86 protein-coding genes, 2 tRNA genes and 8 pseudogenes (1 of these 96 only partly in view) are annotated in these 96265 nt (G+C 40.5%); 61 read left to right on the plus strand and 35 right to left on the minus strand.

Annotation, left to right across the window (positions count from 1 at the left end; all coding sequences use genetic code 11):
* Both purL and ACG9ZB_RS05465 read left to right on the plus strand, forming a co-directional pair.
* Positions 1-2452, plus strand: partial view of a phosphoribosylformylglycinamidine synthase gene (gene purL, locus ACG9ZB_RS05460; protein WP_419324662.1) — the 3' portion only. The gene continues 1385 nt to the left of window position 1, outside the view; 2452 of the gene's 3837 nt are visible here — the last part of the coding sequence; its start codon lies beyond the left edge, outside the window; it ends in the stop codon at positions 2450-2452.
* 218 nt (positions 2453-2670) lie between these two features.
* Positions 2671-2799: a KGW motif small protein gene (locus ACG9ZB_RS05465; protein ID WP_279677974.1), complete on the plus strand. Its 129-nt coding sequence runs from the start codon at positions 2671-2673 to the stop codon at positions 2797-2799.
* Between the two features lie 164 nt (positions 2800-2963).
* On the opposite strand, the gene ACG9ZB_RS05470 is transcribed toward ACG9ZB_RS05465, so the two are convergent.
* Complete coding sequence (locus ACG9ZB_RS05470) at positions 2964-3602, minus strand: hypothetical protein (RefSeq protein ID WP_419324664.1); 639 nt, start codon at positions 3600-3602, stop codon at positions 2964-2966.
* 57 nt (positions 3603-3659) lie between these two features.
* Between ACG9ZB_RS05470 and ACG9ZB_RS05475 the strand changes: the two genes are divergently transcribed.
* Entirely contained in the window at positions 3660-3974 is a 315-nt protein-coding gene (locus ACG9ZB_RS05475) for an NGG1p interacting factor NIF3 (RefSeq protein ID WP_419324666.1), read from the plus strand.
* A 232-nt stretch (positions 3975-4206) separates the two neighbouring features.
* Here ACG9ZB_RS05475 and ACG9ZB_RS05480 read toward each other — a convergent pair whose 3' ends face one another.
* Together ACG9ZB_RS05480 and ACG9ZB_RS05485 are read right to left on the minus strand one after the other, a co-directional pair.
* A complete protein-coding gene (locus tag ACG9ZB_RS05480) occupies positions 4207-4962 on the minus strand; it encodes a nitroreductase family protein (protein ID WP_419324668.1) in 756 nt (251 codons plus the stop codon).
* Positions 4963-5065: 103 nt separating this feature from the next.
* A complete protein-coding gene (locus ACG9ZB_RS05485; RefSeq protein ID WP_419324670.1) occupies positions 5066-5866 on the minus strand; it encodes an enoyl-CoA hydratase-related protein in 801 nt (266 codons plus the stop codon).
* Between the two features lie 104 nt (positions 5867-5970).
* Between ACG9ZB_RS05485 and ACG9ZB_RS05490 the strand changes: the two genes are divergently transcribed.
* Both ACG9ZB_RS05490 and ACG9ZB_RS05495 read left to right on the plus strand, forming a co-directional pair.
* On the plus strand, positions 5971-6540 hold the full coding sequence (locus ACG9ZB_RS05490; RefSeq protein ID WP_419324672.1) for a nicotinate-nicotinamide nucleotide adenylyltransferase: 570 nt from the start codon (positions 5971-5973) through the stop codon (positions 6538-6540).
* 43 nt (positions 6541-6583) lie between these two features.
* Entirely contained in the window at positions 6584-7180 is a 597-nt protein-coding gene (locus ACG9ZB_RS05495; RefSeq protein WP_419324674.1) for a YceI family protein, read from the plus strand.
* A 37-nt stretch (positions 7181-7217) separates the two neighbouring features.
* Here ACG9ZB_RS05495 and ACG9ZB_RS05500 read toward each other — a convergent pair whose 3' ends face one another.
* A complete protein-coding gene (locus tag ACG9ZB_RS05500; protein ID WP_419324675.1) occupies positions 7218-8108 on the minus strand; it encodes a LysR family transcriptional regulator ArgP in 891 nt (296 codons plus the stop codon).
* Positions 8109-8226: 118 nt separating this feature from the next.
* Here ACG9ZB_RS05500 and ACG9ZB_RS05505 point away from each other — a divergent pair, with 118 nt between their 5' ends.
* Positions 8227-8826: a LysE/ArgO family amino acid transporter gene (locus tag ACG9ZB_RS05505; protein WP_419324677.1), complete on the plus strand. Its 600-nt coding sequence runs from the start codon at positions 8227-8229 to the stop codon at positions 8824-8826.
* Between the two features lie 73 nt (positions 8827-8899).
* On the opposite strand, the gene ACG9ZB_RS05510 is transcribed toward ACG9ZB_RS05505, so the two are convergent.
* The 6 genes from ACG9ZB_RS05510 to dapD all read right to left on the minus strand — a co-directional run bounded on the left by ACG9ZB_RS05510 (position 8900) and on the right by dapD (position 12896).
* Positions 8900-9358: a peroxiredoxin gene (locus ACG9ZB_RS05510; RefSeq protein ID WP_419324679.1), complete on the minus strand. Its 459-nt coding sequence runs from the start codon at positions 9356-9358 to the stop codon at positions 8900-8902.
* Between the two features lie 9 nt (positions 9359-9367).
* Complete coding sequence (locus ACG9ZB_RS05515) at positions 9368-10060, minus strand: diphthine--ammonia ligase (protein WP_419324681.1); 693 nt, start codon at positions 10058-10060, stop codon at positions 9368-9370.
* A gap of 72 nt (positions 10061-10132) precedes the next feature.
* A complete protein-coding gene (locus tag ACG9ZB_RS05520; RefSeq protein WP_004980581.1) occupies positions 10133-10540 on the minus strand; it encodes a hypothetical protein in 408 nt (135 codons plus the stop codon).
* A gap of 16 nt (positions 10541-10556) precedes the next feature.
* Positions 10557-11225: a 7-cyano-7-deazaguanine synthase QueC gene (gene queC / locus ACG9ZB_RS05525; RefSeq protein ID WP_419324683.1), complete on the minus strand. Its 669-nt coding sequence runs from the start codon at positions 11223-11225 to the stop codon at positions 10557-10559.
* Between the two features lie 43 nt (positions 11226-11268).
* Positions 11269-11979: a 7-carboxy-7-deazaguanine synthase QueE gene (gene queE, locus ACG9ZB_RS05530; protein WP_419324685.1), complete on the minus strand. Its 711-nt coding sequence runs from the start codon at positions 11977-11979 to the stop codon at positions 11269-11271.
* A 95-nt stretch (positions 11980-12074) separates the two neighbouring features.
* Positions 12075-12896, minus strand: a complete 822-nt coding sequence (gene dapD, locus ACG9ZB_RS05535) for a 2,3,4,5-tetrahydropyridine-2,6-dicarboxylate N-succinyltransferase (protein WP_419324687.1) — start codon at positions 12894-12896, stop codon at positions 12075-12077.
* 305 nt (positions 12897-13201) lie between these two features.
* On the opposite strand from dapD, the gene carO reads away from it, so the two are divergent.
* Positions 13202-13948 (plus strand): ornithine uptake porin CarO, encoded by a 747-nt coding sequence (gene carO, locus ACG9ZB_RS05540; RefSeq protein WP_419324688.1) that lies wholly within the window; start codon positions 13202-13204, stop codon positions 13946-13948.
* A gap of 56 nt (positions 13949-14004) precedes the next feature.
* Here carO and ACG9ZB_RS05545 read toward each other — a convergent pair whose 3' ends face one another.
* From ACG9ZB_RS05545 to ACG9ZB_RS05575, 7 genes are all read right to left on the minus strand, one after another.
* Entirely contained in the window at positions 14005-15201 is a 1197-nt protein-coding gene (locus ACG9ZB_RS05545; protein ID WP_419324690.1) for an outer membrane protein transport protein, read from the minus strand.
* A 190-nt stretch (positions 15202-15391) separates the two neighbouring features.
* Positions 15392-16315, minus strand: coding sequence for a CysB family HTH-type transcriptional regulator (locus ACG9ZB_RS05550; RefSeq protein ID WP_419324695.1), 924 nt, complete (start codon positions 16313-16315; stop codon positions 15392-15394).
* A gap of 57 nt (positions 16316-16372) precedes the next feature.
* A complete protein-coding gene (locus ACG9ZB_RS05555; protein ID WP_419324697.1) occupies positions 16373-17434 on the minus strand; it encodes a sulfate/molybdate ABC transporter ATP-binding protein in 1062 nt (353 codons plus the stop codon).
* Between the two features lie 12 nt (positions 17435-17446).
* A complete protein-coding gene (gene cysW, locus ACG9ZB_RS05560; protein WP_419324699.1) occupies positions 17447-18328 on the minus strand; it encodes a sulfate ABC transporter permease subunit CysW in 882 nt (293 codons plus the stop codon).
* Positions 18325-19158 (minus strand): sulfate ABC transporter permease subunit CysT, encoded by an 834-nt coding sequence (gene cysT, locus ACG9ZB_RS05565; protein ID WP_411370269.1) that lies wholly within the window; start codon positions 19156-19158, stop codon positions 18325-18327. The genes cysW and cysT overlap by 4 nt, the downstream gene beginning before the upstream one ends.
* A gap of 85 nt (positions 19159-19243) precedes the next feature.
* Positions 19244-19849 carry an RBBP9/YdeN family alpha/beta hydrolase gene (locus ACG9ZB_RS05570; protein ID WP_419324701.1) on the minus strand — a complete coding sequence of 202 codons (606 nt, stop codon included), beginning with the start codon at positions 19847-19849 and terminating at the stop codon, positions 19244-19246.
* A gap of 37 nt (positions 19850-19886) precedes the next feature.
* Positions 19887-20897, minus strand: coding sequence for a sulfate ABC transporter substrate-binding protein (locus tag ACG9ZB_RS05575; protein ID WP_419324703.1), 1011 nt, complete (start codon positions 20895-20897; stop codon positions 19887-19889).
* Between the two features lie 164 nt (positions 20898-21061).
* Here ACG9ZB_RS05575 and pabC point away from each other — a divergent pair, with 164 nt between their 5' ends.
* From pabC to ACG9ZB_RS05600, 5 genes and pseudogenes are all read left to right on the plus strand, one after another.
* A complete protein-coding gene (pabC, locus tag ACG9ZB_RS05580; RefSeq protein ID WP_419324705.1) occupies positions 21062-21871 on the plus strand; it encodes an aminodeoxychorismate lyase in 810 nt (269 codons plus the stop codon).
* Positions 21872-21929: 58 nt separating this feature from the next.
* A complete protein-coding gene (mltG, locus tag ACG9ZB_RS05585) occupies positions 21930-22931 on the plus strand; it encodes an endolytic transglycosylase MltG (protein WP_419324800.1) in 1002 nt (333 codons plus the stop codon).
* Complete coding sequence (tmk, locus tag ACG9ZB_RS05590; protein WP_419324707.1) at positions 22932-23531, plus strand: dTMP kinase; 600 nt, start codon at positions 22932-22934, stop codon at positions 23529-23531.
* Positions 23532-23618: 87 nt separating this feature from the next.
* The gene (locus ACG9ZB_RS05595; RefSeq protein ID WP_419324709.1) at positions 23619-24035 is read left to right on the plus strand and encodes a PaaI family thioesterase; all 417 of its coding nucleotides are present in this window, start codon (positions 23619-23621) and stop codon (positions 24033-24035) included.
* Between the two features lie 95 nt (positions 24036-24130).
* Positions 24131-25185, plus strand: a pseudogene (locus tag ACG9ZB_RS05600) (integrase core domain-containing protein).
* Positions 25186-25217: 32 nt separating this feature from the next.
* Here the strand turns inward: ACG9ZB_RS05600 and nadB are convergent.
* Positions 25218-26855: an L-aspartate oxidase gene (gene nadB / locus ACG9ZB_RS05605; RefSeq protein ID WP_419324711.1), complete on the minus strand. Its 1638-nt coding sequence runs from the start codon at positions 26853-26855 to the stop codon at positions 25218-25220.
* 235 nt (positions 26856-27090) lie between these two features.
* Between nadB and ACG9ZB_RS05610 the strand changes: the two genes are divergently transcribed.
* The 11 genes from ACG9ZB_RS05610 (at position 27091) to ACG9ZB_RS05660 (ending at position 36334) form a co-directional block, all read left to right on the plus strand.
* Positions 27091-28470, plus strand: coding sequence for a Do family serine endopeptidase (locus ACG9ZB_RS05610; RefSeq protein ID WP_419324712.1), 1380 nt, complete (start codon positions 27091-27093; stop codon positions 28468-28470).
* A 110-nt stretch (positions 28471-28580) separates the two neighbouring features.
* Positions 28581-29057, plus strand: coding sequence for an acyl-CoA thioesterase (locus tag ACG9ZB_RS05615; protein ID WP_419324714.1), 477 nt, complete (start codon positions 28581-28583; stop codon positions 29055-29057).
* Between the two features lie 145 nt (positions 29058-29202).
* Positions 29203-31020 carry a translation elongation factor 4 gene (gene lepA / locus ACG9ZB_RS05620; RefSeq protein WP_419324716.1) on the plus strand — a complete coding sequence of 606 codons (1818 nt, stop codon included), beginning with the start codon at positions 29203-29205 and terminating at the stop codon, positions 31018-31020.
* Between the two features lie 20 nt (positions 31021-31040).
* The gene (lepB, locus tag ACG9ZB_RS05625) at positions 31041-31868 is read left to right on the plus strand and encodes a signal peptidase I (protein WP_419324718.1); all 828 of its coding nucleotides are present in this window, start codon (positions 31041-31043) and stop codon (positions 31866-31868) included.
* A 21-nt stretch (positions 31869-31889) separates the two neighbouring features.
* A complete protein-coding gene (locus ACG9ZB_RS05630) occupies positions 31890-32264 on the plus strand; it encodes a DUF4845 domain-containing protein (RefSeq protein WP_004693667.1) in 375 nt (124 codons plus the stop codon).
* Positions 32236-32928 (plus strand): ribonuclease III, encoded by a 693-nt coding sequence (rnc, locus tag ACG9ZB_RS05635; protein WP_058869418.1) that lies wholly within the window; start codon positions 32236-32238, stop codon positions 32926-32928. Before ACG9ZB_RS05630 ends, rnc begins: the two co-directional genes overlap by 29 nt.
* A gap of 6 nt (positions 32929-32934) precedes the next feature.
* Complete coding sequence (era, locus tag ACG9ZB_RS05640) at positions 32935-33963, plus strand: GTPase Era (RefSeq protein ID WP_062032393.1); 1029 nt, start codon at positions 32935-32937, stop codon at positions 33961-33963.
* Positions 33964-33998: 35 nt separating this feature from the next.
* Positions 33999-34196 carry an NF038104 family lipoprotein gene (locus ACG9ZB_RS05645; protein ID WP_005399691.1) on the plus strand — a complete coding sequence of 66 codons (198 nt, stop codon included), beginning with the start codon at positions 33999-34001 and terminating at the stop codon, positions 34194-34196.
* Positions 34197-34206: 10 nt separating this feature from the next.
* On the plus strand, positions 34207-34917 hold the full coding sequence (gene recO, locus ACG9ZB_RS05650) for a DNA repair protein RecO (protein WP_419324720.1): 711 nt from the start codon (positions 34207-34209) through the stop codon (positions 34915-34917).
* A gap of 13 nt (positions 34918-34930) precedes the next feature.
* Positions 34931-35656 (plus strand): pyridoxine 5'-phosphate synthase, encoded by a 726-nt coding sequence (pdxJ, locus tag ACG9ZB_RS05655; protein ID WP_419324722.1) that lies wholly within the window; start codon positions 34931-34933, stop codon positions 35654-35656.
* Positions 35657-35680: 24 nt separating this feature from the next.
* Positions 35681-36334, plus strand: a complete 654-nt coding sequence (locus ACG9ZB_RS05660; RefSeq protein ID WP_419324723.1) for a tRNA-(ms[2]io[6]A)-hydroxylase — start codon at positions 35681-35683, stop codon at positions 36332-36334.
* A gap of 406 nt (positions 36335-36740) precedes the next feature.
* Here ACG9ZB_RS05660 and ACG9ZB_RS05665 read toward each other — a convergent pair whose 3' ends face one another.
* Together ACG9ZB_RS05665 and ACG9ZB_RS05670 are read right to left on the minus strand one after the other, a co-directional pair.
* On the minus strand, positions 36741-36914 hold the full coding sequence (locus ACG9ZB_RS05665; protein ID WP_419324725.1) for a hypothetical protein: 174 nt from the start codon (positions 36912-36914) through the stop codon (positions 36741-36743).
* Between the two features lie 173 nt (positions 36915-37087).
* A tRNA-Asn gene (locus tag ACG9ZB_RS05670) sits at positions 37088-37163 on the minus strand.
* A 251-nt stretch (positions 37164-37414) separates the two neighbouring features.
* On the opposite strand from ACG9ZB_RS05670, the gene ACG9ZB_RS05675 reads away from it, so the two are divergent.
* Positions 37415-37873, plus strand: a complete 459-nt coding sequence (locus ACG9ZB_RS05675; RefSeq protein ID WP_419324727.1) for a hypothetical protein — start codon at positions 37415-37417, stop codon at positions 37871-37873.
* 69 nt (positions 37874-37942) lie between these two features.
* Here the strand turns inward: ACG9ZB_RS05675 and ACG9ZB_RS05680 are convergent.
* A pseudogene (locus ACG9ZB_RS05680) lies at positions 37943-38377 on the minus strand (PaaI family thioesterase).
* Between the two features lie 341 nt (positions 38378-38718).
* Between ACG9ZB_RS05680 and ACG9ZB_RS05685 the strand changes: the two are divergent.
* Positions 38719-39141, plus strand: a complete 423-nt coding sequence (locus ACG9ZB_RS05685) for a GFA family protein (RefSeq protein WP_419324729.1) — start codon at positions 38719-38721, stop codon at positions 39139-39141.
* A 127-nt stretch (positions 39142-39268) separates the two neighbouring features.
* A complete protein-coding gene (locus ACG9ZB_RS05690; protein ID WP_419324731.1) occupies positions 39269-40138 on the plus strand; it encodes a DMT family transporter in 870 nt (289 codons plus the stop codon).
* A gap of 100 nt (positions 40139-40238) precedes the next feature.
* On the opposite strand, the gene ACG9ZB_RS05695 is transcribed toward ACG9ZB_RS05690, so the two are convergent.
* The gene (locus ACG9ZB_RS05695; protein WP_419324732.1) at positions 40239-41465 is read right to left on the minus strand and encodes a pyridoxal phosphate-dependent aminotransferase; all 1227 of its coding nucleotides are present in this window, start codon (positions 41463-41465) and stop codon (positions 40239-40241) included.
* Positions 41466-41682: 217 nt separating this feature from the next.
* Between ACG9ZB_RS05695 and ACG9ZB_RS05700 the strand changes: the two genes are divergently transcribed.
* Positions 41683-41862, plus strand: coding sequence for a hypothetical protein (locus ACG9ZB_RS05700; protein ID WP_004693646.1), 180 nt, complete (start codon positions 41683-41685; stop codon positions 41860-41862).
* 63 nt (positions 41863-41925) lie between these two features.
* On the opposite strand, the gene ACG9ZB_RS05705 is transcribed toward ACG9ZB_RS05700, so the two are convergent.
* Both ACG9ZB_RS05705 and ACG9ZB_RS05710 read right to left on the minus strand, forming a co-directional pair.
* Positions 41926-43371: a diguanylate cyclase domain-containing protein gene (locus ACG9ZB_RS05705; RefSeq protein WP_419324734.1), complete on the minus strand. Its 1446-nt coding sequence runs from the start codon at positions 43369-43371 to the stop codon at positions 41926-41928.
* Positions 43372-43673: 302 nt separating this feature from the next.
* A complete protein-coding gene (locus ACG9ZB_RS05710; protein WP_058869426.1) occupies positions 43674-44465 on the minus strand; it encodes a hypothetical protein in 792 nt (263 codons plus the stop codon).
* A 175-nt stretch (positions 44466-44640) separates the two neighbouring features.
* Here ACG9ZB_RS05710 and uvrB point away from each other — a divergent pair, with 175 nt between their 5' ends.
* The 6 genes and pseudogenes from uvrB to ACG9ZB_RS05740 all read left to right on the plus strand — a co-directional run bounded on the left by uvrB (position 44641) and on the right by ACG9ZB_RS05740 (position 51909).
* Positions 44641-46662 (plus strand): excinuclease ABC subunit UvrB, encoded by a 2022-nt coding sequence (uvrB, locus tag ACG9ZB_RS05715; protein WP_419324736.1) that lies wholly within the window; start codon positions 44641-44643, stop codon positions 46660-46662.
* Between the two features lie 103 nt (positions 46663-46765).
* Positions 46766-47350, plus strand: coding sequence for a lipocalin family protein (locus tag ACG9ZB_RS05720; RefSeq protein WP_419324738.1), 585 nt, complete (start codon positions 46766-46768; stop codon positions 47348-47350).
* 147 nt (positions 47351-47497) lie between these two features.
* Positions 47498-48433, plus strand: a complete 936-nt coding sequence (rarD, locus tag ACG9ZB_RS05725; RefSeq protein ID WP_419324740.1) for an EamA family transporter RarD — start codon at positions 47498-47500, stop codon at positions 48431-48433.
* A 324-nt stretch (positions 48434-48757) separates the two neighbouring features.
* Positions 48758-50215: a glyceraldehyde-3-phosphate dehydrogenase gene (locus ACG9ZB_RS05730; RefSeq protein WP_419324742.1), complete on the plus strand. Its 1458-nt coding sequence runs from the start codon at positions 48758-48760 to the stop codon at positions 50213-50215.
* 338 nt (positions 50216-50553) lie between these two features.
* A pseudogene (locus ACG9ZB_RS05735) lies at positions 50554-51218 on the plus strand (MFS transporter).
* Between the two features lie 10 nt (positions 51219-51228).
* The gene (locus ACG9ZB_RS05740) at positions 51229-51909 is read left to right on the plus strand and encodes a hypothetical protein (protein WP_419324744.1); all 681 of its coding nucleotides are present in this window, start codon (positions 51229-51231) and stop codon (positions 51907-51909) included.
* Positions 51910-51957: 48 nt separating this feature from the next.
* On the opposite strand, the gene ACG9ZB_RS05745 is transcribed toward ACG9ZB_RS05740, so the two are convergent.
* On the minus strand, positions 51958-52809 hold the full coding sequence (locus ACG9ZB_RS05745) for an SDR family oxidoreductase (RefSeq protein ID WP_419324746.1): 852 nt from the start codon (positions 52807-52809) through the stop codon (positions 51958-51960).
* A gap of 112 nt (positions 52810-52921) precedes the next feature.
* On the opposite strand from ACG9ZB_RS05745, the gene ACG9ZB_RS05750 reads away from it, so the two are divergent.
* The 3 genes from ACG9ZB_RS05750 (at position 52922) to proB (ending at position 56076) form a co-directional block, all read left to right on the plus strand.
* Positions 52922-53302 (plus strand): winged helix-turn-helix transcriptional regulator, encoded by a 381-nt coding sequence (locus tag ACG9ZB_RS05750; RefSeq protein WP_004980366.1) that lies wholly within the window; start codon positions 52922-52924, stop codon positions 53300-53302.
* 402 nt (positions 53303-53704) lie between these two features.
* Entirely contained in the window at positions 53705-54916 is a 1212-nt protein-coding gene (gene cgtA / locus ACG9ZB_RS05755) for an Obg family GTPase CgtA (RefSeq protein ID WP_419324748.1), read from the plus strand.
* 26 nt (positions 54917-54942) lie between these two features.
* Positions 54943-56076 carry a glutamate 5-kinase gene (proB, locus tag ACG9ZB_RS05760; RefSeq protein WP_348923797.1) on the plus strand — a complete coding sequence of 378 codons (1134 nt, stop codon included), beginning with the start codon at positions 54943-54945 and terminating at the stop codon, positions 56074-56076.
* Positions 56077-56134: 58 nt separating this feature from the next.
* On the opposite strand, the gene ACG9ZB_RS05765 is transcribed toward proB, so the two are convergent.
* The 3 genes and pseudogenes from ACG9ZB_RS05765 to ACG9ZB_RS05775 all read right to left on the minus strand — a co-directional run bounded on the left by ACG9ZB_RS05765 (position 56135) and on the right by ACG9ZB_RS05775 (position 58617).
* A complete protein-coding gene (locus tag ACG9ZB_RS05765) occupies positions 56135-56731 on the minus strand; it encodes a phosphatase PAP2 family protein (protein WP_419324750.1) in 597 nt (198 codons plus the stop codon).
* A gap of 124 nt (positions 56732-56855) precedes the next feature.
* Positions 56856-57673 (minus strand): annotated as a pseudogene (locus tag ACG9ZB_RS05770) (transposase); the annotation flags it as partial.
* A 242-nt stretch (positions 57674-57915) separates the two neighbouring features.
* Positions 57916-58617, minus strand: coding sequence for an SIMPL domain-containing protein (locus ACG9ZB_RS05775; protein WP_419324752.1), 702 nt, complete (start codon positions 58615-58617; stop codon positions 57916-57918).
* A 472-nt stretch (positions 58618-59089) separates the two neighbouring features.
* On the opposite strand from ACG9ZB_RS05775, the gene ACG9ZB_RS05780 reads away from it, so the two are divergent.
* Together ACG9ZB_RS05780 and ACG9ZB_RS05785 are read left to right on the plus strand one after the other, a co-directional pair.
* Positions 59090-60463, plus strand: a complete 1374-nt coding sequence (locus ACG9ZB_RS05780) for a diaminobutyrate--2-oxoglutarate transaminase (protein WP_078426577.1) — start codon at positions 59090-59092, stop codon at positions 60461-60463.
* Between the two features lie 2 nt (positions 60464-60465).
* A complete protein-coding gene (locus tag ACG9ZB_RS05785; RefSeq protein ID WP_411370289.1) occupies positions 60466-61998 on the plus strand; it encodes a pyridoxal phosphate-dependent decarboxylase family protein in 1533 nt (510 codons plus the stop codon).
* A 97-nt stretch (positions 61999-62095) separates the two neighbouring features.
* Here ACG9ZB_RS05785 and ACG9ZB_RS05790 read toward each other — a convergent pair.
* Positions 62096-62367, minus strand: a pseudogene (locus ACG9ZB_RS05790) (aromatic ring-hydroxylating dioxygenase subunit alpha); the annotation flags it as partial.
* 719 nt (positions 62368-63086) lie between these two features.
* On the opposite strand from ACG9ZB_RS05790, the gene ACG9ZB_RS05795 reads away from it, so the two are divergent.
* The 5 genes from ACG9ZB_RS05795 to sohB all read left to right on the plus strand — a co-directional run bounded on the left by ACG9ZB_RS05795 (position 63087) and on the right by sohB (position 69165).
* A complete protein-coding gene (locus ACG9ZB_RS05795) occupies positions 63087-64112 on the plus strand; it encodes a substrate-binding domain-containing protein (protein WP_419324754.1) in 1026 nt (341 codons plus the stop codon).
* A gap of 104 nt (positions 64113-64216) precedes the next feature.
* Positions 64217-65596: a phosphate ABC transporter permease subunit PstC gene (pstC, locus tag ACG9ZB_RS05800; RefSeq protein ID WP_419324756.1), complete on the plus strand. Its 1380-nt coding sequence runs from the start codon at positions 64217-64219 to the stop codon at positions 65594-65596.
* Entirely contained in the window at positions 65596-66984 is a 1389-nt protein-coding gene (pstA, locus tag ACG9ZB_RS05805; protein ID WP_419324758.1) for a phosphate ABC transporter permease PstA, read from the plus strand. Before pstC ends, pstA begins: the two co-directional genes overlap by 1 nt.
* Before the next feature lie 13 nt (positions 66985-66997).
* Positions 66998-67912, plus strand: a complete 915-nt coding sequence (gene pstB / locus ACG9ZB_RS05810) for a phosphate ABC transporter ATP-binding protein PstB (protein WP_419324760.1) — start codon at positions 66998-67000, stop codon at positions 67910-67912.
* A 281-nt stretch (positions 67913-68193) separates the two neighbouring features.
* On the plus strand, positions 68194-69165 hold the full coding sequence (sohB, locus tag ACG9ZB_RS05815) for a protease SohB (RefSeq protein WP_419324802.1): 972 nt from the start codon (positions 68194-68196) through the stop codon (positions 69163-69165).
* A gap of 77 nt (positions 69166-69242) precedes the next feature.
* On the opposite strand, the gene ACG9ZB_RS05820 is transcribed toward sohB, so the two are convergent.
* Positions 69243-70454 (minus strand): aspartate aminotransferase family protein, encoded by a 1212-nt coding sequence (locus ACG9ZB_RS05820; RefSeq protein WP_419324762.1) that lies wholly within the window; start codon positions 70452-70454, stop codon positions 69243-69245.
* Positions 70455-70616: 162 nt separating this feature from the next.
* On the opposite strand from ACG9ZB_RS05820, the gene grxD reads away from it, so the two are divergent.
* Positions 70617-70958: a Grx4 family monothiol glutaredoxin gene (gene grxD / locus ACG9ZB_RS05825; protein WP_279679165.1), complete on the plus strand. Its 342-nt coding sequence runs from the start codon at positions 70617-70619 to the stop codon at positions 70956-70958.
* A gap of 55 nt (positions 70959-71013) precedes the next feature.
* On the opposite strand, the gene ACG9ZB_RS05830 is transcribed toward grxD, so the two are convergent.
* Positions 71014-73647, minus strand: a complete 2634-nt coding sequence (locus ACG9ZB_RS05830) for a Lon protease family protein (RefSeq protein ID WP_419324764.1) — start codon at positions 73645-73647, stop codon at positions 71014-71016.
* Positions 73648-73828: 181 nt separating this feature from the next.
* On the opposite strand from ACG9ZB_RS05830, the gene ACG9ZB_RS05835 reads away from it, so the two are divergent.
* The 4 genes from ACG9ZB_RS05835 (at position 73829) to rpmE (ending at position 78075) form a co-directional block, all read left to right on the plus strand.
* Complete coding sequence (locus ACG9ZB_RS05835; RefSeq protein WP_419324766.1) at positions 73829-75970, plus strand: AmpG family muropeptide MFS transporter; 2142 nt, start codon at positions 73829-73831, stop codon at positions 75968-75970.
* A 122-nt stretch (positions 75971-76092) separates the two neighbouring features.
* On the plus strand, positions 76093-76494 hold the full coding sequence (gene gloA / locus ACG9ZB_RS05840) for a lactoylglutathione lyase (RefSeq protein ID WP_010326466.1): 402 nt from the start codon (positions 76093-76095) through the stop codon (positions 76492-76494).
* Positions 76495-76661: 167 nt separating this feature from the next.
* Positions 76662-77642, plus strand: coding sequence for a bile acid:sodium symporter family protein (locus ACG9ZB_RS05845; RefSeq protein WP_419324768.1), 981 nt, complete (start codon positions 76662-76664; stop codon positions 77640-77642).
* A 205-nt stretch (positions 77643-77847) separates the two neighbouring features.
* A complete protein-coding gene (gene rpmE / locus ACG9ZB_RS05850; protein ID WP_419324769.1) occupies positions 77848-78075 on the plus strand; it encodes a 50S ribosomal protein L31 in 228 nt (75 codons plus the stop codon).
* A 146-nt stretch (positions 78076-78221) separates the two neighbouring features.
* Here rpmE and ACG9ZB_RS05855 read toward each other — a convergent pair whose 3' ends face one another.
* Genes ACG9ZB_RS05855 through epmB form a run of 3 tightly spaced genes read right to left on the minus strand, consistent with a single transcriptional unit; the run spans position 78222 to position 83109 of the window.
* The gene (locus ACG9ZB_RS05855; RefSeq protein ID WP_419324771.1) at positions 78222-80348 is read right to left on the minus strand and encodes an EAL domain-containing protein; all 2127 of its coding nucleotides are present in this window, start codon (positions 80346-80348) and stop codon (positions 78222-78224) included.
* Positions 80330-82075, minus strand: a complete 1746-nt coding sequence (locus tag ACG9ZB_RS05860) for a GTPase (RefSeq protein ID WP_419324804.1) — start codon at positions 82073-82075, stop codon at positions 80330-80332. The genes ACG9ZB_RS05855 and ACG9ZB_RS05860 overlap by 19 nt, the downstream gene beginning before the upstream one ends.
* A gap of 17 nt (positions 82076-82092) precedes the next feature.
* A complete protein-coding gene (gene epmB / locus ACG9ZB_RS05865) occupies positions 82093-83109 on the minus strand; it encodes an EF-P beta-lysylation protein EpmB (RefSeq protein ID WP_348930029.1) in 1017 nt (338 codons plus the stop codon).
* Positions 83110-83418: 309 nt separating this feature from the next.
* Here epmB and efp point away from each other — a divergent pair, with 309 nt between their 5' ends.
* From efp to ACG9ZB_RS05915, 10 genes and pseudogenes are all read left to right on the plus strand, one after another.
* On the plus strand, positions 83419-83988 hold the full coding sequence (gene efp, locus ACG9ZB_RS05870) for an elongation factor P (RefSeq protein ID WP_004693574.1): 570 nt from the start codon (positions 83419-83421) through the stop codon (positions 83986-83988).
* Positions 83989-84156: 168 nt separating this feature from the next.
* Positions 84157-86259 (plus strand): carbon starvation CstA family protein, encoded by a 2103-nt coding sequence (locus tag ACG9ZB_RS05875; protein WP_195728899.1) that lies wholly within the window; start codon positions 84157-84159, stop codon positions 86257-86259.
* Positions 86260-86269: 10 nt separating this feature from the next.
* The gene (locus ACG9ZB_RS05880; protein WP_419324774.1) at positions 86270-86572 is read left to right on the plus strand and encodes a YbdD/YjiX family protein; all 303 of its coding nucleotides are present in this window, start codon (positions 86270-86272) and stop codon (positions 86570-86572) included.
* Positions 86573-87105: 533 nt separating this feature from the next.
* On the plus strand, positions 87106-88062 hold the full coding sequence (locus tag ACG9ZB_RS05885; protein ID WP_419324776.1) for an AAA family ATPase: 957 nt from the start codon (positions 87106-87108) through the stop codon (positions 88060-88062).
* A gap of 16 nt (positions 88063-88078) precedes the next feature.
* Positions 88079-88978: pseudogene (locus ACG9ZB_RS05890) on the plus strand (DUF58 domain-containing protein).
* Between the two features lie 9 nt (positions 88979-88987).
* On the plus strand, positions 88988-90979 hold the full coding sequence (locus ACG9ZB_RS05895) for a transglutaminaseTgpA domain-containing protein (RefSeq protein ID WP_419324778.1): 1992 nt from the start codon (positions 88988-88990) through the stop codon (positions 90977-90979).
* A gap of 43 nt (positions 90980-91022) precedes the next feature.
* Positions 91023-91099 (plus strand) — tRNA-Val (locus ACG9ZB_RS05900).
* Positions 91100-91303: 204 nt separating this feature from the next.
* Positions 91304-91537, plus strand: coding sequence for a hypothetical protein (locus ACG9ZB_RS05905; protein ID WP_419324780.1), 234 nt, complete (start codon positions 91304-91306; stop codon positions 91535-91537).
* A 63-nt stretch (positions 91538-91600) separates the two neighbouring features.
* A pseudogene (locus tag ACG9ZB_RS05910) lies at positions 91601-91711 on the plus strand (transposase); the annotation flags it as partial.
* A 98-nt stretch (positions 91712-91809) separates the two neighbouring features.
* A pseudogene (locus ACG9ZB_RS05915) lies at positions 91810-92842 on the plus strand (IS3 family transposase); the annotation flags it as partial.
* A gap of 179 nt (positions 92843-93021) precedes the next feature.
* On the opposite strand, the gene ACG9ZB_RS05920 reads toward ACG9ZB_RS05915, so the two are convergent.
* Positions 93022-93720 carry a hypothetical protein gene (locus ACG9ZB_RS05920; RefSeq protein WP_419324782.1) on the minus strand — a complete coding sequence of 233 codons (699 nt, stop codon included), beginning with the start codon at positions 93718-93720 and terminating at the stop codon, positions 93022-93024.
* A gap of 88 nt (positions 93721-93808) precedes the next feature.
* On the opposite strand from ACG9ZB_RS05920, the gene ACG9ZB_RS05925 reads away from it, so the two are divergent.
* From ACG9ZB_RS05925 to ACG9ZB_RS05935, 3 genes are read left to right on the plus strand one after another with little or no spacing between them, the layout of a single operon-like run.
* The gene (locus tag ACG9ZB_RS05925) at positions 93809-94174 is read left to right on the plus strand and encodes a hypothetical protein (protein ID WP_419324784.1); all 366 of its coding nucleotides are present in this window, start codon (positions 93809-93811) and stop codon (positions 94172-94174) included.
* Between the two features lie 9 nt (positions 94175-94183).
* Positions 94184-95602, plus strand: a complete 1419-nt coding sequence (locus tag ACG9ZB_RS05930) for a hypothetical protein (RefSeq protein ID WP_419324786.1) — start codon at positions 94184-94186, stop codon at positions 95600-95602.
* Complete coding sequence (locus ACG9ZB_RS05935; RefSeq protein WP_419324788.1) at positions 95595-96008, plus strand: hypothetical protein; 414 nt, start codon at positions 95595-95597, stop codon at positions 96006-96008. The genes ACG9ZB_RS05930 and ACG9ZB_RS05935 overlap by 8 nt, the downstream gene beginning before the upstream one ends.
* The last annotated feature ends 257 nt before the right edge of the window (positions 96009-96265 follow it).

Below are 96265 nucleotides of genomic sequence, written 5' to 3' on the forward strand. Positions count from 1 at the left end.
TTCTGTACAGCGTGAAAACCCTGAAATGGAACGCCGCTGCCAAGAAGTGATTGATGCATGCTGGCGTATGGAAGACTTCAACCCAATCGTGTCTGTGCATGACGTGGGTGCAGGTGGTATTTCAAACGCAATGCCTGAGTTGGTGAATGACCACGAACTGGGTGCGATTCTTGATTTACGTAAGATTCCATCACTTGAGCCGGGCATGTCTCCAATGGAAATCTGGTCAAACGAAGCGCAAGAGCGCTATGTATTGGCGATTCGTCCAAGTTCTTTAGAATTATTTGAATCATTATGTGCACGCGAACGTTGTCCGTTTGCCGTTTTAGGTGAAGCAACTGAAGCGCGTCAATTGACAGTGAACGATCCATTGTTTGATAACAAAGCCGTGGATATGCCAATGCAAGTCATGCTGGGCGGCACACCTCGTATGAGCCGTTCGTATGAAACGATTGAACGTAAAGGCGACGACTTTGATGCATCTAAAGTCACAGATTTGAAAGATGCGATTTACCGTGTACTTAAAAACCCAACGGTTGCATCGAAATCATTCTTGATCACAATTGGCGACCGTTCAATTACAGGTATGGTTGCACGTGATCAGTTTGTAGGCCGTTGGCAGGTTCCTGTTGCAGATGCAGCAGTAACTACAACAAGCTTACAAGGCTATACAGGTGAAGCAATGGCGATGGGTGAACGTCCACCCGTTGCATTGTTAAATCCTGCGGCATCTGCGCGTTTATCGGTTGGAGAGTCGATCTCGAATATTATGTCTGCAAAAATCGACCAGATCAGTGACATTAAATTGTCTGCAAACTGGATGGCGGCGGCAGGGCAAAAAGGTGAAGACCAAGCTTTATTCGAAGGTGTAAAAGCCATCGGTATGGAAATGTGTCCAGCTTTGGGTATTGCAATTCCAGTGGGCAAAGACTCATTGTCAATGCGTACCACTTGGAATGATGAAGGCGAAGACAAATCGGTGACTTCACCGATGTCAGGTGTAATCACAGCCTTTGCTCCTGTAACTGATGTACGTAAAACCTTAACGCCTGAATTGAAAAATGAAGAATCAGTACTTGTGCGTATTGATCTTTCTAAAGGTCAGTTCCGTTTAGGCGGTTCGATCTTAGCTCAGGTTTATAAAGCAATTGGTTCAGTAACGCCTGATGTAGATAGTTTTGATGACTTCAAAACTTTCTTTGCATTGGTTCAAGACTGGAATAACCGTGGCTTAATTAAGGCTTACCACGACATTGGTGATGGTGGTTTGCTTGCAACTGTTGCGGAAATGATGTTTGCAGCACGTCTCGGTGTGGCTTTAGAAGATCAATCAACTGAAAGTTTATTTGCAGAAGAAATTGGTGCAGTGCTTCAAATCAGCACGTCTGATTGGGCAACACTTGCAGAAGAAGTTGCGGCATCTACATTACGCGATGCAATTACGGTCATCGGTACGGTAAACAACACCGATCAGTTGACTGTAAATGGCTTAGTGCTTGAACGTGCAGACTTGCAAGTGGCGTGGACTGAAGTATCACATCAAATCCAAAGTCTACGTGACAACGTAGAAACAGCGGATCAAGAATTTGCATTGATCACGGATAAATCACATGCTGGTATTATTGCAAAACCAACTTTTGATTTGAATGAGCCAATCGAAGCGCCTTACATCAACGAACGCCGTCCAAACATGGTGATCTTACGTGAACAAGGCGTAAACGGCCATGTTGAAATGGCTGCGGCATTCGACAAAGTAGGTTTCAACACTGTAGACGTTCACATGAGCGACTTGCTTGCAGGTCGTATCAGCCTAGATGACTTTGAAGGTCTTGTGGCATGTGGTGGTTTTTCTTACGGTGACGTAATGGGCGCTGGTGGTGGCTGGGCAAAATCAGTTTTATTCAACCCGAAACTTCGTGACCAATTTGAAAAATTCTTCAACCGTGACGAAACGTTCTCTCTTGGTATTTGCAACGGCTGTCAAATGTTGTCGCAATTGGCACCACTGATTCCGGGTGCTGAAGCTTGGCCACGTTTTCACCGCAACACTTCTGAGATGTTTGAGGCACGTGTGGTCAATGTTCGTGTTGAAAAATCGAACTCTGTATTGTTAGAAGGTATGGAAGGTTCAATCCTGCCGATCGCAGTTGCACATGGTGAAGGTCGTGTGGTGACAAGCGCGGATAACTTGGCTGCATTAAATACAGGTAATCAAGTAATCTTGCGTTATGTCGATAGCCAAGGTAACCCAACTCAACACTATCCAATGAACCCGAATGGTTCACCAGAAGCGATTTCAGGTGTCACATCGAAAGATGGTCGCGCAACGATTATGATGCCGCACCCTGAACGTAACTTCCGTGCGGTACAGCATTCTTGGAAGCCTGAAGATTGGACAGAAGACGGTGCATGGTTACGTATGTTCCGCAATGCACGTAAGTTCATTGGTTAATCTGAAGTCAGTGTTTTGAAAGCCACCTTCGGGTGGCTTTTTTATTAAATCGTCTTTTTTTTAATTTTTTATTTCTCGCGTTGATGTTGGTTTAGATTTTGCTTCTATATTTATGTAAAAGTGATATTGTGTAATAAATGCACAAATATCATGCAAAATAAAAGAAAGATGGATTATTAAACAATTTCAGTATCAACACTCATGTATGAGGTGATGACATGATTAAAACAGTTACATACGAAACAGTCGATAAGTCTGCATTGCGTAAAAAAGGATGGAAGTTGTTTGCTGTGATTTTGAGCTTGCAATTGATCTTTTTGATTTTGGGTTATGCGTTGCAGATGTGATTTTTGAGAATGAAGAAACCGCTGTGAGGCGGTTTTTTTAATTATAAGAATTTTATTTTTACTTTTGATTGGGCAAAAGTAACAAAACCCTTTTGTTAGACTGATGGGACGTCCTGTCCCACAGTCTAACGTGCGACATCCATGTCGCGGGTCATGTGTTTGGATTAGTCTTTGAAAATGTTTTCGTAGAAATATATAAAATCATCATGAACTTCATAATCATCATGAGATGAATTTTGAGCTTCTGCGAACCATGAGCCATCAGATAATTTTTTAACAAATCCAAAGCTGATGAGATCCATATTTGGTAATGGCATGCTAATTATTTTTTCAGAAGAATTTACGCTGAACTCGGTATATAAATTTTCAATTAATGTGATTAAGTAATTATTGAGCTTAGTAATAATATACATATATTTATCAAATTCTTGCTTTGAGATTTCGAGTCCTTTAAAAAGAAATGTCGCTCGCCCTATCATTCTTGCTTGTTTTTCTAGGTAAGTTTGAGCAAGTATTCCTAAAATTTCAATGCCTAATTCTAAATTGTCTTTGTCTTTAAAAAACTTTTCGATAAATCCAACATTTATATTTTCTGCTTCTTGAATAAAAACTAATAATTGTTTTTGTTCTTTCAAAGTTCGAAATTTAGTATAGCTTTCAATTGAACCTGTAATTAAAGATGCAAAAGGGATAGATTTAATTGTGTCTTCTAGCAGAGTAGTGGCTGTTTTAAAGATAATTTCATCTGCTAGGTTCTCAGCTGTTGTTAAAGCAAGTTCACGGGCAATATTTTTATTAGACATAGGTACAGTCGATCAATATGATTGATTCGATATTAATAAAATATACATTAAAGCGCTATGCTCAAACTTATCTACTATGTTCCTGAATCTCACCTCGAACTCACCAAACTTGCGATTTTTGAAGTAGGGGCAGGTGGTATAGGAAACTATGAACACTGTGCTTGGCAAGTTTTAGGCACAGGCCAGTTTAAACCTGTAAAAGGAGCAAATCCGTTTATAGGTCAGTTGGATGCTTTGGAGAAAATTCCAGAGTGGCGGGTGGAAACGATTGTTCCAGAGGGAAAAGCTTCTGCTGTGGCAAAGGCTTTAAAATTAAGTCATCCCTATGAAGAACCCGCTTTTGAGTTTATTCAGATGGTCGATGTACTTTAATGATGAACCTAAAAATATATTTGATACACGTTAACGGCATTCGCAACTGTTTGAGGCAGGACTTAATTTATCAGATAAAGTTTCTGCGACTAAATTGATAAACGACGGAATACAACGAGTTTTGCGAATGACAATGGTTTTGTCTACTTTTCCCGAAAGAAAAGTAGGTCGAACCGAAGGTTAATCCTGAAATTAAAACTTTAATGAAAGGATTCCATTGAGAAAGCTAATATTAAATCTTCTGAATAAATAACTCACGATCAAAACGATACTGCGGGAAAAACACCCCGTCGGTCGCACGCTCACCTGCACCAATCACCATCACAGGGTATTGTTGATCATTCAGATTTAACAGTTTACGCACCAAAGGCTCATCAAAACCTTCCATCATACAACTATCGAAACCATAGGCACGTAAAGCTAGCACTAGGTTCTCACAAGCTAAAGCTGTAGTTTTACTTGCCCAAAGCTTAGCATCGGCTTGATTAAATGCAGTAACAGGAAGTTGTTTATCAAGTGTACGGGCGACTTTAAATGCAACTTTTTTGAAGTTACCCAATGCATTGAAATAACCTGTTTTATAGTTGTATGGAATAAAGCGGTAATACTTTTGAATCGCTGGTGGTGCTTCGGGAAATGGAAACTCGGTGATATTTAGTTTCGCCATCTCATCAACACGATCTGTTCTAGCGACACATACGATTAATTCGGATGCGGTTTTAGCAGCAAGTTGTCCTAAACACGCTTTAACCAGCTGCTTTTTCTTACTCGGATTTTGCACCACATAGAATGTCCAAGGCTGTAAGTTTGATGAATTGGGTGCAAGCAACGCTAAATCTAAGCATTCATCTAAAATTTCACTTGGAATTGGTTTATCCGTGAACTTACGTACTGAACGACGGCTTTGGATGACTTTCTTAAAATTTTCAACATCGATGTCTTGTGGGGCAGGCTCAAAGTAACGCTTTTTTTCTGTAGTGTTTGACATAAGAAGTTTTCCGAATAGGTTCTTAAATATTTTGGGACGGAAAATAAAAAAACAACTGTGTAATATGAAACCCAGTTGTTTTTAGTGATTCAACGATGAACGATTAGTTGAATTGGGTGAAATCAGGTTTACGCTTTTGCATAAATGCTGATACGGCTTCCATCATTTCTGGAGAGCCGACACGATCCATGAAAATTTCAGCTTCGTGATCAATCCAAGCCACAATTTCATTTACATTGTGCTTCATCAAAGCTTTAGACTGTACTAAAGAGGCTAAAGGTAAAGCAGACAATTGTGCCGCTTTTTTAGCTGCTACTGCATAGACATCATCTTCAATGCTGTTGACAAGGTTTGCAGCAACTGCGGTTGCACTATCAAACTTCTGAGCGGTTAGCAGTAATTCAGCAGCTTTGTGATAACCTGCTTGTTCTACCAATAATTTGCTTGAAGCACCTTCTGGAGATAAACCAAGGCTGACAAATGGAATCTGGAATAGGGCAGTGTTGTCGCTATAAACTAAGTCACAATGTAACAGGATCGTTACCCCAATACCAATCGCCACACCACGTACAGCCGCAATCAACGGTTTAGAAAATTTTGCTGCAGATTTAAGTAAAATGAATGGAGGGCCTTCAGACGCAGGTGCTTGACCTTTTTGCGCTGCAGATTTCATAAAATCTTGCATGTCATTGCCTGCGGTAAAGTCTGCGTCTTCACCACGTAGAATGACAGCACGAACACTACTGTCTAGATCTGCTTCATCTAAAGCTTTTGCGATCCATAAATAAAGTTCGCCATACAACGCATTCTTTGCTTCAGGACGGTGAATGGCTAATGTTAGTAGGCCATTGTCTAATTTTGCATTCAAATGTTGATGAGGTTGTTGAATACAGCTCAGTGTCATCGTACTATCCTTGCTAGAAAGTTTGGTTTAATTTTATGGGCTCATTATGTCGCATAATTTTATGATCGACACAACTGACCAGTTCATAAAAAAGTAAAAGATTTATGCCATATACATTTGATTATCTCGTATTCATTGGTCGCTTCCAGCCATTTCACTTGGCGCATATGCAAACCATTAAGATTGCTTTAGAGCAAAGTGAAAATGTCATTTTGGCTTTAGGCTCTGCGCAAAATGAACGAAATACGAAAAATCCCTTTTTAGCATCTGAACGTGAAGAAATGATTTTATCGAGCTTCTCAGAGGCGCATCAAAAACGAATTCACTTTGTACATGTAATTGATGTTTATAATGATGTTAAATGGGTGCAATTGGTAAAAAAATTAGTGAATCATGTAGTCACACCTGAGGCGAAGGTTGGACTGATTGGCCATTTTAAAGATGATTCCTCCTATTATTTACAGCTTTTTCCTGAGTGGCAAATGGTTGAGCTCGATAGCCTACAAGACGCGATGTCTGCAACACCTGTTCGTGAGGCTTATTATCGAGGCGATATTTTAGAGAAGGCGTTTCCATTGGGAACCAGTGAGTTTTTACATAAATTCCAACAAAGTGAAATATATAAACAGTTACAACACAAATTTTTAACTCAGGACCCATCCAATTTAGACTAAGGTTCTCAGTCGAATAAAAATATTTCGACGAGGATCGAGTTCAATGGATAGAAAACAACAGACCAAACAGATTGCAAGTCATACGGTCATTAAAAATGCTTTGTTGATTGCAGGTGTTACATTTGCATTCACCACTCAAGTGCAAGCCCAGTCATGGACATTGACACCTCAGAGTAATGTAGGTTTTGAAATTAAATCCTTGGGTGTAACTGTTGTAAGAGCTAAGTTTAATCGGGTGCAATCCAGTATGCAGTTTGATGCCAAGGCACCACAGCAGGCTTCAACGAATTTTGTAATGGATGTAAATAGCCTAAGCTTGAGCAAGCCTTCACTGAAAAATATGATTTTGGGTGAAGATTTGTTTTATGCATCCAAATACAAAACCGCTAATTTTAAAAGCACCAGTTTTAAAGACTTGGGTGGTGGTCAATATAATATTGTTGGAAACTTAACACTTCGCGGCATTACCAAGCCAGTTAGTTTTAGCACCACACTAAAACCGAGTGCCAATAATGCCAATCTATTGGATGTCCAGTCCTCTGCCGTGATTAACCGAAGTGACTTTGGCATGAAAAAAGCCATTGGAGGTGTAGGCGAAAAAGTGAATATTCAACTGTCAGGGCAGTGGAAAGTGCAATAGAGGCTCCATATCTTAAAGATCTATATTTAGGGCTTTATTAATTCATCGCTGCGTGGGCCTGTTCAATCAAGAGATCTGTTAGCAGATTTAACTGCAGCGACTGCTGTTTCCAATGATGCCAATACAAAGGCAAATCGATATTGAGTTGAGGATCTACCTCAACCAATGAGCCATCCTGCAAACGCAGTTTCGCTTGGTAATAGGGCAACCAACCATAGCCGAGTCCCATCGTAACCGCATCAAAAAATGCACTGGAAGATGGAATAAAGTGATGTGGATATTGAGTTGGATTGAGTCCAAACTTTTGTTGGATATACGCGGTGTGGAGTTGATCTTTTGCGTTAAAGATCAGTGCAGGAGCTGCACGTAGAGACTCGCGGTTGACACCTTGTTTAAACCATTGCTGTGCAAAAGTAGGCGTGGCAACAAAACGATAGTTCATATCGCCAATGTAGTCGGCTACACAGCCTTTCATGGCTTGTGATTCATCTGTCACGCAGGCATTCACTAAACCGGCTTCAAGTAAGTGATGGGTTTGTGATTGGTCATCGACCTGAAAATGTACCACGATCTTTTTTTCAATTAATGTTGATTGTAGCAAGGGCAACAGCCATGTCGCTAAGGAGTCGGCATTGGTTGCAATGTTGATTTGATAAAAAGCAGAGGTGTTCATATGACCCGTGAGGTTCTGAATGAAACTTTGCTCTAACAGTCGGCTATGTTGCAAATAATGTAACAGCGATTGACCTGCTTGTGTCGGGCGGCAAGGTCTTTCCCGAACAATCAGTAAATGTCCCAAACTTTTTTCTAGGCTTTGTACGCGTAAAGTGACGGCTGAAGCAGTAATGTATAGCTGTTCAGCAGCAAGGTCAAAACTTCCTGTTTCTGCCACAGCTAAAAATGCGTCGCACTGTTTATGATTCAGCATATCGGAACCCACTTTAAACTAAAAATATTTTAGTTATATTGATATTTTCTCAATAATACTTAATTTAACTAAAAATGAAAGATAATCCTGACACCATCAATTCAGTTGAAAAGTCAAAATGTTAAGTACATATATACAAGGGCTTGCAGTTGGGATGAGCCTCATTATTGCTATTGGAGCTCAAAATGCGTTCGTGCTAAAACAGGGGCTCAAAAAGCAGTTCGTTTTTTGGGTATGTTTTATCTGTGCACTGTCGGATTCGATTCTAATTGTGTTGGGCGTTTCAGGTTTTTCAAAAGTGCTTCAGCACTATCCTGAAATTATTCAGTTTTCCAAATGGGCAGGGGCGCTTTTCCTGTTTTGTTATGGATTCCAACACGCACTGCGGGCATTCAAATCACAGCAGGGCTTGGAGGCAAGTCCCATTGAAAAGCATCATCTAATAAATATTGTTTTGCTGTGTTTGGCGCTGACTTGGCTTAATCCGCATGTGTATTTAGATACGGTTATTTTACTGGGTTCTATTTCTACACAGTTTGAGCAACCTGCGCACTTTGCTCTAGGGGCAGTGTGTGCATCTTGGTTGTTTTTCTTTGCTTTGGGCTATGGTGCTCGCGTATTGATTCCAATTTTTGCCAATCCGAAAGCGTGGAATGTACTGGATGGGATCATTGCGCTGGTGATGTGGGGAATCGCCATTTCACTGCTTATGAAATAAAAAGCGTGTGCAATAAAAACTATAAATTAAAAAATCACAAAAAACAAAGCCCGCATTTGCGGGCTGATGTACATTAAGCCTGTAATGCTTTTAAGTCTTCTAAAACTTGTTCAGCATGTCCCGCAGCTTTTACCTTACGATACTCTTTAACCAGTTTACCGTTATGGAAAATAAAAGTTGAGCGCTCAATACCCATCACTTTTTTACCATACATATTTTTTTCTTTAATCACATCAAAGTGTTTACACAGTGCTTCTTCTTTGTCGCTAATTAAATTAATGGTTAAGGCCTGCTTTTCCGTAAAATTCTGGTGCGCTTTAACCGAGTCACGTGAAACACCAATGATCGTGGTTTGTCGGGCATCAAACTGATCTTTTAAACATGAAAAACCAACGGCTTGAGTTGTGCAACCAGGCGTTGAATCTTTCGGGTAAAAGTACACAATCAGCCATTCATTCGGCACTTCAGTTAAGTTCACTTCACCTGTTGTGGCTGGAAAGTTCTGATTTGGAAGTTGGATGGTATCAGTCATGTTCTATCCTTAATTGTCACGCTGTTCTAATGTAAGTGGTAAAAAGGCATAATTTTCGTGATACAGAATATCACCTTTAATGACCGAAAGTGGATGTTTGAAAATCGGGCCATCAGTCACCGTAGTGTGGAATTCACCTGCTTCACCACAAGGGTCAATACCTCTTGCAACCAGTTCATCGACATATTCAAGGCTAAGCACCTGACCTAAGTCTTCAACTGTCATGCCTAAGTTTAAGTTGACAGTAACGATGAGGCTTTGAAATCCAAGTCGAATAAACTCATGCACAATGTCTAAACGCGGACGTTGCCACAGTGGCATACATAAACTGAGCTCACTTTTATCACACACAGATTGATTCCATTCGGCATGTGCAATTAAATCAATATCACCTGTGACTAAGGTTTCTGCTCCAAGAGCTTGAGCTTTTTGCAACAGTTGAATGAACTGACTTTCATAGTCTTGCCACGTTGCAGAGGCACTGTAGATGGGAAGCCCAATTGCTTTGGCCTGTGCATGAATAATATCGAGAGACATTCCATGTGAGCGTGATTTCAGACCTTGCTCTTCTAACATGACAATTAATGCAACAGGTTCACCCGTTTGCATCGCTTGGTAGAAAGCAAGGCTGCTGTCTTTTCCACCACTATATGACGCAACAAATTTGCGATTTTGGGTGTGTGTATTCCATTGGGTGAGCATATTTTCAGGTTCTATCTATTTTGAACATATAAAAAAGCCTGCATAGAGCAGGCTTCATTCACATTCAGTAAATTATTTTTTCGGAGCAGCTTTCATTGCTTCTTCAGTTAAAGATTTTAATTTACCTGTTAACTGTGGACCGAAACATGTTTGTAAGTCGTTATTTTGCTTTTGTACAAAAGCTAAAGTAGACGGACTTTTCTTTTGGTTGATTGCACTTTGGATTTCCCATTTTTGTGCATTGGTCAACTTACCATCAGCTTCAACTGCACAAGTACAGTATTTGCTTACTTCTGCTGCGCTAAGTTTTTTGCTTTTTGCAGTTTCTTCTTTACAAACATTAATTAATGCCGATTTTACATTGCTGCTTTTATACGCTTCTTGTAATTTGTTCGATTCAGCAGCATTTGAAGCTGTAGCGAACAATGCAGCTGCAGACACCAATGTAGAAAGCAAAATGTTTGATTTTAAATTTTTCATAAACTGTACCTTGTCGTTACGGTATATAACGCGTTGGGTCTGTTACGCCAGCATCTGCAAAACCTTCTTTACGAAGACGGCAGCTGTCGCATTTCCCACAAGCACGTCCTTGGTCATCTGCTTGGTAGCAAGACACCGTTTGACTATAGTCTACGCCATGTTCTATACCTAAGCGAATAATATTTGCTTTGGATAAATGTAACAGAGGTGTTTCAAATTTAAGAGGTTTTCCTTCAACGCCAACCTTGGTTGCAAGGCGAGCCATGTTGGCAAATGCCTCAATAAATTCAGGTCGACAGTCAGGATACCCTGAATAATCAACAGCATTAATACCAATCACAATTGCTTCGGCATCTAAAACTTCTGCTGCTGCTAGGGCATAAGATAAGAAAATCGTGTTACGTGCTGGAACATAAGTTACAGGAATACCGTCTTGTTCATGATCTGGAACATCAATGCTATGGTCTGTTAACGCAGAACCGCCCAAATTACCTAAGTCGATATTAATGACACGATGTTCTACACCTGCTTTTTTTGTCAGTTCGCGTGCGGCATCGAGCTCAGTGGTTGAGCGTTGACCATACATAAAGCTGAGCGCTGTACAGTCATACTGTGCTTGCGCCCATGCTAAACAAGTTGTTGAGTCTAAACCACCAGATAACAAAACTATGGCACGAGGGCGCATACAACTTTCTCCAAATATAAATTAAAGATGAATAGGCAATGTATTAGCGACCAGTTTCGTCATTCCAAAGCAACTTGTGGAGTTGGAGTTGGAAGCAAACAGGGAGATGGTCTTCTAATATCCATTGCGCTAAGTCACGTGCAAGTTGAGGTAAACGAGCAGCACCTTTCTCAACCGCAAAAGCAGGAGAGAACCATACTGTGCTGACTTTTTCATTAAGTTTATAGTCTTCAACTTGCTGTTTTGACCATTCATAATCTTCACGGTTACAAATTACAAATTTGATTTGGTCGTGCTGGGTTAAATGGTCGAGATTCGAAAGCAAATTTCGTGCAACTTCACCTGAAGTTGGGGTTTTCAAATCTAATACTTTTGAAACACGTGGGTCAACCTTAGACACATCTAAAGCGCCACTGGTTTCTAAAGAGACTGCACAGCCGAGGTCAGCAAGACGTTGCATTAGAGGTAATGCATTGGGCTGTGCAAGCGGTTCACCACCTGTCACGCAGACATATGGGGTTTTAAAGTCAAGTGTGGTTTGAATAATCTGATCTAAAGATTTGCGTTCGCCACCTTCAAAGGAGTAGGTCGTATCGCAGTAGGTACAACGCAGTGGACAACCGGTTAAACGAATAAAAACTGTTGGCAGTCCAGAGGTGTTGGCTTCTCCTTGCAAAGAATAGAAGATCTCCGTGATACGTAGACCCGCAGAGGGATCAGAAACAGGGATAGCAGAAGATCGAAGCGTATTCATAGCAAAATTAAACCACAGGTTAGAAAAACAAAAATCTCTACGGTTAGTCTTAACCGTAGAGATGAGGAACTTTAGTTCCGCACGACAACTAAAAATTATTCGTCGCGTAGTAAATCGTTCAAGCTCGTTTTAGAACGTGTTTGTGCATCTACTTTTTTCACGATGATTGCAGCATACAGGCTGTAAGTACCACATTTAGAAGGTAAGCTACCTGCAACTACAACAGAACCTGCTGGTACACGGCCATAGTGAATTTCGCCAGTTGCACGGTCAAAAATCTTAGTCGATTGACCGATGAACACGCCCATAGAAATTACAGAACCTTCTTCTACGATCACGCCTTCTACGATTTCAGAACGTGCGCCGATGAAGCAGTTGTCTTCAATAATCGTTGGGTTGGCTTGAAGTGGCTCAAGAACACCACCAATACCTACACCCCCCGATAAGTGAACGTTTTTACCAATTTGAGCACATGAACCAACAGTTGCCCATGTGTCAACCATGGTGCCTTCGTCAACATATGCACCAATGTTCACATAAGAAGGCATTAACACCACATTTTTCGCTTGGAAAGAACCTTTACGGGCAACCGCAGGAGGAACAACACGTACGCCGGCCGCTTTAAACTGTTCTTCAGTCCAACCTGTAAATTTGGTATCTACTTTGTCGTAGAATTGAAGGTCACATGACTCAATTGGTCTGTTGTCATTTAGTTTGAATGATAAAAGTACAGCTTTTTTCACCCATTGATGAACAACCCACTCACCGTCAATTTTTTCAGCAACACGTAATGTCCCGTTATCTAAACCAGCAATGACTTCCTCAACTGCTGCACGAATTTCAGCAGGACAGTCCGCTACTGTAAAATTCGCACGGTCTTCAAACGCTTGTTCAATAATTGTTGAAAGCTGAGACATGATCTTCCTTCCAGAAAAAAAATTTTCCTGATTTTACACTATATTGTGCAGAGGATAGATGAAAAAACAGCATAGGATCGGAAATAATAATGAATGATTGGATATAAGACTTTTAGGGCTGGTTTAAATGGAGGATTAAGTAAAGAATTGTGATTTAAAACAACAAGAAAGTATAAAATGTATCAAAAAATAACAAAAACAACCTAAATTTAGAATAAAAAACAATCAAGAGGTGTTTTATGATGGGCTCATCAAAAAATCGTAGTAAATGATGTAAAAAATCTTTAATTGGAGGAGAAAAAAACATGAAATCATTACGTTTAGTTGCAATCGCAGCAGCAATGTCAGCAGTTGCAGGTACATCTTTTGCTGATGATGCAGTCGTAAAAGATGGTTATGCTTTTGACCAAAATAAACTCATTCCTACTGGTGTTCGTGCTGAAGTCGGTACAACAGGTTATGGTGGTGCTTTGTTGTGGACAGCTAACCCATATGTAGGTTTAGCGTTAGGTTACAACGGTGGTGACATTTCATGGTCTGATGATTTGTCTATCGATGGCACCAAATACGATATGGATATGGACAACAGCCTTGCTTATTTAAATGCTGAGATTCGTCCATGGGGTACAAGTACAAATCGATGGGTTCAAGGTTTATACGTTGCAGCTGGTGTAGGTTACATTGATAACGACTATGCCTTGAGCAAACGTTTGAATAATTCAAATGACACAATCAAAATTGATGGTAAGAACTTCAATGCTCCATCAGGTAGTGGTTCTGTCGATGGTTCTTTAGCATATAAAAATGATATTGCTCCATATGTAGGTTTTGGTTTAGCACCTAAGATTAATCAAAACTGGGGTGTATTTGGTGAAGTGGGTGCATACTACACAGGTAACCCTTCTGTAAATTTAACAGCGACAGGATTACAAGAAGTCGGTGGTTCAACTTCAGGTCAAACTGCTGCTGATAATGAAGCGCGTAAAATTGCGAATGATGACAAATACGAATGGATGCCAGTTGCCAAACTAGGTGTAAGTTACCACTGGTAATATCCATTGGCTTTAGCTAAACCTCAAGAAACGAGCCTCGGCTCGTTTTTTGTGTCTTAAAAGCGGTGTGCCAATTTCAAATGATAAACCCAAGCATCACGTTGTTCGAGTGAAGAAAAACTTGAGATTTGCGTGATTAACGACTGTGGTTGTGTCTTTTCTGGTTTGGTAAAGTACAAATAATGCAGACCCGCAATCATAAACGTTTTAGGGTTAAAGTGATAAACCGCGCCCGTACCCACACCAACATAGCCGTCTACAGGGTTTAAGCTTGAGGCAAGATTACCCGCACCAGAATCCCACGATCCTTCCACCGCAGTGATCCATTTGGATGACCATTGATGGGCAACTCCCAAACGGGTCGACCATTGATTCTTTTGGTAATCAATCAGGTTGAACTGATTACCTAGTCCTTCAGATTGCAGAATTGCAGCAAATTGAGTGGGCTGAATTTTAAAATCTTGCCAATTGACCCATCGCAATGATCCATACAGAAAATTTTGCGCAGGTAAACCTGTGTGAAAATCTAAATTCACCGATTCTGGGGTCTGAATTTCCGTTGCTTGTTGTGGTGCAATCTCTAAAGGAAATCCCCAAAAACTTTCGCTTGCATTGGTCCTGTGTTTGATTTTAGCGCGATAGGTAATTGATGTATTAAATGCATATTCAGGAATTTGGTAGCTTACACCTGCTAACCAACCCCACGCATGGTCTTTGGGAAAATGCGCGTGATAATCAAAAAAGGTATAGTCAACTTGTGTACCAATTTTCAGATCACCTGAAAATGACTGGTAACTCAGACCTGTAAAGAGGTTCCAATGTTGTGTGGGTTGATAGCCAATGAGCGCTGTAATATTTCTTGAGTCAAACTTAATATCTGCGTTTTCTATAGGTAAGGGTTCACCTGAAAGAATAGGACTATAGTGATAATCCACATCAACAAAATACGGTTGATCAAATAACAACGCCACAGAAATTTGTGGATGTGGTTGTAATTTTAATGCAGCTTGGATGAATTGTTGATGATTGACTAAATTGCCTGTTGAAAAATCTTGAACGCCTAATTCTGCAACATTTTGTTGATGCTGGACCTGACCTGAAATATTGGTATCCACGTGTAGCAAAGCGACTTCCGCATAATTACCTTTTTCAAAGAAAGCTTGAATGGATTGATTGCTGCTTTCTAAAGCCGCAGCAGAGGCATAACTTAACGGCAGGACATACAGCAATCCGACAAAAATGTGAAATTTCATGTTTCGTCCTTGGTCTAAATTATAGAATCGTTTTTAAAATCAAATTAAGTTTTTTATTGTTGATTATATTTTATTCACTTTTCTTATGAATTAAAATCATTATTTTGATTATTTCTAGGTGTATAGAATAAGTAAGAGTTTTGCTAAAGATCAAAAAAGAGAGCCTAGGCTCTCTTATGTATTGCTGTTTTTATTCTTCGGGATAGGCTATACGTTTTAAAGCTTTAATATCGGCATTTGGTGCACATAAAGAAATAAACTCATAGCCATAGCCACGTAGTAAATGTCCTTTGCGAACCGCAATCCATGTGGTGTTAAACCCAAAAATATCAGTTGGAATTTGTTTTAAACGATAGTCACGTTCAACGTCATAAGCCACATTATTGACAATACCAACCCCCATATTCAGTTCAACATAGGTTTTAATCACATCGGCATCTAAAGCAGACATTACGATGTCGACATCCACACCGGCATCTTCAAAAGCTTTGTCAATTTTTGAACGGCCTGTGAAACCGCCGTGATAGGTAATCAGTGGATATTCAGCTAAGTCTGCAATACTAATATTTTGTTTGCTCGCCAGTGGGTGATTTTGAGGGGTAATAATACTGTGCTGCCAATTATAGAACGGCACGCTAGCCAGATTGTCCTCAGTGGTCAGTGACTCAGTTGCAATACCAATATCAGCTTCACCTTGCAGAAGCATTTCGGTAATTTCAACAGGGCTGGCTTGTTGCAAAATAAGATGAACTTTTGGAAACTCTTTTTTGAATTGATTGACAATCGGCGGCAGTACATAACGCGCTTGCGTATGTGTAGTCGCAATCGTCAAAGTGCCTTCATCGACACGGTTAAAATCATCTGCAAGACGTTTAATATTGTCTGCATCGACCAACATGCGTTCAACAATACCCAATAGTGCTTGGCCAGGTTCAGTTAAACCTAGTAAGCGTTTCCCTTTACGAATAAAAAGCTGTACGCCTAATTCATCTTCTAGGTCTTTGATGTGCTTACTGACGCCCGATTGAGAGGTATATAGTGCAGCAGAGGCTTCGGTGAGGTTGAAGTTTTGTCTCACCGTTTCTCGAATAATTCTGAGTTGTTGAAAGTTCATAGTTTTGGATCTCTTTTATGATGAATGAGGCATTTAACATGCCCCATTCAACTGGTCTTAAGCCGCAGGTTTTGCAAATAAATGCAAGTTTGATGGGCTTAACCATACCGTTTGATTCGGTCTAAATTGGTGTAATTTTGCTTCTTCAGAAGTCAGTGAGATTTCAATCAGTTTGCCTTGGCGATCATGGAGCTCGGCAATCACTTTGCCCGCAATCCATAATTCTCGTACGAACGTTGCTTGGATGGCATTGTCTTGCGGCTGTGCATGGATCCTTAATTCATCTGGACGAGCAAAAGCAATCACGTCACCCGAAGGTGCATTGCGTAAAGAGTCTAATTGAATACGGTCTTCACCAATTTGGATCGTCCCTGCGTTATTTTGACCTTCGAAACGGTTTGCTTGACCTAGGAAGTCAAACACAAACGGCGTTGCAGGCTTTTCATAAACCTCGCGGGGTGATCCAATTTGCTCGACATTCCCTTTATTCATCACAATGATTTGATCTGCGACTTCTAAAGCTTCTTCTTGGTCATGCGTTACAAAGATTGAGGTGATATGAAGTTCATCATGCAAAGTACGTAACCAACGACGGAGCTCTTTACGTACTTTTGCATCCAAAGCACCAAAAGGTTCATCCAGTAACAGTACGCGTGGTTCAACTGCTAAAGCACGTGCCAGTGCAATACGTTGACGCTGGCCGCCTGAGAGTTGTGCTGGGTAACGGTCTGCCAAGAACCCCAATTGGACTAAGTCCAGTAACCGCGTGACACGTTTTTTAATTTCAGCTTCAGATGGGCGTGTTGCACGTGGGCGAACGCGGAGACCAAAGGCAATATTGTCAAATACGGTCATATGGCGAAACAAGGCATAGTGCTGAAATACAAAACCAACTTCGCGTTCACGTACGTGTACATTGGTTGCATCTTCACCTTCTAAGATAACTTGACCGCCATCTGCGGACTCAAGTCCTGCAATAATACGAAGTAAGGTGGTTTTACCACAGCCTGACGGCCCAAGTAATGCAACCAATTGACCATCAGGGAAATCGAGAGAAATGTTGTTCAGCGCATGGAATGCACCAAAGTGTTTTTCAATATTTTTAACTTGAATACTCATGAGGTCATTCCTTTAAACTGTTGAATCATTATGTTTGTTTTGCTTTTCTTGGCGAATCTCAACCCATGTTTTTAAAATAAGAGTCACAATCGCTAAAAGCGCCAAGAGTGAAGAGACAGCAAAAGCCGCACTAAAGGTATATTCGTTATAGAGAATTTCGACATGCAGAGGCAAGGTATTGGTTTCACCACGAATATGACCTGAAACTACCGATACCGCACCAAACTCACCCATGGCACGTGCATTACACAGAATGACGCCGTAAATTAAACCCCATTTGATGTTGGGTAGGGTTACTTTCCAGAAGGTTTGCCAGCCTGATGCACCGAGTACAATCGCAGCTTCTTCCTCTTCAGTTCCTTGGGCTTCCATGAGCGGAATAAGTTCACGTGCAACAAAAGGAACGGTGATAAAGATTGTTGCTAGTACAATGGCAGGAACGGCATACAGAATTTTGATGTCATTATCCATCAGCCAACTACCGAACCAACCTTGCGTACCAAAAATCAGTACCAGCATTAAGCCCGCGATAACAGGGGATACTGAAAATGGCATATCAATAATCGTGGTTAAGATGGATTTACCACGGAAGTTAAATTTGGCCACACACCAAGCTGCTGCAACACCAAATACCACATTGAGTGGGACTGCAATCACCGCGGTTAATAAAGTGAGTTTGACTGCGGAGAGCGTGTCCGGATGAACCAAGGCTTGTGCGTAGACACCGACCCCTTGTTTAAATGCCTCAACGAACACCAAAATCAGCGGTAAGATCAAACAGCTCAAAAAGAACAGTAGGGAAATCGTAATTAGTGTGTAGCGAACCCAAGTTGGTTCACGTGTTGCATCACGCGATTGTAGCTTTTCAGCCAGCGCATTACTGTTGATATTCATCGTGCTGTTCTCCCTGTACGACGGCTTGCCCATGCTTGTAACAAGTTAATCAGGAATAAAATGGCAAAAGACAGCACCAACATGACGACTGCAATCGTGGTTGCACCTGCATAGTCATATTCTTCTAAGCGCGAAATAATCATGAGCGGTGCAATTTCTGTTTTAAACGGTTGGTTCCCGGCAATAAAGATCACTGAACCGTATTCACCGACGCCACGTGCAAACGCAAGTGCAAAACCGGTGATGAGTGCTGGAAATAAAATCGGCAAAATCACTTTGGTCACAATCTGTAGACGGTTGGCACCTAATGCTGATGCTGCTTCTTCTAACTCTGTTTCCAAGTCGCTGAGAACAGGTTGCACAGTCCGTACCACAAAAGGAATACCAATAAAAATCAGTGCCAATGTAATACCAGTTGGGGTATAGGCCACTTGAATCCCTAAAGGCTCAAGATACTGACCAATCCAACCTGTAGGCGCATAAAGCGAGGTGAGTGCAATACCTGCAACCGCGGTGGGTAAGGCAAATGGCAAGTCGACCAAGGCATCTACAATGCGTTTACCCGGAAAACGATAACGAACTAAACACCATGCCAGAAGGAGACCAAAAACCACATTAATAAACGCGGCGATCAGGGCTGTACTAAAACTGAGCTGCAAAGATTTTAAAATACGTTCTGAACTTAAAATTTCCCATAAACCATCCCAACCAATGCCTAAAGATTTAATGAAAACAGCGGACAATGGAATAAGAACGATTAATGACAAATATGCTAGGGTAAAGCCTAGAGAAAGACCAAATCCTGGCAGCACTCGGGATCGCTGCGACATGATTACTCCTCAAAGAGAGAAAGCTGACCTAAAAAGAGTCAGCTCAAATAAAACTGAATTTCGGCACAAGTATCATTTACAGTGTTTAAATTGCAAATTTAAATAAATACTTGCTTTCATTGTAAAAACTAATGTTTTTTAGCACACTTTCTGAAATCAAAAAATCATATATTTCAGGGAATGGCCCAAAACCTGACGCAACATTAATATGTCCGACTTGCCCCAAGTTCTTAGGCCTAATTTTCCATGCTTTTGCCAGTTGCAGCGCATCTTGAAAATTAAGCCAAGGATCATTTTCACTGATGATCATTTGGGTGGGAACTTGCAGCTTGAGTTGGTGAAAATATTGTTGATAGTCGTTTTGGCTCTCACGAGCAAAACCAGCATCACCAAAGCGAGCAGGGTTGGCCGGTGCAACCAAAACTAAATTTTTGATTTTTTGATTTAGTTCAGGATGCTGTGCTAAAGCAGCGACTGTCGTTAAACAGCCAAAGCTATGCGCCACAATTTGAATCGGTTCCTGAATGGATTGAACTGTTTTGACAAATTGTTCAATCCATTCATGGAGTACGGGTTTATTCCAATCCTGCTGCTGTACACGAGAGCATGACTTGAGCTGACGTTGTAACCACGATTGCCAGTGGTCATGTTCACTTCCACCCACGCCTGGTACAATTACAGTATGAATCATGTCGATGCTCCCTTACAGCTATTTACTGGACTCGGTTTTATTTCGTCGTATTGATTTTCACAATTTGGTCAAATACACCACCATTTTCAAAGTGCTGTTTTTGTACCTTGGTCCAACCGCCAAATTCTTTATCAATGGTCACCAACTTCAACGGTTTGAATGTGGCTGCATATTTTTTCAAGACAGTTGCATTACGTGGGCGATAGAAGTTTTTCGCCGCAATTTCCTGTCCAGCAGGTGAATACAAATAGTTGAGATATGCTTTGGCTAAGTTCAGATTGCCGTCTTTTTCTGCATTCTTTTCAACAATAGCGACAGGTGGTTCTGCCAAGATAGACAGTGATGGAGTCACGATTTCAAATTTACCTGGTTGTTCACGAATTGCTAAGTGCGCTTCGTTTTCCCATGCTAAGAGAACGTCACCGATACCGCGTTCAGCAAAGGTTGTGGTTGCGCCACGTGCACCTGAATCCAGCACTTTGGTGTTTTTATAAATTTTACGCACGAATTCTTGTGCTTTGGCATCGTTACCCGCAGGTTGATGTTTCGCCCAAGCCCAAGCTGCTAAGTAGTTCCAGCGCGCACCACCTGATGTTTTTGGATTTGGTGTAATAATTCCAACACCCGGCTTAACGAGGTCGCCCCAGTCTTTAATGCCTTGTGGGTTACCTTTACGGACAAGGAACACGATAGTTGAAGTATATGGGGTAGAGTTATTGGGTAATTTCTTTTGCCAGTTTGTCGGTAAAAGTTTTGCTTTTTCAGCAATCACATCGATATCTGCTGCAAGAGCAAGGGTCACAACATCGGCACCTAAACCATCAATCACTGAACGAGCTTGTTTACCCGAGCCGCCGTGAGACTGTTTGAAGTTGATGTCTTGTCCTGTGCGTTGTTTCCAATAAGAGCCAAACTGTTTGTTGACATCTTCATACAGTTCGCGTGTTGGATCATACGACACGTTAAGGAAATCTTTTGCTGCAACACCAAAAGATGTGACTGAAACTAGCGCCGCTAGTACCCCAATTTTTAACTTAGATAAGCTCATGTGAGACCTCAAATTTTAAACGTTTTTAAACATGAGGCAAGAATACTGCGAGTCTTATTGCTAAAAAAATAATAAAAAATGAATTTTATATGAATAAAAAAGAAAAAGAGTTCAGCTTAGAATTCATTAAACTAAAGCAGAAAATTGTTTCAGGGTAGATTGGCATGTATTGCTATAAAAATGCACATGAAATCAAACAAATAGAATTATTAGATCGTGCATTTCACTATGGAGATGGTTGTTTTAGTACAGCGCGTATCCGTGACGGTGTGATCGAACTAGAGCCTCTACACATAGCACGCTTGAAATTGGCCTGTGAAAGATTGCTGTTGTCAGCAGATTTAGCCTTTATTCAGCACAGCATCGTGCAATTAAAACAAACCCATGCACACTTAAATGGCACTCTGAAAATTATTATTAGTCGGGGGGAAGGGCAGCGCGGTTATAGTTTGCCCACACATCCTGCTGACGTTTGGGTGTTTTTCTATCCGCAAGCATCAGAGGCTTTTACATACAGCGAAATTGATTCAGGGGTACTGCAACACGCGATGGGGTTAAGTATGCCGCAAATGGTGGGTGTGAAAAGTTTAAACCGTTTAGAACAAGTTTTACTCAAGCATGAGGCAGAACAACACGGTTGGTTGGAAGCTTTGGTCACAGATGTGCAAGGTTCTGTCGTTGAAGGTGTGAGCAGTAATTGTTTCATTCTGCTAAATGATCGATGGATTAGTCCCGAACTTCGTTATAATGGCGTACATGGTGTCATGCGTGCCGAAATATTGGCACGCATGCAGCAACAAGGAATGAGCTGTGAGCTGAGAATGATTGCTATGGAAGAAATTCCACGCTTTCAGAGTTTATTTTTCTGCAATGCCTTGAGTCCTATGAAAATAGCCAAAAGTTTGAATCATCAGCACTTAGATGTTCAGCCGTGTATAGATTTGTTCCATCGTCTTCAACTTAATCAGATGTAGTAGTATGTCCGCAGCCAAAACCAAATCGAAAAAGAAAACGCAACCACCCCAACGAAAAATGAAAGGGTTGTTATTGATTGCTGTGAGCATCATTGTTTTATTGATGATTGTACTGTGGTCGAGTTTATTTAAATCCTATCCTGTCGAAGGTAAAAAGCAGTTATTGGCAATTAGCTCTGGCGATACCTATTCCGGTTTTATTGACCGCTTAGCCAAAGAAGACATGGCTAGTTTTCCCATTATTTTAAAGCTTTACCAAAAAATATTTATTCATGACACCTTGAAAGCTGGTGTTTATGAAGTGCGTGAAGGTATGAGTATTCGCCAAGTTTTGGATATGATCTCCAATGTTGATAATGCCGAGATGAATCGTATATTGGTGATTGAAGGGACGACCTTTAAACAGCTGATCGAGGCATTGAAAAAGGATGCATTGGTTAAAAAGGAAGTCTCCAATTTACCCATGGATCAGCTTTTAAAAGCATTAGATATTCCGTATACGCATGCTGAAGGACTTTTTGCCCCCGATACGTACTTCTTCGCCAAAGGGGAGTCAGACAAAAAAATCTTAACGGATTTATACAAACGCCAAATGAAAGCATTAGATGAAGCGTGGGTAAACCGTGCGGCAAATTTGCCGTATAAAGACAAATACGAAGCCTTGATCATGGCGTCTATTATTGAAAAAGAAACCAATGTTGACCGTGAACTGGAACAAGTTTCAGGTGTGTTTGCACGTCGTCTTCAACTGGGTATGCGTTTGCAAACGGACCCGACCGTGATTTATGGCATGGGCGATAAATATACAGGCAATATTACCCGCCAAGACTTGCGGACCCCAACAGCCTATAATACCTATACCATCAATGGCTTACCTCCTACGCCAATTGCTTTACCAAGTAAAAAAGCCATTGAAGCCACCATGCATCCAGACAACAGCAAAAACATCTACTTTGTTGCAACGGGTAATGGTGGGCACACATTTAGTGAGACTTTAGAGCAGCACAACCAAGCTGTAAAAGAATATCTCAGCGTTTTAAAAACCAAGAAGGATGAATAGATGTTTATTAGTTTTGAGGGCACTGAAGGTGTCGGTAAAACCACACTGATTCGCAAAATTTATGAGCATCTAGAACAACAAGGTCAGCAGGTTGTTTTAACGCGTGAGCCAGGTGGTACACCGATGGCTGAGCAAATTCGCTCGCTATTATTGTCAGTCAATCATGAAGAGTTGATGTCGAATGATACTGAACTGCTGCTGATGTACGCGGCTCGTGCACAGCATTTACAACAAGTGATCGTGCCTGCTTTAACCGAACATAAAACCGTATTGTGTGACCGTTTTAGCGATGCCAGCTTTGCTTACCAATGTGCAGGACGTGGTTTAAGCCAGTCGAAGTTGCAATTACTGAATGAGAACTTTGTCAGCCATATGCCTGATATTACATTTTGGCTTGATGCCCCGATTGAGACAGGCATGTCTCGTGCACGGGAACGGGGGGCTTTAGACCGTTTTGAACAAGAAAAAGTCACTTTCTTTGAAAAAGTCAGAGCAGGTTATCAGCAGTTATGGGAGAAGTATCCTGAGCGGGTCAAACGCTTGGATGCAACACAGTCACCAGAGCAGGTTTTTACACAAGCGTTGCAATATTTAAACTAAAAATAAGCCTGAAATCTTATTTCAGACTGTAGTGAAATACATTTTTCTTTTATAGTCAGTGACAAAGGATTGTATGTTGAAGGGAAAATGAAAAGTAATTTAACTGAGATTGTGGCTTTTTTAGAAAAGGAATTTCCGCAAAGTTTAGAAAAATGTCGTATCGAGTCTGTCACTGAGCGCGCAGCAACTGTTGTATATCAGGTAGATGAGCGCGATTTGCGACCAGGGGGAACGGTTTCAGGCCCAACCATGATGACTCTTGCAGACTATGCATTGTATATCGCCATTTTAGGAGAAATTGGGCTGGTCGGTTTAACCGTGACCACCAGTTTATCGATCAACTTTCTAAGTAAACCTGCAGCTTCAACAAATATCCGCGGTGAATGTAAGTTAATGAAAGTTGGCAAAGCATTGGTGGTTGGGGATGTGTGGTTGTATTCAGTGGGTAAGGATGAACCCATTGCACATGTGGTGGGAACTTATTCTATTCCACCCAGATCCTAAAAAATGTCTGAATAAAAAAGCCTGACGAATCAGGCTTTTTTCAATTTAGTTATGTCCCGTCCTGAAATAAGTTTACACCTTAAGGGACTTATTTTATGGAACATGCACGAGAACAACGAGTTAAGCGTACACAACGTGATTATAGCTTCTCCTTTAAAATGATGGTTGTACATGAAGTAGAAAAAGGGCAAATTACTTATAAACAAGCTCAGGCAAAATATGGTATTCAAGGAAGATCAACTGTGCTGGTATGGTTACGCAAGCACGGACAACAGGACTGGACTTCGAATATGCCGACTTCTTCTAAACGCCAATTGACACCCCAACAACGAATCCGCCAATTAGAAAAACAGTTAGCCGCAGAAAAGCTCAAAACTGAATTTATACAGGATGTGATTTATCACATTGATAAAGAGTGTGGGACTGATCTTGGAAAAAAGTATACCGAGCACGTTTCAAAGATTGGCAAAGCCAAAGAAGACTAAGCGTTTCACGTTATTGTCAGTGGTTAGGAATCACTCGACAAGCTTATTATCAAGCAGAAAAACGTGCTCAAATGACTGCACAAGTAACCGAACAAATACTCGAGTTGGTTATGGAGTATCGCTGTCTTATGCCAAGTATCGGAACACGTAAGCTGTATTGGCTTATTCAAGGCAAATTGTTGCAGCGTGGTTTAAAGTGTGGACGGGATCAGTTATTTAAAATATTGAAAGAGCATAATTTATTGATTCGCCCCAAGCGTCGCTATACAAAAACTACGGATAGCAAGCATATGCGTGCGGAGAATGTTGTGCAGGCTCTACATATGGCGATGCAGCATGTGACGGATCGAGCGACAAGGATGATTCATCATTCAGACAAAGGCTCACAGTATTGCTCTGAACTATATCAATCGGCATTGCGCCATTATGGGATATGTCCTTCCATGACAGATGGAGGAGACTGTTACCAGAATGCATTAGCAGAGCGGATTAATGGAATATTAAAGCAGGAGTTTTTAACTACACGATGTCAAACCATGAAGGAGTTAGATCACTTAATTGCGGAATCTATCATGATTTATAATTGCTATAGACCACATTTAAGTTTAAATATGAACACCCCGAATCAGACGTATGAGCAAACTAAAACCGAGCTAATTGCTTAACTCGGTTTGAAGTGGAATACTGTCAATCTATTTCAGGACAAGACATTATTCACTAAAGGGGTTTCAACTTTAAAATTTAAAGGGGTGAGTACGGTTTTACGCAGTTCATTCGACAGTTCAGGGTAATCTAAAGTGTAGTGTAAACCGCGCGATTCTTTACGCTCCATAGCACAACGCACGATCATTTCAGAGACTAAAACCAAATTACGCAGTTCAATCAGATTTTTGCTGACTTGGTAATCTTGGTAATACTCGGTAATTTCTCGCTTCAACATTTCAATGCGGTGTAGCGCACGTTCAAGACGTTTCGTAGTACGCACAATGCCGACGTAGTTCCACATGGTTTGACGGAGTTCATCCCAGTTTTGCAAAATCACCACATCTTCATCAGGATTCATCACTTGTGAGTCATCCCAAGACGGAGCAGTTGGGGATTGGTAATTTGAATCAAAACTTTTTTCGATGTGATTTGCTGCACTCATGCCATACACAAAACACTCTAACAGTGAGTTACTGGCCATACGGTTGGCGCCATGCAAACCTGTGTACGAGGTTTCCCCAATCGCATAGAGACCTGCAATGTCAGTTTGACTGTGTTCATCAACCACCACACCGCCACAGGTATAGTGCGCAGCAGGAACAACAGGAATCATTTCCTTGGTAATGTCGATGCCGAGTTCAAGTAAGCGTGCGTACAGGGTTGGGAAATGTTCTTTAATGAAACTGTCGGGCTTATGGCTAATGTCGAGCCAAACGTGACGAATACCTAAACGTTTAATTTCATAGTCAATCGCTCGCGCCACAATGTCACGTGGAGCAAGTTCTGCACGTTCATCAAAGCGCAACATAAAGCGTTCGCCATCGGGTAAACGTAAATAAGCACCTTCACCACGCATTGCTTCAGTAATGAGGAAAGAGCGTGCTTGCGGGTGGTATAAACAGGTTGGGTGAAATTGGTTAAATTCCATATTGGCCACGCGGCAACCCGCACGAAACGCCATGGCAATACCATCGCCCGTTGCAATGTCTGGGTTCGAGGTATACAGATAGGCTTTCATGGCGCCGCCACACGCCAGCGCGGTGAAAGGGGCTAAAAAGGTATGTACTTTTTCAGTCTTTTCATCGAGTGCATAGAGGCCTAATGCACGATTTTGTTCTTCCAAGCCCAGTTTTTGAGAGGTAATTAAATCGATGGCGATGTAATTTTCAAAAATGGTGATGTTATCTTTCTCAATCGCACGTTCCACTAAGGTAGTTGAAATGGCACGACCTGTAGCATCTGCGGCATGAATAATACGGCGTTGAGAATGTCCACCTTCACGTGTTAGATGTAATTGCTCTTGATCATCAAGGGTAAACTGCACGCCGTGTTTCAGTAGAAAATCAACAGAAGGTTTACCGCCTACAACGGTTTGCTTTACGGCTTCGGTCTCACACAAGTGAGCGCCCGCAATCATGGTGTCATCAATGTGCTGTTCGATGGAATCCGTTTCATCTAAAACAGCGGCAACGCCACCTTGCGCATAGAAGGTACTTGCATCGGTCAGGTTTGATTTTGCAAGAATAGCAATATTGAAATGTTCAGGCAACGATAAGGCTAAGCTCAGGCCTGCACCGCCACTTCCCACAATAATCACATCAAAATGATGCGTTGTGCTTAAATTAGACATGTCCGTCAGCTAATTTGGAAAAAGTTCGCTAATGACAGCGCTTTTTTCACAAAAAGGCAAGGACAATATCTATTCAAATTATGGAAAATATAAATAAAGAACTTGTTTTTCAAGCAAAGTTTAAGCTTTTGTTTATACAAACATAATAGAACATATTATTACCCAAGATAGACAAACTTTATGCTAAAAACGCTAATACATAAATTGATAACAAACATATAGGTCAATACTTGATATGAAAAGTCGCGCGATACACACTGGTTTTTTTGCTGTTGCATGTACAATGGCTGCGGTACAAACACAGGCAGCACCTGTTGATTTCTCAAACTTGGTTGAGCAAGTCAGCCCTGCTGTAGTGAGTGTCAATGTGGTTAAAAAGATGACTCAAGAAGAGTTAATGCAACAGCAGATACCTGAAATTTTAAAGCGTTTCTTTGGCAATCAAGTGATTATTCCACAGCAGCAAGCACCGCAAGAAAAAACGGCTTATGGCAGCGCATTTTTTATTAGTAAAGATGGTTATTTACTGACAAATCACCACGTCGTAGAAGATGCATCGAAAGTCACGATTATGTTTAATGACCGTCGTGAACTAGATGCAACCGTAGTGGGTAGTGATGAACGAACCGATGTGGCCTTGCTTAAGGTGAATGGTGCGAATTTTCCGTCACTCCGTGCAGGTAATGTTGATCAACTGCGCGTAGGCGAACCTGTGCTTGCAATCGGTTCACCGTTTGGTTTCGACTATTCTGCTTCAGCGGGAATCGTGAGTGCGAAAATGCGTAATATGATGGGAGAGACATCAGTGCCCTTTATTCAAACCGATGTGGCTCTCAACCCTGGAAACTCAGGCGGTCCGTTATTCAACCAACAGGGTGAAGTAGTTGGTGTGAACTCGCGTATCTTCAGTGGTACGGGCGGTTATATGGGGCTGTCTTTCTCGATTCCAATTGATGTCGCAATGGATATTGCTGATCAACTTAAGAAAACCGGCAAAGTTACGCGTTCTTATTTAGGTTTCAATCTACAAGATCTAGACCGTAATTTGGCAGAGTCTTATAATTTGCCAAAACCTGAAGGCTCACTGATTACCAATGTTCAGCCAAACTCACCTGCTCAGAAAGCAGGACTAAAAGCAGGCGATATTATTTTAAAATTCAATGGAACGCCGATTTCACGTACCTCTGAGTTATTGAACTATTTAAATCGTACCATGCCAAATCAAACGGTACAGCTTGAAGTACTGCGTGATGATAAAAAGCGGAATATATCGGCAACACTCACCACCGCACCGGATGATACACCTGCAAAATCAGACTCGGTCACACAGAGTAAAGGGCCTGTCTTAGGTATTGCTATCCGAAATTTAACACCTGCTGAATTGTCACAGCTCAATGTGAAAGGCGGTGTGTTAATTCAAGAAGTGAAACGTGGCGGTGCCGCAGCACAGTCAGGCATGGCGGCTGGCGATGTGGTCACTCACATTAATAATAAAGTCGTAAAAGACACCAATGATTTTGTCCAAGCGGCATCTGAGTTGAAAAAAGGTCAGGTTGCCCGCGTTGGCATCATCCGACAAGGCACACCGGCCATTTTAGGGATGCGTATCCAATAATCGAAAAAACCACTCTTCGGAGTGGTTTTTTATTTTTTGCAATTTGATGATGTCTGTTCTTTGCGTACACTGCTATCTTCATAGGGATATTTAGATTCAATAGAGTGTTTATGACTAGTATTTTTGACTTAAGGCTTCAGGTGCAAGCAGAACATATCGACCAGTTAGGCCATGTGAATAACGTGGTTTATATGCATTGGATGCAGGATGTCGCAACAGCACATATTGATGCACTGGGTTTAGGCTTAAAAGAATATATCGAGTTAAAACATGCCATGGTTGCAGTTGAGCATCATGTGCAGTACCGAAAAGCTGCATTTAAAGAGGATGAAATAATCTTACGCACATGGTTTGACGATATAAACGCATTATATTCATCACGCCAATATGTGTTTTATAGACCCAAAGACAATAGTATTTTATTTGTTGCTCAAACCAAGTGGGCTTGTGTAGAGATTGAAACAGGACGCGCGAAACGTATGTCACCCAGTTTTACCCAAGCTTACCAACCGCTTGCAAAAGATGTGAATGCCCTAGATTTTTCAATGGATTATTCAAAAAGCCCAGTGAAAAGCGAAAACACGTAAAAAAGCGTCAGAGTTGTGAAAAGGAAGCGTATTAATATGGATACTTTAAAAAAACCATCTGTTATAATCCTTCGCAATTTCTGTTCGGCTTTTGTTGTGCATCGAAATTTGTCTGCATAACGCTTCATTTTGTTCAAGGTAGCCCATGGCGCAAGCTAAAAAATCTATTGATATTAAAAATATCCGTAATTTCAGTATTATTGCTCACATTGACCACGGGAAGTCAACGCTCGCTGACCGCTTTATTCAAACTTGTGGTGGTTTGCAAGATCGTGAAATGCAAGCACAAGTACTTGACTCCATGGAACTTGAACGTGAGCGTGGTATTACCATTAAAGCTGCGTCGGTTACTTTGTATTACACCCATCCAAATGGTCAAGAGTATCAATTGAACTTTATTGATACACCAGGGCACGTCGACTTTTCATATGAAGTGTCACGCTCATTGGCGGCTTGTGAAGGTGCATTGTTGGTTGTAGATGCGGCGCAAGGCGTGGAAGCACAGTCAGTTGCGAACTGCTATACCGCAATTGAGCAAGGTCTCGAAGTCCTTCCTATATTGAATAAAATTGATTTACCACAGGCTGAACCTGAACGTGTGATTCAAGAAATTGAAGACATTATTGGTATAGAAGCGACTGAAGCGCCAACCTGTTCGGCAAAAACAGGTCTTGGGATTGATAGCGTTTTAGAAGCCCTTGTTAATGTCATTCCTGCACCTACTGGTGATCGTAATGCGCCATTACAAGCTTTAATTATCGACTCTTGGTTTGATAACTACTTAGGCGTGGTTTCTTTGGTACGTGTGAAAGAAGGTCGTGTGCGTAAGGGCGACAAGATGTTGATGAAATCAACAGGCCAAACGCACATCATTACTTCTGTAGGTATTTTCAATCCTAAGCATACTGAGACAGACATCCTTGAAGCGGGTGAAGTTGGTTTCGTAATTGCAGGAATTAAAGACATTTTTGGTGCGCCAGTCGGTGATACGATTACCCTCGCCAACACACCAGAAGTCAAAACCTTACCGGGCTTTAAAAAAGTGAAGCCGCAGGTTTATGCAGGTTTGTTCCCAATTGATTCAAGTGAATTTGAACCGTTCCGTGAAGCTTTGCATAAGCTTCAGATCAATGACTCGGCGTTATTCTTTGAACCTGAAAGCTCGGATGCTTTAGGATTTGGTTTCCGTTGTGGTTTCTTAGGCATGCTACACATGGAAATCGTGCAAGAGCGTTTAGAGCGTGAGTATGATTTAGACCTCATTTCATCTGCACCGACCGTGATTTATGAAGCGGTGATGAAGAATGGTCAAACGATTTATATTGATAGCCCATCTAAAATGCCAGATGGTTCAACAGTCGAAGACTTACGTGAGCCGATTGCTGAGTGCCATATCCTTGTACCGCAAGAGTATTTAGGTAATGTCATGACTTTATGTGTGGAACGCCGTGGTGTTCAAAAAGACATGAAGTTTATGGCGAACCAAGTTTCGATCACCTTTGAAATTCCAATGGCGGAAGTGGTGATGGACTTCTTTGATAAATTGAAGTCGTGTTCACGTGGTTTTGCGTCGCTCGATTATAACTTTGTACGCTTTGAAAGTTCATCATTGGTAAAAGTCGATGTTCTGATCAATGGCGATAAAGTCGATGCCTTGGCAATGATTTGTCACCGTCAAGATGCCCGTCATCGTGGTATTGCATTGGTTGAAAAAATGAAAGATTTGATTCCACGTCAAATGTTTGATGTGGCAATTCAAGCGGCCATTGGCGCACAAATTATTGCTCGTTCAACCGTAAAGGCAATGCGTAAAAACGTATTGGCGAAATGTTATGGTGGTGATGTTTCTCGTAAGAAGAAACTGCTATCGAAGCAAAAAGAAGGTAAAAAACGCATGAAGCAAGTGGGAAGTGTAGAAATCCCACAAGAAGCGTTCTTGGCTGTGTTGAAAGTAGAAAGATAAAAAGGTAGGAATATAAGCCCATGGATTTTGATTTTAATTTGATACTTGTTCCTGTCACACTGATTTTCTTTTTGGTGTGGTTGCTCGATAAATTTGTATTTAAACAACGAGCGATGAAAGGCAAGGGAAATGAAAATTTTGTCATTACATGGGCTTATGATTTCTGGCCAGTCCTTGCGATTGTTCTATGCTTACGTTCATTCTTTTATGAACCTTTTAATATTCCTTCGGACTCGATGGTGCCGACTTTAGAAACGGGTGACTTCATCTTGGTCAACAAATTTGACTATGGTGTTCGCCTACCGATTGTGAATAAAAAAGTGATTGATGTGGGTAAGCCTGAGCGTGGTGATGTGATCGTCTTCCGTTATCCACCGCAACCGACGATCAGCTATATCAAACGTGTAGTTGGTATTCCTGGCGATCACATTGTTTTTGATCATGGTCAATTAACCATTAATGGTCAAAAAGTTGCTAAGGTTCCTGTTGAATTTAGTCGTGAAAAAGACCGTTTAGATACGCCTACTTCGATATATCATAAAGAAACCATTGGCAAGCATACCTTTACCATGCGTGAGTTAGAAGGTGTTAATGTTGCACGCCAAGCACCCTATATTAACTTTGTAGAAAATGGTAAATACTCTGCTGAAAATGGTTTATATTGGGAAGTGAAAGTAAAAGAAGGTGAGTACTTTGCGATGGGGGATAATCGCGACCAAAGTGCTGACAGTCGTTTCTGGGGAATGGTTCCTGAACAGAACCTAACAGGTCGTGCATTTTATATTTGGATGCATAAAGAACCTGGCTTTAAGTTGCCGTCATTTAACCGTAACGGTAGCATTGACTAATATCGATTCGGAAAATAAAAAATGCGCAAGAATCAACAAGGGGCATCTTATATCGCCATTTTATTTGCAATCATGGGGTTTGCATTTATGGCGAAAGTGGCAATTGCAGTTTGGGCTCCCTATTTTGATGATCGGATGATCAATAGCCAAATTGAGGAAGTATTTCAAAGCAGCCCGAAAAATATTCAGCCCGCGGAGTTTGAGAGTCAGCTTTCAAAGCGTTTGGATATGAATGGCATTCGTGATGTGAAGATTAAAGAAATTATGCAAGTCACCAATACCGAAGGGTTGCAGGTGAAAAAGGAGTATGAGGTAAGAAAACCCTTCTTACTGAATATAGATTTAGTATTAAAGTTCGAGAAAAGTTTTGATCAAAGCTCAGTCCAAGCTAAGTGAAGCCCGCTTAGCGAGCCGTATCGGTTATCAGTTTAAACAACCTGAATTACTTCAGCTTGCACTGACCCACCGATCGGTGAGCCACAAATACAACTATGAGCGCCTAGAGTTTCTAGGCGATTCTTTGTTAGGGATGATTATTGCAAATTATCTCTACAAAGCTTATCCAACTGAGAACGAAGGCCGTTTGACGCGTATGCGTGCAACCTTGGTTCGTCAGGAAGCTTTAGGTAAGATTGCAAATGATTTAAAACTGAGCCAGTCACTCATCTTAAGTACAGGTGAGTTAAAATCAGGTGGACATCATCGCGAGTCCATCCTTGCGGATACGGTTGAATCTATTATTGGTGCAATCTATGTGGATTGTAGTGATTTAACGGTGTTGGAGCCGATTGTGTTAAAATGGTACGAGCCATATTTAGACCATATCGAGCCAACCGATCAACTTAAAGATCCTAAATCTCGTTTACAAGAATATCTTCAGGCACGAAAAAAAGCTCTCCCAGTTTATGATGTGGTCGATATTCAAGGCGATGCACCCAATCAGCATTTCAAAGTGGAGTGTAAAGTGGATGGATTGTCTGTTGTAATGGGTGAGGGTACCAGTCGCCGTTTTGCTGAACAAGCTGCTGCGGCGGATATTTTAAAACTTTTGGAGCAGTAATCTGCCATGTCAAATTCTTCCGATCACATCGATGCTGATCACGAGTCGCAAAGCGACAGTAATGATTTAATTAGCCAATTTTTTAGCGAACAAGGCACAGAAATCCCAACGGATTTTCGTAGCGGCTTTGTGGCAATTGTCGGTCGTCCAAACGTAGGCAAATCTACGTTGATGAACCATTTGTTGGGTCAAAAATTATCGATTACTTCACGTAAACCACAAACCACACGTCATAAAATTGTGGGAATTGATTCACGTGCAAAATCTCAAGCGGTATTTGTTGATACACCAGGGATGCATAAAAAAGAAGTACGCGCCATCAACAAAATGATGAACCGTGCTGCGTCTTCTGCATTGCGTGATGTCAACTTGGTATTATTTGTTCTAGATGCAGACAAGTGGACTCAAAACGATGAGCTCGTTTTGGAAAAACTCAAAAATGCAGAGATGCCAGTGATTCTTGTGATCAATAAAATTGATACACTTGAAAATAAAAACCATGCATTACCTTTGATTCAACAGCGTGCAAAATTAATGAATTTTGCTGAGATTGTTCCTGTTTCTGCACTACGTGGTGCAAACTTAGACCATCTGCGCGATACCATTGAAAAATATTTACCTTTCCAGCCACCGATGTATTCATTGGATCAACTGACAGATCGTTCTGAGCGTTTCTTGGCATCAGAAATTATCCGTGAAAAGATTATGCGTCAGTTGGGTGAAGAGCTACCTTATGATTTAACCGTGCAAATTGAGTCGTTTAAGACTGAAGAAGCAACGGTGAATGAAAAAACAGGTCGTCCAAAACCAGCGTGTACATACATTGATGCAACGATTTTTGTAGACCGCCCAGGCCAGAAAGCAATTGTGATTGGTGAAAAAGGCGCTAAGCTTAAGAAAATCGGTATGGATGCCCGTATCGATATGGAAAAAATGTTTGAACAAAAGATCATGCTGACACTTTGGGTTAAAGTGAAAGGTGGTTGGTCTGATGATGAACGTGCATTGAAAAGCTTAGGTTATAGCGATATCTAAGTTTTAAGAAAACAAATTTTTATAGGGATGGTGTTATGGTCAAAGTGTTCGCAGTAATGGCTTGTATGTTGTTTTTGCAAGGTTGTGTACACAAGATCGTCACCGTTCCTGTAAAGATTGCGTATAAAACCACAAAAGGCGTGGTGAAAGGAACCGCAGCGGTGGTTGGTGCTGTTATCCCAGATGGGGATGATGAAGACAGCGAACATAATGATAAAGATAAAAAAGATTAGTTAATTTCTCATGCGCAATGAAGTACTGCATGGTTATTTAATTCACCATAGAAAATACCGTGAACGTAGTCACATTGTGCATTTATTTACCCAAGAGCATGGGCGAGTTGATGGTATTCTAAGGCAAACCCCGCCGCCACAATATCAGCCGATTTGTTTACAAGCTTCGGGTAAATCTGAACTCAAAAATTTTACAAAACTTGAAATTGTCAATCAGCCGATTTTTTTCTTCGGGGATGCTTTTTTTTCAGGTTTTTATCTCAACGAGATTCTGCTCAGACTATGTCCGCTCGAAGTACAAATGGAGCAAAGTTTTGCTCAATATGCACATACGCTAACGCAATTACAACAACTGGCGCAGCAAGCAGATCCCAATCAATTTTTAAAACAAATTCTAAGACAGTTTGAGCACGAACTACTGGAAGATTTGGGCTATGCCTTAGATTTTTCGACCGATGCCAATCAACTAGAAATTCAAGCATCACTCAACTATATATTCCAGCTGAATGAAGGCTTTATTCCTACTGCACAAGCTTCACGAGCGACCTTAAATGGACAGCAAATTTTAAGCATGTGCCAATATGAAAGGGGTAGGGATTTTAGTTTGGAACAGTTACAATTGCTGACCAAGCTGTATCGACAAATGATCAGTTCATTGTTGGGCGATCGACCCTTAAAAAGTCGTCAGTTGTGGATTCAGAACACTCAAACTCAATCGTAATTAGGAAATGAATATGGCTGCATTACTTGGTGTAAATATTGACCACGTGGCAACTTTACGACAAGCGCGTGGAACGTCTTATCCTGATCCAGTCAATGCAGCACTGATCTGTGAGCAAGCAGGGGCGGAAGGGATTACTTTGCATTTACGTGAAGACCGTCGTCATATTCAGGACGATGACGTGCGTCGTATGCGGCCAGCGCTTAAAACACGTATGAATTTGGAGTTGGCAGTCACAGATGAAATGATTGCATTTGCTAAAGAAATTAAACCGCATCATGTGTGTTTTGTTCCTGAAAAGCGCCAAGAGGTGACGACTGAAGGTGGTTTGGATGTGGTTGGGCATTTTGACGACGTTAAAGCGGCAACTCAAGCCTTGTCCGAGATTGGCTGTGATGTATCCTTGTTTATTGATGCTGACTTTGCACAAATTGATGCAGCGGTTGCTTGTGGTGCACCAACCATTGAAATTCATACAGGCGCTTATGCTGATGCAGAAACACCTGAAGCTCAGCAACATGAGCTTGAACGTATTGTCAAAGGTGCCGAATATGCAGCATCGAAAGGTTTAGTGGTCAATGCTGGGCATGGACTCAACCTTGCAAATGTAACGCCAATTGCGCAAATTCCACAGATACACGAATTAAATATCGGTCATTCCCTAATTGCCGATGCTATTTTTGTGGGCTTGGAACAAGCCGTGCGTGAAATGAAAGCAGTGATTAAAGCTGCACGTTAATTTTAAAGTTTTTAAGATTTGAATATGTCGAATATCAATTATGATGAACTCATGAAGCCCGTCATGGATTTCTTGGGCTGTGAAACACCTAAAGCTTGGTTGACTGAAGCACTGAATAATCTTGATGTGCTGATGCAAGACCACGCGAATTGTGAGAAGAAAGCAGCAGGTACAGCGATGAACCTGATGTTTCGTTATAGCTTTTTTACCGATTTGCAGGTCAAGCTTTCACAACTTGTTCGTGAAGAAATGCTGCATTATGAGCAAGTGCTTGAATTTATGAAAAAGCGCGGGCTAGAGTGGAGCAATCTGAGTGCTGGTCGTTATGCGGGTGGTTTACGTAAAGAAGTGCGGACTTATGAGCCTGAGGCTTTAATTGATATTTTAATCATTGGTGCCTTTGTAGAAGCACGTTCATGTGAGCGTTTTTACGCGTTAGCACCTTTGGTGGATGATGAATTAGGTCGTTACTATCGCTACCTGCTGAAGTCTGAATCACGCCATTTTGAAGACTACTTGGCTTTGGCCCTAGAGGTTGCGCAAACAGGTAAATTGAAGAATCCGAAAGAAGATATTCAAGCTCGTATTGATCATATCCGAAATGTTGAAAAAGAGCTGATTAGTACGCCTGATGATGTGTTCCGTTTCCATAGTGGAGTGCCTGCGGAAGTGGCTTAGGAATAAAGAGGGTGAATGCTACAGTTTGTAAACTGTTAAAAATTTACAGATTCTCAGTGTAGATAGCCCTGACTCATTAAAAAGCCTAATCTTTATCGATTGGGCTTTTTAATCAAATAGGGGTGGATATGATGTATTGAAAGCTTTAACTCCTTTCCATAAAATCGCAAAACATGAGTCAGCGGAATGAGTTATTAGAGTAGGGATGCTTAGGGACTTTGACGATGACTCATTGTACTTTTTTTCATATTTTCCGCGCTTCACCATTGCAGCTCATGAAAAAATGTTGCATCAGAAAGAGTATTTTGCAAAATTTCAGAGACATGACTTAATTGTGTTGAAAGATCTATTTTCTTAAAAAATATTTTTTAATGAATGGTTGTGATAGGTGAATAAAAATTAAAAATCAGCTGTCATTTTGCTCATAGCGATTACATCCAATAAAAATATCTGTATAAACAGGATCACTAAAACTAAGCTGGTATTTCCAATCTTTTTGTCCTTCCCATTTTTTCATTTCAGTTGCTGTGATCGGGAAGTGATCTGAACGAACATCCATATGTGTTTTAAATGTGCCCATGACTTTTCTTGTGAATCATTTTTTAGTGTTTTTAAGATAAGCTATTTTTCTAGAATGGTTTAGTTCCGGCTTTCTGTTGAACTTAGCTGGAGGATTTACACCTTAAGCGGTAAAACTTTTAATGTGTAGAAAAGAAGAAAGCCCACAACTTATAGTGTGAGCTTTCTTGAATTTGGCTCTCCAACCTGGGCTCGAACCAGGGACCTGCGGATTAACAGTCCGTCGCTCTACCGACTGAGCTATTGGAGAATCTGCATGCGATTATAAGGACATTTCATAGTGGGTCAAGTCTAAAATGTCATGTTGCTGTGATTTTTATATTGGATGCTTTTTATTTGAACAAAAAAATCATTTTCAAAAAAAATCGTATTGAAGTGCTTGCAATGTTGAAAAGTCGTTGATAGTCTGACTTTAACAACAGAGCGTTTAAGTGAAAACTTAAACAGTGTGGATTTATAACCAACTTGCCAGCACTAAAATGGCTAAACAGGAGAAAGCGAATGAATACGCTTACTATTTCCGATATTTTTGCAAACCTAGCTGATTATCAAGATCAGTATCTTTCTATTATTTCAAACCCTGAACAATACTATACCCCTGTAGAGTCAGCCTATATTGATGTTTGGCCTGTCGGTTGTACAGACTTGTATTTGGGTGATTTATTACAACTTTGGTTTAGTGAGCGTTGGCTGGTCAACAGTCCTTGTCAACTGCTTTCCGCACAATCAACGAGTACTCTTAAAAAAACTGTGAAGCGAGGGCATGATCTATATTTGTATCAGTTGTCAGGCAGTGCTTTATCAGGCAGTAATCGTTCAAAAGTCTGGTCTGCTGCTGAAGGTAAAAGTTTAGAGGTGAGTTTAGACAGCGCATTTAAATACTATTGTATTTATAAAGGAGTTGAGCGTCCTGATGCCTCAAAATTGCAGACGCTGAAGACGTTTAAAACCGCAATTTGATCTGTCATGCTGAAGTAAAGTTTACTTTGGCGTAAAAAAGGCACTGAAATTTATCAGTGCCTTTCGTTTTTAGGAACGAATAATCATACAGGTGGCTGTGGCATGGGCGTAGAGTTTACCATCTTCATCTACAATTTTACCTTCAGAAATACCTAATTTCTTACTGATGTTGATCACGCTGCCGATGGCAAGCAGTTCTTTGTCTCTTGGAATCGGTCAGTACATTTTAATATTCAGATCAATAGTGCCATAGCCAACACCAGCTTCAAGCATAGTATGTATGGCACAACCCGTCACTGAGTCGAGTACTGTTGCTGCAAAGCCACCATGCACGCCACCAAGCGGGTTTAAATGACGATGATCCGCTTTTGCTTTAAAGCTAATTTTCCCTTCAGAAACTTCAAAAGGCTGCATGGGAATGGTTTCACTGATACTTGCGGGTGGAATTTTTCCTGTACACATGGCTTCTAAGAGTTGTAGTCCTGTCATTTCTTTGGGATTCATCTTGTTCATTCCTATATTTATCTGTGAGTTTCTTTTTGGAAATTTTTATCTAATTAAACAAAATTCAGTCTTCTCCTGAATATTCAGCTTTGGATTGATCAGTACAAAATCAACGAAATCGTAATCACGGATGGAGCTCATGCTGTGAACATATTGTAGGGAAAAGATTTAGGATTATTCATTTTGATAATTTGAGTGTTGATAGAACGGAGCAGCCTAGATGTGATCATTGTTTTAATGTGGTGCACAAAATTTATACACTCTTTTGTTTTTTATTTATATATAAGATAAACAAGGTTTTAGTCATTTTATACAGTCTTCACATGAAGAAGGAACTCACAATGAACGTGTCCTGTTTATGCGGTAAAACTAAGTTCCAAGCCGCACTCAAAAATCATGATGTGCATGCTTGTCATTGTTCTATGTGCCGCCAGCAGTCGAGCGGGGTACTCATGAGTATTGATGTCGAACCCAGTAGTTTAAAGTTTGACAATCAAGAATATTTAAAATTATTCAAGTCGTCGGATTGGGGGGAGCGTGGTTTTTGTAGCGAATGTGGCACGTCACTTTTTTGGCGAACTCAGGACGGCAGCTATTGCAATATTAATGTATTTGCGATGGAAGAAGAGCCAGAAGATTTAAAACTTACAACAGAAATTTATATTGATAATAAGCCTGATTTTTACCAATTTAAGTATTCTACAGAGCAGCTCACAGAAGCGGATGTGATTGCTTTATTTTCACCAGATGATGCCAAAAAATAAGGTATTCAGGTTGAATCATCTGAGTTACACATCGAGATTATTGATAAATTGCATGAGAAAAACTCTCTAGATTTAATAAGATATATTCGATATATCTATGCAGGCTGTTGAATAAGGATGCTCAAACATGCTGCTTAAAATTTCCATTGCAATGTTGGCCTTTGCAGCCAATTCGGTGCTATGTCGTTTAGCGTTGGCTGAGCAGCAGATTGATCCGATGAGTTTTAGCTTGCTTCGGGTCTGTAGCGGTGCAATGGTGTTATTTCTACTGTATATGCTTTCTACTCATAAGGCCAAAATAGAGTGGAGTGTAAAAAACGGATTTTTTCTTGCCTTATATATTATGGCTTTTTCGCTGGCCTATTTGCATATCGATGCGGGTGTAGGTGCATTACTACTGTTTGGGACAGTGCAGTTAAGCATGGTCAGTTATGGCCTGTGTCATGGTGAAAAAATAAATTTGCGACGCGGGTTGGGGTTATCGATTGCTATTTTAGGTCTTTTGATTTTATTGCTTCCAGGGGCTTCGGCACCCCCTTTGGATTATGCTGCATTGATGGTGTTTTCAGGCATAGGTTGGGCGATGTATAGCATTGCAGGTAAAAATATGCATAATCCACTGGCCAGTAGCTTGGCAAATTTTGTAGTGGCGATTCCTTTTGTTGTCTTGGTCTATTTATTTTTTTACACACAGAGTTTTATGCAGCCAAAAGGTATGCTGTTGGCGCTCTTATCTGGCGGTTTGGCATCGAGTGGGGCATATGTACTTTGGTATGCCATAGTGAAGAAAATTGATCGGGTCACGGCCAGTAGCGTGCAATTGTCCGTGCCGTGTTTGGCGATTCTGGGTGGGGCATTGTTTATTGGGGAAGCGTTGAGTTTCCGAATCATTATTTCTGCGACGATTATTCTGGCAGGCATTGCCTTGGTGATTTCGGCGTCATCTAGCAATAAAGACGCAGATACCATAGATTCTGCTGGTACTAGACGTTTGTAAAATTATTTAAACGGCTTAAGAGCAATTTTTTCAGATTTGTTTAAAAATAAAAAACCCGCGAAGTTCGCGGGTTTCTCTAATTTAACTTTAAAGGGTTAAATTATTTTTCAGCAGCAATTGCAGCAATCGCAGCATCTACGCCTTCGATTGAATCAGCCGCTTTCTTGATACGTGCAAGCGCATCTACAAGTACTTCATCAGCAGTTGCATAAGAAATACGCATGAAACCGCCTAAGCCGAATGCATCTCCAGGAACTACAGCAACGCCAGTTTCTTCCAATAACCATTCAGAGAATTCTGTGCAAGACTTTAAGCCTTTCGCACGAATTAATGGACGGATGTTTGCATATGCATAGAATGCACCATCAGCAGGTAGGCAAGAAATACCCTTGATGTCGTTCAAACCACTAACAACTAAGTCATGACGACGTTTGAATGCTTCAATCATTGGCTCAAGAACGTCTTGAGGGCCATTCAACGCAGCTTCAGCAGCAACTTGTGAAATCGAAGTTGGGTTTGAGGTTGATTGCGATTGGATTTTTTTCATTGCGCCAATAAGCTTTGCAGGGCCCGCTGCATAGCCAATACGCCAGCCAGTCATTGCATACGCTTTAGACACACCGTTTAACACGATTGTACGGTCATAAAGGTCTGGTGCAACTGTTGCGATATTGTAGAATTCGTCATCCCAACGGATTGGTTCGTACATATCATCAGAAGCGATGTAAACTTCAGGGTATTTACGAAGAACGTCAGCCAAAGCTTCTAATTCAGCTTTAGTGTAGATCATACCTGTTGGGTTTGATGGACTGTTTAAAACCACTAAACGAGTTTTGTCTGTGATCGCGGCTTCAAGTTGAGCAGGTGTGATTTTGAAACGTTGTTCTTCACCACATTTTACAATAACAGGAACACCTTCAGCGATAATTACCATATCTGGGTAGCTTACCCAAAATGGTGCAGGGATGATCACTTCATCACCTTTGTTTAACAAAGCTAATGCTAAGTTAAAGAATGACTGCTTGCCGCCACAAGAAACCAAAATTTGGTTTGCAGCATAATCAAGGTTATTGTCACGCTTGAATTTTGCAATAATCGCTTTTTTAAGGCCAGGCGTACCATCTACAGCGGTGTACTTTGTGAAACCGTTGTTAATCGCTGCAATTGCTGCATCTTTGATGTGTTGTGGGGTGTCGAAGTCAGGTTCACCTGCGCCCAAGCCAATAACGTTCTTGCCAGCCGCTTTTAATTCAGCAGCTTTGTTGGTAACAGCAAGAGTTGGGGACGGTTTGATGGCATTCACACGATCAGAGAGACGTACGTCCACGGCAGTATTCCTTCTTATAGGGTTTAAAAAAATAAAAAGCACACTATCTTAGCTTAAAAAACTCAAGCAAGGCGTTTAAAAACACAGATTTTGTGCAAAAAACATAAAAAAATCCAATTTTGAATTAATGATTTCAAAAATGTACAGAATTAGGAAGTTTCTCGCATCTTTATGAAAAAAACTTTAAAATAAGCGCAATTTGATGAGAGTGATGGTCATGAGTAAGCAACAGCCTACTTCAAAAAAACCTTTGGTGAATCTCCCATTCCCAATGCCAAATGCAGAACAAAGTGCTGACGATGTTGCACATAATCAGGTTCGTCCAAAACCTGAACAGTATGCAGATCGTACTTGGATGCCACCACGTGGTACCCGTCGTTCAATGGGTAAACGTTAATTCGCTATTGATATAAAAAAGCGCCCTGTTTAGGGCGCTTTTTTATTGATCATTCGCTAGGTTCTAATTGCTAACACGTCGATCATTTTCTGCATAATAGGTTTTTTTGTGTTCATACATCGCAGTGTCGGCACGTTTAAGCATATCTTCAACTCGCTCATTTGGGTGGCTGGTGGCAGTGCCAATCGACACACTAATCGGTTGATGATTGTTAAATTGGTTATCGACCATTAAAAGCTCATGCAAACTTTCAATACAGTGGTTCAATGCGGCTTCATCTGCGGCAGGTAATAGCACCACGAACTCATCCCCACCGATCCTTGAAGCAGAGTATTGCGTGTTTTCAATTAACTGATTCAGGGTATTCCCCATACGGCGTAATAAGCTGTCACCTTGGTCATGACCAAGGTTGTCATTGATAGCTTTTAAGCCATTCATGTCTAGGAAAATACAAGACACAGGGCGCAGGTTATTGCGCTCAAGTCGGTTGATTTCTGCGCTATAGAAAGAGCGGTTATAAAGTTTGGTTAAGACATCATGTTTGCCTAAATACTCAAGATATTTTTCGGCTTTTTTACGTGCAGTAATATCGGTGAGTGCTAGTTGAACCATACCCCAATCGTCTTCGAAGCCTGGAAACACGGCAAAATGTAACAGCACATGGCGAATACTGCCATCGAGTGCGTAATTGATCGCCTCGCAGTTATGTTGAATATTGCCATCCCACAGTTCGAGCAGCTGATGTCGAAAGGTCTGTTGGGTTTCATTCTGAAAGACTTTATGCAAATTTTTAAGTAAATGGTCTTTGTCACGTGCCGCAAACAAATCGAGTGTGGCTTGGTTGACATCGGTAACCATGATGTCTCTGAGACATTCGTTAATAAAGTCATTATGGACATCAAGGAACGTTTTAAAGTCTCTGATCCCTAAACGACGTAAATGATCTAAACGTGCTTTGACTCGGCTAAAGTCCTCAACCCAAAGCGAAGTAGGCGAATATTGAAAACGTGCTTCAGCAATTAAACGACTTTTTTCTTCTAAACGTTGTGCATTGGCATAAGGCGTGATGTCTTCCGTGGTGATCAGAACCAATGAAAGATCGTGTTCATGACCGGGAAGTACTGTTCCGCGCAGTCGAATGTCAAGGCGATGACCTGTAAGCGTATAGTTTACAGCAGTATTTTCAAATACGGTCTCACCATTCCAAAGTGCGACCAGCTCATTTAAATGAGTGCTTGACATATCTGCTTTAAAAATTTGCGCAAGGTTTGCAGTTAAATCTTCAAAACTTTCGGCTTCAAATTGTTTTAAGGTTTGCGGGTTGACATGCAAGACTTTAATTTTATGCGCACAACTTAAAATACGTGATTTGTCTTCCAACAGAAAAGACGCAATATCTTCAACACCTTCACTCCGCCAAAGATTGAATTGTTTTTGTACTTCGCTAAAGTCTTCTAACCACATGGCAATGGGAGATAATTCAAAAATAGGAGAGTCCAATAATTGCATTTATATCTCGTTTTTATGTTGGAATTTAAAGCAGTATAAGCGCTAAAAAAACTTTTTAAAATAATGTGATAAAAAGTTATTTTTAAAATTTATGTGAGTTTATGGAGGGATTTAGTCAAAAAATGCATAAGCTCCATTGGTTTTGGGGCTTAAAAAGCGTATATGCTGATATTGATAAGAGCGAAATGCCTTGGTAATATCCCCATTTTGTCGTAGTTGGCGATTGGGAAGATTCAAAGAACTCTATTATTTTCAATTAAAAAAGCCAATCTGATGGATTGGCTTTTTGAAAAGATTCGGGCTTAACGTGAGGCTTTTCGCGCACGATGTTCGGGCTTCGGCGGTGCGATTTCTCGTGTGCCTTGCCAAACCTCAATGAAGTCTTGCTCATTGATATTATAAAGTTCCAACAGCGCTAGAATGGCACCACCAAAAAGCATGCGTCCCTCAGCATTGGTCTCAAAATCAAATATCTTCCCAGACAGCGCATGTAAAATATCTTCAATCTCAAAAACACGATCGCGACCATTACTGTCGGTTGGATACATACGTGTGTTGAGAATAATTTTGGCTAAACTTTTTTCATTATCGGTTAAGGCCAAATGTTGAATCAGCATGTCATCATTTTGAGTGCTGAAAATCACGGCATCATTAAAAATAGTATGCAAAAACTTTTTACTTAGACGTGGCAGTGTTCTTTCCACAAATGGGCGAAATGATGCGGGGAAAATAACATTATGAGAAATGCCTTTAAACATCGGGGCAATTTCTTCAACTTTATAACCCGCAATACCGCAGCCTATAGAGGTTAGAAAGTAAGTCATTTTAGGGTGATTTTTAGTATAGATTTTAAAGTCATCAATATAGTGTTGAATTTGCGAGAGCGGCATTTGCTGTAAGTGTTCGTTCATAGTGGGAATGGCATAACTTTGCCCTGACCAACCACGTCCGACGCCTTTTATTGCGCCAAAGTGTTCAAGTGCAGTTCGGGCAGCACCATCCGCATGTTGACCTGCCATGTTACTACCAAACACAAATACGGTATGTTCATCTAGGTTTTTGACGATGCTTTCGTCATGATATTGGTAAGTCATAGGCTCTGATTTTTCGCTCTTCTTCACTTCATGTTGCCTTTGAAATACGGGGGGGGCAAGTAAAAAATCTTTGTAATCTTTTCAGTAAATTACATTAAAAATCTAAAAGCAGGAATTGCTCTGGATTGAATCTGTTAAAATAGTCGGTTGAAGAAGCAAATCTTGAGATATGTCTGTGAGTGAGAAAAAACCTTTTGATTTAGTCACCAATTACCAACCCGCAGGTGATCAGCCGCAAGCCATCGAAAAGCTTGTTGCTGGAATAGAAAAGGGCTATCACGACCAGTTGTTACTTGGGGTTACGGGTTCTGGTAAAACCTATACCATGGCCAACGTGATTGCGCGGACGCAACGTCCGACCATTGTCATGGCGCATAATAAAACCTTAGCTGCACAGCTTTATGGTGAGTTCAAATCTTTCTTTCCGAACAATGCTGTCGAATATTTTGTTAGTTATTATGATTATTACCAACCTGAAGCCTACGTGCCATCTTCAGACACATTCATTGAAAAAGATTCAGCGATTAATGACCACATTGACCAAATGCGTTTATCTGCAACACGTTCGCTCTTAGAGCGTCGAGATGCAATTATTGTTGCTTCAGTTTCTGCTATTTATGGTTTGGGTGACCCTAATGCTTATATGAGCATGTTGCTGCATATTGTACAAGGTGATCGTATCGCACGTGATGACATCATTCGACGTTTGGTGGAAATGCAATATAACCGTAATGAGCTTGAGTTTTTACGCGGTACCTATCGTATCCGCGGTGAAATTATTGATATTTTCCCTGCGGAATCAGACCAGCATGCGATTCGGATTGAGTTGTTTGATGATGAAGTCGATTCGATTCGTTGGTTCGATCCACTGACAGGCAAGTTGGTGCGTAAAGTCCCGCGCGTGACAATTTACCCAAAAAGTCACTATGTGACACCGAAAGATAATTTAGAGCGTGCCATCGGCACGATTCGTGAAGAGTTAAAAGAGCGCTTAGGTTTCTTTCGTGCACATGACAAATTGCTTGAAGCACAGCGAATTGAGCAACGTACCCGTTATGATTTAGAAATGATGCAGCAGTTGGGTTATACCAACGGTATTGAAAACTATTCACGTCATTTGTCAGGTCGCCCTGCGGGTGAAGCACCGCCGACCTTGTTTGATTATGTTCCTGACGACGCCTTGCTGATTATTGATGAGTCACACGTGACTGTGCCGCAAATTGGCGCGATGTATAAAGGTGACCGTTCGCGTAAAGAAAACTTGGTGAATTATGGTTTCCGTCTTCCTAGTGCTTTAGATAACCGTCCAATGCAGTTTGAAGAGTGGGAGCGGATTACCCCAGCTACAATTTATGTCAGTGCAACCCCAGCCAAATACGAGCTTGAAAAAGCCCAACAAATAGCTGAGCAGGTGGTTCGTCCTACAGGGTTGATTGACCCCGAAATTGAAGTGCGTCCAGTATTGACTCAAGTTGATGATGTCTTATCTGAGATCAATATCCGCAAAGGTCTAGACGAGCGTGTTTTGGTAACCACCTTAACCAAACGTATGGCAGAAGATTTAAGTTCGTACTTAAAAGAGTATGGAGTCAAAGTTGCCTATCTGCACTCAGATATTGATACCGTTGAACGGGTGAAAATTATTCATGACTTACGTTCAGGTGTCTACGATGTCCTCGTCGGGATCAACTTACTACGTGAAGGCTTGGACATGCCTGAAGTGTCTTTGGTGGCGATTTTGGATGCGGACAAAGAAGGTTTCTTGCGTTCTGAGCGCTCTTTGATTCAAACCATTGGTCGTGCAGCACGTAATGTAAAAGGCAAAGCGATTTTATATGGTGATCGGATTACCGATTCGATGCAAAAAGCCATCGATGAAACAGCTCGTCGTCGTGAAAAACAAATGGCCTTTAATGAGCTGCATGGCATTATTCCGCGTAGCACCATCAGACAAAATAAAAAGGATATTGATACAGGTGAAGTGCTGACAGATGATCAAGTTGAAATTGGTATCACTGATCAACACCAAACGCTCAGTGCAGATGAGCGGCACTTGCTATCCGATCCGAAACTTCTTGCCAAGCACTTAAGCAAGTTAGAAAAAGAAATGTTAAAAGCTTCTAAAGAGCTACACTTTGAGCAAGCTGCACGTCTGCGAGATGAAATTTTGCGCTTAAAAGCACAACTTCTAACCTAAGTTGCATTTACATAACGCTACAGTAATTTGGGCAGAAAGCATTATTTTTTAAAGAGATGTTTATTTTTAGATCATAAATTCTGAAATATTAAAGGTACAGTTTATGTCTGCAAATCTTCCAAAGGCGGGTTTTACACTTGCCAAAATTGCTGTTGGTGGTGCTGTTTTAGTCGGGTTAGGCATGGCAACCATGGCTTATGCCCAGAGTAAACCCTTAGCTGTGGTGGATAAGGTTGAATTAGACCGTTATTTGGGTGTTTGGTACGAAATTGCACGTAAGCCCATGTACTTCCAAAATAAATGCGGAAGTAATGTCTCGGCTACTTATACCCTGAATGAAAATGGCAATGTGACTGTTGATAACCGCTGTTATGTTCAGGATGGTAAGCTGATGCAGTCCATAGGTGAAGCATTTGTACAAAACCCACCTTTTAATAGTAAGTTGAAAGTGAGTTTTTTACCTGAGGCGGTGCGTTGGTTGCCTGTGGCACGCGGGGATTATTGGATTTTAAAAATTGATGATGACTATGAAACGGTTTTAGTGGGTGAGCCACGCCGTAAATATATGTGGGTGCTTTCTCGCTCACCTCAACCAGACCAAAAAGTCATTAATGAATACTTAGAATATGCAAAGTCAGTGGGTTATGACTTGAATGATCTGATTCATACCAAACAATTGCAAAAATAAAATCTATTAAGCCTTGAAAGCCATGCTGAAGCATGGCTTTTTTAGTTTCATATACGTATTTTAAAACTTGAATAATAAAGCTTTATACAGTCGAACGCTTTATAATAGGCGCCTATTAAAATTGTGTAAATCAATGTGGAGTGAAGGATGTATAAAGGTGTTGCACTATCGGTTTTAGCATCCGTCACTTTTGGGGTTTTGTATTTTTATACCTTTTTTTTAAAGCCCTTAGATAGTGAGCAAACTTTTGCTTGGCGTATGCTTTCGACCTTACCCTTTTTAACCGCATTCATGTGGTGGAGTGGCGATTTAAAACTCATTTCGGAGTTGTTTAAGCGTATGTTTAAACAACCTTGGATGATTGCTTGGTTATTGTTTAGTTCGGTTTTATGTACCACGCAGTTGTGGCTATTTTTATGGGGGCCCATGAATGGTCGTGGTCTACAAGTATCACTCGGCTATTTTTTACTGCCTTTGGTCATGGTGTTGGTTGGTTGCATCCTTTACAAGGAAAAACTATCCCGCTGGCAAATGGCCGCGGTAGCCTTTGCTGTGCTTGGGGTGGGACATGAAATTTGGCGTATTGGTAGCATGGCATGGGAAACGGTTTATATCGCTTTGGCTTATCCTTTGTATTTCTTCCTGCGCCGTGTTTGTAAAACGGATCATTTGGGTGGCTTCTGGTGGGATCTGTTTTTAATTTTACCTGTCGCATTTTATTTGGGCTTTGTGCATAGCGATAGTTTGGCTTTGATACAAGAGTTTCCACATCTGATTTTGGCGGTCATTGGACTGGGTTTCTTAAGTGCAATGGGACTCGGAAGTTATATACTCGCGAGTCGTTATTTACCTTTTGTGATCTTTGGTTTGCTGAGTTATTTGGAGCCTGTTTTACTGGCGGGAGCATCAGTTGCCATGGGAGAGCGTATAGAGGCGGGTGAGTGGTTTACCTATATTCCAATTTGGTTCGCAGTCTTATTACTTATTATTGAAGGTGTGTTGCATTTATATAGACAGCAACAAAATAAAAAACAGCTTGAACGAAATATTGAGCATTTTGAAAAACAGCAAAATTCAGACTAATTTGATGATGTTCGGAGCTGTCATTGCGCTGGAATTTGGGCGATAAGCAAGTTCCTGATTTGTTTATTGCCCTTTAAGAATAGTTGACTGTTTGATAAAACATCATTTGTGTAACTGTTTATTTTTTTATCTAAAAAAATATTTTTCTAATTTTTATACTGCAAAATCATAAGACTAAATGCAATCATTTCTTAAATTAATAATGAATATATGACAAAAAACATCATGCATTTACAGCTTTCGATTCAAACTTGGCGTTAAATCCTTTACAATTGTTGGGTTTTAAAATTTATGCTTAGATTAAATTAATTAGAGGACGTATCTGTGAGCAAAGAGACTATCATCGCCCTACACGCAGAACACCAAGGTCGCTGGAAAAACCGTGAAGAAATCGCGGAACAAATGATCGCTTTGATCGGTCAGCTTTACCGTGAAAAAAATATTGTGGTTTCAGTGTTTGGACGTTCTTTAGTTAACCGTTCAGTTATCCAAATTTTAAAAGCGCACCGCTTCACTCGTATGATGGACGTTGAGCTTTCAGTTATACACACGTTCCCAATTCTTGAAGCGTTGGCTAAAATTGAAAATATCGGTACTGCTGAAATTGATCTAGGCAAATTAGCTGTTGCGTTTAAAGAGCAAGGTGGCGATGTTGATGCATTTGTCGCAGCCGCTGTTAAATCTGTAGAAGGTCGTGCGACTTCAGTAGAAGGTCGTGACGTTGTTCTTTACGGTTTTGGTCGTATCGGTCGTATTCTTGCACGTTTAATGATTGGTCAGTCTGGTCTTGGTCGTGGTTTGAACCTAAAAGCGATTGTGGTTCGTAAATCATCTGATGGTGATTTGGAAAAACGTGCATCTTTATTACGCCGTGACTCAATCCATGGTCCATTCTCTGGTACGATTTCTGTTGATGAAGAAAACGAAGCAATCATTGCCAACGGTCAATTCATCAAAGTGATTTATGCGTCGAACCCAACTGAAGTTGATTATACCGATTATGGTATTAGCAATGCGTTAGTGATCGACAACACGGGTAAATGGCGTGATGCTGAAGGTCTTGCGCAACATCTGAAGTGCCCAGGCGCTGCACGTGTGATCTTGACTGCACCAGGTAAAGGCGACATGAAGAACGTAGTGTTTGGTGTGAACCAAGCTGACATTCTTGATGAAGATACGATTATTTCTGCTGCAAGCTGTACAACGAATGCGATTACACCAACACTTAAAGTTTTGCATGACAAATACACAGTGTTGAATGGTCACGTTGAAACAGTTCACTCGTTTACAAACGACCAGAACTTAATCGACAACTACCATAAAGCAGACCGTCGTGGTCGTGCTGCAACGTTGAACATGGTAATTACTGAAACAGGTGCGGCTAAAGCGGTTGCTAAAGCACTTCCAGCACTTCAAGGTAAACTGACAGGTAACTCTGTACGTGTTCCAACACCAAACGTTTCACTTGCGATTTTGAACTTAACTTTAGATAAAGAAGTTGATCGTGATGAAGTGAACGAATACATTCGTAAAATTTCAATCAGCTCTAGCCTTCAAGGTCAGATCGGTTATACCAACTCGACTGAAGTTGTATCATCTGACTTTATCGGTTCGCGTACAGCAGGTGTATTTGATGCGCAAGCAACAATCACTTCGGGCAACCGTTTAACTGCATATGTTTGGTACGATAACGAAGTAGGTTATAGCTGCCAAGTTTTACGTATTGCAGAGCAAATGGGCGGCGTAAGCTATCCAAAAATTCCAGCTGAAACAAATGCATAATTTGTAATAACGATTAAAAAGAGCCTCAATTGAGGCTCTTTTTTTTGCGCTGTTGTTGTGGGATGAGGTTGATCAGGTGCATTGGGCTGACATAAGTATTCGCTTGAGTGCTAAGAATTGCCAATGCTTAATTCTGACTTATTTACTTAGAATAATTGGAACATTTTTATCGAAATAGACATTTATATATTTATCGAGTCGGGTTGGGATGACCTGTAAACAGACTGGGCTGACAAAAGGATTAGGCTTGTCAGATGAAGAATCAAAATAAAAAAAGGAATTTGAATTGGCAAGTGAAGCATGTGCTCAGTGGATTGGCATTCATTGTGTTGGCAACCATGTGTGGTGTATTCATCGCTATTTGAATGTTTAAACACTTTAATATTTATATTCCATTAGAAAATCAAAAAGTCAGTATTGATCTGCAAGAGCCTTTCAAGCTGAGGTTAAAATTCATGATGCCTTAGATGTAGATGTCACAGGGCGCGTCAATGCAGAAATTCCAATTCGTGAAAATCTGAATATTCCCCTGATCCAAACGCTGACTCCACGGGTGTATTTTGATAATCAGGTTCCGATTAAAACCACCATTCCAGTGCGTGAAACCTTGAAAATTAATCAGAATATGCCTATAGATACCAAGGTACAAGTGAAAGTCATGGGGCGAGATGTGACTTTGCCTTTAAAAGGCAATATTCCCATTCAGTTGGATGTGCCGATTCATATCGATGTGCCACTTGAACAGCAGGTACACCTCAAATTTGATGCACCTGTGAAAACCGTGCTGAAAGAAAACCTACATATTCCAGTAAATACAGTGGTTAAGGCCAATATTCCAATACAGGGGCATTTAAAGGTTCCCATTAAAACAGCATTGAAAGCGTCGGTGGATGTACAGAATACATTGCCAATTGAAATTAAGCAGGGGGAGTTGAAAATTCCACTCAATAGCTTGCAATTACTGCGTGAAAAACCTCAACCTCAAGAACACGTGAAGCCATAGGGGGAGGAGTATGAGGATATTCCAGTCTGTGAAGCGGTTGATACTGAGTTTTGTGTGCATTGTAATTTTGGTGCCTGTGCTGTTTTGGTTGTACCTGAATATTCAAGCCAATATGCAAGTGTCTGCGAGTGAAGCCCAAATTCAACTATCAGACTCCTTACCGACAAAAATCCAAGTGGGTAATTATTTAGAAACCCAATTCGTTGGGATTTTGGATACGCAACTGAAAATCGATCAGAAAATCAACCTACCTTTGACTGGGAAATATTTGGTAAATTTAGAGTTTGAAGTAGAACTACCCGTTTCAGTATCTGTTGATTATCAAACTGAGGTGCTTATTGATCAAAATATGCCGTTGGAGACAACTACAGATCTAATTTATCAGAATAAACTGTTGCCTAAGTTTCCACTCACTTTGGATATTCTAATTAAGCTGGCTGTGCCATTTCACTTAAAGCAAGACTATAAGCTCCCGATCAAAATTATGTTTAATGGCTTGGCCTATTTTGAGTTTGATGAGCAAGTGCGACTGAATGTATTGCATCAGTTTGCACCACAGTTAAATTTGAATGACCCAATTACAATGCACAAAATAGCAAGCTTCAATGCAACTATGTACAACACGGAGCGAAGTACGACTGCAAATTTGAAGATGAATATGAAACTATCCGTGAAGAACATTCATCCATAAAACACCAAATCATTGGTGGTGTTTGAATGTGAAGATTAAGTGAGTGGCTTAAAGTGCAGCTTTAATCGAATCTTGAATACTGGTGGTCTTGTGTCCAATCAATTGTTCTAGGTCTTTACTGTTGCTGTACATCGCACCTTTGGCGGTCTGCACATCTGCATCCACAATCACATCAATCAAGTGTGATGGGAGGCTGGCTTGAATTAAGCATTGACGCAGGTCATCGGCAGACAAATTTTGATAGATAACTGACTTATGAGTTGCCTGACTGATGAATTGAGCCAAATCAGCTCTAGTAAAACTTTCTGAACCTGCTAGTTCATAGGTCTTATTCTCATGACCTGTTGAGGTTAAGACTTTTGCTGCAGTTTCAGCATAATCTATACGCGATGCTGAGCTAATTCGCCCATCCTGAGCTGCGCCAAAAAGCATCCCAATTTGAATGGTATAAGCAATACCTGCAAGCTGGTTTTCGCTATACCAGTTATTTCTTAAGAAGGTATAAGTGATTCCACTGTCTTGAATCAGTTTTTCTGTTTCACGGTGTTCTTGGGCTAAGCCGAGTGGAGAAGTATCTGCACGAAGTAAGCTGGTATAAGCAAGATAAGGTGCGCCTGCCACTTTCGCAGCATCAATCACTGCTTTGTGTTGAAGTGTACGGCGACCAATTTCATTGGCTGAAATCAGTAATAACTTATCTACTCCTGATAGAGCAGGAACTAATGTTTCAGGGCGGTCATAATCAAACTCACGCAGCTCAATACCTTGCGCTTTGAAATGTTCAGCTTTATCTATATTACGAACCAGCGCAACAATATTCTGGGCAGCAGTTAACTGCAAAAGTTGCTCTATAACGAGGTTGCCGAGTTGTCCTGTTGCGCCTGTGATTGCAATTTTCATAATTTACCTAAGTTGGTTGTTTTCTATACTTGATGGTTGAATCTTAATCTGATAACTTACTAAATGTAAGTAAATACTAAAAAGTAAGTAATAAACCAAATGGAGAGAAATGATGCACACCTATGCGACAAGCAAATTGTTAGGTCAAGTTTTATCCACGGAGTGTCCATCTCGTGAAATTTTGGAGCATCTTACGAGTAAATGGTCGGTACTGGTGTTGCGCTGTTTAAGTGATGGCGTACATCGTTTTAGTGAGCTCAAGCAGCGTATAGAAGGAGTGAGTGAGAAAATGCTTTCTCAGACGCTCAAAACTCTTGAGCATGATGGTTTTATTCTACGGACGGTTTATCCTGTGGTGCCGCCCAAAGTAGAGTACCAATTGACGATTTTGGGTTCCCAAGCTGCTGAGAAAACCATGTATTTGATTGGTTGGATTGAAAAAAGTTTGCCTGAAATTTTAGAAAGTAAAGAACGAGTGGCAGCTTTAAAATAAAAGATGACAAGTATTGTGGATTGGTTGTGATAATTCCTAATTACATTTTAAGAGTGAATTCCTCATGCGTGCTGAAGTGATTTAGAGCTTATTCAAATTTCAGGCTGTGAAAAGTCTTGTTATCAAACAAGCTATTCTTTTAGTGCGCTATTTTGATGTGAAAATCCTTTTTGAAAGTAAAAGTTGAGTAGGATTGAATAAAATGAGTCGAAGAGCGATCTAGCGACTAAATGGTCAGCACATTTAAATTAAAAAATGAATAAAATCAGGTGAAAAGTGTCGAAAAGTTAGATTTTGGTATTTTTGTGACTAAATTTCATGTTTCGCTGAATAATTCTATTCGAGAAATTTTGTAAAATATGGCAGAATATGCGGTTTTAAAGTATTTAGAGGATTGGCAGCATGCGCTTTGTTGATGAAGCAGTCATTACCGTAGAGGCTGGCGACGGTGGCAATGGCGTAGCCAGTTTTCGCCGTGAAAAATTCGTACCTTTTGGTGGTCCAGACGGTGGTGATGGTGGTCGTGGTGGTAGCGTATTTATCGAAGCTGATGATAATACCAGTACCCTTGTAGACTTCCGTTATACTCGCCGTTTCCGTGCGGAACGAGCTAAAAATGGTCGTGGCGCAAACTGCGCAGGCCGTGGTGGTGAAGACACCGTATTAAAGGTTCCTGTAGGTACAACCATTGTTGATACTGACTCAGGTGATATTATTGGCGACTTGGTTGAAAGTGGTCAGCGTGTGCTTGTTGCAGCGGGTGGTGATGGCGGTTTGGGTAATACTCACTTCAAATCATCGACGAACCGTTCGCCACGTAAGTGTACCCACGGTTTTAAAGGCGAATTCCGTGAAATTCGCTTAGAGCTAAAAGTACTGGCCGATGTTGGCTTACTGGGTATGCCAAACGCAGGTAAATCGACGTTTATTCGTGCCGTATCAGCAGCAAAACCTAAGGTTGCAGACTATCCGTTTACTACGATGGTTCCAAACCTTGGTGTGGTTGATGCAGACAGTCACCGTTCATTTGTAATGGCGGATATTCCTGGCTTGATCGAAGGGGCTTCTGAGGGTGCAGGTCTTGGTATTCGTTTCTTAAAGCACTTGGCGCGTACGCGTATTTTACTTCACATTGTGGATGTTCAGCCGATTGATGGTTCTGATCCTGCATACAATGCAAAAGCGATCTTGGCTGAGTTAGAGAAGTTCTCTCCGACACTTTCAAAGTTACCTATCGTTCTAGTGTTAAACAAAGTTGACCAACTTTCAGAAGATACGCGTGATGAATGGTGTCAGCATATCTTAGATGAAATGCAGTGGGATGGTCCTGTATTTAAAACTTCAGGTTTGATGTCTGAAGGGACAAAACCAGTTGTGTATTACCTGATGGATCAAATTGAGCAACAACGTGAACGTGAGCTTGAAGATCCTGACTATGCAGCAGAAGTGAAAGCATTCCGTGAGCAGCTTGAAGCTGAAACACGCGAACAAACGATTGCCGCTAAAGAAGCATATCGTGAAATGCGTCGCCAACAACGTCTTGCAGGTCTGTTGGCTGATGATGAAGACGATGATGAAGATGACGGCGAAATGGAAGTGTTTTACGTACGTTAAGCTCATAATGAGTAACTGAGGATAAGATGATAGAAGTGGTAGATGGGCAACGTAAGCTCGAAGCTTGTAAACGAATCGTTGTTAAAATCGGATCATCTTTACTCACAGCAAATGGGCAAGGTTTAGATATAGATGCAATTTCGCATTGGGCGAAACAAATTGCAGATCTACACAATGCAGGACATGAGATTATTCTGGTGTCGTCAGGAGCTGTGGCTGAAGGTATGGTTCGTATGAAGCTAGACAGCCGACCCACCGATCTACCCAGTCTTCAGGCGTGTGCTGCCATTGGTCAGATGGGCCTTATTCATACATGGTCAAGTGTGCTTGAAAAACATCACATTCAGACTGCGCAAGTGTTATTAACCCATGATGACTTGGCAGACCGTCGTCGTTATTTGAACTCATGTGATGCTTTACAGAACTTGATTGAATGGCATGTCATTCCTGTAATCAACGAGAATGACACTGTTTCGACCGATGAAATTCGCTTTGGTGACAATGATACGCTGGCCGCAATGGTTGCAGGTCAAGTCCATGCTGATTTGTTAATTATTTTGACAGACCAGCAGGGTATGTTCGACTCAGACCCACGTTCAAATCCAGATGCAAAACTGTTCCATACCGTGCGTGCTCTAGATGAGAGTTTATTTGATATGGCTGGCGGTGGCGGTAAGTTTGGTCGTGGTGGTATGTTGACCAAAGTCCGTGCCGCACGCTTAGCTGCAAAGTCTGGCTGTCCAACACTGATTGCCAGTGGTGAAAGTGACAATGTGCTTGCACGTTTGATGGATGGTGAAATGCTTGGGACATTGTTTATTACTGACAATGACCGCATTACCGCTCATCAACAGTGGTTAGCCGCTCACTTACAAACTGCAGGTCGTTTAGTGTTGGATGATGGTGCTATTAAAGCCATTAAAGACAATCATCGTAGTTTACTTCCAGTTGGTGTGAAAGCTGTGGAAGGGCATTTTGAACGCGGTGACGTGGTTGAATGTGTTGATATTCAAGGTGGCCGTGTTGCGGTCGGGCGTGTCAACTTTAGTTCGCGCTCAGCGGAGCTGGTAAAGGGCTTGGCGTCAGATAAAGTTCACCAAGTTCTAGGTGAAGCACGTTCACTTGAGATGATACATCGCAACCACATGGCGATCTACTAATTTAAACGCATTAAAAAATCCCGCTTTCGAGCGGGATTTTTTTGTTTTGAAGAAAAAGTTATTTGATATAGCCTTTTTGAATAAGTGGCTTAAATAAGTAAAAGTGAAGAGTGAGTGCCCATTGCATGATTTTATCTTTACAGAGATTCCAAAGCTTTAATCCAAAGAAGTTTAAGGCAAAAGACAATAGAAAAGCCCCAAGCATATCTAAAGGGAAGTGCACACCAAGATAGACACGTGACCATGCGACTAGCCAAGCCATGATCAAGAGAAAGACTCCCAGTTTACGCTGTGCAGAGAATAGATAAGAAAAGGCGATACTGCTAAAAATCAACATATGGTCACTCGGGAAAGAGCCATTGGGTGCGTGGTAAATGAGAGTTCGTCCGACCTCCATGACAAAAGGCCGCGGGTGATAATACACATGAGAAATACCTTGGCTGATCAAAATTGCGATACTGGTAAAGATAAATGCCTTCAATATCTGCTTTTTAGTGTCATATTTACCACGTAGCCAAAACCAAGCAAATAGTAAAATCATACAATAGAGCAGGTCATTGGCGATGAATATGGCAAAATGAATGCTGGTATTGCTGGCTTCAGGGGAAGCATTAATCCATGAAAAAAGCGATAAATTAAGTTCAGAAAGAGTCATGAAAGTGGATTGTGCTTATCAAGTACGGAAGTGAGTCATAATTTTGTCATATTGTTAAAATAAAAAAGACCACAAAAATGTAGTCTTTTTTAACAGTTTAATATAGTTTAGGACTTACGCACTATCATTTATAGATTCTCTGTGGTAGCAGATGATTTTTATCGAGAATAAAGTCATCAATGAAGTTTTTGATCATTGGTCTAAATAATTTCTTCTGCCAACGATATACATTTTCAAAGATCTGCTCAAACTGGTTCTTTTGTATCTCAACGTAGGCCATCAAGGCTGAAAAAATATGATTCGAAATCAGTTTAGATCGTCTTACTTGAAACTTTTCAATATGACAAACCTGTTTAATCACTCGGTGATATTGTTCTATTTTCCAATGACTTGAATGTAATTCATGAAAACCCTCAAAGGACAATAAATCATCTTCATCTTCATGCACAATATAAAACCTCTGCTGTTCTTTTAACTGAGTCTTAAATAATTGTACAAAGCCAAAATCTTTGAGCCAGACCACTTGACCTTGATGGAAATTTGGCAATAAACGCAGTTGAAACCATTGTCCTTTTTCAGGGGAAACCTTACGGTTACAGTCGATACCAAACATAAATCGAATACCATGTTTTCTTATGGTTTTTAGATTTCCAGTCGATGAATACCAACTATAGCTAAATTCTAAAAACACTAGCACATGGAAACATCTGTAAAACCTCATTTCCTATGGTTTTAGGTGTGATAATAAATTAAGTATTCAGCTATATCACCTGTAATAAATTTAATGTTTGCACCCCAACTGAGTATTTCACTTAACATATCCATAAAGTAATCATTCTTGGTTTTACTTTCAGATTGGTCATAAATTCGGAAATTAATTGGAATATTTTGGCCATTTTGATGTGTGGTATACAAGGTAATGAGATGAATCCCCTTGGTTGTTAGGCTTTGAATAATCTGCGATTCTGCAGATGAAGACGTGATGAAATCATTCTTTTGTGCGCAATCCATAAGAAAGAGCGCGGCTATCATATGCTGAACTTTGTTGAAAGCAAATAATAACCATTATCACTTATGGCAATTAAAACACTAAAATTAATAGGCGAATTAAAGTTTTCTTGATGGACACACAATAAAAAAGCCACGTTTAACATGGCTTTTTAGATGAATTAGAATGAAATCTGTTATTTAAGTTGAACAGTACCATTTGCATTCACGGTGATTTTAGATTCACCGCCTGCGACATCTTGGATTGGTGCATCAGCTGCTGCAAATTTTGCACTTTCTGCACGCATCATGACTGGGCGAGGGTAGTAGTTGCTGGTATTAATGTTTAAATTAACCAAGTTATAACCTGACTTATTCCATGCTTGCGCTAATGATTGCGCACGTTGCTGAAAGGTTTTCGATGCTTCAACGATCAGCTCATTTTCTACTTTCTTACGTTGTGTGTCGGACACACTAAAGCTAATTGACTGCGTTTGGAAGTTTTGCTGTAGCTCACCAATCAATTGGCTCGCTGCTTTAAAATCGGTGCTTTCTAAATTAATTTCAGCACGACCACGCCATTCTTTTAACTTTTGGTTGTCATCGTTGTAAATTGGGTAGGTGGTTTGAGAACCTGTTTCGACTTTTACGCTAGGATATTTACGAGCTAAAGCTGTGGCTTGATTCATCAACTGCGTAATTTGTGTTGCGAGTTCGGCAGGTTGCTTGTTACTACGTTCAATGTAAAGTGTTGCATTCATTAAATCATTAGATACTTGGCGTGTTGCCTCGGCCTGAACATTGACAATATTGTAGTTTAATTGGTTCTCAGATTGAGCAAAAACTGCTGAGCTAAATAAAGCACTAAGCGCGATTGCTGGGATGAAGAATTGACGCATTTTTATTCCTTTTTTATTTAGGAGGAGTTTTGCAACATTTGTAAAAAGCTTAAAGCCAATTTGTGGTGAATTTGCGAAAATATTGTGGTTCGATTGTAAAAAAAGGTACAAGATATTTTTCAGAAAAACCTATATAAAGTTAGTTATTTCAAAAACTTATTTTTTGACTCAGGTGAGTATTTTGAAATTTTGTGGCGAAGTTGAAAAATAAATAAATTCATCGTCTTTTCTTTACGTTGTCACACTATAAGAGGATAATTTAAGCTATAGTTTGGCATGATATATTTTTTTAGTAAATTTCTGGCAGATAATGTCCGAAAGCTGTTTATTTTATTGAAAATTTCTGTATCATCCGCCTCCTAGTTATGAAGTATCCAAACGCTATCTGACTAGATTTATAAAGCGCCGAGTCAAAGGACCAAAAGTCACCCGACTTATTTCTTTCAACCCATATCAGAGATGGTAATTCGATATGAGCGTTTCTTCTGTAAACCCTGCCACTAATACTACTAACGAATACTATTTGACTCGCCAAAGTCAGATGGAATCCAATGTTCGTAGCTATCCACGGAAATTACCGTTAGCGATAGCCAAAGCATTAGGCTGCTGGGTTACTGATGTTGAAGGTACAGAGTACCTCGATTGTTTAGCTGGGGCAGGAACATTGGCTTTGGGCCATAATCATCCTGCGGTAATTCAAAGTATTCAAGATACACTTGCAAGTGGTCTTCCTTTACATACTTTGGATTTAACGACACCTTTAAAAGATGCATTTACTGAAGCATTGCTTGAACAATTACCAGGCGGTAAGGAAGAGTATTGTCTACAGTTCTGTGGTCCATCGGGTGCAGATGGCACGGAAGCAGCAATTAAATTAGCGAAAACGTATACCGGTCGTAGCACAGTGATTAGTTTCTCTGGTGGTTACCATGGTATGACGCACGGTGCTCTTGCAATGACAGGTAACCTGTCTGCGAAAAATGCTGTAAATGGTTTAATGCCAGGCGTTCAATTTATGCCGTATCCGCATGAATACCGTTGCCCACTTGGTTTAGGTGGTGAAGCGGGTGTGGATGCTTTGACTTATTTCTTTGAAAACTTCATTGAAGATGTTGAAAGTGGTGTAACCAAGCCAGCGGCTGTCATTCTTGAAGCAATTCAAGGTGAAGGCGGTGTGGTAACAGCGCCGACCAAATGGTTGAAAAAAATCCGCGAAGTGACTGAAAAGCACAACATTGTGTTGATTCTTGACGAAGTTCAAGCAGGCTTTGCACGTTCAGGCAAAATGTTCGCATTTGAACATGCGGGTATTGAACCTGACGTTGTTGTCATGTCTAAAGCCGTTGGTGGTAGCTTACCGCTTGCTGTATTGGGCATTAAACGTAAGTTTGATGCTTGGCAGCCAGCAGGTCACACGGGTACTTTCCGTGGTAACCAATTGGCAATGGGTACTGGTCTTGCAACGATCAAAACCATCAAAGAACAAAACCTTGCGCAAAATGCACAAGAACGTGGTGATTTCTTACAAGCTGAATTTAAAAAGCTTGCTCAAGAGTTCCCATGTATCGGTAACGTGCGTGGTCGTGGTTTGATGATTGGTGTTGAAATTGTTGATGAGCGTAAACCAGCGGATCATATGGGGTCTTTACCTGCAGATGGTCAACTGGCAGCAGCGATTCAAGCGGCATGCTTCAACAACAAGTTATTGTTAGAAAAAGGCGGTCGTAACGGTACAGTGATTCGTTTACTTTGCCCACTTATTATCACTCAAGCTGAATGTGAAGAAGTAATTGTTCGCTTTAAGAAAGCAATTGCTGAAGCACTTGTTGCAACTCGAGGCGCGTAATCATGGTTGATTTTGCAGAACACCGTAAGGCGTTACTCTGCAATGATGCTGCATCCATTGCTGACTATTCGTCAGCAATGGATCAAGCGACTAAAGCAGTTGCAGCATGGTTGCAAAATGACAAAATGTACACAGGCGGTAGCATTAAAGAGCTACGCAGCGCGATTGCATTTAATCCTTCTAAAGAAGGTTTGGGTGTACAAAAGTCACTTGAACGTATGGTTGAGCTTTTCTTAAACAAAAGCTTAAAAGTCCATCACCCGCACTCGCTCGCGCATTTGCACTGCCCAACTATGGTGACTAGTCAAATTGCTGAAGTGCTGATTAATGCAACGAATCAATCGATGGATTCTTGGGACCAAAGTCCTGCAGGTTCATTGATGGAAGTTCAGTTGATTGACTGGCTTCGTCAAAAAGTGGGTTATGGTGCAGGTCAAGCTGGTGTGTTCACTTCTGGTGGTACACAGTCAAACTTGATGGGTGTACTGCTTGCACGTGATGCATGTATTGCGAAAAACTGGAAAGACGAAAACGGTAATCCGTGGTCTGTACAGCGTGATGGCGTGCCGGGCGATGCGATGCGCAACGTCAAAGTTATTTGTTCTGAAAATGCACACTTCTCTGTGCAAAAGAACATGGCGATGATGGGCATGGGTTTCCAATCAGTCGTAACCGTTCCTGTGAACGAAAACGCTCAGATGGATGTGGATGCACTTGAAAAAACCATGGCTCACCTTCAAGCTGAAGGTAAAATCGTGGCATGTGTGGTTGCAACTGCGGGCACAACCGATGCAGGTGCGATTGATCCACTGAAGCAAATTCGTGAAATCACCAACAAATATGGCGCGTGGATGCACATTGATGCGGCGTGGGGCGGTGCTTTAATCCTATCGAACAATCACCGTGATATGTTGGATGGGATCGAGCTTTCTGACTCTATTACGCTTGATTTCCATAAGCATTACTTCCAAACCATCTCTTGTGGTGCGTTCTTGTTAAAAGATGAAGCAAACTATCGTTTCATGCACTACGAAGCTGAGTATTTAAACTCAGCTTATGATGAAGAGCATGGCGTGCCAAACTTGGTGTCTAAGTCACTTCAAACAACCCGTCGTTTTGATGCGTTGAAGCTTTGGATGACTGTTGAAGCACTTGGTGAAGAGCTCTATGGTTCTATGATTGACCACGGCGTTACTTTAACTCGTGACGTTGCTGATTATATCAATGCAACTGCTGGTTTAGAGATGTTGGTTAATCCACAATTTGCATCTGTATTGTTCCGTGTGGTTCCAGAAGGCTATCCAGTAGAATTGCTTGATACCTTAAACCAAAATGTTGCAGATGAATTGTTTGCACGTGGTGAAGCGAATATTGGCGTCACTAAAGTAGGTCAAAATCAATCTTTGAAAATGACGACTTTAAGTCCAGTTGCGACTTTAGATAACGTGAAGAACCTGCTTGGTCTTGTCCTTGCAGAAGCGGATCGTATCAAAGGTTCAATCGCAGATGGAACCTATACACCTGCAATTGCTTAATTGATTGTTGTGTTAAAAAAAGGAGCTGATATCAGCTCCTTTTTTTATATGTTGTAAATATTAAAATGCATAACATCTATTGGCTATGCACCTAATTTTAATTATGTTGGAGATGCTTTGGTTTTCTGTGAGGTGGTTTGCGATACATGCTTGAATTATGATTTTTAGGAAAATGAGCTTCAATGGTTAAGACTAACGCTAAATATTCGGGCTTTTGATTTTCAATATGCAAATGATTTTCTTCACGAATTTTCAAGTTAAAGGTATGATCTGCACGACAGGCAAGTCCTTGTCATAATCCCGGAAAATTGGGGTAAATAAATGTGTTTGTCTAGCTGTCATGTGAAATGCTGCATTTGTAATGACTTGTCACGCTTCTTACGAAAAATGAATAAGGCGGTAGTAAAGGGTAGGAGAAACCCAAAATTTCCTTCTTTGAGCTATCTTTTAGAAAAAAAGATAAAGTGGTCTCCCTCAGAAATACCCATTATTTGGACAAGTATTTCTAAAAATAAGAAAGGCACCTGAGTCTAAAAAGTCATAAATTTGCTCTCGTATTTGAGATGAGTATGCTATTTTTCAGTAATAAATGGGGGATAAAAAGTAAAAATTAAGACCTAAATGACGCTCAATTTTCTAAATATGACACTACTCATTTGTCACTTATGGGGTATGAAAATCTAACAAATGGTGAAAATTTATATGGATTCTGCATATGGGTATACGTAAATTTTTATAGATTAGAAGGGCTATTCAAAGTTAAAAAAATCAAAGTGTATGGAGTGTTATTTATTTTATTGATTGATTTTAAAAGTTTTTATTTCTTATAAAAGTTTGAAAAAAGTTGGTATAAAATGAACTAGGGACCTTCTTTTATAAAAGTAAGAAAAATTCTTTAGGTGTTTAAACTGGGTGAAATTGAACAAAGTGTAACGAATCATGGACAAATAAAAATAAACATCATGAAAGTGTCACAATGCTGTAACTTGCTTGTCATATTCTGAAATCAAAATGCAGTTATCCAAAAAAGTACAAGACTGAATAAAAAGTGGCGTACTCCAAAATGTTTAATATGTGAGATAACAAATATGCGCTTAAACCATATCGCACTTGCAGTAGTAGTTTCTGGGGCAGCTGTAGCAACCACGGCAAACGCAGCTCGTGACACAATCCAAATTGCGGGTTCTTCAACAGTTTTACCTTATGCAAGTATTGTTGCTGAAGAATTTGGCAATACTTTCCCACAATTTAAAGCACCAGTTGTTGGTTCTGGCGGTTCTTCAGGTGGCTTGAAACAGTTCTGTAATGGTGTGGGTGATAACACCATCGATATCGCAAACGCATCTCGTAAAATTAAAGATACAGAATTAGCTGCTTGTAAGAAAGCTGGTGTGAACCAAGTGATCGAAATTAAAATTGGTTATGACGGTATTGTGTTCGCTTCAAATGCAACTAAAGCAGCATACAAATTACGTCCACAGCACGTCTATGCAGCTTTGGCAGCGCAATTACCATCTAACGGTAAAATGGTTGCAAACCCATATACACGTTGGAACCAAATAGACAAAAGCCTTCCAAACGAACCAATCACTTTAGTTATTCCAGCATCAAACCACGGTACACGTGAAGTTTTCCAAGAAAAAATGGTTGATGCAGGCTGCGAAACTTATGCAGCAATCAAAGCAATGGATAAAGATGCACAAAAGAAAGCATGTTCAACTTTCCGTAAAGACGGCAAAGTGATTGAGATTGCGGGTGACTACACTGAAACTTTAGCGCGCTTAAAAACGTCTCCTAGCGCAGTAGGTGTGTTTGGTTTAGGTTTTTATGACCAAAACCGTGACAAGTTGCGCGTAGCTACAGTGAACAATGTTGTACCATCTGAAAAGACGATTTTGAATGGTTCATATCCAGTTTCACGCCCATTATTCTTCTACGTGAAGGGTGAGCACTTGAAATCAATCAAAGGCTTAAAAGAATACACTGAATACTTCATCAGCAAGAAAGTATCAGGTAAAGGTTCTAAGCTTGAGCGTGCTGGTTTGATCTCAATGTCAGACAAAGAGCGTGCAGCAGTTCTTGCGAACTTCAAAGCAGGCAAAGCGGTTAAGTAATTAAGCGTAGAAACAGTCAACGGTAGGCAAGTCCTACCTTTGACGTTTTTTACTAGGATTAAGTTTTTTCAAATAATGAAAATTGAAAGAACCGTGGAGAATACATGAATCTGCTACTTATAGCTGTGTTATTGGCACTGATTGCCATAGCCTATCAAATAGGCTTAAGTCAGAGCCGTAACTTAGCAGGTAAGGGAAATAATTCTGCAAAATTACACTCACGTCCAGGGTATTACGGTGCGTTAGTGGCTTTGTGGTGTGGTATCCCTGCTTTTTTAATTTTGATTGTTTGGAATATTGTTGAACCAAATGTTTTGAACCATGTGGTGCTAAATCACGTGCCAGCACAAGTCGCTGCAACTTTAGATGCTGCTAGTACGGATGTGTTGATTAACCGTGTAAAAGCGATTGCTTCAGGTTTTGGTGTAACAGATACACCAGCCGCGTATGAGCTTGCTGCAGCGGAGCAACTGGCGAAGTTTCAAAGCATTGGAACATTTGCAAAAATTGCAGTGGTGATTTGTGCAGCACTGGCAGGTTTAGTCGCTGCGAAAAAGCGCATTGCAACTCAATTCCGCGCGCGTAACCAAGTTGAAAAAACCATTAATGTTGCACTTGCACTCTGTTCTGGTGTCGCGATTCTAACCACGATTGGTATCGTGATGTCGATGTTCAGCGAAGCGATGCGATTCTTCCACTTTGTGAGTCCACTTGACTTTTTCTTCGGTACAGAATGGAACCCCGGCTTCAGTACTTCAGGTAGTGCAGAGGGCAGTTATGGTTTGCTTCCTCTACTTTGGGGCACCTTAATGGTCAGTGGTATTGCACTCTTGGTTGCAGTCCCTGTGGGTTTAATGATCGCGATCTATCTTGCTGAATATGCATCTTCTGGTTTCCGCTCCTGGGCAAAGCCAACCATTGAAGTGCTCGCAGGGATTCCAACTATTGTTTACGGTGTATTTGCACTGATGATCATTGGCCCATTCTTTAAAATGCTTGGTGAGTCCGTTGGTTTACACATCAACGCAACCAGTGCACTCACTGCTGGCTTCGTCATGGGTATCATGATTATTCCTTTCGTTTCATCGCTGTCAGATGACATTATCACACAGGTGCCACGTGCATTACGTGATGGCTCATTAGGTTTAGGTGCGACAAAGTCTGAAACCATTCGTCAGGTAGTGATACCAGCAGCACTTCCGGGCATTATCGGCGCTTTCTTGCTTGCAGCATCACGTGCCATCGGTGAGACCATGATTGTGGTGCTTGCAGCAGGGAACAGTCCTTTACTACATGCCAATCCACTTGAAGCCATTTCAACTGTGACCATTACCATCGTAAACCAATTGACTGGTGATACTGACTTTGCAAGCCCGCAAGCTTTGGTGGCATTTGCACTAGGTCTGACCCTCTTTGTAATTACGCTTGGTTTGAACATTGTTGCACTGTACATCGTGCGTAAATATCGTGAGCAATACGACTAATGACGACTTCTAATAGCACAGCAGATCAAGTATTTGATCCACAACATGCGGCAGAATTACGAGAAAAGCGTAAGCAAACGATCAGTAATTCATTGGCAAAACGTCACCGTAAAGAAAAAACCTTTCGTTTCTTTGGTTTCTCAGCAGTGATTGCAGGTTTATTCTTTGTCGCGCTACTTTTTGGCAGTATTTTATCAAAAGGCTTACCTGCTTTTTGGCAAAGTAGCATGAGTTTAGCCGTGTACTTTGACCCTGCCATTATTACGACAGGTGCAAAACCAGTACAGCGTGCAGGCGAATCTCCAGCACAGTTTGAGGAACGTTTTATTGCTTGGCAAACTGAAATGGGCATGGTGGATTGGGATGCTTTAATCGTGAATGCCATGATTGCAAAAGACCCAGCACTTGCTTCTAAACGCGATGATTTGGCTTCTTTATATACCAGCTCGGAAGCGTATCGCTTACGTGATATGGTGATGAAAGATCCATCATTGGTCGGTAAGAAAGAAGACATTAAAGTGCTTGCTGATGCAAACGTTGATGTGTGGCTCGCAGGAAACATTGACCGTAGCTTGCCTGATGAGCAGCAACAGTTGAGTCCAGAAGTTCGTCAACTTGCCGATGAAATGAAAGCTTCAGGGGTCATGGAAAATACTTTTAATACCAACATCTTTGTCAGTCCAGACTCGCGCAGTTCTCCTGCAACTTCAGGTTTAGCAGGAGCATTCATGGGGTCACTGTTCATGATGCTGATTGTGATCATTATTTCGATTCCAATTGGTGTGGCATCTGCAATTTATCTCGAAGAATTTGCGCCTAAAAACTGGATCACTGACGTCATTGAAGTCAACATTAACAACCTTGCGGCTGTACCATCGATTGTCTTTGGTTTGCTCGGTGCTGCGATCTTTATTGGCTGGATGCATTTACCGCTTTCTGCGCCATTGGTTGGTGGTTTGGTGCTGAGCTTAATGACATTACCAACGGTGATTATTACGACACGTGCATCGTTGAAAGCTGTACCACCATCAATTCGTCAGGCAGCTTTAGGGCTAGGTGCTTCACGTGTACAAACCGTATTCCATCACGTTTTACCACTTGCACTACCGGGGATTCTAACGGGTGCAATTATTGGTGTAGCACAAGCATTAGGTGAGACTGCACCGCTGTTATTAATTGGTATGAGCGCATTCGTTGCGAGTGTACCTGCGACCCCCTTTGATCAATCAAGTGCTTTACCTGTACAGATTTTCTTGTGGCAAGGTAATGAGCTGCGTAACTTCTTCGAAGGACGTACAGCAGCTGCGATTATTGTTCTGCTTGCAATGATGATTGGACTCAACAGTATTGCAATTTGGTTACGTAAGAAATTTGAAGTCCGTTGGTAAGTGAGGGCAAAATATGAATACCGTTGTTAAAAATTCCTTAGATCAGGATCAAACAGTGAATCAAGAACACACTCAATTTACAAACCCGAATACGACCTCAGGTCAGCAGGGTACTTCTTTTGTGTCGCAGTTCGATACACAGACTTCTGCTAAGAAAGATCAGGCACGAGGACAAGTCAAACTCAGCACTTCAGATGTACATGTTTACTATGGCGAAGCTGAAGCGATTAAAGGGATTGATCTGAATATCTACGAAAATGAAGTGATTGCATTTATTGGGCCATCGGGCTGCGGTAAATCGACCTTCTTACGTACTTTGAACCGTATGAACGACACCATTGATAGCTGTCGTGTGACGGGTAAAGTGATGTTGGATAATCAAGATATTTATGACCCAAACCTTGATGTAGTGCTGCTTCGTGCTCAAGTCGGTATGGTATTCCAGAAACCAAACCCATTTCCAAAGTCAATTTTTGATAACGTGGCTTATGGCCCTAAACTGCATGGTTTGGCGCGTGATAAGTATGACTTAGAAGAAATTGTAGAAAACAGCTTACGTAAAGCGGGCCTTTGGGATGAAGTCAAAGACCGTTTAAACCAACCGGGCACAGGGTTGTCGGGTGGTCAACAGCAGCGTTTATGTATTGCACGTACCATTGCGGTAAGTCCAGAAGTGATTCTGATGGATGAGCCATGTTCAGCGCTTGACCCGATTGCAACAGCGAAAGTGGAAGAGCTTATTTCTGAGCTTTCAACGCAGTATACGATTGCGATTGTGACGCACTCGATGCAGCAGGCTGCACGTGTATCAGATCGTACCGCTTATTTCCATTTAGGTGACTTGATTGAAGTGAACTCAACCGAGAAAGTCTTCACTCAGCCAGATCATCAGTTAACTGAAGCCTATATTACAGGTCGTTTCGGTTAATACGCACAACTTGAAATATTTGAAAAAACAGAGCCTATGTGCTCTGTTTTTTTATGAGCGAGCATTTGGTTTAGTGATTAAATAGCCATGATAATGGGCATTGTGTATTGCAGTCATATTGGACAATAAATGCGAAGATGTGCTGTCTGAAAGATTGACTCATCTTGTAAATGATTAAATGTGAAAGATAACGCATTACAGAATAAAACAAAAAATGGCTATTGAAAAAAAATGCCATTGACCTAATCTAGGTCATATATCGACGTATTATTTTAGAGAATATAATTTCTATGTTATTTCATTTACCGAAACTTCCCGCTGAAATTCGAATTACACATTTAAATGCGCGTATTAATGAACAACGTAAAAAAATAGCGCAAACAACAGCCTCTAAATTAGAGTTATTGCAGCTGACTCAGCAGTTAGCGAAAGAGTCTCGTCACCGTAAAAAGGCCAATCAAAAAGTTTATATTCTAGATTTTAAAGGTGATACTGCGGCAACAGCGGTAGAAAGCTTACGTGAAGAAATTACATTGATTTTAGCGACAGCCAAAGCAGGGCGTGATCGCGTTGTAGCGCGCTTAGAAAGCCCAGGCGGTATGGTGCATGGTTATGGTTTGGCTGCTGCACAATTGGTACGTTTGCGTGATGCAGGTTTCAATCTCACTATCTGTGTCGATAAAGTTGCAGCGAGTGGCGGTTATATGATGGCATGTATTGCCAATCAGATTATTGCTGCACCTTTTGCAGTTGTCGGTTCAATTGGTGTAGTCGCGCAAGTTCCTAATTTTAATCGTCTGCTAAAAGAACATAATATCGATGTTGAATTATACACAGCAGGCCAATATAAACGTACAGTGACAATGTTTGGTGAAAACACAGCAGATGGTAAGGCGAAGTTTGAAAAAGAGTTACAACAGACACATGTGTTGTTTAAACATTTTGTTGAAAAATACCGTCCACAACTCAATGTTGAGAAAGTAGCGACAGGTGAGCATTGGTATGGGCAAGATGCTTTAGACTTGAATTTGGTCGATCAGTTACAAACTTCAGATGCTTATTTGCTTAATTTGCTGACCGATCATGATGTTTATGTCATCTCAACGCGTAAGAAACCGACTTTAGGTGAGAAGTTAGGCTTACAAGCAGCGCAAATGGCAGATGCTTTAGTGCCAACAGTCATGAATAAAGTGATGGAAACCTTAACTAAAACCAATGCAAACTTGATGCAAATGCGTGATCCGAAACTTTAATATTTAGTTGGCCGTTTCATCTTAAAAGTCTGGTTCTGAAATATGTAAAAAGCAATTTTAGAACCAGACTTTTTGCCTTAAGCTAAGTACGCTTTAATCATTTTCACTAGACGTTCAATCAGTTGATCCGCCTGATCTTTGGTAATATTTAAAGTCGGCAGTAAACGCACCACAGAACCCGCAGTAACGTTAATGATGGTGTGGTATTCATCACGAGCGATATTGACCAAGTCACCACATGCTTTTGGTAGTTCCACACCAATCATCAAACCAAAGCCACGGACAATCACATTTTGATCGGCAAGTTGCTTACGCAGTTGTTCTACGATGTACGCACCTTGTTCAGCTGCATTTTGTATAATGTTTTCTTTTTGCATAATGTCGATGATGGTATACACTACACGCGAACCCAATGCTGAGCCACTATACGTTGAACCGTGGTTACCTGCGGTCAGTACGCCTACACCACGACCTTGAGTCATCACCGCACCAATGGGGAAACCATTACCTAAACCTTTGGCTGTGGTGAGTACATCAGGAATGATGTTGGTGTGTTGGTAGGCAAAGTATTCGCCTGTACGGCCATTACCAGTTTGAACTTCATCCAGCATCATCAGCCAGTTATGCTGATTACAGATCTGACGAATCTCTTCCAAATAGCTAAAACCTTGTGGAGCAGTGTTGACACCACCTTCGCCCTGAATTGGCTCGACAAAGATTGCGACAATGTCAGGATGGTGAATTGCAGCTTCTTCAATGGCTTCAATGTCGCCGAATGGGACACGAATAAAACCTTCAACCAATGGACCAAAGCCTTCTTGGACTTTTTTGTTGCCTGTTGCTGATAACGTTGCCATGGTACGACCATGGAAAGAGTGTTCTGCAACAATGATTTTTGGATTGGCAATGCCTTGCATGTAGCCAAATTTACGAGCAATTTTAATTGCACCTTCATTGGATTCTGCACCACTGTTTGAAAAGAATACTTCTTCCATGCCAGCAACTTCAGCAAGTTTTTGTGCTGCAGCCGTTTGCCAAGGCACTTCAAACAAGTTACTAGTATGAATCAGAGTTGCAGCTTGTTCTGCAATCGCTTCTGCAATAACAGGATGTGCATGGCCTAAACCACAGACTGCAATGCCCGTTAGCGCATCAAAGTATTCAGTACCATCTTCAGTGTACAGATAAGAGCCTCGACCTCGGACAAAGCTGATCGGCTGACGGCCAAATACTGGCATCAAATGAGTGGGTTGATCAGTTTGTACAGGAGCAAGGGTAATGTTATTCATGACTAACTCTTATCTGTTAGAGGGGAAGTGAAATCCAATATTAAGCAATTATGCTTGTAGTTTTAAAGCCTAAATCTAAATAAAAGTCGAAATATTGCTTTAGGCATACTGTTTTTCTACGTTTTGGGTATAATGCGGGTTAGATTAGTTGAGGATTGATCAATGACTGAACAAGCACGCGATACCGAAGCGTTAATTCGTGACCAAATTGCAAAACACGCTGTACTTCTTTATATGAAAGGCACCCCACAGTTTCCACAATGTGGTTTCTCTGCACGTGCTGTAGAAGCGCTTAGTCAAATTGGTCGTCCGTTTGCTTATGTGAATATTCTTGAAAATCCAGATATTCGTGCTTTGTTACCACAAATTGCAAACTGGCCTACATTCCCACAGTTATGGATCAACGGTGAGTTGATTGGTGGTAGTGACATTATTCTAGAGATGTTCCAAAAAGGTGAATTACAACCTTTAGTTGAACAGCATAGTCCCGCACCTGAAGCTTAATCTTCAGTTGTAAAAAAAGCGCCATTGAGGCGCTTTTTTTGTTTGAGGGAAAGGCTTAATCCGTTGTAATTACAGTGCTTACAGCTTCAGGAGTTTGTTCCGCTGTATTTTCAGTTGCAACGGTCTTCTTTTCAGCTTTGTCCTTTTTTTTGTCCTTCTTCTTTTTTTTCTTTTTCTTCGGCTCTTCTTCAAACTCAGCACCATCTTCAATGGCTTGCCAATAATCTAACTGATCCATCACCGCCGCATAAATGGACTTCTTCGTGTAGCGTCCTTTTTTGTCTAAAGTACCGACTGGTCGAGCCATAAGTAGTTCAAGCGCTTGATCAATCGTATCTATAGCATGAATGTGGAACTGGCCATTTGAAACCGCATCAATCACATCTTTACGTAACATTAAATGTTGCATATTTTGACGCGGAATAATCACACCTTGTTTACCAGTTAAACCTTGAAGTTTACATGCATCGAAGAAGCCTTCAATTTTCGCATTGACACCACCAATTGGTTGAACTTGACCTAATTGGTTCATTGAGCCAGTAATCGCCCAAGATTGATCAATCGGGAGTTGGCTAATCGCTGAGATTAAAGCGGAGAGTTCAGCAACCGTAGCACTGTCACCATCGACTTGACCATAGCTTTGTTCAAAAGCAAGTGCAGCAGAGAAGTGTAGGGTTTGCTCACGACCAAAATGTGCTTTTAAGAAAGATGACATCAATAGCACACCTTTCGCATGCAGAGAGCCACCGAGCTCGACGCTACGTTCAATATCTAGAATATCGCCGCCGCCTTGATACACGGATGCTGTGAGACGTGACGGTAAGCCAAATTCAACATCTGCATAGTGAATGACCGAAAGTGCATTAATTTGACCGAGACGGTGTCCGCGCGTTTCGATGAGTTGTGTACCACGTGACAAATCCTGCCAATAGAGCTCACGTAAATAGCCTAAGCGATATTTACGATGATCTAATGCCATATTAATGTGTTGATCCGAGACCATTTTATCGCCTGATTGGAAGGCGTGATGATGTGCCTCACGAATCAAATCACCCAATGTGAGGGCATGTAGAGATAAGGAGCTTTGATCTTCGGCTTGACGGCTAGAATCAGTCAAAAGCGCAGAAAGCGCAGATCGATCGAAAGGAAGTAGTTTATCGGCCTGTACATAGTCTGCAATCAGTTGCATATAGGCTTGTTCATTTACTTCATTACGCTGCAACGTATCAGTAAAGTCGGCACGGATTTTAAAGACACTGCCAAGCTCAGGTTCTACTTCAAGTATTTCATAGTAAATTTCAGGCTCTGCGAGTAAAACCACTTTCAAATTCAGCGGAATTGCCTCAGGTTCAATTGAGATACTTCCTGTCAGTGTCAACATATGCTCAAGTGAAGAAAGTTTTAACTGGCCTGATTTTAAAGCACGTTTTAGGCCTTGCCATGCATATGGCTGTTCAAGCAGTTGTTCTGCTTCTAACATTAAAAAACCACCATTGGCTTTATGCAATGTCCCTGGACGGATTAAGGTAAAGTCTGTAGTAATGGTGCCATGTTGAGTCAGTTGCTCTACGTGGCCAAGCAAATTGTAGTGAGTTGGGAAGTCTTCAAAAATAACTGGTGCACCAGCATTGGGTTTATGCGACACAATCACATTGGCTTGATAGCGTGAAGGGATACGGCTAAACAGGCCTGGGGTAAAGTCATCTTCTTCTTGTTCGAGTACCACCTCGACATTGTTAATAATGTCTTCAGCATAATATTTTAAATAGTCTTTTAAGCCTTCAACCTCAGCAAACTTAGTCAGTAACTGTTCAACTTTAGGTAATAAAACTTGCTTGGCAATATCGCGATTCAACACTTGAACTTTATCGCGGGCATCTTCTTCCAAGTCGCCTAAATGCATGCCTAAACGCTCAAGTTTTTTGTCCATGTGGCGTATATTGGCATTAATTTCAGAACGCTCTTTAGAGCTTAAAGCATTGATGTCGGCCTGCGTCATCTCCAATACTTTATCGTCTACATACTGGACGGGGATAAAGCAGTGCTCATCATTCCGAGAGACCAGTTTGAGGTCGAGTTCTTCGCCTTCTTGGGTCAATTCAATCAAGGCTTGTTGCTGAACCTCACCCGTTTGTTGGCGAATGGCTTCTATACGATTGTGATAGGTTTCAGCAGTAAAGCGGCGCTCAAGCTGCTTTAAAGTGGTTTGCCATGTTTGATGTAACATGGTTTGAAATTTTACCGCCTGACCCGCAGGTAATTCTAAAGCAATCGGTTGACGTGGGCTTTTAAAATTATAAACGTAAACCCAATCGTTCGGTGTCGGCATATTTTTGGCGTGTTGTTGTAGTAAACGCTTGACCATGGTGCGCTTGCCCAAGCCAGCTGTCCCTACGGCAAAGATGTTATAGCCAGAATAAGGTAAGGAAATACCTGCTTCAACTGAAGCACGTGCGCGGTCTTGCCCTAAAAAATTATTGAGCGGTTTAATACGACGCGTTGAGGCTGGAATCTTATCCAGAGCAGGGGTATGCGTCAGTTGCTCTGCTTGAAGTTGTGTATTTGCTAAGGTCGTTTGAATTTCGGGTTGGTCAAATGCTGAACTAAGGTTGTTTTCTGGATTTTCTTGACTATTTAATGCGGGTGGTACAGATAAAGAAGAGCTCATTTGATCGTGTTTTTGGGTCACTTTGAAATCCGAAACTAAAGATTGCGTTAGAAACTTAAAGGTATACAGGTTTAATGCAAAAGATCAAGCAAAGTCGCAGTGTTTGTCGACAAAAATAGAACATTGATTTTATAAATCAGGTTGAAACAAATTGTATTAAGGGTTTGAATAGCAGCATTGGTTTTAAGACAACAAAAACGTAATGACAACACAATCTTCAGGATGGAAATCCGCCTTTACTGCATTTTTAGATCGCCGTGCGTTGATCATGCTGTTTTTGGGTTTCTCAGCAGGTATCCCAATTCTGTTAATTTTCTCGAGCTTATCTTTATGGTTAGGTGAGGCAGGTATCGATAAGAGCGCGGTGACTTTTTTTAGTTGGGCAGCTCTGGGTTATTCATTCAAATTTGTTTGGGCCCCCTTGGTCGATGAATTACCTGTGCCAGTGCTGACCAAATTATTGGGTCGTCGCCGTGCATGGTTGTTGATTGCACAACTCTTAATTATCTGTGCCATTTCTATCATGGCTTTTTCAGATCCATCTCTTGGTCAGAGTTATCTTTACCAAATGGCTGCTGGTTCTGTGCTTTTAGGTTTTTCTGCTGCGACACAAGATATTGTGATTGATGCCTATCGTATTGAGCTTGCAGAAACGCAAATGCAAACAGTGTTGGCTTCAACTTATAACGCAGGCTACCGCATCGGCATGATCGTTGCGGGTGCAGGCGCGTTATTTTTAGCGGCTTATTTGGGTACAGCCAAGGGCAACTATATTTATGAGGCATGGAAGTGGACGTATTTGGCAATGGCGGCAGTCATGTTGGTCGGGATTGCAACCACTTTATGCATACGTGAGCCACAAGTTGATCGGGTACGTAAAGAATATAAACGCGTAGATTATTATCGTTTAGTAGCAGTTTTCTTTGTATCTGTGGTGAGTTTTGTACTGAGTTATATTTACTCAGGCAAGCTCACTGAAATGCTGATTCAGCTCTGGTCGATCAAAGATAGTTTTGCACTGTTTTGTTTTGAGGCTTTACGTTTTATTGGCTCTGGCGCTGTTGCATTTGTGGTGGGTTCAAGCCTAGTCAAAATGGGCGCTGTGAACCAACAAATGGCCTATGAAACATGGGTGAATCCTGTTGCTGATTTTTTTAAGCGTTATGGCGTGAAATTGGCGTTGGTATTGCTATTGTTGATCGGTTTTTACCGTATTTCCGACATTATTGCAGGTGTGATCTCGAATGTGTTCTATCAAGACTTAAACTTTACCAAAGAGCAGATTGCTGAAGCAGTGAAAGTTTATGGGGTGATTTTTAGTTTGGTTGGGGGCTTTTTAGGAGGACTTCTGGCGCAGCGCATGAACATCATGAAGTTGATGTTTGTCGGAGCAATCTTGGCTAGTTCAACCAATCTCATCTTTATTGGTTTGGTCAAATCAGGACAACCTTTAAATGATGTTGTGATCAATGTTGGTGAGCAAATTTTCACAGCTCAAGCGGATGAGACAGGTGCATGGACAATTAAGGTTCCTGTTGAGCAACTTCAGGCAAATCAAAGTCTAACTGCAACGGCCAGTTTTCAAAATGATACTTCACAGCCTGTCTCGGTCACATTGCCTTATATCAGTCAAACGGGTGCATCTAAGGCATTGCTGTTGCTCCCGATCACGGCTGATAATGTGATTGATCAACGAGAGTCTAAAGCAAGTATCGTAGTACGAGGTCAATACCTTGCTACTCTGGCTGAAAACCAAAGGATTCAATTGAGTTTAGATGGTCAAAGTTTTGATGCAAAGTTAGACAAAGAAGGTGTGTTTAGCGCGGCCATCCCTGCGCAACAGCTCCTTGATTCAAACTCTAAAAAGCTGAATGCTGTATTGATGCAAAATGAACTTACGCAACAACACACTGCACAGAACTATCAGGTGGATCCTGCAGCTGAAAAATCTGCAACTTTAGATGTTGATCTTCAACCAATCAACTTGAATAAAGCGGTTGATGGGCAGTTAGAAGTTAAAGGGAAGGTGATTAAAGAATATAGTTCAAACTGGCTGTATTTTGCGATTATTGTCGATAATTTGGCATCAGGTTTAGCAGGTGCTGCATTTATTGCATTTCTATCAAGTTTGACCAGCGTATCTTTCACTGCGGTTCAGTATGCAATTTTTAGTTCATTGATGACGTTGACACCTAAAATTCTAGGTGGTTATTCAGGCACAATTGTGTCTAATATTGGCTATCCAAATTTCTTTTTGTTGACCACACTCATTGGAATCCCAATTTTAATCTTAGTGGTCTGGGTGGCGAAACTTCTGCGTGAGCATGGCGCTGAGCAAAGTTAAAGCATCGACTTGTCTCGAATTAAAAAAGTAGCTCTTGTGGCTACTTTTTTATGGTTGAGGTTTGAAATATAGGACGGTTTTGCCTATATTGGTGTCTGAGAATAAATTATGAGGAAATTCCAATGCGCATGCTACATACCATGCTACGTGTAGGCAATTTAGAACAATCTTTGGCGTTCTATACTGAAGTGCTTGGTATGACTTTACTTCGTAAGCGTGATTACGAAGAAGGTCGTTTTACTTTGGCATTTGTGGGTTATGGTGATGAAGAAAATCATACGGTTTTAGAGCTGACACATAACTGGGATACGGACAGCTATGAATTAGGTAATGCTTATGGTCATATTGCTATTGCGGTAGACGATGCTTATAAAGCTTGTGAGGAAATCAAAGCCCGCGGTGGGAATGTCGTGCGTGAAGCTGGACCAATGAAGGGTGGCGTAACGGTTATTGCCTTTGTAGAAGATCCTGATGGTTATAAAATTGAACTGATTCAACAAGATAGTAATGCACGTAATAACTAAGCCGTTATTAGGTCATATGCAGTGTGTATGCACAGTATTAATTAAAAAAATATTGAACATATCCTGTAAAAGCTAGCTTTACTTATATAGCTCAGTAAGATGAATTTACCCAAAGGTAAATGAGTCACTGGGCTTTTTCATTTTTAGAGGAATGACAGGATGTTGGTATGTTGAAATTATTGGCACTCGATCGGTTTACGTTATTGCTATTTGTTATGGTGCTCTTAGCCAGCTTAGTCCCTGTTTCAGGCCAAGCTGCCAGTGTATTTGGTGTATTGACGACGGTCGCGATTGCGATATTATTCTTTTTGCATGGTGCTAAACTATCCCGTGAAGCCGTGATTCAGGGCATGATGCACTGGAAACTGCATGCTTTGGTTTTTGCATTTACCTTCATCCTTTTTCCCGTTTTAGGTTTGCTTGCAAAACCTGTATTGGTACCACTACTTGGGCAGGAGTTGTATTGGGGCTTTTTGTTTATGTGCTTTTTGCCATCGACAGTACAGTCTTCAATTGCGTTTACTTCGGTCGCGCAAGGCAATGTTGCTGGGGCAGTATGTAGTGCTTCATTCTCGAATTTGATCGGGATGTTTATTACCCCTGTGATGGTGGCCTTTTTCATTTTGGGGCAATCAGAGCATGGTTTTGATCCAACCTCGTCTATTCTTCAAATCACCTTATTGCTGTTGGTTCCGTTTGTCCTTGGACAGCTACTTCGACCATATGTATTTCCGTATATGCAAAAAATGCCAAGCATCGTCAAAGCATTCGATCAGGGATCGATATTAATGGTGGTGTACGGTGCTTTCAGTGGTGCTGTGGTAGCGGGTCTATGGCAAGAGGTGAGTGTCGGTACGTTAATCCTATTGATCATTGTATGTTCGGTCTTATTGACGATTATTATGTTGTTAGGGTTGTTTTTACCACGTTGGTTGGGCTTTAACCGTGCCGATCAGAAAACCATTTTTTTCTGTAGTTCAAAAAAGACTTTGGCTAGTGGTGTTCCAATGGCACAGATTCTTTTTATTGGACAACCTTTGGGAATGATTGTTTTACCAATTATGATTTTTCATCAAATACAGCTGATGGTGTGTGGGATTATTGCCAACTATTGGGCCAAGCAATCTGAAATTGAAACGAAAGAATAATTGGCTATCTGATACTATATCTCGTATAATATTTGCCACTTGTTGTGCTTAGCTCTGACGGTATCCGTCTCGGTGGGCCAAAAGAATGGTCTGTTATGGTGTTGATCTGCAACTTAATTTAATTAAGTAGCCCTTTCCTCAATTTTGAGAGTGATCAATTGCGATGACAGCAAAACCTTCTTTAATTTTTATGGAGTAATCGACGATGCGCGCCGATATTCACCCAAAATACCAAACTTTAGTTGCTACATGTTCTTGCGGTAACGTAATCGAAACTCGTTCAGCACTTGGTAAAGAAACTGTTTACCTAGACGTATGTTCAGCTTGCCACCCATTCTACACTGGTAAGCAAAAGAACGTTGACACTGGCGGTCGTATCGACAAGTTCAAACAACGTTTTGCTGGCATGTCACGTTCTATCAAACGCGGCTAATAGCAAAAGAAAAAAACGGGCATTTGCCCGTTTTTTTATGCCTATGATTGGGATACAGAGTCATAGAGCTGCTAGCTAGACCATATAATAAAAAGACCCCATATAGAGGCCTTGAAATTTAGAGGCTAGTATTCAAGGTTTAACCTTTACTGATCCTGCACGTCAATCAGATGATCGAGTTTCTTCTGGAAATAATCGCCTTGAATAAAGCGGGCATCGACATTCCATGCATTGGCAAACGAAGTCATATCATTCAGATCACGCAGCATAATTTGAATGTTTTTCAATTGGTGATATACCGCAACTTTTTCTTGGAGTTCTTCCGTGTTGGCGTCGCTACTGAGCATGCGAGTTAAGTTTTCATGTAAGGTGAGATTGTTGATATCGAGCTGACGTAGGATAGATTCACTATAAATACTATTACCAAAGTCACGAATCGAAACTTCAGCACCATATTGGCGAAGCTGGGCAATGTATTTTTGCGCTTCAGCAATGTTTTGGCTGATATCATCTTCAGAAAACTGTAGGATAATTGGATGACTTAACTTACTGCGTACAATGGTAATCAGTTTGGCGATAAATTCATGGAAAGAGCGGTCATTCAACAGTACAGCTTTGTTTAAGTTTACAATCAACTTTGCTTCAGGATACTGAGTGATAAAATTGTGTAGCTGTTTACACGACTCAACTAAAATCCAGCGGTCAAGTTTAATAGACAGTTCGTGATCTTCACTTAACTCTTTGAGGCTCGATATATCTTTCCACGTATTGCCATAAATAAAGCCACTGGTGACCTCATAGGTATATAAATTGGTGTCTTCTTTATCGTAAAGTTGTTGATATTTAAGATGAATCTCACCACGCTCTAAAGCTAGATGTAAAGCTTTAAGTACCGTAGGCTCATTTGCTGTTTTTTGAGTGTCTAAAGTATCGCTGACAGTAGGGTTAATCAACTCAATCACAGGCATGTCAATACTGGCTCTTTGCTCAATTTCGCAATCGTCTTGATTAGTCGGTAAAGCGGTTTTAAAGGCTGAGCATAATAAGTTTTCAAACTGACCTTGATTTGAAATTTCACCTTTCAACAAAGTATAGCCAATGCGTAAATTTACGGGATAGCTATTGTTTTCTACCGTAATGAGTTGTGGTTTGGTGAGCGCATTTAACGCAATCAGCTTAGACTCGAGTTTGACCTGTGTTTCCGCTTGGAATAAACCAACGATGGTTTGCCCACCCGCTTTAAATAGAGGAATATGAGTCTGTTCATTTAAAAAGCTGTAAATATTGTTAAAATAATCACGCGTAGTTGCCCAGTTGGCTTTAAAAATTTCATCTGGACAAGAGTTGAGTGCAAAGCTAACCAAGGCATTCTGATCAGAAGGTTGTTTGGTCATAGCACGGTTAATTTGTTGATACGTATTAGGTTGTATCGCATGATTTTCAGTGTTGACTGATGGAGCAGCAGAGCGTTCAGATTCGGCTTCAATCGTCAGTTGGAGCGCATCATCTTCAGGCGCAGTTAAAAACTCAACTTTTAAAGGATTGTGAGTTTGGGCATTGCTATTGAGAGTAGCAACTTCAAAAGCACCTAAATCAAACTGACCTTGTGAAATTTTCTTAAAACGGATTTTAAAATCGTTTACATCTTTCGGCTGGAGAATATCAAGCAAAGGTTGACCGATAATATCATCTTCAGAGCTTAAGCCGAACAGTTGTAAGTATTCAGCATTGGCTGAAACATGAATCCCTTCTTGAATTAAAGCAATGGCTTTATTACTTTCTTCAACTAAAGCCTGTGCTTGGTTTTGCACTGTTTCAAGCTCATTCATGAGTTGTTGTTGGCTTTGCAATAAACGACTTAATGACAGTGCACGCAGTAGACCTAAGTAAAAGTTATCCGCTTCTTCTAAGTCCAAAATATCATAGACTCCTTTACGAATAAAACTTGCGTATTGGGTTGATTGATATTCATCGGGCTTTAATAAAATCAGCGGTAAATTGACTTGGTTAGAGTTGCGAATCAGAGTCAGTGCTTGTTCATACTTTAAGTCATAAGCACGGCCAAAAATCACCACATCCCAAGGCAGATGAAGCTGTTTTTCAAAGTTTTGTAAGTCATCCAATAAGGTGGCATGAACTTGATGATCGCTAGAAGTTAAAAGGTCACGAATTTGGTTATAACGGATCTGATTATCATCAATAATGAGTAAACGTGTTTCCGTACGTTTTAACTTTTTAGATAATAATGGATTTCTCACTTCAATGCTTCCCATAAATCATGATTCTTAATAGCATTCATTTGCTTTTGAATAAAACTTTGAACCAATGGTTGTTGTTGGTCATTCAACAATTCATAATCAAAACGAATAAAGCTTTGTGTAATTAAATGTGCTTTTACTAAATAAATTTTAAGATCTTCATCACCTAGGCGTAAGTGAATGGTTTGTTTTTCTCGGTACATATTCGAACCCGGCACAATGAGACTGGTTTGTACTTCATCTAGCTGGGACGTTTGCACCAATAATGCAGGTTGATAGTTCTGAGTGGTTCGGTCTGTTTTTACCATAACGGCACATGGGAAAAGATCTTGCGCTAAGATTTCTAACCCTAGTTCCAAGCTTTTTTCACTTGATTGTTTAATCCAGCGAATCACACCGCCGCGCCATTGGCTATGCGCATTTTCTTGAACCAAAATAAACTCACCTGTTTTTAAATGTGCAGGTGTTGGTCCAGTCCAGCGAATACGGTAACCATTCACACTAATATCTAAAACTTCGGCAGGGTAGATTTGTTTCGATTCACGATCAATCATACGAGCAAAACTCGTCTCCACAGGAATATTATTGTTCATGGAGTTGATTACGTGACTTTCATTCTGAAAGTTGTAGTTGCCTTCTAGCTCTAAAGTTTCATTAAAGTTCTTGCCTTTAGATAAATAGAAATGTGCGACTGATAGGCCAAAGCAAATTTGTAATTGTGCAGAGTATTCATAACGTTCATGCTTACGTTCAATATTATTGGTCAATAAGTTATGAATGTGAAAATGCAAAGCAGGGGTAAGGAAAATCTTCTCATCGCGAGACAGTGGCTCAGCACGTTTGGTTTGCATCTCTGAGAGATGATCAAGCAGGGCTTGCGTCGAGATAAAAATATTCGGCTGAATGTGACTGTTTTTTTGAGAATTATAAGTTGGTGGATAATCTTTTGATGCATCGACAATATAGCGAGATAAGGTTGTTTCTTTAGGTAAAATTTGAATCAGTTTCGCCCAATCAAAGCTACACAAAAACAGCCCTTGAATCTCACCTGGACGGATTTGATGGGTATTAAAAATATCCAATAGAATGAGCTGCGCATAGGCTTGACTAATATTGCTCAGTTGATGCTGCGTGCCTTGTATTTGATTAATGTTGGTCAAATAGAAGTTATTTTGAATAGCAGAATCCAAGAGTTGATGAGCTGCTAGCCACTGACCCGGAATCGGGGAGCTATAGAGCAAGTGTTGTTGGTACAACAACAGTGACAGTTGTTGTAAAGCATAATAACTCGATACGGTTCGAGCCGTTTGTAGGTTCTTTTTTTGGTTAAAAGCAAATAGAGAAAACTTATTTTGAGTGATTTTCTGAGAAACACGTTTTGCAATGTCGATATAGACTTTAGCGAAATGACTACGCATTAATAAGGCAAGCTCAATAATATGGTCATTTCGGTCAGTGGTGATGAGGCCTTGATTAAAAAAATGTTTCTCTAAACTGGTAAGCACATTTTCCAAATTCGGATGCAGTAATTGAACCAAATCAAAACGAAGTGTTTCAGTGACTTGAAGCTCGGAGACTTCAATTAAAGCTTGAAATAAGGAACGAGAAGAGTCACCCAATTGTAAAATGGATAAGTTTGCCAACCATTCTTGTAAGCCTTTGACTGTGCTTGGGCAGAAACTAAGCTTATCCAACTTTAATTCGGTTGGTTTTTGGAAGATATCTGAAGTACTCGTCGTCATCATCGTTATTATTTAACTCAAAAAGTTGAAACCCCGAAAAGTGGTGTCTTATTCTTTTCTCCCGCAATTTCCCTGACCAGCTTGGGAACCAGATAGCCGGGTAGATTCGCCAATAATCCTTGATACAGAGAATCAATGTATTGCGGGTTTAAATCAAAATGGTGCGCCCCTTTTACTTTATCTAAAACATGTAAATAGTATGGCAACACACCTGCATCGAATAAACGGTAGCTCAAATCTGTCAAAATTTGAACGTGATCATTAATCCCTTTCAACAAAACAGCTTGATTGAAAACGGTGATTTTTTCTGCGACTAATTGCTGTAATTGACGGCAGGTAAAATCATCCAATTCCGATGCATGATTTGAGTGTACCACTAGAATAATGCGCAGCCTACTGTTTTTTAAGATGGAAATTAGCTCATCATCGACACGGTTAGGCATTACGATGGGAACTCGTGAGTGAATTCTCAAAAATTTCAATTGGGGAACACTTTCTAAGCGTTCAATCCATAATTTTATTTTACGATTAGACAGCGTTAAGGGGTCTCCGCCACTCAAAATGACTTCATTAATGTCAGGTTGCGACTGAATATAGTGTTGAATATTGATCCAATCTTCTGACTTTGGCAGGTTCTCTTGATAAGGGAAATGTCGACGAAAACAGTAACGACAATGAACCGCACATGCCCCAGTCAGAGTAAGTAAGAAACGAGTTTTATATTTGTGCAAAACACCGGGTTGTTGGTTGGCTTGTTCCTCACCCAAGGGGTCGGTCACGAAGTCGGGATGTTCTTCAAGCTCAAGATGATGGGGCAGGACTTGAAGGAGTAAAGGATCAAGCGGATTACCTTTCTGCATTCTTGTCACAAAAGCACGGGGAACACGGAGTTTAAATTGGGTTGATGCAAGCAGTGCGCCTGACAGCAGTTGCTCAGGAGAAAGCTCTAGAATGTTAAGTAATTCTAAAGGGTCAGTAATTAAATCACTGAGTTGAGCTTGCCAATTTTGTTCTTGGTACAAATAATGAGTCATGCAATAAGGGGTCAAATACTAGGTCAAAAGAAAGTTAGGTCATCAAATCGAGTGATGTCGAAACGAGTTGTTCGGATGTGTGCGGTCTAAAAGGGCTTTTTCAATACACAAAAACACGCGGAACGGGGTTATTTTATCAAGATCTTCGGCCTATAGGCAGTGGATTTTCATTGCTTCATAACACCTTGCTCATTTACAATACGAGGCATCAAAAAAGATGCCCTATCTTTACAGCCCAGCTTTTCAAAGCTTTGGTGTCTAAGATAAAGACATAAATATTTAAGTTAGTTAGTTTGGAGTGCGCCAGTCATGGCCTATTATTCTACGAATGATTTCAAGTCAGGCCTTAAGGTTATGCTTGATGGTAACCCATGTTCAATCATGGAAAATGAATATGTAAAGCCAGGTAAAGGTCAAGCATTTAACCGCGTAAAACTACGTAATTTACGTTCTGGTAAAGTTTTAGAAAAAACATTTAAGTCTGGTGATTCTTTAGAAGCGGCTGACATTGTAGAAGTAGAAATGGAATACTTGTACAACGACGGCGAAATGTGGAACTTCATGGATCCTGTATCATTTGAACAGATCGCTGCTGACAAAACAGCAATGGGCGATGCTGCAAAATGGTTAAAAGATGATTCAAATGAAAAATGTACCATTATGCTGTTCAATGGCGTGCCATTAACAGTAAACCCACCCAACTTTGTGGTTTTGAAAATTGTTGAAACTGATCCGGGTGTACGTGGTGATACTTCTGGCGGTGGTGGTAAACCTGCAAAATTGGAAACAGGTGCTGTAGTACGTGTTCCATTATTTGTACAGCAAGAAGAAAGCGTTCGTGTAGATACTCGTACTGGCGATTATTTAGAACGTGCATAATGGTTTAAAAATAGACTATTATCGCAAGGGATGATGAAAATCATCCCTTTTTTTATGCCAAAGTATTAGATCAAAACAAGGAGATGCAGAGTAAAGTCGCAAAGGAAAACAGCAGTACCTCGAATAATTAAAGACGCTGATTGAATGCAACAAATATGAGGGATTGAAATGGAATCTGTTCAGCCGAAGTCAACTCTGACTTCAAAAATCATCTGGCTACTGGTAGCCATCGTCGGTGCAGTCTCTTTTGGGATATTGGCACTGAGTCGTGGTGAGCATGTCAATGCCATCTGGCTCGTACTTGCTGCGGGCTGTATTTATAGTATTGCTTATCGCTTCTATAGTTTATTTATTGCAAATAAAGTTTTTGAGCTTGATGAACGTCGCTTAACTCCCGCGCATCGTTTGAATGATGGTCTGGACTATGTTCCAACCAACAAAAGCGTTCTATTTGGACATCACTTTGCAGCGATTGCAGGTGCAGGTCCATTAGTAGGGCCTATTTTAGCAGCGCAAATGGGCTATTTACCTGGCACGATTTGGTTACTTGTCGGTGTCGTGCTTGCAGGTGCAGTCCAAGATTTTTTGGTGTTGTTTATTTCTACCCGTCGTGATGGACGTTCACTCGGTGAAATGGCAAAACAAGAGCTTGGAACTTTTGCAGGTATTGTGGTTATGCTTGGTGCGTTGGGGGTAATGATTATTATCCTTGCTGTTCTGGCACTAGTCGTGGTCAAAGCACTTGCACATAGCCCGTGGGGCGTATTTAGTATTGCTGCAACGATTCCAATTGCACTCTTTATGGGGATTTACATGCGTTTTATCCGCCCGGGTAAAATTGCAGAAGTATCTATTATTGGTTTCGTTTTGATGATGCTCGGCATTGTCTACGGTGAAAATATTGCACAGCATCCATATTGGGGTGCGTTCTTTACCCTGTCGGGTACAGAGTTGACTTGGGCGCTGATTATTTATGGTTTCGTGGCTTCAGCACTACCTGTGTGGTTGTTGCTTGCACCACGCGATTACTTATCAACCTTCCTAAAGATTGGTGTCATTGCAGGTTTGGCAGTCGGTATTATTTTCGCAATGCCAGAAATGAAGCTGCCAGCATTCACGCAATTTATTGATGGTACAGGCCCTGTGTTTGCAGGTTCAATGTTTCCGTTCTTATTTATTACCATTGCTTGTGGCGCAATTTCAGGTTTCCACGCTTTAGTGTCATCAGGCACCACGCCGAAACTTGTGAACAATGAACGTGATATTCGAATGATCGGATATGGCGGTATGCTCATGGAGTCATTTGTTGCAATCATGGCCTTGATCTGTGCTGCAGTGCTGGATCCGGGTGTATATTTTGCGATTAACTCACCAGCCGCTTTACTGGGTACAAGTGTCGACACCGCAGCTGAAGCTGTTCGTAACTTAGGTTTTGTTGTTACTCCAGAAACATTAACTTTACTGGCTCAAGAAGTGGGTGAAAGTACCATTCTTTCACGTACTGGCGGTGCGCCAACTTTTGCCATTGGTATGGCTCACATCATTACGGAAATTTTCAATAGCCGTGAAATGATGGCGTTTTGGTATCACTTTGCCATTTTATTCGAAGCACTATTTATTTTAACGGCAGTTGATGCGGGTACGCGTGCGTGTCGTTTCATGGTGCAAGACACAGTTGGGATTGTGATTCCTGCGGTGAAAAACTCACATAACTTCTTCGGAAACTTGTTGGGTACAGCAGTTGCGGTTTCAGGTTGGGGCTTCTTTGTTTACCAAGGGGTCGTCGATCCGCTCGGGGGCATCAATAGCTTATGGCCACTGTTTGGTGTGGGTAACCAGATGCTTGCGGCAATGGCATTGATCTTAGGTACGGTTATCCTCTTCAAAATGAAGAAAGAGAAATATGTATGGGTCACGATTATCCCGACGGTATTCTTGTTGGTAACCTGTATGACCGCGGGCTGGCAGAAAATTTTCCACGAAAATCCAAAAATTGGTTTCTTGGCACAAGCTGAACGCTTTAACAATGCAATTGCAAACAATGAAATTTTAGCACCAGCAAAAACAGTTGCTGAAATGCAGACCGTTGCGATGTCAAATCAGATCAATGCTGCATTGTGTGGATTCTTTATGATTGTGGCGATTGTGATGCTCTTTGCTGCAATTAGAGTGATTCGTCGTGCATTGGCAAGCCCAGTTCCGACAGTGCATGAAGCAGAAGCCATTTATCGTGATCCAGAAGACATTCAGCCATCAAAAGCTGGACATTAAGGAGAGTCGGATGAATCTAAAATTTGCTAAAAGTAGAAAAACGATGATTTATAAAATCATCAAAATGACCGTGATGTCGCAGAAAGATTTGATTCTGAACCCTAAAAATTGGTCTCGAATTGCGACATTGTGGCAACGTTTGCAGCAAAGTTTCCGCTTGATGGTGGGGGTGCCTGATTATCCAAACTATTTGGAGCATATGAAAAAGCACCATCCTGATTTAGAAGCGATGGATGCTAAAACTTTTTATCGTCATTGTGTGGATGCGCGTTACCCATCTGCAACAAATGGCATGAAAAAGTGCCCTTGTTAATGTAATGAATCAGTTTAAAGACGGCACTTCGGTGCCGTTTTTTTGTTAAAAATCGAGTGAAAATACTCAATTACATGCAGTTGTACGTATTAGATTCGACAGTGTACTTTTTTACATGAAGCAAGTGGTTGCATCGTAGATTAAATCATAACGAACACGGAGTGTGAGACATAAATGTTTATGTCTTATATTTGACAGCTTTTGATTGTTATAGCTCTTAAAATACTGGAATGTTTGCAAAGGGAAATTTAAGGAAAGGTAGTGTTTTAAAGCTCGCAGAGCAATGTGGTAGGTAGGCGCCAATCAATGCGCGACTTATAGAATTGATTAAGCAAGCAGATAAACCATCTCAATCATCTTCAATGAGTGCAGATATTTTAAAAGATCAGTTGAAATCTGCAGTGAAACAATAACTTTATCTGAGGGAAGTCATTCATGCGAAAATCATTGAATATTTATAAGGATCGCCTTTGAGTATGGTTGAAAAACCTGTATGTTAAACCTTGATTTATATTTTGATTGGGGAGAATAAGGTGCTTTGGGGAAAAGAGAAAACGGTAGAAAAGTTGCAATATGACATGCTGGATGAATCACAGTTAAGTATTTTTTATCCAAAAATTCAAGAATTCCTCAATCAAGTCAATCAAATCGTTTTAGATAAAAATCAACAAACCCAATTAGCCTTATGCAGCCTGTTAGCTGGTGGGCATATCTTATTTGAAGACTTGCCCGGTTTAGGCAAAACCACATTGGCCAGTAGCTTGGCCCATTTGGCGGGTCTTCAATTTAAACGGATTCAGTTTACCAATGACATGCTGGCAAGCGATGTGATTGGGGTGAATATGTTTAACCAAAAAGAACATCAGTTTGAGTTTAAACAAGGGCCAATTTTTACTCAAATTTTACTCGCAGATGAAATTAACCGCTGTAGTCCGAAAACGCAGAGTGCGCTCTTAGAGGCGATGGAAGAGGGTGTGGTGACAATCGATGCAAGTCGTTATGTACTACCGCAGCCTTTTTGGGTAATTGCAACGCAAAACCCACTTTTTCAAAGTGGAACCTATGCACTACCAGAGTCACAGCTCGACCGTTTTCTTATGCGGTTATCTTTGGGTTATCCATCCCGTCAGGCAGAAAAGGCTTTATTGCAGCAACAATCTCGTCATGACTTGATTCAGCAGTTGATGACAGTATTCTCCGAACAAGACATTCTGGCCTTACAAACTTTGGTGCCACAGATTTATCTGTCTGAGGAAGTCTTGGATTATATTTTAGATTTGGCGGCTGAGACCCGTAAAGGTCGACATGGTTTATCTACACGTGGCGTACTGGCTTTGAAGAAAGCAGCACAAGCATATGCTTTGGTTAAAGCCCGTGCATTTGTTACACCGGATGATGTGCAGGCTGTATTTGTCGCAGTGACCGCGCATCGAATAGGGCTGGGTGAAGCTGAAACTGAGCAACTTATGAAGCAAGTCAAAGTTCACTGATAGGATAAGCTGACACATGCTGTGGCAAAACTGGATCAACAAACGCTTTCAATTTAAGGCTGAAAAACAACTGACCCAAAAAGATGTACTGGTGTTTATTTATCAGCAAGGATATTTGTATGTGGTGCTGATTTTAATCACCTTTATTGCAGGGGTGAATTATGCCAATAACTTAATTTAAGCTTTTTGTTTTTTAATCAGTGCTGTGCTGTGTATGACTTTTTATTTGACCTTTAAGCAGCTACATGGGTTAAGTATTGACCTTGTATTACCTGAAATAGGGCAGGTTGAGAGTGCATTGCAATTACAAATGCATTTCAAACAACTGCATTCGCAGCCTCGATACCTTTGGATTACTTATGCTGATCATATAGAACAGTTGTTTATTCAAGATACCCATCAGGTGGTCGATTTAAATTTTTTTCCAAAAGCGCGCGGACAGTTTAGTTTTCCAGAGATTAAAATATATTCGACTTATCCATTTGGTCTTGTTCGCGCTTGGAGTTATTTTTTCATTCAGAAAACCCTGTGGATCGCGCCTAAAGCTAAGTCTTTAGCGGCAGAAAATAAACAGCAACAGCACAGTTTTGAACCAGACATGGATGAATTTCGAGAATTACGAAATTTTAAAGAGGGCGACTCTTTACAGGCGGTTTCATGGAAACAAGTGGCACAAGGACAAGGTCTATTTATTAAAGTCTTTGAGCAACATCAGGATCAACACAGTTTAGACATTCACTATGCACATATGCCGAGTCCTTCACATGAAGAAAAATTGAGCTTAATGATGGGCTTGGTTGAACAATGTGAGCAGTTACAATACGCCTATGCCCTGTATTTACCTCATACTGAACTGGCCAAAGGGATAGGACGAGAACAATACCTTCAAGCCAAATTACTTTTGGCTCAGGCATAGGAGAGTAATATGCATTCTTCTATTCGTATTGCCATTGTACTGACACTGAGTTTGATTTGGATCACACAACTAAGTTTTAGTCCTATGCTCTTGAGTGTCATTTTTGCCATTTGTATTGGCTGTCTATGGTATTTCATGAAATCTACGGGCAACCATTTCCCGAAATGGGCAATTTACATTTTGACCCTTGCTGCTCTAGCGGTCACTTTTTGGAGCTATCAAAGCTTTTTAGGGGTGGAAGCGGGCGTAGCCGTTTTAAGTATCTTTCTCTTTGCTAAAGCCTCAGAAACAAAAACGCAGCGTGATGTGATCATTTTGTTTAACTTTGCTTTATTTGTTGCGGCGAGTATGTTTTTACATAGTCAGTCATTTATGACGGCGGTGATGGTTTTACTCTGTTTATTGAGTTGTTTGTTGGGGCTATATCGAGTGCAAACCCATTATTTTGCATCTGAAAACTCGAATCGTATGGCATTAAGGCAAGATGCAAAACACGTCATTAAATTTGTAGGTCTCGCACTGCCTTTTTTTGTGCTGCTGTTTATCTTTTTCCCGCGTTTACCGCCACTTTGGCATATTCCAATTCCTGAAAATAAAGCAGTGACAGGCATGAGTGACAGTATGTCACCTGGAGATATTGCGCAATTATCCCAGTCCAGTCATTTGGCTTTTCGTATTATTGGTGATGTCACTCAGCTCCCAAATCGTTCAGAGCTTTATTGGCGCGCGATGGTCTTAGATCAATATGATGGGCAAAAGTGGACCAGTAGTTTTATTAATCAACAAGGTATTGCGGATGATACCTTAACGCATATCTCTACATCCAAAAAATGGAACTATCAATATCTACCCGCTGATGTCGCGATTCCGTGGATTATGGCATTGGAATATTCACAACCCTTAGAGCGACGTTATCAGCTACGTCAGGATTGGAGTATTCAGGCTTATCGTCAAGTGCAGCGTGTGGAACCTATTGCATTGCAATGGATGGGAAATGTTCAATTTGGCCAAAGTGAATTATCTAAAATACAACGAAGCATAAACTTAAAAGCGCCTGAGCACATGGACTTGAAAGCGCAGCAATTGGCACAGCAGCTGTTTAAGCAAAGTGACGAGAACCCGAAACGTTATATCCAAAATGTTTTGCAATGGTATCGCAACAATGGTTTTAGCTATACCTTGCAACCGGGCTTGTTGGGTCAGCATCGTATTGATGAGTTTTTGTTTCAATCCAAACAGGGTTTTTGTGAACATTATGCTTCTAGCTTCGTGATGTTGATGCGTTATGCAGGAATTCCAGCACGTATTGTGGTTGGGTATCAAGGTGGTCAGCCTTCACCAGATGAAAAAAGTTGGGAAGTTCGACAGTTAGATGCGCATGCATGGACGGAAGTCTTTGTGGATGGGCATTGGAAACGCTATGATCCAACAGCCATGATTGCACCACAGCGTATTGAACAAGGTATGCAAGATTTAATGAGCAAAGATGCCAGTGTTTGGGGTGAGAGTAGTCGATGGAATGTACAGCGCTATTCGGTATTAAACAAAATACGCATTTGGAGCGATTATGCAAGCTACCAATGGCAAAGTAAGGTGGTTGGCTATAATGCAGAGACTCAACGAGGTTGGTTACAGAAGCTAGGACTTCAATCCAGTTATTCATTGGTATTGCTGATTATGATTGGCATTGGTGGATTAGTTTTACTGTACTGGCGCGTTATATTTTTGCATAAACGTGCTCAAACTTCTGAATATGACATGGTCGTTCAGTCTTTTTCTAGAAGCTTAACAACTGAACAGCGTAAACAAGATGCCGAAACGGTAAACAAATGGTTGTTGCGTTTAGCTCAAGACGTTAAACCTGAACAGCAAGTTTTATTTCAGCAGGCAGCTGAGTATTATCAGCAAATGCGTTATTCCAATAGGTTGAATTTAAAAAATATTCAACAATTTAAACAGATGCTTAAAACTTGTACATTTACTTTAAGAAACAATAAATAGCGCTTGTCATACTTTTTAAAAGTGAATATTATGCTTTTACTTCAGGTGTATAGCTCAGTTGGTTAGAGCGCTACGTTGACATCGTAGAGGTCTCCAGTTCGAGTCTGGATATACCTACCAAAATTCGTTGATATTTCAACACATTAAAGCCCACTTAAAAAGTGGGCTTTTTGTTTTCGGGGTATTTTCGGGGAATGGCGTAATTCCCCAATGTGGAAAACTCGTTCATTTAAACTTAAAAACGATGATTAACGGTAGCTAAATAAATAACAATTTGGACATCTATTCTTACTTAATTAAATTTTGGAAAAATGTAGGCTGTTTATGTCATTTGACTTCGTAAAAATCTTTAAAAAAATTGATCTTCATAAAAATGATCTAGATATTGATAATTTCATGATAACGATCATCAATCATTGTCATGAAATGCAGCCAAACAAAAGTTGGGATCTATTCAAAGAATTAGATTACACAACAGAAGTTAAAAGTTTAGCAGCCCACGTAATTGACTCTTTAGAAAAAGAGGCTTTTCCTTTTATTGAGCAAGGATTTTGGTGATGTGTGCTGAAAAAACAGGAGGTTTTAACTTGGTAAACTAAACACACTTATCAGGAGTTTACCATGAGCAAGAAACACAAGACTTACACCACAGAATTTAAAGCTGAAGCCAATCAAGGCAATGTCTCGGAAACAGCTAGACAACTTAGCATTTCAATGCAAACTCTTTCAAATTATAGCTGAATACTTAATTTATTATCACACCTAAAACCATAGGAAATGAGGTTTTACAGATGTTTCCATGTGCTAGTGTTTCTAGAATTTAGCTATAGAATACCAAAGCAAAGGCTGGAACTTTAGCAGGTACAAAACAGTATTCACCTGATCTAAACGCTCTACTCGAAGAAAATAAAAAACTCAAACAACAGCTCAAAATAGCTGAAATGGAACGTGAATTTTTAAAAAAGGCAGCAGCGTACTTTGCCAAAGAAAGTCAGTAAGGTACGCCTATATGAAACAAAAAAGATATTCTTTTCCAATTACCTTAATGGCTCGATTACTTCATGTTTCAGTTTCATGTTTTTATGATTGGCTCAAGAGAGGCGTGAGCAAAAGAACGATTCAACGAAATCAACAGACGATATTGGTGAAAATAGCCCATGAGGAGACAAGGCAGAGCTATGGTTATATTCGATTAACCAAATACTTACAAGCTCAGGGTATAAAAATGAGTATGTACGCTGTACGTCAGATAAAAGCGCTGAACCACCTGTATTGTAAGCGACACAAGCGTTTTAAAAGAACTACGAATAGTGACCATAATCGAGCGATCTATGAAACCTGCTGGAGCAACAATTCTCAATGACTAGACCAAATCAAGCATGGTCAAGTGATATTACGTACATATGGACTTTTGAAGGATGGCTGTATTTAGCAGCGGTAAAAGACCTTTACACGAAGCAAGTGGTTGGCTATAGCTTAAATGAGCGCATCACAACACAGCTTGTTTGTAATGCGCTAAATATGGCTATTCCCAATCAAAAACCAACCAAAGAACTGATTGTGCATTCAGACAGAGGAAGTCAATATTGCAGCCATGAATATCGAAATATACTTGAGCAATATGGTTTTCAAGGTTCAATGAGCAAGCGCGGAGACTGTTACGATAATGCACCGATTGAAAGCTTTTGGGGAATACTGAAAAATGAGTTAGTGCATCATTACAACTATCAAACCAGAGAAGAAGCCAAAGCAGATATTATAAAATACATTGAGTTATTTTATAATCATCGAAGAATTCAAAAGGGTTTGGGTTTTAAGACACCAAATCAAATGGCCGAAGACTTTTATAAGGTGGCTGCCTAGAATCTCCCAAGGGAAAGTCTCCTGATAATTCAGCGTATATCAGACTTTTCCGCACCAAAGGTACAATTTATTGAAGTGAAAATGACCGCCTGAAAGGGCGGTTTTTTATGTGTTGATAAAATAGAATTGTGGGCTAAGAAATCTTTAGTAGAAGGGCTCTTTAACTTCAAAATATTATATTAAATAGATTGTAAATTTTTGGTAATTTCTTTGAATTCGAGTACTGAATTTTGGGTGTTGGGCACGTGAGCTGATATGTATTCATTCTTGGTTTGAAAAAAGATATCAAAGCTTTGACTCATGAATGAATCTTGTTGACTTTGCTTTTGGTAGATAGGGGCTAAATAGTTGATATAGTGATTGATCCAATCTGCTTGAGTAGGAAAAGCAATGTAATCTTTAAGATTTGCATAGAGATTTTTAAGATCAACTGAAATTGCATCAATATCAGGGCTAAAGAGCCAGATAGTAATATCCATCGGCTTGATTTTAGTTAAGGTATAAGGCTGTGAGGGATCAAAGCGTTCTATCTTATAAAGTTGAGCGCCTTCTTCACTATAGCTAGTACATAACAGTTTAGTATTTTCGACTTGAAAATAACTTTTCCCAATTTCTAGCTCTCTAAATTGTCTAGATATATCGAGGCATTCGGGAAGTTTCGTGATATCTGATAATGCTAATTTTTTAAATAACTCAATTGATCTGTGAATGACATAGCTTTCACCTGTACCTGTGATAACCCCATCATTCCAAGAATGGATTTTTGCCGTCTTTTCTATTTTCTCACAGCTTTCACTAATGTCATTGATTACAATATGTTTATTGTCTGCTGTAATAACGATGCTATCATTTAATTGGATGGCTACAATGAATGTCATTTTTAGTCTGAGGCACTGAATCATTATATTTTTTATATTAATCCAATTTTGGATTATTTATTACAATTGAAAAAAAATAGGTAAACCCATGGCTGGTGGTTCTCAAATTATCATCAATAAGGATGGTATTAAAATTATTACGCCTGCAAAGTTTGAAGCCAAAGCAGACCAACATTCATTCAAAAGTGGGGCGGATGTTGATTATGATGTCCCATATCTACCTGATAAAGAGAACCCTTATATTTTGCAGTATCTTGTTAAAAATCAAGATAATGAAGTGTTGGGTAATAAGCCATATTTATTAATCGATGAAGATGGAAATGTTCAAAAAGGTGTAACAAACAAAGATGGACTTATGAAATTAAAAACTACATCAACACAAAAAACTATTGTTACAAGAGTGTTAAATACTGAAATTGAAGAAGCCGAAGATGGTGGAACATCAGAAAATTAGGACAAGAATATGCATTATTCTAAATTAGAGCTAAAAGTTGATAGTCCACTAAAGCTAAAAGATCTGAAATACAAGTTTATTGTTAAAAATAATCAGAGTAAGAGGATCACTTTATCAGATTTAGGTAATTTTGATGATAAAGGGTTTACAAAATTGTATGAAATTTACAATTTAAATACGACCTTGACTTATGAGATTTATCTTCGTGGAAAGGTAATCCAAACGATTTCGGCCAAGCCATATCCTGGTAAGAATAATTGGAGCTTATTTAAAATAAAGTTAACCAAAGCATTAACTAAAAAAGCTACTGAAAATATTCAAGATGTGTATATCAAAGATGATGAAGCAGCATGGTATTTGGTGAAAAGTAAACAGACTGTTCTAGAACTAGTAGGTAAAGTTTTTAAAGCCCCTTTAACACCATCAGACTGGGAAATTCTTCAAAAGAATAATACTCATTTAGGGACTCTTGCCTCAATGAGATATTTAAATCCAGGGCAAGTAGTAATTTTATCAAACGTAACTAAGGGTAAAAGATTAGATAAGTATAAGCAGCAAGCTAAAGAGGCTCAAAAAAAGTTAGATACCCTTACTAAAGATCCTAAATTTGATGCTGAATTTTTCGCCGAATATTATGAGTTTTTCTTTGATGCACTTCATGATCCTTACGCTGGTTTAACAAAATTAGCTGAAGAAGATATGGACTTTACTGAGAAATATGCAGATAACATAAATGGATCAGCAATAAAATCCACTTTAGATGGTGCTTTTAATTTAGCAGATTCGTCTAAAGAGCGAGTACTAAAAAACTACGGTGCAATTCTTAATCAATTGAATGTAGAAAGAGCGAAGAATAGTAGATTAGCTAACCCTAAAAAATTCGCTGAATTTAAAAGAGCAAATGAGAAACTATTTAAAGATTTTGACAATGCTTATTCTCGTAGGATTTTTCATTTCGATACAGGTATAAAAACTCCGAATCTTCGTCGCCACTTACACCAAACAGCATTTGTTCGTGGACAAAACTATAAAGGTGGTTTAGATGGATATCTAAATAATATTAATGATGCAGGAAAAGTTAGTAAAACCGTCAAAGCAGGTGGCTGGCTTTTTTTAGGGATGGATGCCGTAGAAGCAGGATTAACTATTCATAAAGCATATGAATCAGGTGACAATGATGAACTCAGAAAAGCTTCAATTGTAGAACCTTTAAAGATTGCAGGTAGTGCCGGTGGAGCATCATTAGGAGGATATGCTGCTGGTACGGTAGTTGGTCTAATAATTGGAGTTGGTACTGGAGGAGTAGGGCTAATTGTTATTGGTTTAGCTGTTGCAGCTGGAGGCTACATTGGTGGAGAAATAGGGAAATCTAGTGGTGATATAGCTGAAACATTTATAGCAGATCAGATAAATGAATATTATGAGTAATTCTCAATTTTTTTATAATGTAATTAATATATTAAATATATTATTTTTATTTCTTTATTTAATCTCTATGTTGATTGAACGAACATATATCAAAAGAAACTTATCTAGAATATGTAAATTATCATTTGATAATGAGAGTTATTTTACTAAGATTGATTTAGGTAATTATATAGTTCTCAGCTTCTTGCCTATTGTTATACAAATAGGTTTTTTACGAGAAAAAATTATTTTAAAGAGAAAAGTGGTATTTCCAAATCCTCCAATTTTATTTTCATCTATCAATGATGAAAAGATGGATACATTTTTTAAAAAATATAAATCTTGGTTATATATATCTAATTTAAAATGGATATTTGGATTTTCATGGTTTTTTATTATTGGTGTAATAAACTTATATTTAAAGTAATTAAGATAGTACCTTATCAAAGGTACAACTTAGTGAAGTGAAAATGACCGCCTGAAAGGGCGGTTTTTTATATCTAATAATCGAAGACTACAAGCCATATTTTAATACAAAATTCCTATGAGCAATTTGAAGCAAAAGCCTAAAAAAGCTGTAGAGAAATGGTAATCCTCCCATAAATAACCGAAGTTAAAAGTAGAGGTTAAGCAGCCATTAGAGGTGGCCTTCCTTTGTTTGCTTGGTGTGGTCTTTCATAGTTG

Source organism: Acinetobacter johnsonii (assembly GCF_048551975.1).
In the GTDB taxonomy this organism is placed as follows: domain Bacteria; phylum Pseudomonadota; class Gammaproteobacteria; order Pseudomonadales; family Moraxellaceae; genus Acinetobacter; species Acinetobacter johnsonii_A.

Coding starts and splice junctions, on each gene's coding strand:
- ACG9ZB_RS05465 (WP_279677974.1), top strand. CDS start 2,671: ATGATTAAAACAGTTACATACGAAACAGTCGATAAGTCTGCATTGCGT.
- ACG9ZB_RS05470 (WP_419324664.1), bottom strand. CDS start 3,602: ATGTCTAATAAAAATATTGCCCGTGAACTTGCTTTAACAACAGCTGAG.
- ACG9ZB_RS05475 (WP_419324666.1), top strand. CDS start 3,660: ATGCTCAAACTTATCTACTATGTTCCTGAATCTCACCTCGAACTCACC.
- ACG9ZB_RS05480 (WP_419324668.1), bottom strand. CDS start 4,962: ATGTCAAACACTACAGAAAAAAAGCGTTACTTTGAGCCTGCCCCACAA.
- ACG9ZB_RS05485 (WP_419324670.1), bottom strand. CDS start 5,866: ATGACACTGAGCTGTATTCAACAACCTCATCAACATTTGAATGCAAAA.
- ACG9ZB_RS05490 (WP_419324672.1), top strand. CDS start 5,971: ATGCCATATACATTTGATTATCTCGTATTCATTGGTCGCTTCCAGCCA.
- ACG9ZB_RS05495 (WP_419324674.1), top strand. CDS start 6,584: ATGGATAGAAAACAACAGACCAAACAGATTGCAAGTCATACGGTCATT.
- ACG9ZB_RS05500 (WP_419324675.1), bottom strand. CDS start 8,108: ATGCTGAATCATAAACAGTGCGACGCATTTTTAGCTGTGGCAGAAACA.
- ACG9ZB_RS05505 (WP_419324677.1), top strand. CDS start 8,227: ATGTTAAGTACATATATACAAGGGCTTGCAGTTGGGATGAGCCTCATT.
- ACG9ZB_RS05510 (WP_419324679.1), bottom strand. CDS start 9,358: ATGACTGATACCATCCAACTTCCAAATCAGAACTTTCCAGCCACAACA.
- ACG9ZB_RS05515 (WP_419324681.1), bottom strand. CDS start 10,060: ATGCTCACCCAATGGAATACACACACCCAAAATCGCAAATTTGTTGCG.
- ACG9ZB_RS05520 (WP_004980581.1), bottom strand. CDS start 10,540: ATGAAAAATTTAAAATCAAACATTTTGCTTTCTACATTGGTGTCTGCA.
- queC (WP_419324683.1), bottom strand. CDS start 11,225: ATGCGCCCTCGTGCCATAGTTTTGTTATCTGGTGGTTTAGACTCAACA.
- queE (WP_419324685.1), bottom strand. CDS start 11,979: ATGAATACGCTTCGATCTTCTGCTATCCCTGTTTCTGATCCCTCTGCG.
- dapD (WP_419324687.1), bottom strand. CDS start 12,896: ATGTCTCAGCTTTCAACAATTATTGAACAAGCGTTTGAAGACCGTGCG.
- carO (WP_419324688.1), top strand. CDS start 13,202: ATGAAATCATTACGTTTAGTTGCAATCGCAGCAGCAATGTCAGCAGTT.
- ACG9ZB_RS05545 (WP_419324690.1), bottom strand. CDS start 15,201: ATGAAATTTCACATTTTTGTCGGATTGCTGTATGTCCTGCCGTTAAGT.
- ACG9ZB_RS05550 (WP_419324695.1), bottom strand. CDS start 16,315: ATGAACTTTCAACAACTCAGAATTATTCGAGAAACGGTGAGACAAAAC.
- ACG9ZB_RS05555 (WP_419324697.1), bottom strand. CDS start 17,434: ATGAGTATTCAAGTTAAAAATATTGAAAAACACTTTGGTGCATTCCAT.
- cysW (WP_419324699.1), bottom strand. CDS start 18,328: ATGAATATCAACAGTAATGCGCTGGCTGAAAAGCTACAATCGCGTGAT.
- cysT (WP_411370269.1), bottom strand. CDS start 19,158: ATGTCGCAGCGATCCCGAGTGCTGCCAGGATTTGGTCTTTCTCTAGGC.
- ACG9ZB_RS05570 (WP_419324701.1), bottom strand. CDS start 19,849: ATGATTCATACTGTAATTGTACCAGGCGTGGGTGGAAGTGAACATGAC.
- ACG9ZB_RS05575 (WP_419324703.1), bottom strand. CDS start 20,897: ATGAGCTTATCTAAGTTAAAAATTGGGGTACTAGCGGCGCTAGTTTCA.
- pabC (WP_419324705.1), top strand. CDS start 21,062: ATGTATTGCTATAAAAATGCACATGAAATCAAACAAATAGAATTATTA.
- mltG (WP_419324800.1), top strand. CDS start 21,930: ATGAAAGGGTTGTTATTGATTGCTGTGAGCATCATTGTTTTATTGATG.
- tmk (WP_419324707.1), top strand. CDS start 22,932: ATGTTTATTAGTTTTGAGGGCACTGAAGGTGTCGGTAAAACCACACTG.
- ACG9ZB_RS05595 (WP_419324709.1), top strand. CDS start 23,619: ATGAAAAGTAATTTAACTGAGATTGTGGCTTTTTTAGAAAAGGAATTT.
- nadB (WP_419324711.1), bottom strand. CDS start 26,855: ATGTCTAATTTAAGCACAACGCATCATTTTGATGTGATTATTGTGGGA.
- ACG9ZB_RS05610 (WP_419324712.1), top strand. CDS start 27,091: ATGAAAAGTCGCGCGATACACACTGGTTTTTTTGCTGTTGCATGTACA.
- ACG9ZB_RS05615 (WP_419324714.1), top strand. CDS start 28,581: ATGACTAGTATTTTTGACTTAAGGCTTCAGGTGCAAGCAGAACATATC.
- lepA (WP_419324716.1), top strand. CDS start 29,203: ATGGCGCAAGCTAAAAAATCTATTGATATTAAAAATATCCGTAATTTC.
- lepB (WP_419324718.1), top strand. CDS start 31,041: ATGGATTTTGATTTTAATTTGATACTTGTTCCTGTCACACTGATTTTC.
- ACG9ZB_RS05630 (WP_004693667.1), top strand. CDS start 31,890: ATGCGCAAGAATCAACAAGGGGCATCTTATATCGCCATTTTATTTGCA.
- era (WP_062032393.1), top strand. CDS start 32,935: ATGTCAAATTCTTCCGATCACATCGATGCTGATCACGAGTCGCAAAGC.
- ACG9ZB_RS05645 (WP_005399691.1), top strand. CDS start 33,999: ATGGTCAAAGTGTTCGCAGTAATGGCTTGTATGTTGTTTTTGCAAGGT.
- recO (WP_419324720.1), top strand. CDS start 34,207: ATGCGCAATGAAGTACTGCATGGTTATTTAATTCACCATAGAAAATAC.
- pdxJ (WP_419324722.1), top strand. CDS start 34,931: ATGGCTGCATTACTTGGTGTAAATATTGACCACGTGGCAACTTTACGA.
- ACG9ZB_RS05660 (WP_419324723.1), top strand. CDS start 35,681: ATGTCGAATATCAATTATGATGAACTCATGAAGCCCGTCATGGATTTC.
- ACG9ZB_RS05665 (WP_419324725.1), bottom strand. CDS start 36,914: ATGGGCACATTTAAAACACATATGGATGTTCGTTCAGATCACTTCCCG.
- ACG9ZB_RS05675 (WP_419324727.1), top strand. CDS start 37,415: ATGAATACGCTTACTATTTCCGATATTTTTGCAAACCTAGCTGATTAT.
- ACG9ZB_RS05685 (WP_419324729.1), top strand. CDS start 38,719: ATGAACGTGTCCTGTTTATGCGGTAAAACTAAGTTCCAAGCCGCACTC.
- ACG9ZB_RS05690 (WP_419324731.1), top strand. CDS start 39,269: ATGCTGCTTAAAATTTCCATTGCAATGTTGGCCTTTGCAGCCAATTCG.
- ACG9ZB_RS05700 (WP_004693646.1), top strand. CDS start 41,683: ATGAGTAAGCAACAGCCTACTTCAAAAAAACCTTTGGTGAATCTCCCA.
- ACG9ZB_RS05705 (WP_419324734.1), bottom strand. CDS start 43,371: ATGCAATTATTGGACTCTCCTATTTTTGAATTATCTCCCATTGCCATG.
- ACG9ZB_RS05710 (WP_058869426.1), bottom strand. CDS start 44,465: ATGACTTACCAATATCATGACGAAAGCATCGTCAAAAACCTAGATGAA.
- ACG9ZB_RS05720 (WP_419324738.1), top strand. CDS start 46,766: ATGTCTGCAAATCTTCCAAAGGCGGGTTTTACACTTGCCAAAATTGCT.
- rarD (WP_419324740.1), top strand. CDS start 47,498: ATGTATAAAGGTGTTGCACTATCGGTTTTAGCATCCGTCACTTTTGGG.
- ACG9ZB_RS05740 (WP_419324744.1), top strand. CDS start 51,229: ATGAGGATATTCCAGTCTGTGAAGCGGTTGATACTGAGTTTTGTGTGC.
- ACG9ZB_RS05745 (WP_419324746.1), bottom strand. CDS start 52,809: ATGAAAATTGCAATCACAGGCGCAACAGGACAACTCGGCAACCTCGTT.
- ACG9ZB_RS05750 (WP_004980366.1), top strand. CDS start 52,922: ATGCACACCTATGCGACAAGCAAATTGTTAGGTCAAGTTTTATCCACG.
- cgtA (WP_419324748.1), top strand. CDS start 53,705: ATGCGCTTTGTTGATGAAGCAGTCATTACCGTAGAGGCTGGCGACGGT.
- proB (WP_348923797.1), top strand. CDS start 54,943: ATGATAGAAGTGGTAGATGGGCAACGTAAGCTCGAAGCTTGTAAACGA.
- ACG9ZB_RS05765 (WP_419324750.1), bottom strand. CDS start 56,731: ATGACTCTTTCTGAACTTAATTTATCGCTTTTTTCATGGATTAATGCT.
- ACG9ZB_RS05775 (WP_419324752.1), bottom strand. CDS start 58,617: ATGCGTCAATTCTTCATCCCAGCAATCGCGCTTAGTGCTTTATTTAGC.
- ACG9ZB_RS05780 (WP_078426577.1), top strand. CDS start 59,090: ATGAGCGTTTCTTCTGTAAACCCTGCCACTAATACTACTAACGAATAC.
- ACG9ZB_RS05785 (WP_411370289.1), top strand. CDS start 60,466: ATGGTTGATTTTGCAGAACACCGTAAGGCGTTACTCTGCAATGATGCT.
- ACG9ZB_RS05795 (WP_419324754.1), top strand. CDS start 63,087: ATGCGCTTAAACCATATCGCACTTGCAGTAGTAGTTTCTGGGGCAGCT.
- pstC (WP_419324756.1), top strand. CDS start 64,217: ATGAATCTGCTACTTATAGCTGTGTTATTGGCACTGATTGCCATAGCC.
- pstA (WP_419324758.1), top strand. CDS start 65,596: ATGACGACTTCTAATAGCACAGCAGATCAAGTATTTGATCCACAACAT.
- pstB (WP_419324760.1), top strand. CDS start 66,998: ATGAATACCGTTGTTAAAAATTCCTTAGATCAGGATCAAACAGTGAAT.
- ACG9ZB_RS05820 (WP_419324762.1), bottom strand. CDS start 70,454: ATGAATAACATTACCCTTGCTCCTGTACAAACTGATCAACCCACTCAT.
- grxD (WP_279679165.1), top strand. CDS start 70,617: ATGACTGAACAAGCACGCGATACCGAAGCGTTAATTCGTGACCAAATT.
- ACG9ZB_RS05835 (WP_419324766.1), top strand. CDS start 73,829: ATGACAACACAATCTTCAGGATGGAAATCCGCCTTTACTGCATTTTTA.
- gloA (WP_010326466.1), top strand. CDS start 76,093: ATGCGCATGCTACATACCATGCTACGTGTAGGCAATTTAGAACAATCT.
- ACG9ZB_RS05845 (WP_419324768.1), top strand. CDS start 76,662: ATGTTGAAATTATTGGCACTCGATCGGTTTACGTTATTGCTATTTGTT.
- rpmE (WP_419324769.1), top strand. CDS start 77,848: ATGCGCGCCGATATTCACCCAAAATACCAAACTTTAGTTGCTACATGT.
- ACG9ZB_RS05855 (WP_419324771.1), bottom strand. CDS start 80,348: ATGGGAAGCATTGAAGTGAGAAATCCATTATTATCTAAAAAGTTAAAA.
- ACG9ZB_RS05860 (WP_419324804.1), bottom strand. CDS start 82,075: ATGACGACGAGTACTTCAGATATCTTCCAAAAACCAACCGAATTAAAG.
- epmB (WP_348930029.1), bottom strand. CDS start 83,109: ATGACTCATTATTTGTACCAAGAACAAAATTGGCAAGCTCAACTCAGT.
- efp (WP_004693574.1), top strand. CDS start 83,419: ATGGCCTATTATTCTACGAATGATTTCAAGTCAGGCCTTAAGGTTATG.
- ACG9ZB_RS05875 (WP_195728899.1), top strand. CDS start 84,157: ATGGAATCTGTTCAGCCGAAGTCAACTCTGACTTCAAAAATCATCTGG.
- ACG9ZB_RS05880 (WP_419324774.1), top strand. CDS start 86,270: ATGAATCTAAAATTTGCTAAAAGTAGAAAAACGATGATTTATAAAATC.
- ACG9ZB_RS05895 (WP_419324778.1), top strand. CDS start 88,988: ATGCATTCTTCTATTCGTATTGCCATTGTACTGACACTGAGTTTGATT.
- ACG9ZB_RS05905 (WP_419324780.1), top strand. CDS start 91,304: ATGTCATTTGACTTCGTAAAAATCTTTAAAAAAATTGATCTTCATAAA.
- ACG9ZB_RS05920 (WP_419324782.1), bottom strand. CDS start 93,720: ATGACATTCATTGTAGCCATCCAATTAAATGATAGCATCGTTATTACA.
- ACG9ZB_RS05925 (WP_419324784.1), top strand. CDS start 93,809: ATGGCTGGTGGTTCTCAAATTATCATCAATAAGGATGGTATTAAAATT.
- ACG9ZB_RS05930 (WP_419324786.1), top strand. CDS start 94,184: ATGCATTATTCTAAATTAGAGCTAAAAGTTGATAGTCCACTAAAGCTA.
- ACG9ZB_RS05935 (WP_419324788.1), top strand. CDS start 95,595: ATGAGTAATTCTCAATTTTTTTATAATGTAATTAATATATTAAATATA.